A 112279-nucleotide genomic window follows, 5' to 3' on the forward strand; every position below is an offset into this window, starting at 1 on the left:
AGTCGAGCGCATCATCACGCTGCGCCAGGGCGAGTTGCGCATCAAGGCCCTGCTCTGGTCGCCGCTGACGACGCCCCTCAAGCGCCAGCTCGAGTATGACCTCAGCGCGCGCCTGCCAGCCACACGCGCCAGGCTGAATGGCCTGGCCAAGGACAAGCTGCTGGACGATTGCCTTCCCGATGCCCTGATCTACCAGGGCGTAGCGCGCGACACCATCCAGCAGCGCATGGCGCAAGCGATCCTGCGTGCGACCGGGGACGGGCCGCCCGAGACGCCCCTGCTGGTGCTGTCGTCCAGCCTTGGCAGCAAGATCCTGTTCGATACCCTGCTGCGCATGGACAGCGGCGCACAGCGCACCATCGACCGCATGGCTTACCTGGTGATGGCTGCCAACCAGATTCCCCTGCTCGCGCTGGCCGACCAGCAGGTAGCGGGCGCCAATCCGGGTACAGCGGGTGCAGCGGCAACGGCCATCCGCCCGCCCGACAGCCTGCAGCAGCTCTTGCTCAAGCGCCGCGCAGGCGCACTTCCGCGCAACCGAAGTGCCGGCAAATTAAGCCTGGTCGCATTCAGCGACCCGAACGACCTGCTGACCTATACACTGGAACGCGAGCGCTATGCCGGCTTGGGAGTGGACGTGGTGAATGTGCTGGTGTCAAATGCGCCCACCTGGCTCGGCCTGCTGGAGCGCCCCGACCACGCGCACACCAACTACCTGCTCAACCCAGGCGTTGCCCGAATGGTCGCGTGTGGTGAGCCGCGGAGTGCGCGCTGCGAATGACTTCGTAGACCTTGCGCGCGTCGGCGATGGTGTCGAAGCGCGGCAGTTCCTCAACGCCCGGCCAGGAAGCCAGCCCGCTGAACATATTTCCCGCCGGCGAAATTCCGAAGGCAATCGTGCCCTCGCCCTTGCCGTTTTCGGTCAGCGAGAACTCTCCCATCGCACGCAAGTTCAGGCTTTTCATCCTGCGCTTGAAAATGCCGGAGCGGATGATGATGCGTTCATCGGTCACCGCATAGTCGGTATAAGCGCGCTGCCAGGCTTCGACCAGGAAACGGCCGGCAACCATGTACAGCCCGACCAGCACAAAGGGAATGCCCCACAGGCGGAATACCAGCGGCGCGCCCGAACTGAGGACCGAGTATTCCCAGAACAGGGCGAAACCGCCCCATAGCAGGCTGAATGGAATCATCAGCAAGTCGGAAGCGCGCAGCATCAGGCCCTGTCGCGGGGCGCCGCTCCATAAGACGCGTTCATTGATTGACAAATTATCCATGCCGCCATCTTACCCGGCGGGAGTGCCTTTAAATCTGGCAGATTGTCACTTCCAGAAGAACAGTAAGCGTTTCCACCAACTCCGGCCGGCTGGCGGCGCGTCGTGCAGGTTGGGGACCACAGCAAAGTCGCTGACCAGGCTGACCACGCGGCCATCGGCGCTATAGCCGAAGTAAGAGGCGTAGGGCCCGCCCCCGCTGGCGGCGAAAACGATGGCGCTTTCCAGCCCGGCTTGCGGATCCATGAAACAGGCGCTACCCGATTCCACGCTGTAGCCGAAGATCTCTCCGTGCTTGAGCGTGCTGGCGTCTTGCGTGGCAAGCAGCGCCGGATACCAGTTGGCGACCGCCGCGTCGCCGAGCTGGGCCCGCGCATAGGCAATGCGCTCGTCACCGTTTTCGAAACGGGCAATGGCCAGCGTGACGGGATATTCACCATTCGGCACGCATTGCGTGAACGGCTGCGGCGCAGGTTCGGCCTGCGGGTCACCGGCGGCGATCTTGCCGGAGCTGACGCCCAGCCGCCCGGCTTGGGCCAGCGAGAATTGAATGGTGGTCTCTTCAAACGTAAAGCGCTCCGCGGCAAAGGCGGAGCGCAGTCCTTCGGGATTGGGCGCATAGCTCATGCGCCCATCATATTACTTTTGAAGGCGTGCCAGCAATTCCTTGCCCACCAGGGGAGCCGAAGCAGGATTCTGGCCGGTGATCAGTTCGCGGTCGGTCACCATATTGCCCTGCCAGTTGGCGGCCTTGGAGAACTGCAAGCCGGCCTGTTGCAGCGCGGTTTGCGGATAGAACTTCATTTCGCCGCCGCCCAGTTGGGCTTTCGACGCTTCTTCTTCATCATTGGTGAAGACGGTGACCTTGTAGCCGGAGTAGATCCACTTGGGCCGGGTTGGCGTCGCACCTTGCGCCAGCTTCATGGTGAAGCCTTTGGCATCGGGCATCGCCGACAGCAGCGCAATCGGGCCGTGGCACACCAGGGCGGTCGGCTTGCCGTCCTGGTGGAAGGCGGCCAGCACCTTGCCCAGTGCGGGGCTGGTCAGCAAGTCCTGCATTGGCGCGTGGCCGCCCGGCACGTAGACCGCGTCATATTTGCCGTAGCCCTGCTGCGCCACCCGCGCCAGGCTGATGACCGGAGAATTGGCGCTATCGGTCAGGCGCAGTTGCTCCAGCAGCTTTTGGTGCGCATCGAGCGCGGCCTGGTCGCCGCCGAAGAACATGGCGTTGACCGAGCCTTTATCCAGCGTCGGCGCCTTGCCGTTCGGGGTGGCGAAGGTGACGGTGTGGCCAGCGTCCAGCAGCATCTTCACCGGCTGCATCAGCTCATTCAGGTAGAAGCCGGTCTGGAAGGTCTTGCCGGCTTTCAGGTCCAGCGTGGCTTCGTCGGACAGGACGACCAGTACGTTGCCGGCGTTGGCGGAGGAGGCGGCGAAGGCGGCGGCAGCCAGGGCGATTGCGGTGAGTTTCTTGATCATGGTTTGCTCCAAAGAGAAAAGTTGATGGCGCTACTTTATTCAATCCTCCGGCGGCGATAAACTACCTCCATAGCAAACCATTTTTCCCTTAAAGGCAACAATGAGCCGAAAATACGACCACCTTGGCGATGTCGAAACCTTTGTCACCGTGGTCGATCGCGGCTCGCTGACGGCGGCCGCCGTGGTGCTCTCCACCACGCCATCGGTGATCAGTCGCGCGCTGGCCCGCCTGGAAGCACGGCTGGGCACCCAACTGCTGCGCCGGACCACGCGCAGCCTGGCCCTGACCGACGCCGGCCGTCTTTACCTGGAACAGACGCGTACTGCGCTTTGCCTGATCGACGACGCCGAGCGCGCGGTGCAAGCCGAAGGCGGCGAAGTGACTGGCCGCATCCGCATCAGCGCGCCTACCACCTTCGGCCATTACCGGCTGCCAGCCATGCTGCACGAGTTTTCCCAGCGCTACCCGGCGGTGAAGGTCGACCTGAACATCAGCAACCGTAACGTGGACCTGGTGGCGGACGATTTCGACTTCGCCATCCGCCAGGGCGCGCTGAAGGACAGCAGCCTGATCGCGCGCAAGCTGGAAGACGCCCAGCTGGTGCTGGTCGCCTCACCGGCCTACCTGCTGCGGCGCGGGCTGCCGCGCGACATGGAAGCGCTGGCGCAGCACGCTTGCCTGGTGTTCCAGCTGCCGCGCACCGGGCGCAGCTTCCCCTGGCAATTCATGCGTGATGGCGAAGAGGTGGACTGGACGCCGACACCGGCGATGGAAGTGACGGAAGACGCTTTGGGAACGGTATCCCTGGCGGAAGCTGGCCTGGGCATCTGCCAAACCTTCCGCTTCATCGCGCAGGAGCGCCTGCAGCGCGGCGTGCTGGTGGAAGTGCTGCCCGGATTGCAGGGCCGCAGCCGGCCCTTCTCGCTGATCTACACGCCGCAGCGCCGGATGACGGCTGCGGCGCGTGCCTTCACTACTTGCCTGCTCGGCCAGCCTTAAGCTCGCCCCGGAGCATACAATATGGCCATGTCATCCAAGCGCCCAACTTTTCCCGGCCCCCGCACTGCGCGCGGCGCCGTACTCGCAGTACTGCTTTCCAACGCCGACCAGACTGGATGCGAACCGCTGCGAGGACGGGTAACCCTTGCCGCAATCGTAAAGTCTCTCAAACGCAAATATCACTGGCCGATAGAAACGACCAGCTTCCCATCCAACGCCGCCGACGGCCGCGCGACATGGGCCACGGTTTATAGTCTGCCGAAGGAAGTCATCGCAGCAGCCCTGGACGCAAGAGGTCGCGACTGGCTGAGGAGCGCCGGTTACGGGCCGAACGAATCTTCAATCGGTAAATAGGAAACACGGGCTCGCACTGAGGTCGCAGAGCGATGGGCCAATCCGGCCACGCGCCTACTGCACGCCGCAGTGCCAGCTGACAGCTGCGGCGTGAGTGTTGATTACTTGCCTCCCCGGCCGGCCTTGATCAGGAAGTTCTGCATGGTGGATTCGGCCACCGATGCCCACTGGTTCTGGTCGTTGCGGAAGCGCTTCCACGGCTCATAGATCTTGGCGAACTTGGCGTTCTTCGACGCTTCCTCCGCCATCAGCTCAGTGGAAGCCTTGTAGGCCGCTTCCATGATGTCGTTGGAGTAGTTGCGCAGCTTGACGCCGCTCTTCATCAGGCGGCCCAGCGCGGTCGGGTTCTTGAAGTCGTATTCGGCCTGCATTACCACGTGCGCCTCGTAGGCAGCGGCTTCGATGGCGCCCTGGTATTCCTTCGGCAGCTTTTCCCACTCCTTGATGTTCACGTACAGCGAGAACGAAGCGCCCGGCTCCCACCAGCCCGGATAGTAGTAATACGGCGCGACTTTGTGGAAGCCCAGCTTCTCGTCGTCGTATGGGCCGACCCATTCCGCCGCATCGATGGTGCCTTTTTCCAGCGCAGGGTAGATGTCGCCGCCAGCCAGCTGCTGCGGCACTGCGCCGAGGCGCTCCATCACCTTGCCTGCCAGGCCGGCGATACGCATCTTGGTGCCCTTCAGGTCGGCGACGGATTTGACTTCCTTGCGGAACCAGCCGCCCATCTGGGTGCCCGAGTTACCTGCGATGAAGTTGATGATGCCGTAGTCCTTGAAGAAGCCGCGCAGCAGCTCCTTGCCGCCGCCCTGGTCGTACCAGGCTGTCTGCTGGCGCGAGGTCAGGCCGAATGGCACCGCGCAGTCGAAGGAAAACGTCGCGTCCTTGCCGTAGTAGTAGTACGAGGCGCTATGGCCGCATTCCACCGTACCGGCCTGCACCGCATCCAGCACCTGCAGGCCAGGCACCACTTCGCCTGCCGCAAACACGCGGATATTGAATTTGCCACCGGTCAGTTGCGACACACGCTTGGTGAACGTGTCGGCAGCGCCGTAGATGGTGTCGAGGGATTTGGGGAAGCTGGATGCCAGGCGCCAGGTGATGGCAGGCAGTTCGGCGGCGATAGCCGGTGCGGCGATAACTCCTGCGCCGGCACCTGCTGCGGCCTTCTTGATAAAGGAACGACGTTCCATACGTACTGTCTCCTTATGAGGGTTTTATCTCGGGACAGTGTATGGAAATATTTAGTTTCCGGCAACCACCATCTTCTCGATCAGGATGGAGCCTGTTTGCTTGGTGCCACGCACCAAAGTATCGGTGCCGATGCCGATGATGTCCTTGAACATGTCCTTCATATTGCCGGCAATGGTGATCTCTTCCACCGGATACTGGATCACGCCATTCTCCACCCAGTAACCGGAAGCGCCGCGGCTGTAATCGCCGGTGACATAGTTGGTGCCCTGGCCCATCAATTCGGTGACCAGCAGGCCGGTGCCCATCTTGCGCAGCATGCCCGCGAAGTCGTCGTCCTTTTTGGTCTGCGAAGACGTGATGGTCAGGTTGTGCGAACCGCCGGCATTGCCGGTGGTTTTCATGCCCAGCTTGCGCGCCGAATAGGTCGACAGGAAGTAGCCCTGCAGCACGCCGTTCCTGACCACGTCGCGCTTGTGGGTGCGCACGCCTTCTTCATCGAACGGGGCGGAACCGATGGCGCCCACCACGTGCGGGTCTTCCTTGATTTGGATGTGCGATGGGAAGATGTCCTTGCCCAGCGAGTCGACCAGGAAAGACGACTTGCGGTACAGCGCGCCGCCCGACGTGGCCTGGACGAAGGCGCCCAGCAGGCCGGCAGCCAGTGGCGCCTCGAACAGCACCGGGCAGGTGCGGGTCGCCAGCTTGCGCGCATTCAGGCGCGCCAGAGAACGTTCCGCGGCATAGCGGCCGACAGCTTCGGCGCTGGCCATTTTCTTTGGATCGCGCACCGAGGTGTACCAGTCGTCGCGCTGCATCCTGGCGCCCTTGCCGGCGATCGGGGTCACCGACAGCGTATGGCGCGAATATGGGTAGCCGCCGATGAAGCCGCGCGAATTGGCCGACACGAAGTGCGACTGCTGCACGTGCACGCCGGCGCCTTCGCTATTGGTCACGCGCGGGTCAACCGCAAAGGCCGCCCCTTCGGCGCGCTGCGCCAGGGCCACCGCCTCTTCCGTGGAAATCGCCCATGGATAGAACAGTTTCAGGTCTTGCGGGTTCTTTTCCAGCAGCTCTTCTTCCGCCAGGCCCGCGCAATCGTCTTCCGCCGTGAAGCGGGCGATGTTGTAGGCCGCTTCCACGGTCGCCTTCAGGGAAGCTTGCGAGAAATCGGAAGTGCTGGCATTGCCGCGTTTCTGGCCGATGAAGACCGTGACGCCGATGCCCTTGTCGCGGTTTTGCTCGATGGTTTCGATCTTGCTCTTGCGGACCGAGACCGAAAGACCGCTGCCTTCGCTGATTTCGACGGCAGCATCGCTACCGCCCTGCTCGCGCGCGTACTTCAAAACGTCGCGTGCCAGCTGTTTCAACTGGTCCTGGGAATAGGAGAAGGCGGATTCGCTCATGGGGTCTTTTTGGGGGGCTGGGCGTTAAAACAGTTATCATAGCAGCCGTTTACCGTTTTTACAGGTAGGGTGTGTAAGCCCCTGCCCCTCTATCATGCCTAATCCAAACCGTGGCTCCTGTGGCTTTCAGTCCAGCGAGTTCGAACAAGAATACGAACGCCCATCCAAAACCGAGATGAAACGCCAGTCCGACGCCCTGCAGGCACTGGGCAAGGAACTGGTGGAAGCACCGCGCGACCGCGTCAAGCGGGTGCCGATGCCGGAAGACGTGCGCGATGTCATTCTGGAATGCCAGAATATCAACAATCACGAAGGCCGCCGCCGCCAGATGCAATTCATCGGCAAGAAGATGCGCACCCTGTCGGAAGAGGAAGTGGCGGTCATCAAGCGCACCATCGAGGGCTGGAAAGGCGCCTCCAAGGCCGATACCGCCGCCCTGCACGCGCTGGAGCGCCGCCGCGACAAGCTGCTGGCCGACGACAAGGCCCTGACCGTACTGCTGGAAGAAGCGCCGCACCTGGACGTGCAGCACCTGCGCACCCTGATCCGCAACGCGCGCAAGGAGCAGGCCGAGAACAAGCCGCCGAAAGCCTACCGCGAAATCTTCCAGATCCTGAAGGACCTGGAAAAGTCGGCTGCTGCCGCTCCGTCGCCAGGCGAGGAGGTTGACGTCGACGCCCCCGAAGGCGAAGAAGATGAGTGACGAGACGCTCGTCGTCGGCCTGGTATCGATCTCCGACCGCGCCAGCGGCGGCGTGTACCAGGACCAGGGCATTCCGGCGCTGGAAGAGTGGCTGCGTAGTGCGCTGACCACCCCGCTGCGCTTCGAAACGCGCCTGATTCCCGATGAACGTGCACAGATCGAGTCCACCCTGGTGGAGCTGGTCGACAACGCGCGCTGCCACCTGGTGCTGACCACTGGCGGTACCGGCCCGGCGCGCCGCGACGTGACGCCGGAAGCTACTTTATCCATCGCCACCAAGGAAATGCCGGGCTTCGGCGAACAGATGCGCCAGGTCAGCCTGGCCTTCGTGCCGACCGCCATCCTGTCGCGCCAGGTCGCCGTGATCCGCGAAACCGCCGACCACGCTGCCTTGGTGATCAACCTGCCGGGACAGCCGAAAGCCATCAAGGAAACCCTGGAAGGCTTGAAGGACGCCGACGGCAAGCAGTTGGTCGGCGGCGTGTTCGCAGCCGTCCCCTACTGCATCGACCTGATCGGCGGCCCTTACGCCGAAACCAACGACGCCGTATGCAAGGCATTCCGCCCCAAATCCGCCATTCGCAAGAAGGACAACGCATGACCCACCTGCTCGAATCCATCGTCCGCGACACCGCCCCCAACCCGGAATATTCCGTGATCTGGATGCACGGCCTGGGCGACAGCGGCGCCGGCTGGGCTGGTGCCGTTCATGAGCTGGACTTGCGCGGCCTGCCGGGCATCCGCTTCATCTTCCCGCATGCCAACCACATGCCGGTGACGCTCAATGGCGGCTACGTCATGCGTTCCTGGTACGACATCATCAGCATCGAGCCTGGCGAGCGCCGCGAAGACGAAAAGGGCCTGCGCGAATCGCAGATCCTGGTCGACGCCCTGATCGAGCACGAAATCGCGCGCGGCGTGCCTGCCAGCCGCATCGTGCTGGGCGGCTTCTCTCAAGGCTGCGCCATGACGCTGCAGGCGGGCTTACGCTTTCCGCAAAAGCTGGCGGGCCTGATGTGCCTTTCAGGCTACCTGCCGTTGGCCGACAAGGTCGCTGCAGAGCGCCATGCCGCCAACCAGGACGCCCCGCTCTTGATGGTGCACGGCACGATGGACCCGGTCATCCCGATCGGCCGCGCCATCGCGTCGCGCGACCTGCTCAAGCAACTGGGCTACCAGGTCGAATGGCATGACTACCCGATGCCGCACGCGTCCTGCGCTGAAGAATTCGATCACATCTCGGCATGGCTGAAGAAAGTGCTCGCATAAAACGGTGCCCTGCGCGCGACCGCCGGCCTTTCTGCTCCGGGCTGGCGGTGTGCCTTGTCGCCACCGCCGCCGGCGCGACCGACGCCCCCTGGTGCGACCGCCTCGCCACACGCTTGCCGACCGTGTCGGCAGCGAGCTGCCGGCAAAGTGCCGTCCTGCCAAGCGGCGCCCGATCCACCAATGGCTTCCCCATCCTTGAGCGCGACATCGCGGCCAGCGTCGCCGGCGCGGCTGGAGCCAATCCGCCGCGCGTGCTGCTCCTGGGCGGCATCCACGGCGACGAACCCAGCGCTTCCGCCCTGGTCTTCCGCTGGCTGCAAACCATGGACACCCCGACCGCCCAGCGCCTGCACTGGAAAGTCGCGCCGCTGCTGAACCCTGATGGTCTGCTGGCCGCCAGACCGCAACGCGTGAACGCCCGCGGCGTAGACCTGAACCGCAATTTTCCCACGCCAGGCTGGCAGCGCGAGGCCCCGCGCTACTGGGCCAAAGTCACCCGCAGCGACCCACGCCGCTTCCCCGGCAAGAACCCGCTGTCGGAACCGGAGAGCCGCTGGGTGCACGACACCATCGAGCGCTTCCGCCCCGACCTGATCGTATCCGTGCACGCGCCGTTCGGCGTGCTGGATTTCGACGGCGAAACGGAGCCGCCGCGCAAATTCGGCCGTTTGAATTATCGGAAAGTGGGTGTGTATCCGGGCTCGCTGGGCAATTACAGCGGCCAGCACAAGCAAGTGCCGGTGATCACCATCGAACTGCCACACGCCCAGGCCATGCCGCCGGACGCCGAAGTGCAGCGCATCTGGCTCGACATGCTGGAGTGGATCAAGGTCAACGTCGGGCGCTGACCACGCGCAGCCAGGGCCAGCGTGCGCAATACGATGCTGCCTTTTGCTCGAACAGGTCGAGATACGGCGTCAACGGGTTGAAAGCCAGTACGCCTTCATACAGTATTTCGAGGCCGTTTGGCGCGTAGACCCCATCCGGGGAAATGCCGACGCATGTCGCCGGCATCAGGAAGCGGTCAATCCCGTCGCTTGCGCTGTGCAGCGCGGGATATGGATGTCCAAAGAACGATTCGTACCAGGTGTGGACGCGGGCCTGGTTTGCTACTTCAATCGGAACACCCAGGTCAGCGAACAATGCATCGACACGTGCCTGCACATCCTGCTCGCCTTTTTCGCTAAGGTCGGCATGATCGAAATAGAACAAGTCGTAGTCCTTGATATCCGCCTCGGGAGCGCGCCCGGCCTGAAGATTCCAGACCGTCTGGAACAGGCAGCCCGCCACCAGCCAGCTATCTGGAAGGTCAAGCGCAGCCCAGCGTTCGAGAATGGCGCGATTGTTACTGTTGGCCAGTACGTCGGCGCGAAAACGGTCGTGCACTCAGTCGCCTTCCCTGGCGCCGAGATTGCGGCTTAATTTATCGAGTCCTGCCGCCAGCCGCTCCACGTCGCCCGCGGTGATGGCACAAGCTTGCGCAATCTGCTCGCTCACTTTCAAGCCGTCGGCTCGCAGCTTGCGGCCTTTCTCGGTCAGCGTCAGCACGCGGTTGCGCTCATCGTTCGGATCGCGGTCGCGCACCAGGTAGCCTTCCGCCTCCAGCCGCTTGACCAGCGGCGTGATCGAACCGGGGTCCTGCTGCAAACGCTCGGCCAGCCCCTTGATGCCCAAGCCCTCCTCCTCCCACAACACCACCATCACCAGATACTGGGGATAGGTCAGGTTGAGCGGAGCCAGAATGGGTTTGTAAAGCTGCGTCATCTTCAGCGAAGTCGAATACAGCTTGAAGCAAAGATGCTGGTCCAGCGTGGGGGGCGTGCGTTTTTCCATGGCGCGTACTGTAGCACAGCCCCCCATTGGGACTATCGCTTGACCGCAGCCAGGATCACCTTGGCCACCGCTTCCGGTTGCGACGCCATCGGCACGTGGCTGGTCGGCAGCGTGGTGGTGGTCGCGTTGATCTTGGCGGCAAAGGATTTCTGCAGGCCCGGGTCGATCATGCGGTCCTTGGAAGCGACGATGTAGTAGCTAGGCTTGACCTTCCATGCCGCCACGTCCACCTTGTCGCCAAAGGCGCTGGCCTTGATCGGGCCCTGGGTTGCAGTCATCAGGCGATGCTCGGCGGGGCTCAGGTCTTGCGCGAAGTTGACCGCCATCGATTCGGCCGACAGGTAGAAGAAGCCGTTGTTGTCGGGTTTGAGGGATGCGATGCCAGGTGGCAGCGGGAAGTCTTTGCCCAGCTCACCAACCACTTCGCCTTCCGACGGTGCGAAGGCGGCCACATAGACCAGCGATTTCACCTTGTCGCTGGCGCCAGCCTGGGTGATCACGGCGCCGCCCCAGGAGTGGCCAACCAACACCACTTTGCCGCTCTGCGCATCGATCACGCGCTGGGCAAAGGCCACGTCGTCCGCCAGGGAGGTCAGCGGGTTCTGTACCGAAACCACTTTCACGCCTTGCTTCTGCAGGATCGGGATCACCTTGTTCCAGGCCGAGCCGTCGGCGAAAGCGCCGTGCACCAGCACGACAGTGGTGTCTTCTGCAGCGTGGGCAGGAACCAGGGCGGCACCGGCAACCAGGGAAGCGGCGAACAGGGCGGATTTGATGGACGATTTCATGGCAAAACTCCTTATGTGTAGTGTGTTAATGATTAGCGCGCTCAGCGCATGGATAGAAATATAGCGCACAATTCTTTAGCGTGCAAATTATTTTTACGGCATGGTCGTTCGCAAATTGTGGCTATTCCATCACTGATTTCGGGGGCCTGGTCAGGAAACGTTGTAAAACCTTATTCCACGTGTGATGATCGCGCATTATCTTTTTCACCACACAAACTTCATTATGGCAACATCGATCAACGGCATTGGCACCACGTTTTACGGCCAGTCGGATTTCGAATCCGATGGCTCTTTCATCACGACCAAATGGGTCATATTTGCTTACCTGCCTATCGTCCCGACGGGCAGCCTGCGGGTACGCTATGCGGAAGACCAGGGCTTCTTTTCAACGGGCACCAGTTACGAGGTGCTGATGGAGCTGCCGATTGAAATCCCCCAGGTGCTGAGGATCTGGGGATATGTCCTCAGTTTCGGCTTGCTGCTTTCCCTGCTGTCCAAAGGGCCGGACGCCATATGGAAATTCGTCATCTTTGGCGGCATGGCAGCGCTGCCATACACCTTGCGCCGGTATGCCAAGCGCAGGGCGGAAGCCGGTACGGTGGATCTGCCGCCACAACGCAAGACCGGTACTGCACCGGCGGTCAAAACGCGGCTCGAAGACCTGCCACGTGTGTCGACGTGCCCGAAGTGCAGGTACACGCGAAAACCCGACGATTACGCACCCGCCTGGCAATGCCCAAGCTGCAAGGTCGCCTACAACAAAGTGTCAAATTAACTTATCCAGCGTGACCGGCAGGTCGCGCACCCGTTTGCCGGTGGCGTGATAAACGGCATTCGCCACTGCGGCAGCCACGCCAACAATGCCGATCTCGCCGATGCCACGCGCGCCCAGTTCGTTGAAATGGGTGTCGTTACCCGGCAGCGCCACCACGTCGATCTCGCCGATGTCGGCATTCACCGGCACATGGTAGTCGGCCAGGTTGGCGTTGGCAGCCCGGCCGTAGCGCCAATCCATCTCGGTCTTCTCCATCAGCGCCATGCCCAGGCCCCACACGATGCCGCCGATGAACTGGCTGCGCGCGGTCTTGGCGTTCAGCACCGTGCCCACGTCGTAGCAGGCCACGACGCGGGGCACGCGCACCGTGCCAAGGTCGGGGTCGACCTGCACTTCCACGAACACGGCGCCGAAGGAATGCATGGAATACTGCCTCTTCTCCTCACCCGGCTTGGCTTCCGCATCACCGCTGACGGCCTGTCCGCCATTGCGGGCGATGACCGCCGCCATCGGTTCGCCGCGTTCCGGTGTGGCGCGCAGCCGCAGCCAGCCACCTGCTGCTTCCACCTCGGCGGCATTGAAGCCATGCAGCGGCGAGGCTTTGTCGGCTACTGCCAGCGTTACCAGCTTGTCGCGCGCTGCGATGCAGGCGCGATGCACGGCCGGGCCAACGCTGGCTGCCGTCATCGAGCCGCCCGACACCGGCGCCTCCGGCATTTCGGTATCGCCCAGCTCAAAGCGCACTTTTTCCAGCGGCAGTCCAAGTGCATCCGCCGCCACCTGGGTCATGATGGTATAGGTGCCGGTGCCGATATCCTGCGAGCCGCAGCGCACCAATGCCGTACCGTCCGGCGCGATGCTGGCCCAGGCTTTGGCCGGCATGCGGTTGGCCGGATAGGTGGCGGTGGCCATGCCCCAGCCGAGCAGGGTGCGGCCGGCTTTCATCGAACGCGGCGCTGATGTGCGCTTGGCCCAGCCGAAGCGTTCCGCAGCAACCTTGTAGCATTCGCGCAGTTGCTTGGCCGAGAAGGGAATGTTCTTTTCCGGGTCCTGCTCGGCGTAATTCTGCAGACGCAGAGCAACCGGGTCCATGTTCAGCGCATACGCCATTTCGTCGATGGCGCATTCGAGGGCGAAACTGCCGGTTGCCTCTCCCGGTGCGCGCATATAAGTCGGCACGCCGACATTCAACGTGGCCAGTTGCTGCGTGGTTTGCAGGCTGTCGCTGGCGTACATGATGCGGGTCGGAGAGCTGCATGGCTCGGTGAAGTCGTCTTGCACGGAAGTGTGCGAAATCGTGTCGTGCACCACCGCCAGCAGGCGTCCTTCAGCGCTGGCGCCAACGCGGAAGCGCTGCTCCGTCATCGGCCGGGCGCCGACTGGCGCGAACATCTGCGGCCGTTCGAGCGCCAGCTTGACGGGACGCCCTACCATGCGTGCTGCCATGGCGGCCAGTACCACGTGCGACCACATATTGCCCTTGCAGCCAAACCCGCCGCCGACATAGGGCGATACCACCCTCACCTTTTCCGGCGGAATGCCGAGCGCGCGGGCACAGTTTTTCTTCACGCCGGACACGTATTGCGTGGCGTCGTACAGCGTCAGGCGGTCACCATCCCAGGCAGCGATGGTGGCATGCGGCTCCATCGGGTTATGGTTCTCGACCGGCGTGGTGTATAAAACATCGATGCGCTGGGCCGCCTGCGACAGGCCGGCCTGCACATTGCCGCGCTGTGTCTGCATGGGCCGGTCCGGCTGCTCCTTCGGCTTGCGCAGCTTGCGCTTGGCGGCCTGGAAGTCCAGCAGCGCCGGCGCCAGCACGTAACGCACCTTGATGGCGCGTGCCGCATCCTGCGCCTGTTCCAGCGTCTCCGCTACCACCACTGCAATTGGCTGGCCGTTGTATTTGATTTCGTCGTCCTGCAACAGGTTCAATTTTGGCGGCGGCGGCTTCTGCTCTTCTCCGCCGGGCTTCTCGCGCGGCAGGCGCGGAGCGTTCTTGTGCGTCATGATTGCCAGCACGCCGCGCATGCCGCTGGCGCGTGCCGTGTCGATCACGCTGATGCTGCCCTTGGCAATGGTGCTGAGCACCAGCACGGCATGCGCCACTCGCGGCAGCGCGTGTTCGGCGGCGAAAGTGGCTGCGCCGGTCACCTTCAGGCGGCCGTCAGTGCGGGGAACTGCCTGTCCAATCTGTTTCATGCGCCCTCCGCTGCTATACGTAGCGCACGCACGATGGCGCGCTGTGCCAGGTCGACCTTGAAGCGGTTGCCTGCCAGCGGTTGCGCGCCTTCCAGCAAGCGCTGCGCGGCGGCGCGGCATTGCGCATCGTCGAGAGGGCGGCCTTGCAGCATGGCTTCCGCTTCCGGGCGGCGCCAGGGCTTGTGCGCTACGCCGCCGAGGGCGATGCGCGCCTGGCGCACGCTGCCGCCTTCCATCTCCAGCGCTGCCGCCACCGACACCAGCGCAAAGGCATAGCTGGCGCGGTCGCGCAGCTTGAGGTAGTGGCTGTGGCGCGCCATGCGCGACGGCGGCAGGTCGATCGCCACGATCAGTTCACCGGGCTGCAACACGGTGTCCTGCTGCGGCGTGTCACCCGGCAGGCGATGAAAGTCGCCCAACGCAACCTCGCGATTGCCTTGCGGACCGCGCAGCAGCACCACGGCGTCGAGCGCCGCCAACGCAACGCTCATGTCGGATGGGTTGACTGCCACGCACGCCGGGCTGGCGCCGAGAATGGCGTGCATGCGCTGGTAACCTTCGCGGGCATCGCAGCCGGAGCCAGGCTGGCGCTTATTGCAATGGCTAAAGGCCGTATCGGTGAAGTACGGGCAGCGGGTGCGCTGCATCAGGTTGCCGCCCATGGTTGCCATATTGCGCAACTGCGCCGAGGCGCCGGACAGCATGGCCTGCGCCAGCAATGGATAGCGCTCGCGCACCACGGCATGGCGCGCTGCATCGGCATTACGCACGCCGGCGCCAATGCGCAAGCCGCCGCCGGGCAGTTCTTCGATGCGGTCCAGGCCTGCATGCGTAATGTCGACCAGCCGCAGCGGATGTTCGACATCGCCCTTCATCAGGTCCAGCAGGTTGGTGCCGCCGCCGATGAAGCGCGCGCCGTCCTGCTGCGCCAGGCGCAAGGCGTCCACCGCATCACGGGCACGTTCGTAGTAAATGGATTGCATGGCGCGCTCGCTTAGCTGCGCCGCAGCGCCACTTCGCGGATGGCGGCGACAATATTGGGATAGGCGCCGCAGCGGCAGATATTGCCGCTCATGCGCTCGCGGATTTCGTCGTCGGTAAAGCCGGCGCCGTCGGCGCGCACTTCCTCCAGCAACCCCGTCGCCGAGCAAATCTGTCCCGGCGTGCAATAGCCGCACTGGAAGGCGTCGTGCTCCAGGAAGGCTTGCTGCAACGGTGACAGCCTGTCGCCCTGCGCCAGGCCTTCGATGGTAGTGATGCGCTGCCCCTCATGCATTACGGCCAGCGTCAGGCAGGCGTTGATGCGGCGGCCGTCCACCAGCACGGTGCAGGCGCCGCATTGCCCGCGGTCGCAGCCCTTCTTGGTGCCGGCCAGGCCAATATGCTCGCGCAGGGCATCGAGCAGGGTCACGCGCGGCTCCAGCGACAGGCTGTAGTCACGGCCGTTGATGTTCAGGTGGAGCGGCTGGGGTGGCGCGGCTGGAGTGGCCGGTACTGCGGGCGTCGGCGCGCTCGTGGCGGCTGGTACTTGCGTGGCGCCGACAACGGCCAGCGCGGATTGCAGGAAACTTCGGCGGTCGGGCATCGTTCGCTCCCCGGAAAAAGCAGCGCTATCGATGGTGCCGCGTCGTGCGCCGGGCTTCCGTTAGCCCGCGCACACAAACGCTAATCGGCGAGCGGAGTTGCAGTCGAGGGTGGCGCGGCCGAGCGCGCGCCATTCATCACCATGGCCAGCAGAGTGTAATAGCCGTTAATGCCCATCAGGTCCGTCACGCCTTTTTCGCCGAACTGCAGCATGGCCGCCGCCCAGGTGGCATCGCTGACTTGCCTGGTGGTGTGCAGTTCCTGGCAGAAATCGTAGACAGCCTGCTCATCCGGCTGCAGGCCCTGCGGCGCCTGGCGCGCCGCAATGGCGTCGATAACCGGCTGCGGAATCCCCGCTTGCGCCGCGATGGGCGCGTGGATCGCCCACTCCACCTGCTGGTCCCACTGCCGCGAAGTAATCAGGATGGCCAGTTCGGTCAGCCGCGTGCCGATGGCGCTGCGGTAGCGCAGGTACTCGCCCAGCCGCTGGGTGCAGGCCATCAGTTCAGGGCTGTGCAGCAACGGCACAAAAGGGCCGTACAGCGCACCGCGTGGGCCATCGATGACCGCCTGCGCTGCAGCGCGCTGCTCGGCTGTCATATCGGAAGGGGGAATAGGTCCTAGTCGTTCACTCATAGCCACAAATGGTCGCACAGGACAGGAGAAAAATCAAAACGGGCCCAAGGCACGCGCGCTAATGTCGTTGGACCACCAATCCTGCGAGGAGCTGCCATGACCCACCTGATCCACCGTGACCTGCGCCGCACGCCGCCCGTTGCAGTCTGCGCTTTCGGCATGCAAGTGCGTGACAGCGAAGGCAAGACCTATCTCGATGCCAGTGGCGGCGCCGCAGTCTCTTCGCTGGGGCATGGCCATCCCGACGTGCTGGCGGCAATGCAATCGCAGCTCAAGGTGGCGGCTTATGCGCATACCTCCTTCTTTACCACCGAAGTGGCGGAGGAATTGGGCGAGCGGCTGGCACAGGATGCGCCGGGCGACTTGAATCACGCTTATCTGGTATCGGGCGGTTCGGAAGCCATCGAGGCGGCGTTGAAGCTGGCACGCCAGTATTTCGTCGAGCACGGCGACACCGAGCGCCGCGTTTTCATCGCGCGGCGCCAGAGCTATCACGGCAACACGCTTGGCGCCCTGGCCCTGGGCGGCAATGAATATCGCCGGCGCCATTTCGAGCCATTGTTGATGGACGTGGCGCGCGTATCGCCCTGCTTTGAATACCGCGAGCGCCGCGCGGGCCAGGATGTGCACGAATACACGGCCAACCTGCTGCAGGAGCTGGAGGCCAAGATCCTGGACCTGGGTCCGCAGCATGTGATCGGCTTTTGCGCCGAGACGGTGGTTGGCGCCACCAGCGGCGCCGTGCCGCCGACGCCGGGCTACTTCAAGGGCGTGCGGGCGCTGTGCGACAAGTATGGCATCCTGATGATCGCCGACGAGGTGATGTGCGGCATGGGGCGCACCGGCACGCTGTATGCGATCGAGCAGGAAGGCGTGGTGCCTGATATCGTTGCGCTGGGCAAGGGGCTGGGTGCCGGCTACCAGCCAATCGGCGCGGTGGTTGCACGCGACCATATCGTGCAGCGGCTTCGCTCAGGCAGCGGAGTGTTCCAGCATGGGCATACCTATGTCGGGCATCCGGTGGCGGCTGCGGCGGCGCTGGCGGTGCAGAAGGTGATCCGGCGCGATTCGCTGCTGGGAGCCGTCACAGTGCGCGGGGCTTCGTTCAAGCGCATGCTGCGCGAGGCGTTTGCGATGCATCCGCATGTGGGTGATATCCGCGGGCGCGGGATGCTGCTGGCGTTGGAGCTGGTGCAGGATCGGGAAGGGAAGCGGCCGTTCGATCCGGATTTACGGTTACATGCGGCTGTGAAGGACGCCTGCATGGAGTGCGGCTTGATGGTGTATCCGATGGGCGGGACCATCGATGGACGGCGGGGCGATCATGTGCTGCTGGCGCCGCCGTTTATTGCGACTGAGGCGGATTTGCAGCAGATTATGGGGCGCTTGAGTGATGGGTTGGAGAAGGCTTTGCTGCGGGTGCGGCCAGCTTAGAACCGGTAACCCGGTGTCTGACCCGCAGGGTCAGACACCGATATGCGGCGGCTGCGGGCCGGGTTCAGAACTCCTGGTAGCCGATCACGTCTTGCTGCTGTTCGCCCAGGCCGGCAATCCCCAGGCGCACGAAATCGCCCTTCTTCAGGAAGCGCTTGCGCGCCAGGCCAACACCGGGCGGCGTGCCGGTTGCAATGATATCGCCCGGCTCCAGCGTCATGAAGCGCGAAATGTAAGCCACCAGCTGCGGTACCTTGAAAATCATGGTTTCGGTGCAGCCGGTCTGCATGCGCTTGTCGTTCACTTCGAGATAGAGATCCAGCTTGTCCAGGTCCCACACCTCGTCGCGCGTCACCAGCCACGGGCCGACGGGACCAAAGGTATCGCAGCCCTTGCCCTTGTCCCAGGTACCGCCGCTCTCCAACTGGAATTCGCGTTCCGACACGTCGTTTACCACGCAATAGCCGGCGATATGCTTCTCGGCGTCTTCCTCGCTGACATTGCGCGCACGGGTGCCGATCACTACCCCCAGCTCCACTTCCCAGTCGGTCTTCTTCGAACCTTTCGGCAGCATGATCGGATCGTCCGCGCCGGACAGGCAAGTGATCGCCTTCATGAAAATAATCGGTTCACTCGGAATCGGCAGGCCGGCTTCCTTCGCGTGGTCGGCGTAGTTCAGGCCCACACCGATAAATTTTCCCACCTTGGCAACCGGTACGCCGAAGCGCGGATTGCCGCGCACTACCGGCAGCGTTTCGGGATCGATCTTGGCCAGCTTGCGCAGCACCTTGTCGGACAGGTTGGCGCCAGCGAAGTCGCTGATTTCGCCGGACAAGTCGCGCAGTTTGCCGAATTCATCGATCAGGCCAGGTTTTTCTTTGCCTATACGGCCGTAACGAACCAGTTTCATACTATCTTCCTTCTTGTTGAAGGCGACATTTTACCGGAAGCGTCGGAGCAGGTAGCGGCACAGGCCCGGCAACTGGATCAGCACCAGCAAAGCGAAGGCGCATTGATAGGCGACGACCGGGTAATGCCCGAGTGGCGATGGCTGCCATAAGCCGATTACCTGGCCAAAGCCGGCCTGCACGACAAAGGCGCCGATGAAGATCAGCAGGTTGAGGCAAGTCGAAGCACGTCCCGTCAATGCTGGCGGCATGGCTTGCGCCACGATGGAGTATTCCATGCCGGTGACGCAGCCTACCAGCATGAACAGCACTGGCAGCACCTGCTGCGCCGGGCGCCAGCCGGATGCGAAGATACATTGCAGCAGTACGAAAATTATGATGCCGGCGGCCGCCACGTCCAGCGTGCGCCAGCCGCGCTTGGCCGCCCATTCGGTCAACTGCCCCACCGCGATGGAACCGAAGATCACGGCCGCCATGCCGAGGTAGAGCAGCCAGGCGATGGCTTGTTCGCCGTAACGCGGCACGTCCGCCAGCCAGCGCGCGATCCACAGCCCTTGCACGCCAAAGAAAACGGTGTGCGGCAGCAAAACCAGCATTGCGGTCTCGCGGAATACCGGGTGGCTGAACGTCTCCAGCAGCGCGCTGCGGGTGAAAGGGCGCGGCGGGACGGCCGGCGGCGTGGGAGCGAGCAGGAGGATCAAAAGCGCGACAACAATGCAGGCGCCGGCCAGGCCGATCATCAGCCATTGCCAGCTCATATGGTGCAAGGCCAGGCGCACTGGCAAGGTGGCGGTTGCGGCACCCAGCCCCCCTGCTGCGATCAGGTAGCCTTGCACCGAAGGCAGCTTGTGCGCGGGCAGCCAGGTATTCAGTGCCTTGATGGCGGACATGAAGCAGGCGGCAAGCCCAAACCCCATCAGCGCGCGGGCAATGGCAAAGCCGGAGAAGTCCCTGCCGCCCGCAAAAGCCAGCGTGCCGACTGCGGCAATCAGCAGCAGCACGAACTGCACGCGGCGCGGGCCGTAGCGGTCCAGCGCAAAGCCGATCGGGAGCTGGGCAAATGCAAAGGCGAGGAAGTAAGTACTGGTCAACATGCCCAGTTGCGAAGGGGTCAGGTTCGCCTGCGCCACGAGCTGCGGCGCCAGCATGGCATTCACACTGCGCAGCAGCCATGAGACGTAGTGTCCCAGCGCGAAGGGAATGAACACCAGGAACAGTGTGGCGGGCCCGGACAGGGTGCCCGGCACCCGCTCCTGCCCGCGCCACCAGCGCGCCGGCGCCGCCGACCACCGCCTGCGCCAATCGCCGGGAAGCGGGGCTGCGGGCGCGCGCATCGCATGCCCCTATGCCACCAATGGAATTACGCGGCGCGGCAGGACCGGCACTGTCGCGACGCCCGGCACATGCCCTTCCCCCTGCTCGCCCTCCTCGAAGAAGAACTTATCGCGCCCGAACGCGGGACGAAGCTGGTCGAACCAGGTCGCGGTCGGATCGTATTTGGCGTAGAACGGCTTGCGCACCCAGTCGGCATTGCGCGCTTGCAGAAACTGCAGCGCGAACACCTTTTCGCCGCCGATCTGCGCCACACCGTCGATCACCACCTTGCCGGGAAAGGCGCTCATGGACGGGCCGCGCACCGTGCGCGCCAGCCCGGACACCATCTGGTAAGCCTGCTGGAATACCTCATGCGCACGCGCCAGCGGCAACTGGAAATACTCGCGCGGTCCGGTGTCGCGCTCCACGAACATGTAATACGGAATCGCCCCCAGCCTCACCCCGGTGCGCCACAACTCCGCCCAACTGGCCGGGTCTTCGTTGATATGCCTGATCAAAGGCCCCTGCATGCGCAAGGTCGCACCGGTGCCGACAATCCGCTTGACCGCCTGCTGCGCCACCTCCTGCCTCAATTCCACCGCATGGTTGTAATGGCCCATGATCGCCATGTTCTTGCCCGACGCGACCACGCGTTCGAACAGGCGCAGCAAATCGTCGGCGTCGCGGTCGCTCACATAGCGCTGCGGCCAGTACGACACCGACTTGGTGCCGACGCGGATGTTCTGGATATGCTCCAGGCCAGGTCCCAGCAGCGGCGTAATGATCTCCTCCATCGAGCGCGTATTCATGATCATGGGATCGCCGCCGGTGATCAGCACGTCCGTCACGTCCTTGTGCGTCTTCAGGTACTCCACCAGCTCCGTGGTTTCGCGCGCATCGAACTTCATGTCGTCCATGCCGACGAACTGCGGCCAGCGGAAACAGAAGGTACAGTAAGCGTGGCAGGTCTGGCCCGCGCTGGGGAAGAACAGCACGGTCTCCTTGTATTTGTGCTGTAAGCCGCGCAAGGGCGCATCGTTCACGCGCGGCACGTTGTGCGTCATCTGCCCCGCCGGATGGGGATTCATGCGCAGGCGGATCTGCCGCACCAGTTGTTGCGCGGCCGCGTCATCCTGCTTCACCAGCACCAGGTCGCGCAGTTGCCAGTACTCGTGCGCGGGCAGCATGTCGCGGTGCGGGAACACCAGGCGGTAGATCGGATCGTCCGGGATATTGTCCCAGTCGATCAACTGGTCCAGCACATACTGGTTGGTGCGAAACGGCAGCACATGCGAGATGACCTGCACCGCCTCCTGCTGCTCGGGCGTCAGCAGTTCCCACTGCGGCGCCTGGCGGATGGATTGGCGGGTGTATGGCTTGAACTTCGGCAGGGCATCGGCGGTCATGACGTACTCCTGGGTGGGTGGGCTAGGACTTCATGATGGTCCGATTAAGAAACGGCCTATTGCCGTAGCTCAATAGCTAGCCGGAAAAATCCTACGGGCTTGCGTTTGCGCAATTCCTGACCAGGTGCGCAGACGTACAGTTGGGCTTCCATCCCAGCCAAGGAGACCGGCATGAAACGCATCCTGCTCGCACCATTGATGTTCATCACCATGGCGGCAGCCCACGCCAACGAGCCGACCGAGAAGGACGCCATCGCCATGGTGGAAAAAGGCGCGGCCTTCATCAAGCAGCACGGCAAGGACAAATTCATCGAAAAGATCTCCGCCAAGGATCCGGAGTTCATCCAGGGCGCGCTGTACGTCGATATCCGCGACCTGCAAAGCGGCATTGTGCTGGCGCATCCGGTCAATCCCACCATCGTCGGCAAGGACCTGACCGATGTGCCGGACGCCAGCGGCAAGAAGTACCGGCGCGAGATCATCGAACTGGCCGCCCGGAAGGGCAAGGGCTGGGTCGACTACATGTATAAAAACCCCACCACCGGCAAGATCGAACCGAAGACCACCTATATCCAGCGCGTCGGCGACGCGGTGCTGGAAGCGGGCATCTATAAAAAATAGGAGGCGGCGATGCTGAACCGACTGCGGATTGGACCCAAGCTGTTATTGGCGCCGGGCGTGGTACTGGCGCTGCTGCTGGCGACAGCGGCATGCGCCTGGTTCGGCATGGTGCGGCAAAACGCATCGATGGAAAACCTGGTGCAGTTGCGGGCGGCGCGGCTGCAGGCGGTCGCCGATGTGGCGGGCGAAACCCGCATGGCACATGCCAATATCTACCAGCTCCTGGCCTGGATCAACGGCAGTTTTGCGCAGGCGCGGCTGGATGCGCTGACGGCGCAGATCCGTAACCGGCATGGCGCGATCGGCGACCGCTTGCTGCAGCTTGGCCGCGATGCGGCGGCCGACGAGCGGGGATTGCTGGCGGGGTCGCAGGAGGCGCTGGCGAGTTACCGCAAGGCGGTGCAAGAGACCATCGAGCTGGCGCAAGTGGACCAGTCGATTGCCACCAACGCCATGGCAAAGGCCGAGCGCCAGTTTGCGGCGCTGGATCAGCAGTTGTCGCAATTCGCCGCGCTGGAGAAGGCGTTGAGCGAAGCGGCTTATGCGAATGCGCGGCAGGAGTTCCGCTTGCTGGGCATGACCATGGCGGGCTTGCTGGTGTTGTCGGTAGCCTTGTCGCTGGCGGTGTCGATGCTGGTGCGGCGCGCGTTGCTGCGAGACATTCAGTCCATCGGCGATGGGGTGCGCAGCCTGGCGTCGGGCCACTTGGCGCCACAGCCGCCAGCACGCGGGCGCGATGAGATCGCCGACACGGCGCGGGCGCTGGATGGCAGCGTGGCGCAGTTGAACGGCACCATCCGCGCGATTCGCGGCGCGGTGCAGCAGATCGACCTGGCCGCGCGCGAGATCGCGACAGGAAATATGGACCTGTCGGCACGTACCGAGCTGCAGGCCAGCTCGCTGGAGGAAACCGCCAGTGCGGTCGACAGCCTGGCGGCAGCGGTGCGCAGCAATGCCGAACATGCGCGCGAGGCGTGCCAGGTGGCGGCCAACGCCAACGAACTGGCCGCCCGTGGCGGTGCGGCGGTGTCGGATGCGGTGCAGACCATGGAGGCGATCCGCTCCTCATCGCGCAAGATCGTCGAGATCATCGGGGTGATCGACGGGATCGCGTTCCAGACCAATATCCTGGCCCTGAATGCGGCGGTGGAAGCGGCGCGCGCGGGCGAGCAGGGGCGCGGCTTTGCCGTCGTCGCAGCGGAGGTGAGGACGCTGGCGCAGCGCAGCGGGACAGCGGCGCATGAGATCAAGGCGCTGATCAATGCTTCGGTGGCGACCATCGACCGCGGCGCGGAGTCGGTCGGGGTGGCCGGCGGCAGCATGGGGGACATCGTGGCGTCGGTGCGGCAAGTCGGCAGCATCATCCAACGCATCAGCGATGCCAGCGCGGAGCAGGCGCGCGGCATTACGGAAGTCAACCAGGCAGTCGGGCAGATCGATGACGTCACCCAGCAGAATGCTGCTTTGGTCGAGCAGGCCGCGGCAGCGGCGGCCAGTTTGCAGGAGCAGGCCGCCGGGTTGGCGCAGGCCGTGGCCGTGTTTGAACTGGGCGATGAAGTGGCGCCTGAAGGCGACGCGGGCCTGGCCGCCGGTCGGGGTGTCGACGGCGGGTACGACGCTGGCGCAAGCGCCCTGGACGACTGGTGCGACGTGACGGGTGATGGCGAGCGGCGCGCGGTCGACAGCCCGATGCGTGGGCGGCAGGGCTTAGCGGAATGGGCGGCTGACAAACGGCGATCCCGCCAGGCCGAAGCGCCACGGCACGTCCACCGCCTTTGAAATGCCGATGCGCGGTCCCACCACGACCTGCGCCCGCCCCTTGCGCGGCAGCAGTTCGAACGGCGCCGCGCCCAGCGACATGGCATTCAACTCGCGCGTCACGCCCATCGCCTGCGCCAGCCGGCCGGGCCCGGAGCACAGCAGGCGCACATCCTCCATGCCGCGCCGCGCCTGCATCTGCTCGATCCCAAGCAGCGGCTCGACGGCCCGGATCAGCACCCCGGCCCCATGCCCCTCCTCCCGGCACACAAAATTCATGCACCAGTGGATGCCATGCGACAGGTAGACATAGGCATGGGCCGGCGGGCCGAACATGGCGAAATTGCGCGCCGTCTTGCCGACAAAGGCGTGCGAAGCCGGATCTTCCCGGTCATAGGCCTCCACCTCGACAATACGGCCGCCCACGCCATTGACGAGCACCGTCACGCCAATCAGTCGGCGCGCCACTTGCTGTGCAGGTGCACTGAAATCGATTCCGGCCAAAATGTGAGAAGACATGCTATCGATTGTAGCAATCCTGCCATTTAGGCATGAAAAAAAACCCATTCGTGCCCCGGGTTGCAGGCAAAAAACAGGCGATAATGGCGGTGCCCGCCCAGCAGCACAACCCTCGAAGCAAAATGACAACAGCAGCAACCCGGCTCCCGGCCCAAAATACGACCGCAGAAGACGCGCTGTTGCGCTCCATCCGCATCCCGCCGCGTCCCAGCCTGCTGGTCGACCTGCAGCGCGAACTGGCGCAAGCCGATCCGTCGCCGCGCGCCATCGCGCGCATCATCGGCAACGACGTGGGCATGTCGGGCGCCTTGCTGAAACTGGCCAACTCGCCTTTCTACGGCGCGGCACGCAAGGCCAAATCGGTCGAGCAAGCCATCAACTTCCTCGGCATTAACCAATGCGCCGCCATGTTGACCGGCATCCTGGCGCGCGAAGCGGTGGGCGCCAACAACCCGACCCTGAACCAGTTCTGGGAAGTGTCGTCCTGCCGCGCCCAGGCCCTGGTGTTCATTTCGCGCAAGCTGCGCCTGGCGCCGCCCGATATCGCCCACACCTTCGGCCTGTTCTGCGACATCGGCATCCCGATCCTGATGGCGCGCTTCGACGACTACGGCCAGACGCTGGACATCTGCAACAGCGCCGCCGCCCGCAAGTTCACCGGCATCGAAGACGCGCGCCACACCACCAACCACGCCGCCATCGGCTGCCTGCTGGCGCGCAACTGGGGCCTGTCGCCCGACGTGTCCTGGGCCATCCTGCACCATCACGATTACGAAGTGCTGTGCGACGACGCCACCGACGACGCGATCCGCTCGCTGGTGGCCGGCGCGGTACTGGCTGAACGCGCCATCCAGCGCTACCACGGCAACAGCGCGTCGCTGGAATGGGAGAAAGGCGGCGAAGCCGCCTGCCGCCACCTAGGCATGAACGAGGACGAAACCGCCGACCTGCTGGACGAACTGCACGAAACCTTCCACATAGAACACTGAGCCGCATGCAAAAGACGAAGAACAAGCGCCCAGCACCACGCAAGCCGAATACCCCTCCCGCCGACAAAGACGACATCCTGAGCCAGGAACTGTGCAGCCTCGCGCTGGCACAGGAAGACGACCTGCGCCATGCCGTGCGGCGCTACCTGCGCCAGGGCAAGGACGCCGTCCTGTATGGGGCCATTGAACTGGCGCGCGGCGAAGACGCCGACGCCTACCGCACCCTGAAGGAAGCCGTCGAAGAAGACGCCGGCACCGTCCTGCTGTGCAAGGGCGATGGCCCGGAGATGGAAATCAACGCCTTCGCCATCCCGCTGTTCGTGCACAGCCTGGGCGGCCTGCGCGAAGCGGAAGGCTTCCAGGACGAAGCGGCGTATGCTGCCTTGCTGGACAGCTTTACCAGCGCCGGCCTGGAAGGCCCGAAGGCCAGGGTGGTGCTGGTGCAGCACGCCTACGACCTGGCCGAAATGGAGCGCATCAGTGCCAGCCAGTTGAACGCCATGGTGCACGAAGCGGCAGCCGCGATGATGGACAAGAAAGTAGCCGAAGCCCCTGCCCTGCTGCGCAGCATCGCCGGCTGGCAACCATCCGCCTTCGGCGCCGCCGATGAAGCGGTCGAACTGCGCTTCCTGCTGGGTTTTGCACTGAAGCGCGCCGACGACCCGTTCTACGCCATGCCGGCCGCCGGCAAGAAGCAGGATGCCTGGTTCGAAGCGCGCATGCAGCGCTACCAGGACTGGACCGTTTCCGCCGCGCCGCTGGTGCAGCGCTGCCTGGCCGGCGCCGACCGTGCCGGGGCCTTGCGCCTGAATTTCCTGTACCAGGACCTGTTCCATGGCGCCCTGCAGCAGGGCAAGTCCGAGCACTGGATGCTGGCCATGATGGCCGAATTCGGCGCTGCACTGGACAGCCAGGGCCCGGCCCGCGCCGTCATCACGCTGGTGGAAACCGATGAAGACGCCGCCCTCGGCGTGCAACTGATCGGCGCGGCCGGCGAGCTGGCGCATGCCGACCGCCGCCTGGACGTGGGCGACGACGTGGAAGCGGAACTCGACGACCTGCGCGACGCTCTGGCAACCCTGGGCATTGACGACGTTACCGTCGAATTGACAGCCCCTTGAGACGCGCACATACTAGTTTCATAGAGGTGAGGAGACGCCGTCATGAAACTACTGTCAATATTGATTTTCGCTGCAATGCTGGCCGGCTGCGCAAGCGGTCCGCCGGCAGTCACCACGCCACAACGCGAGCTTTTCACCGATACAGCCTTCCGCAAACCGGCCGACATGTTCACGCCGGAGCAAGTCTTCGCGCTGTCGCCGGAAATGAAAGCCTATGCGAACAAGATTCGCACCACGCTGGGCAGCAAGGCGCAGCACCAGGCGCTGTACGAAGCGCTGTACCAGCGCGACCAGCTTCGCCTGGAATACGACTCCGAAATGACCCGCACCGCCGCCCAGGCTTTCCAGGCCCGCGCCGGCAACTGCATGTCGCTGGTGATCATGACCGCCGCCTTCGCGCGGGAACTGGGGCTGGATGTGCAATTCCAGCGCATTACCAGTGAAGATACCTGGAGCCGTTCCGGTTCGCTGTATTTCAGCAGCGGCCACGTCAACCTGATACTAAGCAAATCCAAATTCGAAGCGACGCGCAGCTACGACACCGCGCCGTCGGTGACCATCGACTTCCTGCCGCCGCCGGACGCCGAGTTGATGCCAACCGAAGTCATTTCGGAAAGCACCGTGGTAGCCATGTACATGAACAACCGCGCGGCAGAAACGCTGGTGCAGGGCAAGCTGGACGAGGCTTACTGGTGGGCGCGTTCAGCCATCGAATACGAGCCCAATTTCCTGATGGGCTATAACACCTTGTCCACCATCTACCAGCGCCACGGCGACATGAACATGGCCGAGCGCACGCTGCGCTTCGCCCACGAGCACGACCCGCTGAACGCGGTGATCCTGTTCAACCTGTCCGAAGTCACCAATACGCTGGGCAAGACCGAAGAATCGGCCAAATACAAGGCCGAGCTGGCGCGCCTGGAACCCTATCCGCCGTTCCACTTCTTCCACATCGGCCAGAAGGCGATGGCCGACGGCGACTACCAGAAGGCGCGCGCGATGTTCGTGCGTGAAGTGCAGCGGGCCCCGTATTACCACGAGTTCCACTTCTGGCTGGCCAAGGCCGATTTCGTGCTGGGCAACCTGCAGGAAGCCGACAAGCATATGACGCTGGCCCTGATGAACAGCACCACCCGCGGCGACAGCGCCATCTACGCCGGCAAACTGGCCGCCCTGCGCCTCTACGAATCGCGAGCCCGTCTTCGACCGGGAGAAATCTAAATAACTTCCGATGCCAGCTCCCGGCATCGCCATGTAAAAAGGACCCATGCTTTCCAAACTGAGCCCCCTCGCCCTCTCCCTTGCACTGGCCTTCGCAGGCGCCGCCCAGGCGGCGCCTGATGAAAAACCGGACCTGCGCTCCTCCTACACCAAGTACGAATTCCGCATCCCCATGCGCGACGGCGTGCACCTGTTCACGGCCGTCTACGTGCCGAAGGATGCCAGCAAGGCCTATCCCTTCCTGATCGAACGCACGCCTTACAGCGCAGGTGTGAATGTCGACGGCCAGTTGCAGTACGGGCCGGACTTCTTCCCGCGCCGCCTCGGCCCTTCAGCCGACTTCAGCGACGCCGGCTACATCTTCGTCAAGCAGGACGTGCGCGGCCGCTATATGTCCGAGGGCAAATGGCAGGAAATGACGCCGCATGCCAAATCCACGCTGGAAGCAGGCGAAGGCAACGAAAGCCGCGACATGCACGACACGGTCGACTGGCTGCTCAAGCATGTGGCCAACAACAACGGCAAGGTCGGCATCTACGGCATCAGCTATCCCGGCTTCTACACCGCAGCCAGCATCATCGACTCGCACCCGGCGATCAAGGCTGCTTCGCCGCAGGCGCCTGTGACCGACCTGTTCATGGGCGACGATTCCTATCATGGCGGCGCGTTCATGCTGGCGGCTAACTTCGATTTCTACGCCGCTTTCACCGAAGAGAAAAATCCCTCTCCGCTGCCCAAAAGCTGGAGCGAGTTCGATTACGGCACCACCAGCGGCTATGATTACTTCCTGCAGCGCCTGACGATGTCGAACATCCTTGCCGGCATGCAGCCCAAGCAGCTCGCCTACCTGAAGCCGACCATCGACCACGACACCTACGACGAATTCTGGAAGACGCGCAACCTGGCTCCGCACATGAAGAACGTGAAAGCGGCTGTGATGACCGTCGGTGGCTGGTTCGATGCTGAAGATCCCGCCGGCCCGTTTTCCATTTACCGCGCGGTGGGCAAGAACAATCCCGGCACCTTCAACGGCCTGGTGATCGGCCCCTGGTCGCACGGCGGTTGGGCCGGCGGCGAAGGCAAACGCCTGGGCCATGTGAAATTCGACAGCAAGACCAGCGAGCATTTCAACAAGAAGCTGCTGTTCCCCTTCTTCGAGGAGCAGTTGAAAGGCGCCAAACCGGCGCAGCCGATTGCCGCGGTCAATACCTTCGAGACCGGCACCAATGTGTGGCGCCAGTACACCGCCTGGCCGCCAGTGCAGGCCAAGGCCAGGATGCTGTACCTGGGGCCGAATGGCACCCTGGGCTGGACCCAGCCCGCCGCCAGCGGCGGTTTCGATGAATATGTCAGCGACCCGCGCAAGCCGGTGCCTTACATCGGTTATCCAGCAACCGGCGTGCCGCGCGAATACATGGTGTCGGACCAGCGTTTCGCCTCCACCCGCCCGGACGTGCTGGTATACCAGAGCGACGTGCTGGAAGAAGACGTGACCATTGCCGGCCCGGTGACACCCAAGCTGTTCGTCTCCACCACCGGCACCGACAGCGACTTCGTGGTCAAGCTGATCGACGTCTACCCCAACGACTACCCGCAGGACAAGGAAGAGGAGAAGCACAAGGACGTAGCACCGCCATCAATCAAGATGGGCGGCTACCAGCAACTGGTGCGTGGCAATCCGCTGCGCGGCAAGTTCCGCAACAGCTTCGAAAAGCCCGAGCCTTTCGTGCCGGGCAAGGTGGAGCCGCTCAGCTACAACCTGGGCGACGTGCAGCACACCTTCCGTCGCGGCCACCGCATCATGGTGCATGTGCAGAGCAGCTGGTTCCCGCTGGTCGACCTGAACCCGCAAACCTTCACCAGCATCCCCAACGCGAAACCGGAAGACTTCGTGAAGGCCACCCAGCGCGTCTACCACGCACCGGGCACGGCGTCCGGCCTGCAACTGATGGTGATGCCTTAAGCGGCGGCTAGCAGTTCTCGTACTTCCAGTTGCGCTTCTTGCCCTCGGCAATCCATTCGACCGCCTGGGCCATGCGCTTGTCGCGCGTGGCCTCGGTCTTGGCTTCGGTCAGCCACTCGCAGTATTCGCGCTTGGCGCTGGCCGAGAAATTGTTGAACACTTCATATGCGGCCGGCTCGGCCTCCAGCGCCGCGATGAAGTAATCCAGCACCACCAGCTCGCGCGGCGCCGCCTTTGGCCGTGCCACCTTGGTGCCCTGTTCATTGAGCTGCATGGCCTTCTTGATGTAGGCCGTCAAGTCTTTCTTTGGCGGCAAGTCCTTGACCGAGGTGATGCGGCCGAACTGTCCCATCGCCTCCTTGCCCTTGTCGTCTTCCGCCGCGATCAGCAACTCGCCTTTCCAGAAATTCAGGGCGCAATGCTGCTTGAAGGCGGCGAAGCTGCAAATGATGCCGTGGTAGTCGAAATTCGGCATGCTCCACTTGATGGTCTCCTTCACCTCCGGGCAAGCGGCATGGATCACCTGGCGCAGATGGGTCAGGATAGGCTGGGCGAATTCGGCCGACTTGGCGATGTATTCGTCGACGCGCGGATCAGTGGTGGGCATGATCATCCTTGTAAGTGTGTTGCCGCAATCTGACATTGGTGCGTTGCTTAACGCAGTTTGCTCAGCATTAGGAGCATACTAAGCTACATGAACAATTCACGTAAAGTGGCCGCCGCCGCTGGCGCCGTGGGATTCGTATGGGCCGGATTGACCGCCCTCCTCATGGCCGGCCAGCGCAAGCTGCTGTTCAATCCCACCGTCAAGCGCGAGGTGCAAAGCCCGCGCAGCAGCGGCCACCGCACACGTGCAATTGTGCTGCGCGGAGGTGACGGAACGCGATTGGCCGGCTGGCTGATGACGCCACGCGAACCTGGCGTGCGCCCTGCGGTAGTGTATTTCGGAGGACGCTCGGAGGAAGTATCCTGGCTGGTACGCGACGCCGGCAACCTGTTCCCCGGCATGACGGTATTGACCCTGAATTATCGCGGCTACGGCGACTCGCACGGCGAACCGGGCGAAGAAATGCTGGTGGCCGACGCCTGTATGCAACTGGACTGGTTGTGCAAGCATCACAAAGTGGACCCGACCCGCATTGCCGTAGTGGGGCGCAGCCTGGGTTCCGGCGTGGCCGTGCAGGCGGCGTTGCAGCGCAGGGTTCAGGCCACGGTGCTGATCACACCTTACGATTCGATCCTGGCGCTGGCGCAGCGCAAATTCCCTGCCCTGCCGGTGTCGATGCTGCTGCAGCACCGCTTCGAATCAGTCAAGCATGCAACGCAACTGGCGGCGCCGACCTACGTGCTGCGTGCAGCCAGCGACGATATCGTGCCGCATTCGCACACCAATGAACTGGTCAGCAAGCTGACCTGCCTGCATCACGACGAAATCATTCCCGATTCAGACCACCTGAATATTCCCTACCTGCCGGCCACGCAGCAGAAGATCGCCAGCTTCCTTCAGGCGCAGTTCAAGCCGGCGGCTTGAATACCGAGCGGAAGGCGCGCATTGCGGCCGGGTGGCCAATCGTCATATGGGTTTCTTCCAGCATCGGAGTCAATTGCCAGCGCAGGCCCTCGACCTGCACGCTGGCCAGCGCACTCTCCAACTGCTGCGCCAGCTCCGGCTGGCCTTTCTCGCCGCTGGTGGCGATGAACAGGGTCTTGTCCAGGCGTTTGCGGCGGCGCAGCGTGTCGCCGGCAGTCTTCAGCATTTGTCGGCTGTTCCACCATAGCGTCGGATCGATGGCGATAAAGGTATCGAACATCTCCGGCGCCTGCAGGAAGGTCTCCAGCACAAACATGCCAGCCAGCGATTCGCCGATCAGTGCGGTTTCGCCGGTGGTGTTGTAGCGGGCTTTCACCTGCGGCATCAGCTCCTCGCGGATGAAATGGCGGAAGACGGCCGAGCCTCCGACCACGGGAGCGATCTTCCGGTCTTCAGGGTTGTCGGTGGGTGCGGTCATATCGCGGCGGCGCTGCGTATTCTCGATCCCTACCAGCATGAAGGAGCGCATCACCAGGCTGGCCACCGAGATTTGCAGCAAGCCTGCCGTGTGGACGAAATCTTCCGCCACGCCGCCATCAAGCATGAACAGCACCGGCAGCGGCGCATCCGGTTTCACGTTCCAGGCGCGCGCCGAGTAGACGTTGATGCGGCGCGTTTCCCCGAGAATTTTCGACTCCATGGTGAAGGCCTCGCCGATCGCCAGCGGTGCAGAGGGCGTAGCTCCCATCGCTACCGGTTCGCCCGCCCGCGCCACAGCGGCCGCCAACGCGCCCGCCGCCATGCCCAACACTTGTCGCCTGTTTGCCATGCTTTCTCCTCTCAGAACGCCAGACAGCCACGGTACGCACGCGGCGCCACCACGGACAAATACCCATGCACCGCCTGCCGTACCAGCGCCCGCAGCGCTGGCGCGTCGGGCCGCTCACTGCGCGCCATCAAGGTTTGCGCGACCAGGCTGTACGCGATGGCATGCGCCGCAAATGCCGCATCGGCCAACACTGCCTCGGCCGGCCAGTCGGCGCCCGCTCCCAGGCCGCGCTCCCATAGCGCCACGAATTCGCCGTACAGCTCGCGGAAAGCCTGCGGCTTCGACACTTGCCGCTCCAGGTGGAACAGGGCAGCCCACTGTTCGGGTTCTGCCAGCGGGGCCTGGAGTTGAGCTTCCAGCAGCGCATCGACCCGTTCTGGCAGCGGCAAGCCGGCCGCCGACTGCACCGATTTCTCCAACGCTGCCGCAATGGCCCGCACGCGCTGGCGGATGCTTACTGCGGCCAGCGCATCCTTGCTGGCGAAATATTCATAGAAGCTGCCGGCGCCTACGCCGGCCAGCGCCAGCACCTGGCGAATGCTTACCTGGGCATAGCCTTTCTCGACGAGCAATTGCACGAAAGCCTGCTCGATGGCCTGCGCCGTGGCACGGGCCCGCGACTGTGTCGGTTTTCGCCGCTTCGGCGCGACGGTAAGTGGTGCATGCATGGTCGGAATCCGAACACCCGGGAAAGCGCCGAGCATTACACTTTCTTGCACATTAATCAAGGAGCTGTGCCGCAATGGACAACCTGACCCACGAATTGAAAGGCTATAACCTGTACACCAGCGATCTGGCGCTGCAGGAAGGCATCTGCCGCGCCGGCGCCGGTGCCCACGAAGCCGAACTGGAAGCCTACGGTGCCTTGCTGGGCAGCGAGGCCACCATCCGCATGGCGGAAGACGCCAACCATTTCAAGCCCGAACTGCATACCTTCGACCGCCAGGGCCGCCGCATCGACCGCGTCGAATTCCACCCGGCCTGGCACGGCATGATGCGCATGGCGCGCGAGCAGGGCATGATTACACAGCCCTTCTCCGACTCGCGGCCGGGCGCCTGGGCGGCATACGCTGCCGCCTTCTCGATGCACCACCAGATCGAATCCGGCAGCCAATGCCCGCATTCGATGACGCTGGCTTGCGTGCCCGTGTTGCGGCAAGAGCCGGAGCTGTTCGAAGCGCTGGTTCCAAAGCTGTTCTCGCGCACATACGATCCGCGCGATATCCCGCTGGAACAAAAAGATTCGATCCTGGTCGGCATGGGCATGACGGAAAAACAGGGCGGCTCCGACCTGCGCACCAACACCACGCATGCCGAAGCGGTGGCAGGCGGCTACCAGCTGACCGGCCACAAATGGTTCTTCTCCGCGCCGATGTGCGATGCCCACCTGGTGCTGGCGCGCACCGGCGGCGGCCTGTCCTGCTTCTTCGTGCCGCGCTACCGGCCGGACGGCAGCAAGAATGCTGTGCAGGTGCAGCGCCTGAAGGAAAAGATCGGCAACCGCTCCAACGCCAGCAGCGAAGTCGAATTCCATGGTGCCTGGGGGCGCATGGTGGGCAAGGAGGGACGCGGCATCCCGACCATCATCGAAATGGCCAATATCACGCGGTTGAACTGCGTGATGGGTGCGGCGAGCCTGATGCGCCAATGCGTGGTGCAAGCAATCCACCACTCGCGCCAGCGGCACGCTTTCGGCAAGCGCCTGGCCGACCAGTCATTAATGCAGAATGTACTGGCCGACATGGCACTGGAAAGCGAGGCCGCCACGCAGTTGATGATGCGCATGGCCGAAGCCTTCGACCGCGACGACTCGCCGCTGGAACGCGCCTACCAGCGCATCGTCACTCCGGCCGGGAAGCTGTGGACTACCAAGCGCTCCATCGAACTGTCGGCGGAGGCAATGGAAGTCTTCGGCGGCAACGGCTATATGGACGAAGGCCCGATGGGGCGCCTGTACCGGGAAACGCCGGTGCTGTCGATCTGGGAAGGCTCCGGCAACGTGATGGCGCTCGACCTGCTGCGCGCCATTGCCCGCGAGCCGGAAGCGATGGCCGCCCTGCTGTGCGACCTGCAGGACGGCTGCCACGCCGATGCCGCGCTGCGTCCCCACCTCCTGGCGCTTGGCAGCCTGCTCGACGGCTCCACCCCGCAGGAAGCGCTGGCGCGCCGCAACGCGCAATCGCTGGTCCTGCTGATCCAGGCCCGCCTGCTGCGCGAGCGCGCCCCAACCGCAATCGCCGACGCCTTCATCGCCAGCCGCTTCGACACCGCGCATGGCCGCATCTACGGCACCCTGTCCGACACCGCCGTCCACCCCGCTATCATCGACCGCGCGTGGCCAATGTAAAGGTGTTACCATGGTGTTACCGAGTATCGAGGAAATCCCGTGTCGACAACATCGCTGAAATTGCCCGAGGATTTGAAACAACGCGCGGCTTCGGCCGCCCAAGACCTCGGCTTGAGCACCCATGCCTTCATGGTCGAAGCGATCAGGCAAGCAACTGAACAAACCGAAATTCGCGCTCAGTTTGTGGAAGAGGCGCTTGCCGCCCGATCAGAAATGCTGGAATCCGGTGCAGGTTACGAAGCCAACGAAGTTCGTGCATACCTGCGGCAGCGCTTGCGGGATAAGGATACCCCCCGGCCGCCTGCCAAGCCATGGCGCAAGTAACATACTCGGAAACTGCGCTTTCCAATCTGGAGCGCATTGTTGAATTCATGGTCACCGAATCGGAAGAGGCGGCGGCAACGGCACTGGACTTGATCGTCGATGCAATCGGTATGCTTGCCCGCCACCCGCTGGTTGGGCGCCCGGCAGAAATGCACTTGCGTGAACTGGTTATCTCACAAGGACGCACCGGATTCGTTGCACTTTATTCGTATGAACCAATGCAGGATGTGGTGCTAGTGCTGGCTGTCCGGCATCAACGTGAGGCTGGCTTCCGGTATAATCCTGGCCCATGAACGATACTACCCGCCCAGAACTCCCGGACCACCTGTCGATCGACCCGCGCAGCCCGCACCACGTGGCTGCCGTGTTCGAGCACGACATTGGCATCAAATTCAACGACAAAGAGCGCTTTGACGTTGAGGAATACTGCATCAGCGAAGGCTGGATCAAAGTCCAGCACGCAACGGCCAAAGACCGCCGCGGCCAGCCAATGCTGGTCAAGCTGAAAGGCAAGGTAGACGCTTTCTACCGCTGATATTCCCCGAGGCCAGCATTCGCTGGCCTTTTTTCTTGCCTCAAACCGCAGGCACCTGATCCAGGTCGTGATACACCAGCAGGCCGCGCTTGCGTGCCGCCGCCACCATGGCGTCGGTCCCGGCCGAGGCGCCACCAATCCTCAACACCGCGTCGCAGTGCGCTAGTAAGCGCTCACAGTGCGGATGAAAAATCTCCTCGTAGACAGCATCCCCCACGCCTTGCGAGCCGGCGGCGTGCAGCACGGGCAGCGCCAGCCACTCACCCAGCACCGGCGTATGGCCCTTGCGGTAGAGCGGCAAGACGAAGGATTCCATGGCGGCCACATTGGCGGCGATGCGCGCCGGGTCGTCGCCTGTACCGGAACGATAAGGCCCGGCGACCAGGATCATCATGCTGCGCGGCGGCAGCAAATGCAGGTGCAAATACTGCAGCAGCATGATGGTCTTGGCGTCCATGATTTCGCCGCTGGCGGTCATGGCCAGCGCCTTGTCGGCATCCATCTCGATGACTTCGATATCCTCGCCTTCCTGTTCCAGCCCGCCGCCGCTGCCAATCTTCGATCCGGCGTGATACTCGCCCACGAAGAAATGCAGCCGCTCGGTAACCGATCCAGGGCTCATGAAGACGTCGAATACCGGCCGCAGCTGCTCCACCTTGTAGCCGGTTTCTTCCTCCAGCTCGGCGTGCATGCGCTGTTCAGGATGCGCCTCGTCCAGCAGGCCGGCCGGGGCTTCGATCAGGTAGCCATCGTGCTGGTTGACGTAAGCGGGGAAGCGGAACTGGCGCGTCAGCAGCACCGTGCGGCGCGTGCTGTTATACAGCAGGGCGACGGCGCCGTTGCCGCGGTCATAGGTCTCCCGGCTCATGGTTTGCCAACGGCCATCGCGCCGCTTCAAATCGAAAGTGGTCGTCTTGAGGACGTACCAATTGTCTGACAGTAGTTTGACCGACTTGATACGGACATTTTCTTCCATGGGTTTTCCCTTAAAAAGTATCGCCTTGTGATACCTGAACAGCGCAAGCGATGATAACTTGGAAATAAAACTTCTGCTTCCCTGACCTTTTGTCCAAACTCCGCGCAAGGTACAACTTTCATCACTTTCGCTAAAGGAGACATCATGTGGGGGACAAACTATGTACGGCGAGGCTGCCGTGCTATCGCAATCCTGGCAATCGGATTGCTTACGCTGCGCTCGACAGCCGCATCGGAACTGCCGACGACTTCAAACCCTGCGTTGGCCCAGCAATTACAGGTTGGCGACCTGCTCTTTATCCGCGTATCAGCCCTGCCGTTTCGAAAAGTCGCTGAGACCACGAATAGCTGGACCAACCATGTCGGCATCGTCATCGCGACCGATGGCACGGAGCCGGTCATCGCAGAAAGCACCTTCCCGGTATCTAAACAGGGAAGCCTTGCGCGCTTTCTCGCGCGTTCGGAAGGCGGCCGCGTCGGAGTGAGCCGCCTCAACACGCCGCTAACGGCCAAGCAGCAGCGCGCCCTGGTTCAGGCAGCGCAGGCCCGCATGGGCATCTTCTACGACACCGGCTTCAACCTGCACTCGCCGCGCCAATTCTGTTCGCGCTTTGTGCACGAAGTACTGCGTGAGGCAAGCGGCATCCAGGTTGGCGAAACCGAAACCTTCGCCACCCTGCTGGCGCGCAATCCGGATGCCGACCAGGCGTTCTGGAAATACTGGTATTTCGGGCAGATTCCATGGGAGCGAGAGACCGTAACGCCGGCTAGCGTCATGAACAGCTCGCAAGTGCATGCCGTCTTCGATGGTTTTGTCGCCAACAACTCCTCAGTGCGCAATCCTTGACCAGGACTAACCCAGATCCAAGGATCCACATTCCAGCGGCGAACTGCCCTGATCGCTGGAGCTTGACATTATCGATTACAGATGTAATCATAATCCAGCGATTACACATGTAAATGATCGCCTGCGTCCCCGCCGGGACGCAGTCCTGCCATTGAATGCGATGATGCCCAGCTTGGGCAGGCTTTTCGTCAATGTCAGCAAATCAACCGCAGATACAAAAAGGCCTTATGTCTCACATGCTCGTTACACTCGCGCTTGCCGCTGCTGCGCAGGCATCCGCACAAGTCCCGCCTGCAACCGGGGCGCTGGATGGCGCAACCCGCCATGCCGTCGTCAAGCGATTGGCACAAACCGTCGAGGACAATTACGTGTTTCCGGATGTAGCAAAGAAAGTGGCTGCGCACCTGCGCGACAGGGATGCGAAAAATGCCTATGCCAGCGCCGGCACGGCCGCTTCCCTGGCGGAGATGCTGACCGCGGATATGAGAACTACCGGAAAGGATATGCACTTTGGCGTGCGTTTCGACCCAGAATTCAAGGCCGCGCCGGACGAAAGTGCCCCGAGCGCCGAGGCGCTTGCCCAGCAGCGCCAAGAGTCGGAACGCCTCGCAGGTGGCGTCTTCCGCGTCGAGCGCCTGCCGGGCAATGTGGGCTATCTGGACATTCGCGGTTTTGAACCAGCGTCGTTTTCGGCCCCCTCCATCGAGGCGGCGATGACGCTGTTGAAACATACCGAGGCGATCATCCTGGACTTGCGCAAGAATGGGGGCGGCGATGGTGAAACTGTTGCCTACCTGATGAGTCACTTTTTCGCCGAGGGCGACCGGCGGCATTTGAATGACATGGTCTTCCGTAAGAATCAGCAAAGCAAACAGTACTGGACCAGTACGGCAACTGCTGTGCATTACACCCGCCCGGTGTATGTGTTGACTTCCAAGCGGACTTTCTCAGCGGCGGAAGAGTGCGCCTATGATTTTCAGACGCAAAAACGGGCGACCCTCGTCGGGGAAACAACTGGCGGCGCCGCGAATCCGGGCGCCCCCATTGCGGTAGATGGCGGCTTGGTCGCCTTCATTTCGACCGGACAAGCCATCAACCCGATCACGCACGGGAATTGGGAAGGTGTCGGCGTCAAGCCGGATGTGGCGACACCGGCGGATCGCGCACTCGACGTCGCCAACGCCAGAATCCTGCGCGAGATTATCATGCCGAAAATCGGCGACGACCGAGCCCGCGCGCAATTGACTGCGGAGGCGGAGCGCATGGAGAAGGGTGAAGTTAAGTAAGCGAGATCGATGATCTCATCGCGTCCGAGCCTCGGGACGCGAATCGAACGGGCCGCTTTGGCCCAAGCCCTCACGCAACATTTTCCAGGCGGTCGAATTACGAAAGCCTGCTATCTAATTTTCTCAAAGGTGGAGGTAACATCCATCGCAGTGGGACGTGTTCCATTTGTTCGCTTGGCAAACGCCTCCATCCCCTTCTCATCATATGTCGTTATCAGCTGCAAATGTTCTTCATCAACACTGACCTTTTTCACCGAGGTCCAGCCAACTTGGCTGGAGACGTCAGACTTCAATATTGTCGTCTCCAAGGAGTCTTCGCCAACCAGGCGATATGAACCAGAGCTGGCATTGGTAGAGCTGCTGAGGCTCCATGTTCCATCTCTTCGGAAATCCATAGTGGACGCTCCATGGGACTCTTGAATTCGAACTACCTTCCCATCTGCGGTCTGTACCATCTTTATATGACGCCATTTGCCAACGATGGCGTCAACTTCAATAGGCAATGCAAAGCTGCTCGTGGCACCTGTCATCAAAATCATTGCCCCAACAAGGGATTGTATTTGCTTCATTTTGTAGGTTTGGATCTTGGTTTTTTTTCGGGTGGCCGCTCTTTGGCCAGTAGCGAACACGCCTCTAAAATTCGGCGCCACTCTTTGGTTGAGGACGCGTGCCTTCAATCACCTGCATTACCAGGGCCCTCACAGCGCGAGAAACTTTATCTGACGGGTCCATAGTGATGGCACGGTCAACCGAGTCCAACGCTTGCTTGTTGCGATTCGCTACCAAATAGGCGAGCGCCAAATTGGCGTGCAATTCCGGTACTGAAGGAGCAAGCTTGATCGCTCTTTGTAGCGCGGCGACGCCATCCGTTCCTTGCCCAACATCGATGCAGGAAAGTCCATACTCACTGGCGACATCCGGATTATTTTGCTCGATTGAATAAGCGGTCTTGAACGCGCCATATGCATCTGAGCGATTCCCCAGTGCCTGGTGCGCTTTTCCGATGAACCAGCTGGCCTGCCAATGCTGCCTGTCGGCACGAACAACAGCCTCAAGCCTGGCAATCCCTTCCTCCAAGGCGCGGCGCCTGACCGCGTCCAAAGCTGGTTCCCGCTCCGACATCTTCATGTGCTGCGATATGAGCCCCGCCCCTGCTTTGAAGTCGGCGGCAACATCGGTAGTACTTGCCAGGTGTGGTTGCGCCGCGAGCGAGAGCGACTCAACCAGAAGGCAGGATGAGAAGATAAGACAAATCAGCAATTGGCGCATGGTTTGGTAGACGAAGTGAGTCCGGAGATAGCTACAAATGGCCGATTGTACTCGGTCATCTCACGACGACTTCTACCCCGGCAAATTCCCTGTCTCAAATCGCCACTACGCGATGTGATGGCAAACAACGGCAGACGTCTCAGGCCGGGACCTGTTGTTCTGACGTATGGTCCAGTGCGCCATTGATTGTATGTATTCGATATATTCAATTTAACATCCCATCCAGCGACCGCCGGAGGAATGCTCAATTGGTGGCGAAGGACATGAAGAAATCGAGAAACGGTTTCGAGCCGCGCCAGCGCGCCTGCGCGGCGCTGTTGGCGCTGGCCACCGGCGCCGGCAATGCCGCGTCCGCCGACGATCCGCTGCAGGACATCGTGCGGGACGATGCGCCGGCACGGCCGCTGGATGATCGTCTGTATAAAAGTTATGGTGCGGCGGCACTGGAGATCCTGGGATTCCAGCTTGCGCTGAACCGGGTTGACCATGCGTTCGTCCGGCCGGACGACTATGACGTGAGCGTCGGATCGATCCGACGCAACCTGCACAGCAGCTGGGTCGTTGACCGGGACCCGTTCAAGATCAACCAGCTCGGCCATCCTTACCAGGGCTCCGTCTACTTCGGACTCGCGCGCAGCAACGGGCTGACGTTCTGGGAATCGATGGGCTATGCCTTTGCCGGCAGCGCCGTCTGGGAAATCGCCGGGGAGACGACGACGCCGTCACGCAACGACCAGATCACGACCAGCTTCGGTGGCAGCTTCCTGGGCGAAGCCTTGTACCGGATGGCGAACCTGGTGCTGGACGAGGGGTATGGACTCTCGCCGCAATGGCGCGAAGTTGCGGCCGCCGCAGTATCGCCGCCGCTCGGATTCAATCGCCATGTCGCCGGGGGCCGCCGCGCCGCGCCGTGGGTGAGCAACAGCCCGGCCATCTGGGGCCGCTTGCAGCTGGGCGCTGGAGGAATCACGAGCAGCAACGTCGGCCCCTCGCTGGCGCCTCGGCGCAACGAGGTCGCGGCCGACTTTGCGCTCGACTACGGCTTGCCGGGCCAACCCGGCTATACTTGGCGACGGCCTTACGATTACTTCCTGTTCCGCGTCAGGATGTCGAACGTGCAGGGTGTCGAAAGCCTTGCATCGCGGGGCATGCTATTCGGCGCGCCCTACGGGTTCGGCAGGAGCCTGAACGGCATCGCGGGGCTATACGGCAGCTACGATTATCTGGCGCCGCAGTTGTTCCGGGTGGCGAGCACAGGACTGTCGCTGGGCAGCAATGCGCAGTTGTGGCTGAGTGACCACTACGCGCTGCAAGGCCATGCATCGGCCGGCATCGGATATACGTCCACCGGCACCAATCGCGCCAGCACGAGCGGGCAATACCATTACGGTTTCGCACCGCAAGCGATGCTGATGCTGCGCCTGATCGGCGTCGATAGGTTCGCCTTCGAACTCTCGGCGCTTGAATTCTTCGACGGCAAGCTGACCAGTCCTGGATCGGACGGGGCGGACCGCGTGTTCCGCGGCGACGCGTCACTGACCTGGAGGGTCACTGGCCACCATGCCGTCACGCTCAAATACCTGACGTCACGCCGGACATTCGCGTTCGAGAGCGTCCCGGAACGGCAGCAGCGCCGCGATACGGTCGGCCTCTACTACACCTACCAGTTCGCGCGGGCCTTCGGTGCCGTAAACTGGTGACCGCCGGCACAGGAAACGCGGGATTCCAGTTGAACCACTCCAGGTGCTTCCAAACCCAATGTCGCCTGTCGGCCTTGCGGAATCTCGGTTTGGCTCCGCAGTCGACAGACTGGAAGAAGCGGGCAATGCCGCCGCTTGCTATGTCGCCAGTAAAATAGCGCGCAAAGCCTGCCACCGAGCTGCCTTTTCAACGTAGCCCAATGTATATGCTGGGCTACTCGAAGGCAGCTCCTCGATTTGGTAGTTTGCGGCGTGCGAACCGAGCACTTTCCTTCCTAACTTCGCAGCTGTTCCGCCATTAAAGGCGATCGCCTTGATGTTTGGATGGCGCGCAAGCAAAGTGCACAAGTCATTGTCGTTGCGCGCCCTGATCCTGCTGTCCAGACTTCCTGGACGATGGGCTTCAGCCACCACATCCCATAGTCCCACTCCGTGCGCCAGCAGCGCTTTCAGCCTGGATGAATAGTCGAGGGGAACGAGGTCCAGGGCGATCACTTGCGACATCAACATCCAGAATTTGTTCTGGCGGTTACCGTAGTACTCCTGCACGGCCAGCGATTTGTCGCCCGGCAGGCTGCCCAGCACCAGCAGGCGGGTGCGTTCGTCGACGACGGGATCAAAGCAACGTTTCAGTTCCATTCGTGCATTTTAGCGGGAGTTCGGGTGTAGAATCGAACGGTAGTGCTAAACAGATAATCACACCGGAGACCGCAACCATGTCTGAGCAGCGTGCCATCGTTACCCTGCTGTTGAAATACAGCGAAAGTCACCTGAATCCCACCAATGAGGCGATCCACTGCGTTTGCGTACCGCTCATTGTGTTCAGCCTGCTGGGATTGATCTGGGCCATCCACCCGCTGCTGGCGGTGGCACTGGCTGCGGCTTCGATGGTCTATTACTTCAAGCTGTCGCGTAATTTCGCGCTGGGGATGCTGGTGATGGCCGGCTTCATGCTGGCGGTGTTGAGTGCGCTGCCGCCGGCTTCGGTACTGCCACTGAGTATTGTGATCTTCGTGCTGGCCTGGATCGGCCAGTTCATCGGGCACAAGATCGAGGGCAAGAAGCCTTCGTTCTTCGATGACCTGCGCTTCCTGCTGATCGGGCCCCTGTTTGTGCTGGGCGTGCTGTACCGCCGCCTGAATGTCGCCTACTAGAACAACGCGACGTTGAGCTGGTCGGGGGACATCGCTTCCCCGGCCACCAGAATGATCACCGCTGCAGCGACATAGCCGAGCACTGAGGCGACCCAGATGCGCGTTTCCATGTTCATGCCTGCCTCCAGTCTTTAAGTACTTGAATAATACCGATTTTTTAGCGTCGAATAATCACTGATTGTCGCACTGCGCGGTATTAAAGAAACACTTATACTGGCGGGATGCCTTCTCCAATACTCTTCATTCTTGCCTGTCTTATCTGGGGTTCCACCTTCTTCGCGATCACCCTGCAACTGGGCGACATCGCTCCCGCCGTTTCAATTGTCTACCGTTTTGCCCTCGCTTCGAGCGTGCTGTTCGCATGGTGCCTGCTGCGCGGCGACAAGCTGAAGCTGTCGTGGAAGGCGCAGCGCTGGACCATCCTGCAAGGGTGCTGCAGCTTTGGCCTGAGCTATATCGGCACCTATAACGCGGAACAGTACGTTGTATCGGCCCTGGTGGCGGTGCTGTTTGCGCTGATGGTGTTCTGGAATCCGATCCTGAACCGCTTTGCCTTCGGCACCCCACTGACCTGGCGCACCTGGGCCGCCGGCAGTGCGGCAGTGGGCGGCGTGGTGCTGCTGTTTTATCACTCGATTACTGAGTCGCTGCGCGACGTGATGGCCGGCGGCCAGGGGCATTTCATCCTCGGCCTGGCACTGGCGCTGGGTGCGACCATTGCCAGCTCGGTCGGCAACACGCTGGTAGTCAAGGTGCGCCAGCATGAATCGAATGTGCTGCTGACCATGGCCTGGGGCATGTTGTGGGGCACCTTGCTGGTCGCGCTGTGGGCTCTGGCGCGCGGCGATGCTTTTGTCATGCCGCGCACTGCGTCGTACTGGGGCGGCCTGCTTTACCTGTCGCTGCTGGGCTCCGTGATTGCGTTCGCCTGCTACTTCACGCTGATCGACCGCATCGGCACGCAAAAGGCGGTGTACATCGGCGTGGTGACGCCGGTGATTTCCGTGCTGCTGAGCATTCGCCTCGAGAATTACCGGCCGGGATGGATGGAAATCCTGGGCATGGTGGTGTGCATCGCCAGCGTGGCCTGGGCGCTCAAGGCGCCATCGATGCCGGCCAGCCGTACTCCTGTTGACCTTAAACCTTTGAAGAAAGCTTCATGAGCAATTTGACTATCCGCCCTGCCCGTCCGGAAGACGTGGCGTCCATTATGGCCATGATTCGTGAGCTGGCTGTTTTCGAGAAACTGGAACACCTGGTGGTGGCTGATGAAGCCATGCTGCATGAAGAGCTGTTCGGCGCCAAGCCGGGTGTGGAAGGCATCGTGGGCGAGGAGGCGGGCGAAGTGGTGACCTATGCACTGTTCTTCCACAATTTCTCGACCTTCCTGTGCAAGAAGGGGCTGTACCTGGAAGACCTTTACGTAAAGCAGAACCGCCGCGGTGCGGGCTACGGCAAGCAGATGCTGGCCGCGCTGGCCAAGATTGCTGTCGAACGCCAATGCGGGCGCTTCGAGTGGTCGGTGCTGGACTGGAACATGAACGCGATCAAGTTCTATGAGCAGATGGGCGCGGATGTGCTGCCAGATTGGCGCGTTTGCCGCGTGACTGGCCCGGCCTTGCACTCCCTGGCTGAAGCATGAGAATGAAACTTCTGCGATCGGGATTCCTGCTCTTTGCGGCGCTTCTTTGCGGTATTGCGAAAGCTTCGCCCGAGTCTGACTTCTGGACTTGGTTCCAGAAAAGTGACAACATGCTTTTTGATTTTGAGACGGATCAGGAAGCGGTTTTCGATCAGCTTGCGGCCAAAATGCATCAGGTTGATGCCAGGCTTACCTTTGAATTCGGGCCAAAAAAACAGGGGCGACGGGAATTTGTCATTAGCGCTGATGGCAATCGAGATGCATTTCCAATGGTCGAGAAGCTCTATGCGGCGGCGCCACATTTGGCGCGCTGGAATGTCATCAAGTTCAGACCACGCCGCGAACCCTTTGACATTAGTTATGGCGGTGTCACGGTCAAAGCCCAGACCGTTTCTGCCTTTGTCAGGAGGGACGGGGGCAAAGCGGCAATCGCCGTATTAATTCCTGGCTATACCAAAGCAAGACATAATGAGTACGCGATGATTGCCTTCCTGCTGCTCGATCAAGCACTCGGCGAATACGATGTCGAGACAAGGATCGGTGGCGTGGACGTCACCGCACCCTCAGCACGCTACCCAAAGACGACGCCATTGAAGGACCTGCCGAAGTCGGTTGATGCTGTGTTAGCCCATTGATCATCGCATACATAGCGGGCGAACCGCGATGGCAACCAGGCCGACCAAGGTCGCGGCCTGCAATCTTGAAAAAAAAGTCTACGCGCGCCTCAAAACCTTGCGCAGATATGGGAGTTCCCGAGTGGGCAAAAAAATCCCTCGCGGCTCGTGTGTGGTCGGGCGAGGGATACTAAACCCAGGTGTCAGTTGGGAGGGGAGATGAATCGACGGTTTCAATATAGTCGCCCTGACCCGGCCTTGCCTTGTCACTTACAAATTCTTACCTGGATTACATTTGATCTAGCTCAATACATTCTCTGGAGAAACTCGCAGAATGGATAGTCCCGCCCTCGGTGGAGACCGAAGATGTTCAAAGCTTTGTATCGGGTTTACCTGCGTTTTTTGCTGAACCGTTATATGCGTGAATTGCAGGTATTGGCGGCACAGCGGGCCAATGATGCGTTGGCTGAGCAGGTACTTACGCGCGAAGCCGAGCAGGTGCGCGCGCGGCTGCTGATGCTTTGAATCCCCTTTCCATCCATTCAAACAGCCCTTGCGTGAGCAGGGCCAGGACGGCTGCCGGCAGCGCGCCGGCCAGCATCAGGGTGTTGTCGTTCAGGGCCAGGCCGGTGGTGATGCGTTCGCCGTAGCCCCCGGCGCCGATGAAGGCGGCAATGGTGGCGGTGCCGACGCTCATCACGGCGGCTGTCTTGACGCCGGCCAGTATCACCGGTGCCGCCAGCGGCAGTTCGATCTCTTTCAAGCGCTGCATGGTGCGCAGGCCAAGCGCTTCGGCTGCCTGCTTCAGGCCTTGCGGCACGCCACTGATGCCGGTGCAGGTGTTGCGGATGATCGGCAGCAGCGCGTAGACGAACAATGCGCACAGCGCGGGCACGGTGCCGATCGTGCCCAGCAGCGGGATCAAGATGGCCAGCAGGGCCAGCGAAGGGATAGTTTGCAGGATGCCTGCAGCGGCCATGACCGGTTCGCGCAGCTTTGGGCGATAGGCGGCAAGGATGCCGAGCGGGATGCCGATGGCGCTTGCCATCGCGACGGACAAGGCGACCAGCAGGATGTGCTGGCGGGTTAGCGGCCAGAAGTCGTCCGCAAAAAGGCGTTGCCATAACGTGGGAGCCCGGGATGAGGCTGGGGCCTCGCGCGAAGCGGCGGATCGGCTGGCGGCCGGCGTGGCTGAAGCTTCTTGGTGCGCGAGCCAGTCGCGGGCGATGCCGGCGAAAGGCTGGCCGCGCAATTCCGCGGCGGCATTCATCGCGATCATGTCGGCGACGCTGATGCGGCCTTCCAGCGCGCGCAATGCCTGCCAGGCGGCCGGAAAGCGTTGGGCGGCGTCGAGGCGGTATAGCAGGACGGCGTCGTAGCGCGGGAAATAGGCGCGGTCGTCGTCCAGCACGCGCAGGCCGTACTGGCTGATCTTGGCATCGGTGGAGTAAATGTCGATGACGTCGACCTGCTTCTGCGCCAGGGCCTCGTAGGCGATTCCGTGGTCGAGGCCGCGCGGCGTGGCGCTGATGCCGTATCGCTTTGCGAGGCCTGGCCAGCCATCGGCGCGGCCAATGAATTCATGCGACAGGCCGTAGTGCAGTTCGCGCCGGGCAGCCAGTTCGCTCAGTTTGCGCGGGCCGCCAGCGTCGCCGCGTACAGCCAGTGCGTAAGTATTGTTGAAGCCAAGCGGGACGGCTGCGCCCAGGCCTTGCGCAGCCAGTTCACGCTGCATTTCTTCCAGCGTGGCGGGCTGCGTGCGCTTGAGGATTTCCTGGCTGATGGTGCCGGCGTATTCGGGGTAGACGTCGATGCTGCCGGACTTCAGCGCGGCCAGCACGATGGCGGTATTGCCCAGGCCCTGCTTGTGCTCGACCTTTGCGTGCGGCGCGGCAGTTTGCGCCAGCAGTTCGCCCAGGATGTAGGATTCGGTAAATCGCTTGGAGCCGATACGCAGCGTGTTGTCGGCGTTTGCGGTTGAAACTGCGGCGGCCGCCAGGGCCAGCAGGACGGTGGCGGCGCGGCGCAGCAAGTCAGGCGCCTGGAGCCGGGACTACCACGGGAATGCCGACCACGGGATCGCGCCAGACGCCACGGTTGACCACGGCGACGCAAGGGTTGAAGCCAAAGGCATACGACAGGTCCGCAGGGCGTGCGATCTGCCACAGCGCGAAGTCGGCGCGCTTGCCCACTTCCAGCGTGCCAACCTCGCCATCGAGCCCGAGCGCACGGGCGGCATTGATGGTGCAACCGGCCAGTGCTTCGAGCGGCGTCAGGCGCCACAGCGTGCACACCATATTCATCGCCAGCAGCAGGGATGTCATCGGCGCAGTGCCGGGATTGTTGTCGGTGGCGACTGCCATCGGCACGCCGGCGGCGCGCAAGGCGGCGACCGGAGGCGGCGTGGTGTCGCGCAGGAAGTAGTAGGCCCCGGGCAGCAGCACGGCCACCGTGCCGGCGGCATCCATGGCGGCGATGCCTTCGGCGCTCAGGTGCTCCAGGTGGTCGGCAGACAGGCCGCCGAAACGGGCCACCAGCGCCGCGCCGCCCTGGTCGGACAACTGCTCTGCATGCAGCTTGACCGGCAAGCCCTGCTCGCGGGCAGCGGCGAAAATACGCTCCGTTTGCGCAGCGGTGAAGCCGATGCGCTCGCAGAAGGCATCCACCGCGTCGGCCAGGCCGCCGGCGGCCAGCTTGGGGATCATGCCGATCACTTCGTCGACGTAATCGTCGGCGCGATCCTTGAATTCAGGCGGCAGCGCGTGCGCTCCCAGGAAGGTGGTGCGCACCGATACCGGCATCACCTGCTCGACGCGGCGCGCCACGCGCAGCATCTTCGATTCCGACTCGAGGTCAAGGCCATAACCCGACTTGATTTCCAGCGTGGTCACGCCTTCGGCCAGCAAGGCGGCGATACGCGGCAGCGATTGGCGCAGCAATTCGTCGTCGGAAGCAGCACGGGTGGCGCGCACGGTGGACATGATGCCGCCGCCGGCGCGGGCGATATCTTCATAGGTGGCGCCGTTCAGGCGCGCCTCGAATTCGTCGCTGCGGTTGCCGGCGTGGACGATATGGGTGTGGCAGTCGATCAAGCCCGGCGTCAGCCAGCAGCCGCCGGCATCGTGCTCCAGTGCCGCACAACCCGCGGCGGCGGCGTCCTCGCGGAGGCCGATCCAGGCGATGCGGCCGTTATCGACCGCAATGGCGGCATCGCGGATTTCGCCATAGCCCTCGCCCACCATGGTGGCAAGGTGCACGTTGGTGATCAACAGGTCCCACTCAACTGCCATGTGTTTTACTCTTCGTTCGGGAAAATATCGACAATGAACACGGTGGCGTGGCCCGCCTCCAGCGTCCACACATCATCCTTGTCCAGCACCACCGCATCATAGCGCACCAGCGAGATGCGTTCACTGGCGCTGGCCAGGTTGAGGCTTTCCCCTTCGGCCAGGAATACCACGGTGGTCGGGCTGCGCCGCTCCAGTGTGGAGAAATCGCGGATGGTGCGCCGCTCAAGCTGGTGGTTGCAGATGGAGCGCCGCGTCATGACGTTGAAATCCGTGGTCGGCGCGCCTTCCACCGTGGCAGTGACGGCGTTCTCGCCCGGGAAGGCGATCACCGGCTCGCGCTCGGACAGCGCCACGCGCCGCTCATTGCCGACATCCAGCACCACGCCGCCGCCCTCGACCAGGGTCAGCGTGCGGTCGATGCCGGGAAACACGGAGAACGGCCCGCTCTGCGCAATGGTGGCCAGTGACAGGCGCCACTCGAACTCGTCGAAGCCGGCGCCCGGCGGCATCACGCACAATTCCGTGGTGCTGCCGCCGCCGTTCTTCCATGGCGTGGCGTGCAGGCTTGCATACTGGATGATTTGAGTCATGCTCGTAGCTCGCGCAGTTCGGCCAGTGTCTTTTTGAAGCGCGTGGTGATGGCCGGTTGCGCCACGTGCTTCTGGCCGCGCACCACCCAGTGGCCGCCGACCATCACATCCCTCACTAGATTATCATTTCCGCTGAAAACGAAGCATCCCAAAACATCGGCAGCCTCGATTCCGTCAAGATTCGGGTGGTCGTCGTCCAACACTATCAGGTCGGCACGCTTGCCGACCGCCAGCGCTCCCACCGGGCGCCCCGCCGCCTGCGCGCCGCCCTGCAAGGCAGCTTGCCACAGGAAGTCACCGACACGGCGCTCGCTTACGGATGTCGCGATATTGCGGCGCTGCTGCAACAGGCGCTGGCCGTATTCAAGCCAGCGCAATTCTTCCACCGCGCTTTGCGAGACATGGCTGTCGCTGCCGACGCCGAAGCGGCCGCCCTGCTCCAGGAAGCTTTCAAGCGGGAACAGGCCGTCGCCCAGGTTGGCTTCCGTGGTCGGGCACAGGCCAGCCACTGCGCCGCTTTGCGCGATGGCCATGACTTCTTCCGGCGTCAGGTGGGTGGCATGCACCAGGCACCAGCGCGCATCGACCGGCAGGTTTTCAAGCAGGTATTGCACCGGGCGCTTGCCGGAGAAATCCAGCGACTGCTGCACCTCGCCCTGCTGCTCGGCGATGTGGATGTGTACCGGGCGCGCTTTGGGCAGGTGGTCCAGCACTTCGCGGATCTGCGCCACCGAAGCAGCGCGCAGCGAATGAGGCGCGACGCCGACCTCCACCTGGGCGTCGCGCTGCGGTTCCAGCTCGCCGATGATCTTCAGCACGTCGCGCGCGTCGGTGCGGAAACGCGCCTGCTCCGGCTTCAAAGGCTGCTCGCCGAAGCCGGCATAGGAATACAGCACCGGCAACATGGTGATGCCGATGCCGGTCTGGCGCGCGGCGGCAATCACGCGCTGCGCCGTTTCGGACGCCTGCGGGTACATGCTGCCGTCGGGCGCGCGCTGCACGTAGTGGAACTCGCACATCGAGGTGTAGCCGTGGCGCAGGCACTCGGCGTATAACTGGGCCGCAATGGCTTCCATCTGCTCCGGCGTGATGTTGCGCGCGAAACGGTACATCAGGTCGCGCCAGGTCCAGAAACTGTCCTTCGAGTCGCCCGCCACTTCGGTCAGGCCGCCCAGCGCGCGCTGGAATGCGTGCGAATGCAGGTTGACCATGCCCGGCATGACCAGGCGCGCGCCCGGGATGCCCGGCGCCGCCACGGCATCGGCCTGCACGGCGGTGAAGTTGCCGCGATCGTCCCATTGCAGCAGGACGTTCTTGCGCCAGCCGTCGGCCAGCAGCGCGTTGTGCGCAAACAGGGCTTTCATTTGCGCACCCATTCTGCGGCGGTTTGCACCAACTGGCGCAGCAGCGGCTGGATTTCAGAAGCGCGGTCGACGCGATAGCCGAACGGCGCCACTTCGTCCATATAGGTGGACTGGCACATCTCGAGCTGGATCGCATGCACGCCCTGCTCCGGCTTGCCGTAGAAGCGCGTGATATGGCCGCCCTTGAAGCGGCCGTTGACGGCCACGGTGAAGCGCTCGTCGCGGCGCGCTGCCCCGGCGATGGCGTCGGTCATGGCCTGGTCGCAGCTGGCGCCGTCGGCGGTGCCGAAATTCAGGTCGGGCAGCTTGCCTTCAAAGAAGCGCGGCACCACGGACGCGATGGAGTGGGCGTCCCACAGCACCACCTTGCCGTGGATGGACAACAGGCGGTCCAGTTCCGCGCGCAACTGGGTGTGGTAAGGCTGCCAGTATGCGGCCAGGCGGCGCTGCACTTGCGCTTCGTCAGGCTGGCGGCCTTCCAGGTACAGCGGCTCGCGGTGGAAAGTGTCGACAGGACACAGGCCGGTGGTGTCCTGGCCGGGGTACAGGTTGGTGTTCTCCGGCGGGCGATTCAGGTCGATCACATAGCGCGACCAGCGCGCCGACAGGGTGGACGCGCCAAGCGCGCCCAGGAAGTCGTACAGCTGCACCAGGTGCCAGTCGGTATCGGCCTTTTCGGTCGCCGCCGGCGTCATCGCCGCGGCGACATCGTCAGGGATGTCGGTGCCCACGTGGGGCATCGACACCAGCAAGGGAATACTGCCTGCTTGGAAGCGGTAATCCATGAAACCTCCTTACGGATGCAGGGCGCTGAACAGGCTCTTGCAGGTTGCGCTCAGGTCGCCGTTCACCACCATCTGCTTGGCTGCCTCGATGTCCGGCGCGAAGAAGCGGTCGGCGTCGAAGAATGGTACCTTGGAACGGAGCTGGGCGTGCACATGTTCCAGTTGCGCCGAGGTTTTCAGCGGGCGGTGGAAGTCGATGCCCTGCGCCGCGGCCAGCAGCTCGATGCCGAGGATGGTCGCGGTATTGTGCGCCATATCGTGCAGCCGGCGCGCGCCGTAGGTGGCCATCGACACATGGTCTTCCTGGTTGGCGGAAGTCGGGATGGTGTCCACGGAAGCCGGATGCGCGATCGACTTGTTTTCCGACGCCAGGGCGGCGGCGGTGACGTGGGCGATCATGAAGCCCGAGTTCACGCCCGGGTCGCGCACCAGGAATGGCGGCAGGCCGGACAGGGTGGCGTCGATCAGCAGCGAGACGCGGCGCTCGGAGATAGAGCCGATTTCGGCGATGGCCAGCGCCAGCGTATCGGCGGCAAAGGCCACCGGCTCGGCGTGGAAGTTGCCGCCCGAGACCACCACCGGGCCGTCGTCGTTCTGGAAGATCAGCGGGTTGTCGGTCACGGCATTGGCTTCGATCAGCAGGGTGCGGCCGGCATTGGCGATCAGGTCCCAGCAGGCGCCCATCACTTGCGGCTGGCAGCGCAGGCAGTACGGGTCCTGCACGCGCTCGTCGCCCACCAGGTGCGAGGCGCGGATTGCGCTGCCGGTCACCAGTTCGCGGTAGATGCCGGCGGCAGCGATCTGGCCCGGCTGGCCGCGCACTTCGTGGATGCGGGCGTCGAACGGGGAATCGGAGCCCTTGGCGGCATCCAGCGACATGGAGCCGGTCACCATGCCCGCCTCAAGCAGGCGTTCGGCCATGAACAGGCCGTGCAGCGCCAGCGCGGTGGAAGCCTGGGTGCCATTGATCAGGGCCAGGCCTTCCTTGGCGGCCAGCACTACCGGGGCGATGCCGGCGGCTTTCAGCGCGTCGGCCGCTGGTACCAGCTCGCCTTTCACGCGCACATCACCCACGCCCAGGATGGCCAGGGTCATGTGCGACAGCGGGGCCAGGTCGCCGGAGGCGCCGACCGAGCCTTTGGCCGGGATGGCAGGCATGATGCCCTTGTTGTAGAGGGCCACCAGGGTGTCGATCACGATCGGGCGGATGCCGGAGAAGCCGCGCGACAGGCTGCTGATCTTGGTCAGCATCAACAGACGCACCACTTCGTCGGACATCAGTTCGCCGGTGCCCACCGAGTGCGACAGGATCAGGTTGCGCTGCAGTTGTTCCAGCTTGTCGTCCGGGATGCGGGTCTTGGCCAGCAGGCCGAAACCGGTGTTGATGCCGTAGGCGGCGTCGCCCTTGGCGACGATGTCCTGCACGGCTTTGCAGGAGGCTTCGATGGCGCTGTAGGCTTCCTTGGCCAGGCCGATCGGGGTGTGGGCGCTCCACACGGTGCGCAGGTCGGTCAGGGTCAGTTTGCCGGGGGTCAGGGTCAGTTGGGTCATTGTTTGTGTCTCGTGTTCGTTTGCTTTTAAACCGGTAACCCAGTGTCTGACCCGCAGGGTCAGACACTGGTACGCGGCGGTCGCGGGCCAGGTGTCGGACCCTGCGGGTCAGACACCGGTTTACCGGTTTATTTGATCATCGGCAGGTTCAGTTTATTACGCTTGGCGCATTCGATGGCGGTCTGGTAGCCGGCGTCGGCGTGGCGCATCACGCCCGAACCGCAGTCGTTGACCAGCACGCGGCCCAGGCGCTTGGCGGCGGCATCGGTGCCGTCGGCCACGATCACCACGCCGGAATGCTGCGAATAGCCCATGCCCACGCCGCCGCCGTGGTGCAGCGAGACCCAGGTCGCGCCGCCGGCGGTGTTCAGCATGGCGTTCAGCAGCGGCCAGTCGGACACCGCATCGGTGCCGTCGCGCATGCCTTCGGTTTCGCGGTTGGGCGAAGCCACCGAGCCGGTATCCAGGTGGTCGCGGCCGATCACGATCGGCGCTTTCAGTTCGCCGTTCTTCACCATTTCATTGAAGGCCAGGCCGGCGATGTGGCGCTCGCCCAGGCCCAGCCAGCAGATACGCGCCGGCAGTCCCTGGAAGGCGATGCGCTCGCGCGCCATGTCCAGCCAGCGGTGCACGTTGGCGTGGTGCGGGAACAGTTCCTTGATCTTGGCGTCGGTCTTGTAGATGTCTTCCGGGTCGCCGGACAAGGCCACCCAGCGGAACGGGCCGCGGCCTTCGCAGAACTGCGGGCGGATGTAAGCCGGCACGAAGCCCGGGAAATCGAAGGCGTTCCTGACGCCCTTGTCCAGCGCCACCTGGCGGATGTTGTTGCCGTAGTCGACCACCTTGGCGCCCAGCGCCTGGAAGTCCAGCATGGCTTGCACGTGCACGGCGCAGGAAGCGGCGGCAGCGTCGACCAGTTTGGCGTGCTGCGAGGCGTCGGCCTGGGCCGCCTTCCACTGCTCCACGCTCCAGCCCTGCGGCAGGTAGCCGTTGACCAGGTCGTGGGCCGAGGTCTGGTCGGTCACCAGGTCCGGCACCAGGCCGCCGGCCTTGGCGCGGCGCACCAGTTCCGGCAGCACGTCGGCCGCATTGCCCAGCAGGCCGATGGAAATGGCGTCGCCATTGGCCTTGTGCTGCTTGATCATTTCCAGCGCTTCATCGATGCTGGCAGCCTGCTTGTCCAGGTAGCGGGTGCGCAGGCGGAAGTCGATCGAGGATTGCTGGCATTCGATGTTCAGCGAAACGGCGCCGGCAAAGGTGGCGGCCAGCGGCTGCGCGCCGCCCATGCCGCCCAGGCCCGCGGTCAGCACCCAGCGGCCTTTCAGGTCGCCGCCGAAATGCTGGCGGCCCGCTTCGGCGAAGGTTTCGTAGGTGCCCTGCACGATGCCCTGGGTGCCGATGTAGATCCAGGAACCGGCCGTCATCTGGCCGTACATGAACAGGCCCTGGCGGTCCAGTTCATTGAAGTGCTCCCAGTTGGCCCATTTCGGCACCAGGTTGGAGTTGGCCAGCAGCACGCGCGGCGCATCTTCGTGGGTCTGGAACACGCCGACCGGCTTGCCGGACTGGATCAGCAGGGTTTCATTGGCTTCCAGCTTTTTCAGCGACGCCAGGATCTGGTCGAAGCACTCCCAGTTGCGGGCCGCGCGGCCGATGCCGCCGTACACCACCAGGTGTTTCGGGTTCTCCGCCACTTCCTTGTCCAGGTTGTTCTGGATCATGCGGTAGGCCGCTTCGGCGCCCCAGGTCTTGCAGACCATTTCCGGGCCGCGCGGGGCGCGGATATCGCGGGTGGCATCGTAGCGGGGATCGTTGGCAAGGCTGGTAGACATGGCGGCTCCTTGGATGGTGAATGCTGCCACTCTAGGTTGTCTATACAAGTTAGTCAACTGATTTTTAGCGGCTTGCGGCGCTAATAGTTAGCAAGTACACTACTTTTCTTTCACGCTTACAATTCCAGTCCTGCGCATGCTTCTCGACCACCCCGACTTCCCTTTGATTGACCTGGCAGGGGAAGCGGCGGCCAAGGCCTACCAGCTCATCCTGCAGCACCAGCCGCTGCCCATCACGCTGTGGCGCCGCGCTGCCGGCGGCCAGGCTGGCAGCGCGGCGCCGCGCGGCACGCTGGCCGAGGTGCGCGCCCAACTGCATGCAGCCGCTACGCCCGGCCAGGCGGGCCAGGTGCTGCTGTTCGAGATGGCGGCCCGCTTCGAGGATTGCCCGGCCGAGCGCGCCCTGCTGGTCGAATTCGGCGCCGGCACGGGGCTGTTGCATGGCCTGCTGCTGGCCCTGCCCTACACCGTCAACCGCCAGCGCCAGGTGATTCCCGGCATGATCCAGTTGCGCCGCTGCCCGGAACGGCTGCGCCATTTGGCCGACGACCTGCTGCCGCGCTTTTCCCGTGCCATGCGCAGCAGCGAAGGCGGCTCGGCCTGGCTGCGGGCGCTCGAATACGACCGCCTGGCGCCGCCATCGCAGGACACTTTCGAAGCCACCCGGCGCGCGGTCGATGCAGTGTGCCCCGCGCTGCGGGCCGACAATCCGGACCAGGACTGCAATGTGCTGGCCAACCGCCACGTCGATGCGCTGGTCGAACGCTATCCTTTCGAACACGGCATCGCCTACCGCAAGGCGCTGTACCAGCTCGGGCTGGACCTGAGTGCGGCCAGCCTGCTGCGCATCGATTACCTGCTCGAGCAGCTCAAGCCCACGCTGGCCGTGCCGGAAGCCCAATTCATGGCGCGCCCGGCCAACCGCAATTTCCTGCACGTGCTGGCGTTCTATATCGGCACCGTGGTGGCGCAGGAATCGGGCGCGCGCATCGACTGGTTCACCGCGCGGCAATTGCAGCGGGCGCACGCGATCGCAGTCGACGCGGCGGCCCAGCCGCGCCTGGCGCTGGCCGGCATGTTCAACAAGAGCGATGTGTACTACCCGCTTGAACTGCTGCTGGAGCGCCTGTTCGGGTCTTGCAGCAGCGCCCAGTTCCGCGCCACGCTGAAAGAGCTGGGACGCATGGCGGCCGCCTCGCGCGCCTCGCGCCTGCAGGACGATATGGAGCACGTGCAGCGCCGCATCGACATGGCGCGCAGCGGCGATCCCGCCTACCTGGTGCCGCAGCGCCCGTCCTGGGCCGACGGCGACAGCATCGACCTGTGGTTCCAGAACGTCGGCGCGCTGTTCCTGGGCGGCCGCCTGGTGTGGGGCCGCATTACCCAGGCCAATCACCTGATGTGGAAAGAGGGCAGCGCCAACTGCCCGGGCGAAGTGCTGTACGACCTGCGCGGCATCCCGGGCGGCGACGCGCTGGGCCCGATTGCCGACACCATTTTCGACTACAAGTGCACGCGCCCGCTGGACCACCGGCTGGCCTTCCTGGCCGACCTGCTGACCGAGGAAAGGACGCGCAGCTACGGCCTGCCGCTGCCGCTGCGCCTGTCCAGCGCCGACCTGCGCCTGACCACCATCTTCTTCGACCGCAAGCACCTGCCTGGCGGTTACCTGCACAGCGCCCTGGTCCCCCTGCTGATCCATGACGACTACCCGGGCATCGTGACGGTGCTGCCGGAGCGCTTCTGGACGGTGGAAGTAACGGCCCACGCCCGCCGCAACGGCTGGCCGGTATGAAAGCAAGCATGAACATCTGGCACATCCTCGGCATCGACCCGACCCACGACACGCGCGCCATCAAGCTGGCCTACGCGGGCCGTCTCAAGCAAATCAACCAGGAGCAGTCGCCGTCCGCCTTCCAGGCCCTGCGCGAAGCTTACGAACAGGCGCTGGCCGCACCGCCGCAGCCGCCAGCGGCACGCCAGCCCGACGCCTTAGCCGGGCTGCCACCCTTGCCGCCACCGCAGCCGGGCCAGCGCCCGCTGCCGCCGGCGCGCACGCCGTTCTCGGTGCTGCCGCCGCTGCCCGAATTGCCGCTGGACGCGCCGCTGGCCAAACCCATCGCCCTCGAGCTGGCGCCGGAAAGCGAAGCAGCGCTGGCGCAGCAAGCCAGCCAGCGCTGGCTGCCCGGCCCGCGCCCGCAATCGTATGGCAGGGCCGGGCCGCAACTGCGGCCCGGCCCGCAGCCGCCGGCACCGGCCGAGGCGGCGGACATGATCTGCCAGGCGCTGGCGCGGCTGCCGGCCGAACAGCAGCGCGCCGAGATCGCGCGCTGGTACGCCCAGCCGGGCTGGGGCAACAGCGCATTCCGCAGCGCGCTGGAAACGGCCCTGGTCACTGCGCTGGAACAGCAATTCAGCCAGCGCTACCATATGGTGCCGGCTTTCCACCAGGCGCTGGGCTGGGAACAGTGGGCCGCCCACTCGCCCAACTGCGCTGCCATCGAACGCCTGGAGGGTCGCTGGCATGCGCGCATCTGGCTGCAAAAGTTCGATTCCTGGCCAGCCGAGCATCCGATGCAGCGCGCGCTGCAACTGCTGAGCAGCCCGGCCGATCCGCTACGCTGCGCCGCCTTCGCGCGCGATCCCGAGCAGCTCAGCGCCATGCTGGCACTGATAGAACACCTCGAAGACGAGGACGAGGCCGTGCGCCGGTACGCCATCGACTTCGGGGCATTCCAATGGTGGCAGCAATACGGCCGCACGCTGCTGCTGGCCTTGGTCCCCGATGAAGCGCCGCCACAGCGCGCCAGGCGCGGCCGGCTGGCACGGCTGGCCGCCATGTCGTTCAAGCGCAAGCTGGGGGCGATCCTGCTGGTGCTGTGGACCCTGCTGCGCCTGCTCTAAGCGCATCGTGACGGCGCCGCGTCATTGCGGCGCGACGGCCACCTTGCGGAACACCTGCTTGCCGCCGACCCAGGTTTCCAGCACGCCGATCTTGCCAATGTCTGCGGCCGGGACCTTGAACAGGTCGCGGTCGGTGACGATGAAGTCGGCCCACTTGCCCGGCTCCAGCGAACCGACCGACTGCTCCTGGTGTGCCGCCCAGGCGGCATCCAGCGTGAAGCAACGGAAGGCTTCGACCAGCGTCATGGCCTGCTCCTTGTGCCAGCCGCCGCGCGGCACGTCCTGCATATCCTGGCGCGTGACGGCAGCATGGATGCCCTGCAGCGGATTGGGCGACTCGATCGGGAAGTCGGAACCGCAGGCGATGCGGCTGCCCTGCTGCAGGAAGCTGCGCCAGGCGTAAGCGCCCTTGATGCGTTCAGGGCCGACACGCTGCTCCGCCATGTTCTGGTCGGAAGTGGCGTGGGTCGGCTGCATCGACGGCACGATGGCAAGCTGCTTGAAGCGCGGGATATCGCCTGGCTGCACCACCTGCGCGTGCTCGATGCGGTGCCGCCTGGCCGCCAGCGGGTACTGCTTGCCGAGCTGCTCGAAGCTGTCGAGGATCTGCCTGTTGCCCGCATCGCCAATCGCGTGCACATTGACCTGGTAGCCGGCCTTGATGGCCTTTTCCATCTTGGCGTGGATGGCGGCGTCGCTGTTGAACAGCAGGCCGCGCGTGTGCGGCGCGTCGCTGTAGGGATGGAGCAGGGCGGCGCCGCGGCTGCCCAGCGCGCCGTCCGAGTACAGCTTGACGGCGGCCAGCGCGTAATGCCCATCGGCGTAGGACGGCAGCGGGCCATTCTTCGCGAGCTGCTCGAAGTCGGCGCCGACGTCGCCGATCATGGCGTACACGCGGGTCGACAGCTTGCCGTGGTCGGCGTAGTCGCGGAACAGGCGGTCGGCGCCGACGTCGATGCCGGCATCGTGCACGCTGGTCAGGCCGACGCTGGACAGGATGCCCAGCGCGCCATCGAGCATGGCACGCGCTTCGGCTTCGGTCGGCTTCGGCAGCACCTGGTAGACAAATTCCATGGCCGTGTCGACCAGGATGCCGGTGGCATTGCCGTTGGCATCGCGTTCGATCTTGCCGCCCTCGGGATCCCTGCTGTCCCTGGTGATGCCGGCCGCCTCCAGCGCCTTGCTGTTGACCCACATGGCGTGGCCATCGATGCGCTCCATGGCGGCGGGACGGTCGCTGACCACCGCATCGAGTTCGGCCACATTGGGGAAGCGGCCCAGCTTCCAGATTTCCTGGTTCCAGCCTTTGCCGACCACCCATTTGCGCTGCGGGTTGGCTTGCGCGAACCTGGCGACCGAGGCTTGCGCGGCCTGCAGCGACGCGGGGCTGTACAAGTCGGCGCTGGTGGCCACTTCGCCCAGACCGAACACGTGGCCGTGGGCATCGATCAGGCCTGGCAGTACCGTCTTGCCCTGCACGTCGATGCGCCTGAAGCCCCTGGCCTTGGCCGCCACTTCCTTCGCACTGCCAACGGCCACCAGCCTGCCGCTGTCGTCGAAGGCCAGCGCCTTGAACTGCACCAGCTTGCCCCTGGCATTGAGGGTGTAGCCGTTGGCGTTGTCGATCATGGTGCCGGCATTGGCGGCGGTGGCGATCGCCAGGGCGGCGGCAGCCAGCAGGGTGCGGCGGAAGTGCATGGGCAAGTCCTTTCGAATTTGAAAGCAAGAATTTTTCACCTGGCAGAGTGTACCCGTTGACACATGCATTTACACGTGTAATCATTGACCGTTAATTACATACGTAATCAATCATGACGATACAGATCAGTGAAGCCGAGGCGCAGGTGATGCAAGTGCTGTGGGAGCGCCGCCCGCAAAGCGCGGAAGAAGTATGCGAAGCCCTGTCCGGCCAGGGCTGGCAGGACGCCACCATCAAGACCCTGCTGAACCGCCTGCTGAACAAGGGCGCCGTCAGCGCCCAGAAGGATGGCCGGCGCTACCTGTATGCGCCGGCGCTGGAACGCGAAGACTGGCTGGCCACCGAAAGCCAGGGCTTCCTCGACCGCATGTTCAACGGCCGCCTGGCGCCGCTGGTGGCGCACTTCAGCCAGCACAAGGCCTTGAGCAAGGCCGATATCGCGGCACTGAAAAAGCTGGTCAAGGAACTCGATGATGGCAAGTGAAGCGCTGCTGCGATTCCTGCTGGCCAGCGGCGCCGCGTGCACGCTGGTGCTGCTGCTGCGCCAGGCCATGCGCCGCCTGTGCGGCGCGGGCGCGGCCTACCTGCTGTGGGCGGCGGTACCGGCCAGCGCGCTGGCAGCGCTGGCACCGCACGGCAGCGGCACCCTGGCTGCCGTCCCGCTGCCGGCGCCGGTGGCGGCGGCAGCCACGCAAGTGACGCAGGCGGCGGCCAGCGCCGCGCGCGGCGGCTGGGACTCGGTGCTGTTCGCCGCCTGGCTGGCCGGGGCAGTTGCGCTGGCCGCTTCGATGACCTGGCGCCAATGGTCGTTCCAGCGCAGCTTGCGGGCCAGCGCATGGCAGGGCGGCCCGCTGCTGCTGGGCGCCTGGCGCGCGCGCCTGGTCCTGCCGCAGGGTTTCCGCCGCGATTACGACCCGGCCGAGCGGCGGCTGGTGCTGGCCCATGAACGGGTCCATGCCGAACGCGGCGACCTGCTGGCCAATGCCGCTTGCGCCTTGCTGCAATGCCTGGCCTGGTGCAATCCGCTGATCCATCTTGCTGCGGCACGCTTCCGGCTTGACCAGGAGCTGTCCTGCGACGAAACAGTCCTGCGCCGACATGGCCAGGCGGGCACCTACGCCAATGCCATGCTGAAGACCCAGCTCGCGGCGCAGGGCCTTCCCCTGGCTTGCCAATGGCAGGCCGTTCACCCACTGAAGGAGAGAATCATGCAATTGAAATCGTCCGTGTCCCCTGCCCGCCGCTTGGGCGGCAAGCTGCTGGCAGCCATGCTGGTGGCCGGCAGCGGCCTGGCTGCCATGGCGGTCCACGCTGACCCTGCGGCGTCCAGGCATTACAACGTCTACCTGGAAATGGGCGACAGCCGGCCGCACCTGCTGGTGAAGGAGGGCGAAAAGAGCGGGGTGGCCATCGGCGAAGGCGCAGACCAGTGGCGTGCAAACTTTGTGGTGGCGCCTGCGGGGAGCGCGATCCAGGTCAGGACCAACGTCAGCCACGGCGGCAAGGATCTCAGCAACTTCACGCTGGAAGTGGCGGACAACGGCACCGGCAGCTTCAAGGTGTCCGATGCGGGCAAGGATTTCGTGGTCAAGATGCGCGTGAACGAAGTGCATTAAAGAGCAAGATCCGGGGTGTGGCGGGAACCGGCTACTGGTCCAATGTGGCTTTCCCTGTTGGAGTTCCGCCATGCTGACGCTTTACGATTACCTGCCTTCGCAAAACGCTTACAAAGTCCGCCTGCTGCTATCGCATCTCGGCCTGCCTTACCGCAGCGAGATGGTCAGCATCTTCGAGGGGGCCGGGCAGGAGGCTTCCTACCTTGCGCTCAATCCGTCCGGCGCGGTGCCGGCTTTGCGCCTCGATGACGGGCGCGTGCTGGCGGAGTCGAATGCCATCCTCACTTTTCTCGCTTCGGGCACACGGTATTTGCCTGCCGATCCTTTTGCGGCCGCCAAGGTGCAGCAGTGGATGTCGTTTGAGCAGGACTATGTGCTGAATATCGCTTCGTTGCGGCATTGGACCATGACGGGCAAGCTGGCCCGCCGGCCGGCGGCGCTGGTCGACATGCGGCGCGCAGGCGGCTTGCGCGCGCTGCAGATCCTGGAACGCGAGCTGGCGGCGCGGCCTTACATCGCCGGCGATGCCTACACCATTGCGGATATTTCCCTGTTTTCCTACACCCACCGTGCAGACGAGGCTGGCCTGCCCTTGCGCGAATTCCCCCACGTTTGCGCCTGGATTGAACGCGTGCGGGCACAGCCGGGGTTCCTCGACGAGCATTACCCTTATGCCATCGATCCACATTCTTCCGGCGAACTGCCTTGAGCGCCACTCGGGATGGGGTTCCGATTTGGGGAGCTACACAAACCGTCTGAAAGTTGCTCTGAAATCCTCTGAAAAGCCCTGAAATGCTCTGAAATGCCTAATCGTCAGGGAGAACATCGGTGCGCCGTTCCATCTTGCCATGCCGGTGCGTCGATGCCTTCTCAATCAGGGCCAGTGCATTGCGCAGGCTTTGCGCCATGACTGCTGGCGATGCCGTCGAATCGTTGGCCCGGAACGTCGGCAATGGTGCTGGATACGGTCCACGTAGAGTTTCATTTCGAATGAACCTCGCGTTCTTCCAGTAACGCTGGCCTGGCAGGCGCAACGATAAAACTTCCCACGCATTGCGTGCCGTACCGGCAACTTCGGCCGCAAACTGGTTGGGGGTCGTTCGCTGCCCGCGGTAGACGACGGAGTCGCCAACAACTTTGGCGAACGCGTTACTGCCGCGATAGCTCATCTTAAGTTCGGTGCCCTCAGGCAGGAACAGGCGCTTCCACTGGTAACCTCGAACCTCGGCCGCCTGCGCCTCACCGCGCGCGACGCACAGCCATGAAGCGAGCGCGGCTTCGACGACCTCGGCCGGATCGCGCTCGTCCCCGAACTCCTGCAGGTAATTCGCCAGTTCAAGAAATAGCGCACTCGAAATCTGCACCGATACAAGTTTGCGGCTCATGATGACCTCCTTTTGTTCGCATGAAGCTTGGACAGGTCAGCGAACTTGAAGTTCAGAGGATTTCAGAGCGTTTCAGAGCGTTTCAGAGCAACTTTCAGAGGGTTTGTGTAAGCGCCCCGCAGCAAGCCCTATGCTCCCCGGGCCCTACTCGGCATCGTGGAAAATGATGCCAAGCGTATGGCGCTGGCCAGCGCGCAAGCGGCTGACGCCATGCCGCATGTTCACGCGGTAAGTGCCGCGCGTGCCCGCCGCCGGCCGGTGGAAAACCGGAAAGATCACGCAATCGCCCTGCTGCAAAGGCACGACTTCCACCCGCGACTGCATGCGCGGGCGCTGCTCGGTGAGCACGAATTCACCGCCCTCGAAATCGCGGCCAGGCTGGGCCAACAGGAACGCCGCCTGCAAGGGAAAAACATGTTCGCCGTATAAATCCTGGTGCAGGCAGTTATAGTCGCCCGCCCCATACTGCAGCAGCAGCGGCGTCGGCCGCAGCTGTCCAGCCGCGTGGCAGCGCGCGATAAACTCCGCATGCTGTTCCGGAAAGCGCGGCTCCAGCCCCATGGCCGCGTACCAGCGATTGGCAATCACCGCCAGCGGCGGATACATCGAGGCGCGCAAGTCTGCGACCAGGCCAGGCAAGGGATAGCGGAAATACTGGTATTCCCCCTTGCCGAAGCCATGGCGCTGCATGAGGACCCGGCTGCGAAAGAGCCCAGGCTGGCGATAGCCTGCCGCCAGCCCCGCGCACTCGGCCGGCGACAACACGCCGCGCACCAGCGCACAGCCCAGCTCATCCAGGTCAGCGCCAATGCGCGGCCAGTCGAACGCCGCGCGCGCGCCAGCCGCCGCCAGCGGCGGCGCGAACAGCTTGCCCATCATGCTGCCGCCTCGGTAGCCGCCTGCGCCTCGCGCTCCAGCAAGGCTGCCTTGCGTTCGACGCCCCAGCGGTAGCCCGAAATCGCGCCATCGTTGCGCACCACCCGGTGGCAGGGAATCGCCACCGCAATCGCATTGGCGGCGCAGGCGCCGGCCACTGCCCGCGCCCCGTTGGGCGCGCCGACCCGCTCTGCCAGTTCGGCGTAGCTGACCGTGGCGCCAGCCGGAATCTCGCGCAAGGCTTGCCACACGCGCTGCTGGAATGCCGTGCCGCGCACATCGAGCGGCAAATCGAGCCCGATGCGCGGCGCCTCGACGAAGGCAATCACGCGCGCCACCACCTGTTCATAATCGGTCTCGGCCCCGCGCAACTCGGCCTGCGGGAAGCGGTCCTGCAGGTCGTGCGCCAGCGCCTGCGGATCGTCGCCCAGCAGGATGCAGCAAATGCCGCGCGCGGTGCTGGCCACCAGGATCGCCCCCAGCGAACACTGGGCAATGGCGAAGCGGATCACCGCCCCGCGCCCGCCGGCGCGCCAGGCCGACGGCGTCATGCCCAGCGCGCCCGGGGTGGCGGCATAAAAGCGCCCGCTGGAATTGAAGCCGGCGGCATAAATGGCATCGGTCACGCTGGCCTCGCCGGCCAGGCCCTGCTGCATGCGCCGCGCGCGCGCCGCCGCCGCATAGGCCTTCGGCGTCAGCCCGGTCTGGGCCTTGAACACGCGGTGGAAATGGAAGCGGCTCATGCCGCCGGCTGCCGCCAGCGCATCGAGGTCGGGCGCCACCTCGGCGGCATCGATCAGGCGGCACACTTCGGCCACCATGGCCGCGTGGCGCGCGGCCAGCGGCGGCTGATCCGGCTTGCAGCGCTTGCAGGGGCGGAAGCCGGCCGCCTCGGCCGCTGCGATGGAAGCGTGGAAGGCCACGTTCTCGCGCAGGGCCGGCCGCGCGCCGCAGGAGGGGCGGCAGAACACGCCGGTGGTGCGCACGGAATAATAGAACTGGCCGTCGGCCGCGCTGTCGCGCGTCCGCACGGCGGCCCAGCGTTCGTTGTCGGTCAGGTAAGGCTTCATCGGGTTCATTGCAAGCTCCAGTCGCTAGTATGCCACCATGGTAGGCAGCCGGCCGCCGGCCGGCACTCCGCCGCTTGCTATTGAATTCCCGAATGCTACAATCGCCGCACTCATCCGGAGGACGGCTTGGAAGAACACCAACAAAACGACACCCCCATCTTTCAACGCATCAAGGACTTCCTGCTGGCGCAAATTGCCGCCGGCGCCTGGAAGGAAGGCGAAGTCATCCCTTCCGAGCAGGCCCTGGTCAAGCAATTCGGCGTCTCGCGCATGACGGTCAACCGCGCCGTGCGCGAGCTGACCGCGGAAGGGGTGCTGACCCGCCGCCAGGGCGCCGGCACCTATGTCGCCCCGCAAAAAGTCCAGGCCACCCTGCTGGAAATCAAGAGCATTGCCGATGAAGTGCGGGCCCGCGGCCACGCCCACCGCAGCACCCTGCAGCTGCTCGAGCGCGGCAAGGCCAGCGACTTGCTGGGCAAGGCGTTCGACTTGCCGCCGGGCCACGAGCTTTATCATTCAGTCATCGTCCACTTTGAAAACGGGGTGCCGATCCAGGTGGAAGACCGCTGGGTCAATCCGCTCTGCGCGCCGGACTACATGGCGCAGGACTTTACCCACAGCACGCCCAACGAGTACCTGATGCGGGCGGCGCCGCTGCAAGCGGCCACTTACAGCATCGAAGCCCTGGTGCCGCCGCGCGAGATCGCCGACATGCTGGCGATGGATGCACGCCAGCCCTGCCTGGTGCTCAGGCGCCAGACCCAGTCGGCCGGGCGCGTGGCCTCGCTGGCCACCATGTGGCATCCGGGCCATCGCTACCAATTTGGCGGCAGCGTGCCCGCCTGAGCAATGCTATAGTTGTCCGCACGCCAGCGCCCCGCGCTGGCCAGAAAGGGAAGCCTTGTCGCCACCGAGCCAGAAAGCCGCCCCTGCCCGCGCGCCTGCCGGCGCGCCGCCCCGCGTGCGCCGCCGCGCACGCCGCTGGCTTGCGCTCGTGCTGACCTTGGCCGCCCTGCCGCTGGCGCCCGCGGCCGGCGCCGCCGAAGGCGTTACCGTCCAGCTCAAATGGCGCCACCAGTTTGCCTTTGCCGGCTATTACGCGGCCCAGGCCAAGGGCTATTACCGCGACGCCGGGCTGGAGGTGACGCTGCGCGAAACCCAGCCGGGGCAGGAGGCGCTGCAGTTGGTGCTGGACGGCAGCGCCCAGTACGGGGTCGGCAATGCCGCCCTGCTGCTGCGCCGTGCCAGCGGCGCGCCGGTGGTGGTGCTGGCGTCGGTGTTCCAGCATTCGCCGCTGGTGCTGGCAGTGCGGCTGGACGAGCACGGCCGGCGCCGGCCCTGGCCCGGTGCGCGCGTGGCGCTCGGCCCCGACACCGAAGAATTGCGGGTCTACCTGCAGCATGAAAAGCTGCCGCTGGCGCAACTGAGCATCGTGTCCGGCAACGGCAGCCCGGACGACTTGCAGGCCGGCCGCATCGACGCCATGTCCGGCTACCTGAACTCGACGCCCTACGCGCTGGAGCGCAGCGGCATGCGCTACGAGCTCCTGCATCCGCGCAGCGCCGGCATCGATTTTTACGGCGACAACCTGTACACCACCGAGAGCGAACTGCGCGAGCATCCGGCCCGCGCCCGCGCCCTGCGCGACGCCACCCTGAAAGGCTGGCGCTACGCGCTCGAGCACCCCAAGGAAATCGTCGACCTGATCCGCGCCCGCTACCCCGAGCGCAAGCCGCGCGAAGAGCTGCTGTGGGAAGCGGCCCAGGTGGCGCCGCTGCTGGAGCAGCACCTGATCGAACTGGGCTACAGCAGCCCGCTGCGCTGGCAGGGCATCGCCGACAGCTATGCCGGCGCCGGCCTGCTGCCGGCCGGGTTCACGCTGGACGGCTTCCTGTACCACGACAGCCCGGCCACCCCGACCTGGCATTATGCGCTGGGCGTGGCGCTGGCCCTGCTGGCCGGGGCCGCCCTGTGGCGCCTGCTGCGCGTGTCGCGCGCCCTGCGCGGCGCCGAAGTGCGGGTCGGCGACGCCGAGCGCATTGCCAGCTTCGCGCTGGAAGGCGCCGGCGAGGGCTCGTGGGACTGGCAGCCGCAGCGCCCGGCGCTGCACCTGTCGCCGCGCTACTGCGAGATCCTGGGCTACGCGCCGGGCGAGCTGCGCCCGGCCAATGTCGAGCAATGGCTGCAGCTGGTGCACCCGGACGACCGCGCCCGCATTGCCGGCGACATCAGCGCGCTGGACCAGCCGGAGGTGGGGCGCACCCCGTTCACCATGGAATTCCGCATGGCCTGCAAGGACGGCAGCTGGACCTGGGTGCTGGGGCGCGGCATGGTGCTGGCGCGCGACGCGGACGGCCGGCCCTTGCGCATGTCCGGCACCCTGGGCGATATTTCCGACCGCAGCGCCGACGAGCTGGCGCGCATGGCCGCCATGCTGGACGCCCTGCCCGGCGCCTTGCTGGTGGCCGACCGCAGCGGGCGGGTGCGCCAGGCCAACGACGCCGCCGCCAGCGTGTTCGCCGCCGCGGCGGGCAGCCTGGCCGGCTCGTCGATGGAACTGCTGATTCCGGACGTGATGCGCGACGCGCCGGGCCGCCCGCGCGAGCTGTTTGCCCGCCCGCGCATGCCGGGCCGGGTGCTGACCGCGCGCCGCCTGGACGGCAGCCATTTCCCGGCCATGGTGCACCTGGCGCCGATCCAGCTGGCCGGCCAGGGCCTGGTGGTGGTGTCGCTGCGCGACATGACCCAGCGCCAGCGCGCCGAGGAAGCGCTGCAGGCGTCCTCCGAGCGCTACCGCCTGATCGTGCAGACCGCCGCCGAAGGGATCTGGATGTGCGACGCCGCCGACCACACCAGCTTCGTCAACCCCACCATGGCGCGCATGCTCGGCTACGAGGTCGAGCACATGCTGGGGCGCCCGATGGCCGACTTCATGGATCCCGACTGCCCCGCCCTGCAGGCGCAGCGCGCGCACCCAGGCGCGCCTGCCATGCCGCCCGAGCCAGCCGAAGGACGCTTCTACCGCCAGGACGGCTCCTCGCTGTGGGCCCTGCTGTCGACCACCCCCGTCAACGCCGACAACGGCAGCTATGCCGGCACCCTGACCATGGTCACCGACATCACCGACCGCCGGCTCGCTGAACTGGCGCTGCGCCACTCCAACCAGCGCCTGGCGTCGGTGTTCAACGCCGTCACCAACGGCCTGCTGGTGTTCGACACGGCCGGCAATATCGTCGAATGCAACGCCGCCGCCAGCCGCATGCTGGGGCGCGCCGCCGCGCGCGGCGCCGGGCAGTGGGACGGCGTGCACGAAGACGGGCGCCGCTTTTCCGCGCCGGAGCACCCGGTGGCCCAGGCCCTGAGCAGCGGCCAGGCGGTGCGCGACGTGGTGATGGGGGTGCCGGCTGCCGCCGGCGCCGGCGCCACGGCCGAGACCTGCTGGCTGTCGGTCAACGTCGAGCCGCTGCGCGACGAGCATGGCCCCGGCAGCATGCTGGTGGCCAGCCTGACCGACATCACTTACCGCAAGCGCAGCGAAGACGCGCTGCGCCAGGGCGAGCAGCGGCTGCAGGAAATCATCCAGATGATGCCGATCGGCCTGTTCATCAAGGACAAGGACAGCCGCATGCTGCTGATGAACCGCGCCTGCGAGCAGCAGTTCGGCTACACCTTCGACGAGTTGAACAACGGCGACTACAGCGTGTTCCACGCGCCGGAAGAAGCGGCCGCCTTCCGCGCGCGCGACCTGGAAGCGTTTGCCGGGCGCGCCCTGATCGACTTCGAGGAAAGCATCTGGAACCCGGCCCTGGGCCAGGCGCGCCAGCTGCGCACCTTCAAGAAGCCGGTGTACGACGCCCATGGCGCGCCGGCCTACCTGATCTGCATGGCGATCGACATCTCCGACAGCAAGGCCAATGAACGCGCCCTGCGCGAACTCAACGAGCACCTGGAAGAACGGGTGGCGCAGCGCACCGCGCAGCTGGAGGAAGCGCGCCAGCAGGCCGAGGAAGCGTCCGCCGCCAAGGGCCAGTTCCTGGCCAAGATGAGCCACGAAATCCGCACCCCGATGAATGGCGTGATCGGCATGGCCTACCTGGCGCTGAAGACCGAGCTGGCGCCGCGCCAGCGCGATTACCTGGAAAAGATCCGCTTCGCCGGCGAACACCTGCTGCGCATCATCGACGACATCCTCGACATCTCGAAGATCGAAGCGGGCAAGCTGGAAATCGAAGACGTCGACTTCTCGCTCGAGCACGTGATCCAGACCCTGACCACGGTGGTGGCGCCGAAAGCGGCCAGCCGCGGCCTGCGCCTGGCGTTCGACATCGACCCGGCGCTGCCGCCGGTGCTGCGCGGCGACCCGCTGCGCCTGGGCCAGGTGCTGATCAACTACGTCAACAACGCGATCAAGTTCTCCGAGCAGGGCAGCATCGAAGTCAGCGTCAGGCAGCTGCTGGCCGACGACATCGCCTGCCTGCTGCGCTTTGAGGTGCGCGACCACGGCATCGGCCTGTCGGACGCCGAGCAGGGCAAACTGTTCCAGGCCTTCCAGCAGGCCGACAGCGCCATCACGCGCGAATACGGCGGCACCGGCCTCGGCCTGGCGATCTGCAAGCAACTGGCGCAGCTGATGGGCGGCGAAGTGGGCGTGCACAGCGCGCCCGGCGCCGGCAGCACCTTCTGGTTCACGGCCCGCCTGGGCGTGTCGCCGCGCGGCCTGCCGGAGGTGATCAATGAAGTCAACGCCGCTGCCGCCGCCCTGCTCGACAGCGCACGCAGCACGGCCGCCATGCAGGCGCTGAAGGACGCGCGCATCTTATTAGTCGAGGACAACACCTTCAACCAGCAAATCGCGCTGGAAATGCTGGAAGAAGCCGGTTCCTCGGTGTGCCTGGCCAACAACGGCGCCGAAGCGCTCGACCTGCTGCACCAGGCCGCATTCGACTGCGTGCTGATGGACGTGCAAATGCCCCTGATGGACGGGCTGGAAGCGACGCGCCGCATCCGCGCCGACCCGGCCCTGGCCGCCACCCGCGTGCTGGCCATGACCGCCACCGCCACCAAAGACGACCGCGAGCGCTGCCTGCAGGCCGGCATGGACGACTTCATTGCCAAGCCGATCCAGCCGGCCCTGATGTACCAGAAGATCGCCAGCTGGCTGCCCGAACGCGAAGCGGGTGCCGCCACCAGCGAGGCCGCCTTGCCGCGCGGCGCCGGACGCGCCGCGTTCCGCCCCACGCTGGCTGGCGACCCGGCCATCATCGACCTGTCGGTGCTGGCCCAGCTGCTAGGCTACCAGCCGCAAAAGATCCGCAAATTCGCCTTCAAGTTCCTGCAAACCAGCGAAGCCGGCTTCACCGAAATGGAAACCGCGCTGGCCGCCGGCGAGCTGCAAAAAGTGCGCGAGCTGGGCCACCGCATCAAGAGCAGCGCGCGCGCCGTGGGCGCGCTTGGCATGGCCGAGCTGTGCCTGCAGCTGGAACAACTGGCGCCCGACGCCGATGGCGCCGCCGCGCGTGCCGTGCTGGACCGCCTGTGGCCGCTGTTGCACGCGGTGAGCGAGCACATCATGACCAATACTACTTTTGCCGACGATGACTGACACCCCCACCACCCCGCTGCGCATCCTGCTGGTCGACGACGACCCCTTCATGCTGAGCATGCTGGCCGACATGCTGGAAGACCTCGGCCAGCTCAATGTGCGCAGCGAAAGCGACGCCCGCCAGGCGCTGCTGGTGCTGCCGCAATACCGCCCCGACCTGCTGGTGTGCGACCTGTCGATGCCCGAAATGGACGGCATCGAATTCCTGCGCAAGGCCGCCGACAGCCATTTTGGCGGCACGGTGGCGCTGTTGTCCGGCATGGACGCCGGCATCCGCCAGGCCGCCGAAACGCTGGCCCGCGCCCACGGCCTGACGCTGCTTGGCACCATCGCCAAGCCCGCCACGCCCGCCGCGCTGGCCGAGCTGCTGACCCAGGCCGCCGCCCGCCGTGCAGGATAAAAGTCGGGGTCAGCTCCGGCAATCGGACATTTCGCGCCTGCGCGAAGCGCCAAACTCCTCGAGAAGCCGGAGCTGACCCCGACTTTCGCCTTTCAAGCAGCGTACACGGGCTGGAAAAATCGGTTATTATTTGGGCCATTCCCGCCCTGATTCCCGCTTGACTTCCCAGTATTGAATTAGCGCAGTTCGTCGCCAGATGGGCGATAACAGCAAGGGATATTCCCGGGCGAACACTCAACTAAGGAAAAACATGAGCGACCTGATCAAACACATTACCGATGCATCTTTCGAAAGCGACGTGCTGAAGGCCGACCGCCCTGTACTGGTGGACTTCTGGGCCGAGTGGTGCGGCCCTTGCAAGAGCATCGCCCCGATCCTGGAAGAAGTGGCCAAGGAATACGACGGCAAGCTGACCATCGCCAAGCTGGACGTGGACAGCAACCAGGCCGTGCCGGGCAAGTTCGGCATCCGCGGCATCCCGACCCTGATCCTGTTCAAAAACGGCGTGCCAGCTGCACAAAAAGTCGGCGCCATGGCAAAAGGTCAACTGACCTCTTTCATCGACAGCAATATTTGATGTAATATAGGCGGTGCTGCGCCCGCAGCCCGCCTGATTGGCAGGGAAAGCGCCCAAAAACCTTTCCCTTAATACTTTAGACCACGTAGTTCCCTCCCCTACCCTTACTTTCCCGTCACGGGACACTCAAACAGCTATGCACCTTTCTGAACTTAAGGCTATGCACGTTTCAGCTTTGCTGGAAATGGCAATCAGCCTCGATATCGATAATGCGGCCCGCCTGCGCAAGCAGGAACTGATGTTCGCGATCCTGAAAAAACGCGCCAAGGCCGGCGAACAGATTTTCGGCGACGGCGCCCTGGAAGTCCTGCCTGACGGCTTTGGCTTCCTGCGCTCGCCAGACGCCTCCTACATGGCGTCGACCGACGATATTTATATCAGTCCGTCGCAGATCCGCCGCTTCAACCTGCACACCGGCGATTCGATCGAGGGCGAAGTGCGTACCCCGAAGGATGGCGAGCGTTACTTCGCCCTGGTGAAGGTGGACAAGGTCAACGGCGAATCGCCGGAGGCATCCAAGCACCGCATCCTGTTTGAGAACCTGACGCCGCTGCACCCGACCGTGCCGCTGCGCCTGGAGCGCGACATGGCCGGCACCGAGAACATCACCGGCCGTATCATCGACCTGGTGGCGCCGATCGGCAAAGGCCAGCGCGGCCTGCTGGTGGCGTCGCCGAAGTCCGGCAAGTCCGTGATGCTGCAGCATATCGCGCACGCCATCACCACCAACCACCCGGACGTGACCCTGATCGTGCTGCTGATCGACGAGCGTCCTGAAGAAGTGACCGAGATGCAGCGCTCGGTGCGCGGCGAAGTGGTCGCTTCGACCTTCGACGAACCAGCGACCCGCCACGTGCAGGTTGCCGAGATGGTGCTGGAAAAAGCCAAGCGCCTGGTTGAAATGAAGAAGGACGTGGTGATCCTGCTGGACTCGATCACCCGTCTGGCGCGCGCCTACAACACCGTGATCCCGGCTTCGGGCAAGGTGCTGACCGGTGGTGTGGATGCCAACGCGCTGCAGCGTCCGAAGCGTTTCTTCGGTGCGGCACGTAACGTGGAAGAAGGCGGCTCGCTGACCATCGTTGCCACCGCGCTGATCGAAACCGGTTCGCGCATGGATGATGTGATTTACGAAGAATTCAAGGGCACCGGCAATATGGAGGTGCACCTGGAGCGCCGCCTGGCCGAAAAGCGTGTCTACCCTTCGATCAACCTGAATAAATCCGGCACCCGCCGCGAGGAACTGCTGATCAAGGCCGACCAGCTGCAGAAGATCTGGATCCTGCGCAAGCTGCTGTACTCGATGGACGAGATCGAGGCGATGGAGTTCATCCTCGACAAGATGCGCGCCACCAAGAACAATGGTGAGTTCTTTGAGATGATGCGCCGCGGCGGGTAATTCCGCCGCCAAACCCGGTAAACCGGGGTCTGACCCGCAGGGTCAGACCCCATACGGTCTTACGGCCGGGGGGAGGGTGGTGCGACTTTGATCTTTTGAGAAGGTCAACAGCGCCCCCCTCCCCCCGGCCGTTGTTTCATTGGGGGTCAGACCCAGGTTTACCGGTTTTATGATGTATAATCGCGAGTTCATTTAAACCCTGGCAAGTGATCGGCAATCGGGTCGAGAGGCAGTAAGGACCGACGAAGTGCTGTTTGGCTACCAACATTGAGAGAAAAGCATGAAAGCTGATATCCATCCAGATTACCGCGAAGTCCTGTTCCACGACCTGTCCTGCGACTTCAAGTTCATCACCCGCTCGACCATCCAGACCCGCGACACCGCGACCCACGAAGGTAAAGAGTACCCACTGGTGAAGATCGAGGTTTCCTCCGAATCGCACCCATTCTTCACCGGCCAGCACAAGATCGTCGACACCGCCGGTCGCGTGGAAAAATTCCGCCAGAAGTTCGGCAAAGTCGGTTCCAAGACCGCAGTTGCAAACGGCTAATCCCGTCGCAGCGAAAAAAAGGCAGCCGCGGCTGCCTTTTTTCTTTTTACCCGTCATACTCCAGCTTTCCAAAGAATAACCCTGACCGATGAAGCCAGTCCGTCTGCCTGCCGCTGCCACCCGCACCCTGCCCCGCTGGGCGTTTTTCGCCCTGGGCCTGCTGTATATCCTGCCGGGACTGATCGGGCGCGAGCCGTGGAAGAACGACGATGCAGCCAGCTTCGGCGTGATGTGGACCATGGCGCACGGCAGCTGGCAAGACTGGCTGTGGCCGAATATTGCCGGCCTGTCGGTGACCGATGAAGGCCCGCTGGCGTTCTGGCTGGGCGCCCTGGGCATCAAGCTGTTCGGCTGGGCCATGGGCGACGTGCTGGGCGCGCGCGTAGCCACCCTCGGCGTCTTCCTGCTGGGCGTGATGTCGGTCTGGTATGCCACGTTCAACCTGGGCCGCCGCCCGGAAGCCCAGCCGCTGCGCCTGGCCTTCGGCGGCCAGCCGGAGCCGAACGATTTCGGCCGCACCCTGGCCGATGCCGCCGTACTGATCTACCTCGGCTGCCTGGGCTTGCTGGTCCACAGCCATGAAACCACGGCCGAGCCGCTACAGGTGTCGCTGCTGGCGCTCACGCTGTATCGCAGCGTGCGCTATATGGAACTGGCCTCGCTGCGCAATGCCGCCCTGGCCGGGCTCGGGCTCGGCCTGCTGACGTTGACGCGCGGCTGGGTGGTACCCGCGGCCCTGGTCGTGGCCCTGTTTGCCTGCACCCGCTTCCTGTCCATGCCGGCCGGCCGCTCGCTGCGCGACCTGGCTTTTGCCGTGGCGGTGGCCGCCGGAGTGACCGCGCTGTGGGCGCTGCCCGCCCTGCTGGCCCGTCCTTATGGCCAGGCGCCGCTGACGGCCTGGATGGCATGGAATGAAGCCCAGCTCACCGTCGGCGGCTTCGAAGGCGTGCGCACCTTCTTCCGCGTCGGGGTCTGGTTCTTCTGGCCGGCCTGGCCGTTTGCCGCCTGGGCGGTGTGGGCCTGGCGCCGCCAGAGCAACCTGCTGCACATCGTGGTGCCGACCACCTTTGTCACCGTGGCCACCCTCCTGGTGCTGATCAATCCGGCGCCCGAACAGGGCCACCTGCTGATGCTGTTGCCGCCGCTGGCCATCATGGCCGCCTTCGGCTTGCTGACCATGAAGCGCGGCGCCATCAACGCCATCGACTGGTTCAGCGTGATGGTGCTGACGCTGTGCGCCGCCGTGCTGTGGATTTTCTATTACGCCCAACTGACCGGCTGGCCGGCCAAACCGGCGCATAACGTGCTCAAGCTGCTGCCCGGCTTCGCGCCCGAAGTGAGCTGGCTGTCGCTGCTGGTCGGCCTGTGCGCCACCGCCGGCTGGTTCGTGCTGGTGCACTGGCGCCTGTCGCGCCGCCCGGCCGTGCTATGGCGCGCCGTGGTGCTCTCGTCCGGCGGCCTGATCCTGATCTGGATCCTGCTGATGACCCTGTTCCTGCCGCATGTGAACTACAGCAAGAGCTACGCCTCCGTGGCGCGCGAGGCGGCCGCGGCCCTGCCGCCGGGCACCGATTGCGTGCAGAGCAATGCCACGGCCGCCCAGCGCGCGTCCTTCGCCTTCTTCGGCAAGATGCCGTTCAATGGCGTGGAACAGGGCCGCTGCCAAGTCATGTTGTTGCAAGATAGCATCAAATCTCGTGCCTACCAGCAACAGCCTGGTGCCGAGTGGGAACCGCTATGGGAAGGGCGCCGTGCCTCTGACCGCAGCGAGCGTTTCCGCCTGTTCAAGCGCCGCACGGTTCACGCCAACTGATTGTCCGCCGGCCGGCCTCCCTGCTATCCTGTACCGGACGATAGCAAAGAGGTAGGCATGGTATCAGGGTTAGCGTATCTGGCAATGTTGCTCGCTTCCAGCGCCGTGGCGCTGGCAGCCCCGCCCCTCGTCATCACCGCCGAACATTCGCCGCCGGCCAGCATGCGCGTGGGCGACCAGGTAGTGGGCCGCGAAAGCGAGAAGATCCGCGAAATGCTGGCCCGCACCGGCTTCGCCTACAGCATCGACGTGCTGCCCTGGAAGCGCGCCTTCACCATGGCGCAGCGCGATCCTTACACCTGCGTGTATTCCACCTCGCGCACCCCGGAACGCGAAAAGCAGTTCAAATGGGTCGGCCCCACCGATGAAGCGCAATGGGTGCTGATGGGCCGCGCCGGCCGCAAATACGATGTGCACAGCCTGGACGATGCGCGCAAGCTGCGCATCGGCACCTACAACGGCGATGCGCGCGACGAATTCCTGCGCGCCCGCGGCTTTGACGTGGACGGTGCGCCCGACAATGCGTCCAACCCGAAAAAGCTGCTGCTCGACCGCATCGACCTGTGGGCGGTCGGCGTGCGCAACAATGACCTCAGCGCGCTGGCCCTGTATGCCGCTCCCGAGCAGATCGTGCCGGTGCTGACCTTCCACCACGTGAAAGTCTACCTGGCCTGCAATCCTTCGGTGCCGGACGCCATGGTCGCACGCATGAATGCCGCCCTCGACGCCATGCGCAAGGACGGTACGTTTACCAGGTTGGAAAAAAAATACGAACAGTGGCAAGCCAACAAATAGATGCTTTTTATTCCTGTTGCGCAACTAAAGTTTTTTTGGCCTGCACCGAACGCGCGCTTGGTTTACGCGTTATAGTCACCATATGCGGAATGTTGCCGTACAGCATTTCCGACAACACTGGGGCCAGCCGAGGCGTATGCCGCCGGCCATAGGCCCACTAGAAACCCTTGCGATTTCCAGGCCTATGTTCAATATCTACAAGCTCCAACTCGCCCTCAAGAACCCTTTGGTACGCATTACCCTGGTGCTGCTGGCTACCGCCGCCCTGGCGTTCGCGCTGCTGCGCGGCGACGTGGCGCAGGATGCCGCGCCGGTGCTGCGTTCGCAGAATATCGGCGAAATCACGGCCCTGGTGGCCCAGCGCGACAAGCTGGACTTCCTGCTGATCGCGCGCCCGCTGGCCGATTCGCCGCGCTACGTCTACAAGTTCAAGGACGACGCCACGCTGCACGTGGTGGTGGTGCCGAGCACCTCGCACCAGAGCCTGGAACGCGAAGTCCTGCTGCGCAATAACATCCCCTACGCCATCGCCAAGGAAGACTTCCTGGCTGCCCACAAGGGCGTGCTGCTGGACGACGGCGGCCAGTGGGCCAGCGTGCAAGCTTTCCTGAAACGCCATGCCTTCGACATCTTCGTGGTGGGCCTGGTGCTGTTCGTGCTGAAGTGGGGCGTGCCGGGCATGGGCATGAACGCTGCCGTGATCACGCCGGACCAGCTCAAGGGTTCGATGGATGACCTGATCGGGATGGAAGACATCAAGCAGGAAGTGCTGCACCTGGAAGACATGATCCGCAACCGCGAAGTCTACAAGCAGCACAATATCGACAAGCCGTTCAACGTGATGCTGACCGGCCCGGCCGGTACCGGCAAGACCAAGCTAGCCGGCTACCTGGCCAAGCGCCTGGGCTACCCGCTGATCCAGGCGTCCGGCTCGGCACTGGAATCGGGCTACGTGGGCGGCGGCTCCAAGGCCCTGAACGCCTTGTACAAGAAAGCCTGCGCACGCGGCAACTGCATCATCTTCCTGGACGAGGCGCAAGCCCTGTTCATGCCGCGCGGCCGCGGCGAGAAAAAGTGGGAAGACGATACCGCGAATACCCTGCTCGGCTTGCTGGACGGCGTGAAGAGCGAACAAGGCCAGGGCGTGATCTGGATCGTCGCCTCCAACTTCGACGATGCCTCGACTGCCATGGACGAGGCAATGCTGCGCCGCTTCAGCGTGAAGATCAACTTCCGCCTGCCGAACAAGGGCGAACGCCGCGCGCTGCTCGATTCCTTCCTGAAGCGCAAGCAGGAGGGCCTGGTGGACTGGAACGCGATGGACCTGGACCAGGTGGCGGACATCACGGCCAACCTCAGCCCGGCCCTGCTGGAAACCGTAGTCGACCGCGCCTCGATGATCTCGATCCAGGAAAAGTGCGTGATCAATACCGACCTGATGTTCCGTGCCTTCGAGCGCGCCACCATCGGCCTGACCGACCGTGCCACCACGGCCGAGAAAACCCGCCAGCGCGAACGCATCGCCTTGCACGAGCTGGGCCACTTTTTCATGCAGATCGACCCTTACCTGCGCGCCGGCATGCCGTTGGCCGAGGTGAAGGAAAAGTCGCACCTGCTGAAAATTTCGACCGAAGCGGTGTCGAAGATGAATGCGCTGGGCTATGTGCTGTCGGCCGGCGACGACATGTCGCTGCGCACGCTGGAAGAGATGGAACGCGACGTCATGCAGCTGTACGGCGGGGTGGCGGCGGAAGAATTGTTCTATGGCGCGCGCGGCATTTCGGTGGGCAGCCAGAACGATATCGAGAAGGCCACCAAGATGCTGAACATGATGGTCAACCGCCTGTCGATGTACTCACGCTCCAAGCTCGATTACAGCCAGTTGCGCGGCGAGACCGGCGACGAGCATACCCTGGTGCAGGTGGAAGCCAAGGCGGACGAGTTGTACAGCACCACGCTGGCCGCGATGCGCGACTATCGGACCGTGATGGAGTCCATCAAGGAAGAGCTGATGGAGCGCTATGTGCTGTCGAAGGATGCCATCTTTGCCCTGCTGGAGGAGCGCCTCGATGCGGCGCCCCTGAAGCAGGCGGCTTGAGCCCCGCTAGCGCGCGGCAATCACCGTGATATTGCTGCCGCCGGGCGCAGCAGCGGCAGACAGCTTCTCGAAGTGGCGGATGGTGACTTCCGAGCCGTCGTTATTGAATTCAACGCGCGTGCCGGCAGTGGTCACCAGCGCCCCCGGCGCGACCGCAAACAACTCGGTGCGCGCCTCATCTCCCAGCTCGGCAAAGAAATGCCTGCGGAACTGGCTGAAGCGGACGGTCTGGCCGTTGCCCAGGTCATAGGTGTAAGCGTAGTCGCGGAACTCACTGCGCTGCATGGTATAGCTGCCGGGCGCAGGAACGCGCACCGTCAGTTCGTCTCCCGCCAGGGCGGAAGCGCTCCACAACAAGGCAAGTGCGGCAGCACTCGCTGCCAGGGTTTTCATGGCGTCGCTCCTTCAAATAAAGCGTCGTGGCGCACCGCTTTGATGCGCCACGGCCGCTGCATTGTCTGGCTTAGCGCGAAGCTACAACGCGCACATTGGTTTCCTTCATCGCGACCGACATCGGCAAGCGCTCGAAGTTCTCGATCACCACTTCTTCGCCGCGATCGCGGAATTCGATGCGGGTGCCGGCCGCCGTCACGAAGGTATTGACAGAAACGGGGAACAACTCGACCCGGTCTTCCAGTTTCAGGCGTGCCCAGTAGTGGCCGCCCGACTGCGTGAACTTGATGGTCTGGTCATTGCTCAGGGCATAGCGGTTCGCGTAGTTGTCGAAAGTGCCCTTGTACAGCTTGAAACTCCCTTGCGGGGCCTGGATCTTTACGGTTGCATCGTCAACACCGGCAGCGTAGGAGCTGCCACCCAACATCAGTGCTGCCACGGCACTTAGCATCATCAGCTTTTTCATCATCTTCTCCGATTGGTTCGCCTGGTTCGCCCCGTCGTCAGTAAAAGGTGCGGGGTCAATTCAAAATTAGCAAAGGGCGTTCGGATGTGCAGATTCGGGCGACGAACAGCGCGTTCCGTGGAATAGAACGCATGATCTGCGGACGAACTGCAAATCGGCCTGGAGGACTTGCCGTCAGTGCGGCATTGCTGTCCGGGGAGCGCCCTGAGCCGTATCTGGAAGGGTGCCCGGGGCCGGGGCGGGTGGGGTGCACCTGCGCCGGCTGTCCAAACCTGGTGCCCTGCGCCGCTGCCGGTAGGCCGGGCGCGATGGGAGCAAACTTTCGCTTGCGGCGGCCCTGTGGTGGCCGCTGTGTCTCTTCGACTTCGTCCATCCTACGCCCGGCTGTTCTGCTTGGAAAGCTGGCCGGGCGCTCATTTTTTTCAATTTGCGCACCCCACCCAATAGCTTAAATATTTGCTGCAGGGTTGCCGCGCGGTGGCAAATCGGTAATAATGCACGTCGCGTTAAGTGGCCCGAGTGGTGAAATTGGTAGACGCAGCGGACTCAAAATCCGCCGCCGCAAGGCGTGCCGGTTCGATTCCGGCCTCGGGCACCACCTCTTCCTCCCCCAACGCTTGCCTTCAATATACGCTTCGGCGCGCGCCGTGGCATCCGTAAGGCTACCCAGATTCCCGCTGTTCCCCACCTATTTTTTGCTGCAGCCGGCTCATAAGCTCGGAGCGGTTGTGCGCACCCAGTTTGTCCAGCAGGGCCGAGACATGGTGTTCCACCGTGCGCGGCGAGCGCACCAGGCGGCGTGCGATGTCGGCATTGCTTTGGCCGGCCAGCAGCAGGTCGAGGATTTGCGCTTCGCGCCGCGTCAGGCCGTCGGGATGGCTGCGCGCGGCCTGGTAGGGCCCGCGCCGCAGCTTGGGCAAGTCGCTGCCGTTGCCAAGCTGGCTGGCCAGGCTGCGTGCGCGCGCGGCAGCCGGCCGGGCGCCCAGTTCCTCAAACATGGCCAGTGCGCGCAAGGCCGCAGGGGCGGCGCCCTCGCCCGCCACGGCCAGCAGCGCCAGCCCGGCTTCAAACGGCAGGCCCAGCGTGCGCCACTGGGCGCTGGCGGCAGCGCCGTCGCCGGCCAGTTCGGCGGCGATAGGAGGCGGCAGCGCAGCCGCATCCAGGTCCGGCTGCGCCAGGCCGGCGCGGTGCTGCCACAACGCGAGCTCGCCGCGGTCCCACAGGTTGACACCGGAGATGTCGTATTGCACCAGCGCGGCCAGGCTGGCGCGGCAGTCATCCAGGTCGCCCGCGATCCATGCGGTTTCAATCCGGCCCAGCGCCGCTTCCACCATGCGCTGCGGCTCGCCGGTGGCCAGGGCGCCCTGCCAGGCCTGCTCCAGGTGGCGCTGGCCCTCGGGCTTGCCGAGCCGGGCGCAGGTGCGCCCCAGCACAGTCAGCGCCGGCAGGCGCATGATCAGGGTCAGCTGCGGCAGTTGCAGCACGCCGCGGGCGATCGCTTCCGCCTTCGGCAGCCGGCCCTGGGCCATGCGCAATTGCGCCTGCCAGCCCACCAGGTAGTGGGTCCAGGCGTCCAGGTCATGCTCGGTGTCGAATGCAATGCCGTCGCTGACCACCCGTTCGGCCAGGGCAAAGCGCTTGGCGGTCACCGCGCATTCCGTGAGGTTGGTGAAGCAGCGGGCCGCATGCTCGTGGTAGCCATGCTTGAGCGCCAGCGCCAGGCTTTCTTCCAGCATGGCCTGGCCGGCCGGGTCGCCGCCGAACAGGCGCACGGTGCCGACATTGTTCAGTGCATGGATGCGGGTTTCGACGTCGCCCAGTTCGGCCGCCAGCGCCAGCGCACGCTGGCCCCACTCGATGGCGCCCTGCGGCCGGTCCTGCAGCATTTCGTGCTGCGAGCGCAGGCTGTAGGCCATGGCCAGTTCGCTGCTGTGCGGCAGTTGCTCCAGCGTGGCGATGGCTTCCATGCCGTAGCGCCCCGCCAGTTCGGCTTCGCCGCGGTACCAGTGCAGGCGCGACAGCCAGCGCAGGTTGAAGCCGACCTTGTCGCTGCGGCCCAGGCTGCCCCACAACTCAATTGCCTTGTGGCGCGCCCCGATCACGTCTTCATCGATGCGCACCAGGCCTGCTTCATATGACCATTCCTCATACAGCTGCGCCGCTTCCGGCGCCGGCGTGGCGGCGGAAACGAAGCGCAGCGCCGTCGCCAGGTGCGCGGCGGCCTGGCGGTGGGCGCCCAGCCGCGCCGCTTCGCGCGCGGCGCGCGGCGCCAGGCGCAGCACGCGGGTCGGGTCATGCGCGGCAGCGGCGTGGTGCACCAGGCGCGCCAGTTCGACCGGTCGCTGTGGCGGCGCATGGGCGATCAGCGCTTCGCAGACGCGGTCATGCAGTTCGCGCAGCCGGGCCGGCGCGATCTGGCTGGCCACCGCCAAGCGGGCCAGTTCGTGACGGAACATCAAATGGCCGGCGGCAGTCGTCACCAGCAAGCCGCGCGCCGCACAGCGGTCGCAAGTTTCCGCCACGTCTACACCGAGCACGCCGGCCAGCAGCCAGTCCTCGCATGGCACCGGGCTCACGCTCAGCACTTCCAGCAAGCCGCGCTCCGCACTATCCAGGCGCGCGACCCGGGTCCAGACCGCGTCGCGCACCGACAAGGGCAAGGTGCCGCTGGCATCGGCCGCGGCCAGCAATTCGGTGACAAAGAAAGGATTGCCGGAAGTGATGCGATACAGTTCATCTGCATCGCGTCCAGCGGCTGCAGCGAGTCGTGCCACCGCCTGCGGCGACAGCGCCGGCAGCGCGATACGCTGGGTGCTCGACGGCGGCAGGTCGCCAACCCAGCGCCAGAATGGATGGCCAGCCATCAGTTCGTCGCTGCGCACGCTGGCCAGCAGCAGCACGCGCATGGCAGCGACGCGCCTTGCCAGGTATTTGAGAAGGTCGAGCGTGGCCTGGTCGGCCCAGTGCACGTCTTCCACCACCAGCACCATGGTCATGGGGGCACCGGCCAGCCAGGCCAGCAGCCTGGGGAACAAGCGGTCGCTGCCGATCTCGCCGTCAAGCAAGCCGGCCAGGCCATCGCCCAGCAGCGGCGCCATATCGCGCAAGGGGCCCAGGGCGCGCGGTGTGAACAGGTCTTCACAGCCGCCTTGCAGGACCTGGTAGCCGGCGCCAAGGCCGGCCACGAACGCCTTGAGCAGGGTCGATTTGCCGATCCCCGCTTCGCCTATCACCAGCGCAGTGCCGCCCTGGCCCGCCGCAGCCTGCCTGGCCATTTCCCGCAAACCTTGCAACGGGACTTCACGCTCAATCAACATGGTCGACTTTCGGTCACACCTAAACATTTAAGCAAAGGCAGGCGTGATTGCAAGGCCGATATATCAGGCGCGCAGGCTTGAAGGCGGTGCCCGGCCAGCGCGCAAAGTATTTGGTAAAAATAGCAATGCAATCCTGATGATTATCGTAATTGCAATAATCTTGCCGGAACCGGATCATGGTGATGGAAATTGCTTGCCGCAGCGGCGGGCTGATAATCCAGTCGCGCCGCCCGGAATTTGGCGACTTCTGCCTGGCAGTATTTCACGAATCTTATCCAATCCATGTTACGCTCATTGCGTTCAAGCTGACCTTTCCCACGCCAACGCTGAAACACCAGGATATCCCGGGTGCAAAGGGCGTGCCGCCGCAAGGTGTGGATACCTGCACCATGACGCCAGCCGGCCAGTCTTTGCCATCGCTCACCATTACAGCTGTGAAGCTGCCAGCTGGTGCAACGATCGACAGGCCTCTCTGCAATGCACAGACTGCCAATGCCATGGAGATCGCCACCTGTACCGCGACGATCCGCGACACGTTCGTATCGCTGACCATGTTGGCGAAAAGTTCGCCGACTTCCACCATGAGGACCACGCTCGCCACCCAGGTTGAACGGCTCGCCAGCCAACAGGCCGTCCCTGGCCCGGCACGCGCTCCACGCTGATCATCGCGCTTGCATGCCAGCCCCTCAATTCAAGGAAGTGCCGCTGTGCTGGGTGCCTAGCGCCTACTTCACAATGGCGCTCACGTCCGTAACGCTTACCAGCTCGACGGCCATCATGTTCAAGAACCTTGGCCTCTAAAATGCCCAGGCGGCCGAATATGCCAGTCTATTGCTACTGATCTATACGATCAAACCGCTGTTCGCGCCGGTCGTTGAAATCTACCGCACCAAGAAGTTTTTTGTGCTGTGCACTCAGCTTGCCGTCGGCCTCGGTTTTATGGGCGCCGCGCTGCTCATGGCAGTGCCCGGTTTCATGGCTTCGCTGATGGTGCTGTTGCTGCTGGTTTCGTTCTTTGGCGCGACCCAGGATATCGCGTCGGATGGCGTGTATGTCACCGCCCTGGGCGCCCAAACCCAGGCGCTGTATTGTGGCGTTCAAAGCCTGAGCTGGAGCATCGGCCCGATCGTCGCCTCGGGCGGCCTGGTTTTCCTGAGCGGCTGGCTACATACGAACTACTTTCACCATGACCCTGCGGTGCCGGGGGTGGCGTGGGCCGAATCCTGGCGCATTATCTTCTTCATCGTCGGCGCCATTGCGCTGACAATGGCTGCCTGGCATTCGGTGGCGATGCCGGATGGCGCGCGTTCCGGAAATACCCGCATGTCGGTGCATGGGGCCCGGCACGCCCTGAGGGATTCGCTGGCAACGTTCTTTCGCAAGCGCGGCATCTGGGCCATGATTGCGTTCGCGCTCTTCTTCCGCTCCAGTATCGGGCTGCTTGAAATGATTGGCCCGCTGTTCATGGTTGATCCGGTGGCGCAAGGCGGCCTGGGACTGTCCAATGAATTATTGGGGATCATTTACGGGACTTACGGGCTGGGCGCATTCCTGCTGGGCTCCTTGTTGGGCGGCGCCCTGGTCACGCGGCGCGGCTTGCAGCCGTCCCTGCTTTTAATGCTTGCCGCCGCAGTCAATATTCCCGGCGTGACCTTCCTCCTGATGAGCATTTACCAGCCCGGAAGTTTGCTGGTCATCAGCGCCGGTGTCGTCACCGAGAAGTTCTTTTTTGGTTTCGGTTCGGTTGGCTACATGATCTACCTGATGCAGCAACTGGCACCGGGGGCATACCCGACCAGCCACTACGCCTTCGGTACGGCGCTGCTGGCCTTATGCATGATGTTGACCGGAATCGTGAGCGGTCATCTGCAGCAGATGATGGGCTACGTGAGCTACTTTGCCGTTGCCATGGCAGCCACGATTCCCTCGTTCCTGGTCACCTGGCGCGCTCCTTTTCACCACAACGGTACGGCCTCTCAGGAATAGCCATAGCCGCGCGCCATGGCAGCGGCGGCGATCGGCAACAGGGCGAAGATGTGAATCTCGGTCATCAGCGTCTTGCGGATGGCGCGGATTTCCACTTCTTCCGGCGCGAAGCCGGCATCGGCCGACTGCGCCTTGCGCCAGCGCAGGAAGGCGCGGGTCGGCTTGATCGACAGCAGGCCAACGATGGCAAACAGCACCACCTTGGTCCAGAACACGTGGTTATGGATGTAGAAGTCCGCGCCCTTGGCGCCGAAGAACACGCGTGAAAACCCGATCGCCACCAGCGCCAGAGACATGACGCCGAGCGCGATGTCGTATTTGGCCGCGAGCTGCACGGCCGGCGGCTGCATGCCCGGCCGCACCAGCACCAGCTGGGCCGTGATGGCCGCGGCGATGCCGAAGGCCAGCAGGTGATGCACGATCGCCAGCAGCAGGTCGGCCATCACCGCTCTCCTTAAGCGCGTTCCGACACCGCATCGACCACGCACAGCGCCGTCATGTTGACGATGCGGCGCACGGTGGCGGACGGGGTCAGGATGTGCACCGGCGCTGCGCAGCCCAGCAGGATCGGGCCGATCGCGATGCCATTGCCGGCGGTCTTGACCAGGTTGTAGGCGATGTTGGCAGCGTCGATGTTCGGCATCACCAGCAGGTTGGCGTCCTGCTTCAGGGTGGTGCTCGGCAGCAGCTTGTGGCGCAGCTTGGAATCGAGCGCGGTATCGCCGTGCATTTCGCCGTCGACCTCCAGGTCCGGCGCGCGCTGGCGCACCAGGTCCAGCGTGGCGCGCATCTTCTGCGCCGATTCGCTGTTGGAAGAGCCGAAGTTCGAATGCGACAGCAGGGCCGCGCGCGGCACCAGGCCGAAGCGCTTCATCTCTTCCGAGGCCATGATGGTGATGGCGGCCAGCTCGTTGGCGTTCGGATTTTCATTGACGTGGGTGTCCACCAGCGCCAGCTGGCGGTCCTGCAGCACCAGGATGTTCATCGCCGCGTAGACGCAGGCGCCCGGACGGCGGCCCAGCACCTGGTCGATGTATTGCAGGTGCAGCTGGGTGGTGCCGAAGGTGCCGCAGATCATGCCGTCGGCATCGCCCTTCTTGATCATCATGGCACCGATCAGGGAATGGCGGCGGCGCATTTCCAGCTTGGCGTATTCCTGCGTCACGCCCTTGCGCGCGGTCAGTTCATAGTAGGCCTGCCAGTATTCGCGGTAACGCTCGTCGAAGTCCGGGTTGATCACGTCGTAGTCGACGCCCTGCTTCAGGCGCAGGCCGAATTTCTGCACGCGCGCATCCAGCACGGCCGGACGGCCGACCAGGATTGGGCGCGCCAGTTTTTCGTCGACCACCACCTGCACTGCGCGCAGGATCCGTTCTTCCTCGCCTTCAGCGTAGACGATGCGCTTCATGTCCGCCGGCGTCTGCTTGGCCACCGCGAACACCGGCTTCATGAAGGTGCCGGAACGGTAGACGAATTGCTGCAGGCTGTCGGCGTAGGCTTCCAGGTCCTTGATGGGGCGGGTGGCCACACCGGAATCTTCGGCGGCTTTCGCCACGGCCGGTGCGATCTTGGTCAGCAGGCGCGGGTCGAACGGCATCGGGATCAGGTATTCCGGTCCGAAGGCCAGGTTGGCGATGCCATAGGTGGTGGCAACGATGTCCGACTGCTCGGCGTGGGCCAGGTCGGCAATCGCGTGCACCACGGCGATTTCCATTTCACGCGTGATGGTGCTGGCGCCGCTGTCGAGCGCGCCGCGGAAGATGTACGGGAAGCACAGCACGTTGTTGACCTGGTTCGGGTAGTCCGAACGGCCGGTGCAGATGATGGCGTCGCCGCGCACCGCTTTCACGTCTTCCGGCAGGATTTCCGGGTTCGGGTTGGCCAGGGCCAGGATCAGCGGGTTAGGCGCCATCTGCTTGACCATGTCCTGTTTCAGCACGCCGCCGGCGGACAGGCCGAGGAAGATGTCGGCGCCTTCAATGCAGTCGGCCAGGGTGCGGTGCGGGGTCTCGCGCGCGAAGCGTTCCTTGTCCGGGTCCATCAGTTCGGCGCGGCCCTTGTAGACCACGCCGGCCAGGTCGGTGACCAGGATGTTTTCAATCGGGAAGCCAAGGTCGACGATCAGGTCCAGGCAGGCCAGGGCTGCCGCGCCAGCGCCGGAAACCACCAGCTTGACGTTCTTGATGTCCTTGCCGATGTATTTCAGGCCGTTCAGGATGGCGGCGCCAACGATGATGGCGGTGCCGTGCTGGTCGTCGTGGAAGACCGGGATCTTCATCTTCTCGCGCAGCTTGCGCTCGATGTAGAAGCACTCGGGGGCCTTGATGTCTTCCAGGTTGATGCCGCCGAAGGTCGGCTCCAGCGAAGCGATGATGTCGACCAGCTTGTCCGGGTCTTGCTCGTTGATCTCGATGTCGAACACGTCGATGCCGGCGAACTTCTTGAACAGCACGCCCTTGCCTTCCATCACCGGCTTGGACGCCAGCGGGCCGATATTGCCCAGGCCCAGTACGGCGGTGCCGTTGGAGATCACGGCCACCAGATTGCCGCGCGCAGTGTACTTGTAGGAGTTGGCCGGGTCGATGACGATTTCTTCGCATGGCGCCGCCACGCCAGGGGAATAGGCCAGCGCCAGGTCGCGCTGGTTGGTCAGTTGCTTGGTGGGGGAAACGCTGATTTTGCCTGGCTTGGGGCACTCATGGTACTCAAGCGCTGCGGCGCGCAGTTGTTGACGAAGTTCTTCTTTCTTGTCAGATCCCGAATCCATGCTGTACTGCCCCTTCTGTCCTGTGTCCGAAAGCCTCCGATTCTAGCAGATAGAGTGGTTGCTCTAACGTAGGTATTTTTACCAATGCCGAATTTTCATCGGTTTCCATTGCCTTTCAATCAAGAATCATGCTCGGCGACGGGATTTTTCCGCCGAACAAGTTAATAAACTGTCGCCCAGGCGACAATGCTGACTTGCGGCACGAAACCATAAAATCTTGTTGCGCTAAATCGGATTTGCTTGGAATTTTCAGCGAAAGCAACTTTACATATAGCATTTTCCTGCATAGACTGGGTTTACTGGCACTTTACGGAAGGTAACTACCATGCGAAATGCAATCTGGCATTCCTGGTCCCGACTGTCCGGCGTCCTGTTCCCTGCGACTGCTGTCGCCCTTTTCTTCACCCCGCAAGATTCCGGTTATGTTGCTTTGCTTGCAATGGCGGCGCTCGCTTCGGGCGGCACCTGGGTTTACTTGCGCGATAAGCCAAATAAGGACGAAGCTGGGGTGCCCCGCTAAAATGGCGGGATGCTTTCCGAATTCGACCTGATCAAACAATACTTCGTGCGCCCCTTGCCGGGGCGCGCAGCCCTTGGCATCGGCGACGATTGCGCCCTGCTGGTCCCGTCGCCGGGGATGCAGACTGCCATTTCGTCCGACATGCTGGTCGAGGGCCGGCATTTCTTTGCCGGCGAAGATCCGCAGCGCCTTGGCCACAAGAGCCTGGCCGTCAACCTGTCCGACCTCGCCGCCATGGGTGCCCGCCCGGTGGCCTTCACCCTGGCCCTGGCTCTGCCGGCCGCCGAACGCGCCTGGCTGGAAGGGTTCTCGCGCGGCCTGTTCGCGCTGGCCGATGCGCATGGCTGTGAGCTGATCGGCGGCGACACCACCAAGGGTCCGCTGAATATCTGCATCACCGTGTTTGGCGAAGTAGCGCCCGGGCGTGCCCTGCGCCGCAGCGCCGCCCGCCCCGGCGACGATGTCTGGGTATCCGGCACCTTGGGCGACGCGCGCCTGGCCCTGGCCGGCCACCTCGGCGAATTGGCCTTGCCGGCCGAAGCGCTGGCAGCCGCCGGCACGCGCATGCATACCCCGACGCCGCGCGTGCCGCTGGGCGTGATGCTGGCCGAGCGCAGCCTGGCCCATGCTGCCATCGATATTTCGGACGGCCTGGTGGGCGACCTTGGCCACATCCTCGAGAAATCCCGCGTTGGCGCCACCTTGAATGCGGACGCGCTGCCGGCCGGCCCGGTACTGGCAACCCAGCCCCAGGCGCTGCGCCGCGCCTTCACTGCGGCCGGCGGCGACGATTACGAAATCTGCTTCACCGCGCCCGCCTCAAGGCGCGAAGCGATCCTCGCCACGGGCGCCGAATGCGGTACCCCGGTCACCCGCATCGGCCGCATCGACGACGCGGCAGGCTTGCGCTGGACCGATGCCGCCGGCGCGCCACTGGCAGTGGAACTGTCCAGCTTCGACCATTTTTCCGGGTAAGCGATGAGCTTTCGCGAACAATTCGAACGCCTCGACACCGAGGAACTACTGGGCTACTTGCGCCTCGACCTGGCGGAAGAGGCCAAGCGCCCTCTTTTGCAAATCCTGTCAGCGCGCGGCGTTTCGTCCGCCACCATTGAGGGAATATTGGCGAGCGAATTCGAACGCCTGCAAGAGCACCATGCGCTGCAGGAACGCCGCCTGGCCAGCGTGGGTGCCCGGCTGGCGGCATTCGCCATCGACCTTGGCGCGGCTGCGCTGGCGTCAGGCATTCTGGAGGCGCATCTTGAATCGCGCTTCGAGGGCGAACAGTTGCCTTACGCTGGGGTCTTGTTTTGCGGGTACATGTTGCTCAGGGACGCCATTCCCGGCCAGGGGCTGGGCAAACGCCTACTGGGCCTTCGTGCGGTGCGCATGCCGGGTGAGCGCCGCATGACGCTGCCAAGCTCCTTCATCCGCAACGTGACCTTGCTGCTGTTCCTTCCTGACGCGCTGAGCATCGCAGGCGAAAGCCGCAGGCGCCTCGGCGACAGGCTAGCAAGAACTATTGTGTTGCGGGCGGCAGCAATTGACGCAGGTACTCGCCCGGCGGCTTCCCCACCAGCGCAGTAAATTCCTTGATGAAATGAGCCTGGTCGTAGTAGCCCAGGCTTAGTGCGAGCTGCGCCAAGTCCGGCGCGGCCCCGGCCTGAAGTTGGGCCACGGCTCCGTGCATGCGATAGCGCTTGATCACCCATTTCGGCCCGACACCGACGTATTGCTGGAACAGGCGCTGCAAAGTGCGTTTGTTGATACCTGCCTGTTCCGCCAAGGCGTCCACCGTGAGCATGGCTGGATCGCCGGCAATGGCCGCTACCAGCGCCACTGCGCGGCCGGCGTCGGCATCGGCATGCGGCTGCCGGGCCAGCAGGAACCCTTCTGCGGCGGCGGCCATCGCGACCGGCGCAGTGGCGCCATGGCAGGCGCGCACCTGCCGCGCCAACTCATCACCATCCGCGCCGAACGCCTGCGCCAATGCGACGCGTTGGTCGGCAATTTCGGCCACCGCGCGGCCGAGGAAAGGCCGGAAGCCACCCGGCTTGAATTTGATCCCGAAGGCGAAACCCTGCCCAGCCAGCAGCTTGGTGTAGCGCGCGGTGTGGACGCCATACACGCCGTCGCTATCGTGCTCGATCACCAGGTGCACATTGGGATGCGGCAGCGTTTCCTGCTGCTGCGGCGGATGGTCCTGCATGTCCCAGCCGACGAACCAGTAATGTTCGACCAGCCCGGCCAATTGCGCGCACGGCGCCAGCCGTTCGTGGCGAAATGTACCCGTCTCAAAACGCGGCACGAGAATGCCGCGCGGCTCGCTATCGATTTGTCGCGTTTTTCCAATCATCAGGCGGAGCAGACTAACATAATGGCCGGCATGAAAACACTGATCCCATTACTATTCGCATTCGCCGCTGCGGCGGCCAACGCAGGAGACAAACCCATGCAAATCGAAGGCAGCTTCGACGTCAAACTCACCCCCCAGGCGCCGGCCGAAGGCCAGACCTGGGGCAGGCAATCCATCACCAAGACCTTCCACGGCGCGCTCGATGGCAGCAGCCGTGGCGAAATGCTGGCCGCCGGCACCGCCGTCAAGGGCTCCGCCGGCTACGTTGCACTGGAACAGGTCACGGCCACGCTGGAAGGGCGCAAAGGCAGCTTCTTCCTGCAACACTTTGGCCTGATGGACAAAGGTACGCCAACGCTGAACGTCAGCGTGATTCCCGACTCCGCGACCGGCGAGCTCACCGGCCTGCAAGGCACGATGACCATCGATATTACTGGCGGCCAGCACCGTTACACCTTCACCTACAGCCTCCCGCCGCGCTGAGCTGACTCAATAGGCGAGGTGATGTCATGAAGTGGTCATAACAGGTGGCTATTCTCCTGCCTGTCTCCACATTCATACCTTCTCTCCCGTGAATGTTTTCAGCCGCCCCCAAGGGCGGCATTTTTTTGGGTAAGTGCATGAAAGTCGGGGTCAGCTCCGGCAATCGGACATTTTTAATCAAATTTCAAGCTCGACAGTATTTGCTTCCGCAACCAGGACCCGCGTCTCCTCTGACGCATCGAAACGAGCCTACGTTCGCAGCCTGTTTGTCGGCAGCAGCACTTACCCTGAAAAAACAGGGGCCAATCCCGCCAAATGTCCGATTGCCGGAGCTGACCCCGACTTTCAATCCTCTAGCCGGTGAGTGCGGTGTGGTCTTCGCCGGGTTCGCCGGCGCGACGGCCGCTGCCGTGCATCAGCCAGTAGTGGTGGAAGGCCAGGCGGATGTTGTCGCGCAGCTGGGTGTCGTCCCACGGCTTGGTGTAGAAGCGGTAAATCGCGCCGCGGTTGATGGAATCGAGCACCGCTTCCAAGCCGGTGTAGCCGGACAGGATGATGCGGATGGTGTCCGGGTACATTTCCTTGACCTTGGCCAGGAATTCAGTTCCGCTCAGGATCGGCATGCGCTGGTCGCACACGATCACCTGCACCGGATACAGCGCCAGCAGGTCGAAGGCTTCGGCCGGCGAGACAGCGGTCAGGATGCGGTAGCCATCGCGGCGGAATAGCCGGTGCAGCGAGGACAGCACGTTGACGTCGTCATCCACCAGCAGCAGGGTTTGCGGCGGTTCGGCGGCGACATTGGGGTCGGGCGGCAGGCTCTTGCCCGATTCGGCCAGCGCGCCCATTTCAGGGGCTGCCAGGGGACGGCTGAAGAAGTAGCCCTGGATTTCGTCGCAGCGGTTGCGGCGCAGGTATTCGAGTTGCGGCCGCGTCTCCACGCCTTCCGCAATCACGCGCAGCTTGAGGCTGTGCGCCATGCTGATGATGGCCAGCGCGATCGCCGCGTCGTTGGGGTTGGTGGTGATGTCGCGCACGAAGGCGATATCGATCTTCAGCTTGTCGATCGGGAAGCGCTGCAAATAAGCCAGCGAGGAATAGCCGGTGCCGAAATCGTCGATCGCCACCTTGATGCCCAGTTCCTTGAGCGCCGTCAGCACCTGGATGGTGCGCTCGGCGTTCGACATCAGGGCCGTTTCCGTCAATTCCAGTTCCAGCAGCTCGGGCGGCACCTTGTGCCGTTCCAGCGCCTGCCGGACGTCGTTCTCCAGGTCGCCCTCGACGAACTGGCGGCTGGCCACGTTGACCGCAACATGCACGCCGCCTACCGGCGTGCGCAGCCAGGTGGCGATCTGGCGGCAGGCAGCGTCGATGATCCAGCTGCCTACCCGCACGATCAGGCCGGTGTCTTCCAGCACGCTGACGAATTCCGCCGGATAGACCAGGCCATAACCCGGCCGGTTCCAGCGCAGCAGCGCTTCGGCACCGCTGATGCGGCCCGTGGTCAGGTTGACCTTGGGCTGGTAATGCAATTCCAGCTCGTTGTTGTCCAGCGCGCGGCGCAGCGCCATTTCCAGGTCGAGGCGCGCCAGCACTTGCACGTTCATGCCGGCAGTGAAGAAGCGGTAGCCGTCGCCGCCGGCATCCTTGGCGCGCTCCATCGCGGTATTGGCGTACTTGACCAGCGTTTCCGGATCGTTGGCGTCGTCCGGGTACATGGCGATGCCGATGGACGCGGTCAGCGTGGCCTGGTGGTCGTCCAGCTCGAACGGTGAGCGCAGCGCTTCGCGCACTTCGTTCGCCACCAGCACGGCGTCCTGCTGGTCGCGGGTCATGGTCAGGATCAGCGCGAACTCGTCGCCGCCCAGGCGGCCTACGGTATCGCGCAGGCGCACGCATTGCACCAGGCGGTTGCTGAATTCGTGCAGCAGCTGGTCGCCCATGGCGGCGCCCATCGAGTCGTTGACCTTGCGGAAGCGGTCCAGGCCGATGAACAGCACCACGATGCGCCATTCCTTGTCCTGCGCCAGCTCGATCGATTCGCCCAGGGTCTGGAAGAACAGGGTGCGGTTCGGCAGGCCGGTCAGGCGGTCGTAGTGCGCCATATGGCGCAGGCGTTCTTCGGCCAGGCGGCGTTCGGTGATGTCGCGCGCCACGCAGATCAGGGTGCGGTGGGCCGACTCGCCTTCGCTTTGCAGCAGCCAGTAGACTTCAACCGGCACGGCGGCACCGTCGCTGCGCAGCAGCTCGATCTCGGTCAGCTCCGGCGCGCGGTGCGGGGCCGTCAGCGCCTGGCCGGCCCGCTCGGCCTGCGCCGACAGGGTTTCGTGGCTGCCCAAGCCAAGCCGGGCCGGTTCCAGCGACAGCAGTTGCGCGCGCGGGTGGCCCAGCATGCGGCATGCGCCTTCGTTGACGTCCACCAGGGCCAGCGTATTGGTGTCGATCAGGAAGATGGCGTCGGCAGTGGCGTCCATCGCGCTGCGAAAGCGCTGCAGGTCGGCGGTGCGGGCACGCACCGTCTGCTCCAGCACCTCGTTGTAGTCGCGCGCCTGCTGGTGCAGCAGCCGCACTTCCAGCATATTGGTGATGCGCGTGAGGACCTCGACCGGGTCGAAGGGCTTGCTGATGAAATCGCGCGCGCCGGCATCCAGGGCCGGCAGCTTCTGGTCCGGCTGCGCCGTCACCACCAGCACCGGCAGGTATTCCGGTTCCAGCGGTTTCAGCGCCTCCATCACGTCGAAACCGCTCATGCCTGGCATGTGCAGGTCGAGGATGATCAGGTCATAGCGGTGCTCTTCGTGCCAGGGCGCCACCACGCGCGGGTCGGTGGTGGAGCTGACGTTCACGTAGCCGCTGGTCTGCAGCAAGTATTCCAGCAGCTGCACGTTGACCGGCTGGTCGTCCACTATCAGGACTTTGGCGTTCAGGATATCGTCGCGGCTGATCACTTGGACGTACTCCCTTCTTCCTCCCTGCGAACCAGGAAGGCCATGGTGCTGTTGATCGCTTCCGTGAACTCGTCGATGTTGATCGGCTTGATCAGGTAGCGGAAGAAACCGGCCGCCAGGCCTTTTTCAACGTCGCGCGGCATGGCATTGGCGGTCAGGGCGATGACGGGGATATGCGCGGTGCGGGGATCGGTGGACAGCAGCTTGACCGCATCGATGCCATTCAGGCCCGGCAGGTTGATGTCCATCAGGATGATGTCCGGCTGGTGGGCGCGGGCCAACTCGATGCCAAGGTGGCCGTCCGGCGCGGAAATCAGTTTCAGGTCGGGGCGGAAGCTGATGATTTCTTCCACCAGCTTGAGGTTGGCCGGATTGTCTTCCACGTACAGGATGGTGGCCGGCTCGCCCTGCGCATGGCGGTGCGGCTGTGCCGGACGTTCGGCATTCTGGTCGATGCGCGACGGCGTCGGCTCGGTCGATTCCAGCTCGATCCAGAACATGCTGCCCACGCCCTGGCTGCTGGTAACGCCGATGGTACCGCCCATCAGCTCCACCAGGCGCTTGGTGACCACCAGGCCGATGCCGGTGCCCTCCTCGGCCCCGCTCTCCTGGCCCAGGCGGTTGAAGGGCTGGAATAGCTGCTTGACCTGCTCTGGCCGCAGGCCCATGCCGGTATCCTGCACCGAGACCCGCACCAGCTTAGGCCCGCTCGGGCTGCAATCGACCACCACGGCGCCGCCGTCTCGGTTGTACTTGATGGCGTTGGACAGCAGGTTAAGCAGGATCTGCTTGAGGCGCGTGCGGTCGGCCGTCACATTGGCCACGCAGCCATCCGGGAACAGCAGGCGGATGCCGCGCGCACTGGCCAGCGGCGCCACCATGCCCTCGCATTCGTGCAGGATTTCGTTAAGCGCCACCGGCTCCAGCGACAGCGCCACCGCGCCCGACTCGATCTTGGCCAGGTCGAGGATTTCGTTGATCAGGGTGAGCAGGTGGCGGCCGGACTTCAGGATATGGTTGGCGAATTCGCGCTTTTGCACCAGTGTTGACGGCAGTTTTTCCGAGGTCAGGATTTGCGCGAAGCCGAGAATGGCGTTCAGCGGCGTGCGCAGCTCGTGGCTCATGGAGGAGAGGAAGGCCGACTTGGCCTGGTTGGCGCTCTTTGCCTCCTGCATGGCCATCGCCAGTTCGCTATTGGCCTGCTCGAGCTGCAGCGTGCGTTCGTGCACGCGCTGCTCCAGCTCTTCGTTCAGGCGCATGACTTCCTGCTGCGCCTTGCTGCGCTGTTCCGCCTCGCGCGCGATTTCGCTGCTGGAAGTTTCCAGCTCGCGCGTGCGGCTTTCGATCTCGCTCAGCATCTTGTTGAAGGAGTCGGCCAGTTCGGCCACCTCGTCGTTGCTGGTGCCCGGCGCGCGGCGCGAGTAGTCGCCGGTCGCCATCACTTCGCGCGCCACATCGGCAATCGCCAGCACCGGCTGCGTGACGACCTTGTTCAGGGGCCGCATCAACAGGTAGGCAATGCCCATCGCCAGGAAGGTGGCGATGATGGCGATCATCACGTAGTCGCCAAAACGGCCCATCAGTTCGTAGTCCGCCTGCAGGTAGACCGTGCCCAGCAGCTCGCCGTTATCGCGAATGCGCCGGAACAGCATCATCTTGCCATCTTCGAACGCCACGCCTTCAGCCTGCGGTGCAGCCGGCACGCTGATGTCGACGCCTGGCGCCACATAGGTGGCGAACAACTGCCCGCGTGCATTGTAGATGGCGCCTGCGTTGACTTTGGGCCGCAGCCGCAGCAAGGCCAGGTTTTCCTTGGCCAGGCGGGGGTCGTCGAACGTCAGTGCCGGCGCGCTCATATGACCAAGCAGTTCGGCCTGCGTGGTCATGTCGGAACTCAGGGATTGGTGGTAGGCGCGCAAGTCATACGCAATGATGGTGCCAAGCGACACCAGCAGGGCCACCAGCGTGACCAGCATGACCACGCCAAGCAGCTTTTGCGGCAGGGAGCGGCGGCGCGCCATCATCCCGCCACCTGCTGTACACGCAGGGCGGCCGACAGCATGCGCGCACTGATTTTCAGGCGCGCCACAGCCGCATGTTTCAGGGAGACTTCAAAGCGCAGCCTTTCGTCGGCGATGACGAAGTTGATCATGCCGCCCATGCCGAAAGTTTCATCGCCATCGGTGACCGTCAGCACGGGCTGGCCGCGGCTGGCCGCCAGCAGGTCCTGCGCCAGCCCCTTGTCCTGCGCGGGGATGAACAGGATGTGGATGCCGGCCAGGCTGTCGCCGCGCTTGACGCGCTTGACCTGCAGCGCGCGGCCATTGGCGGTGTGGCCGGCCACGGTTTGCTCCAGTTGCTCGGCCAGCGAATCGGCGCCGGCCACGCCGATCACGATTGGCGCGTCCGGGCGGGCGAAACTGCCCTCCGGCCATTCAACGAAACCGGCGAACTTGTACAGGTAGGCGGCCTTGACCTGGCGCTCCAGGCTGGAGCTCGATTGGGCATGGGCGAGCAGGGGCCACAGCGCAACCAACAGCAGCGCCACCCAGAATACGGGACGTCTTCCTTGGAGAGTCCTCACCACCGTGCCTCGCGAACAGAGGATTTGGGGCATTCTATCGCTGAGTACCCGGCAGCGGCGCAATTATTGGTTTATCGCACCACAAAAGCCTTCCCCGGCTTGCAAGTTAGTCGTGACGCCACATTATTGCGGTGCAGCGTGGTCAATCTGCACAGCAGCGCGCTAGAATGGGCTCAAATGCTTTTGTTTGCTAAAGGAGCCACAAGTGAGTACAGACATCAACGAACTGGCCGCCCAGGTGGGCAAGGCCCTGCAAGACAAAGGCTTGCTGTTGGCAACCGCGGAATCGTGCACCGGCGGTGGCATCTCGACGGCGATCACGGAAATTGCCGGCTCCACCGGCTGGTTCGATTGCGGCTTCGTTTGCTATTCGAACGCCTCCAAGACCGAGATGCTGGAAGTGCCAGCGGCCATGATGGCGCAATTCGGTTCTGTCAGTGAAGAAGTGGCGGCCGCCATGGCGCAGGGCGCGCTCGGCTCCAGCAACGCCCATGTGGCGGTATCGGTCACCGGTATCGCCGGTCCGACCGGCGCTGTGCCGGGCAAGCCGGTTGGCACCGTCTGTTTTGGCTGGGCCAACGCGGACACCGTGCATACCGAACGCCTGGTGTTCTCCGGCGACCGCCAGTCGGTGCGCGCGCAAACCATCGAGCATTCGCTGAAAGGCTTGCTGCGCTTTATTAATTGAGTTTGATTAGGCGAGCAGGCCGCTGCGGCGCTCCGCCGCAGCGGGTTCAAACAGGGTCAGGCCGCCGATGGCGCGGCTGATCGCTACGTACAGGTAGCGCCGTTCCTCGGCGTATTCATCCCCATTGCGGGTGGCGCGCGGGAACTGGCCCTCTTCCATATACGGCAGCAGCACCTGCTGCCATTCCCTTCCCTTTGCCGACTGCACGGTGGCCAGCGCCAGCGCTTTGCCGGCGCCGCCGCGTGCCGCCGGCTTGCCGCGCGTTGCCACCTGGCGGCGCCGCAGTTCTTCGAGGAAGGCCGGCGCCTTGGCATCGCCCTGGCGCCGGGCGAAATCCATGAAGGCGCGCAGGGTGCGCAGCACCGAGTCGGCGTGGGCGCGCTTGACGAAGGTGCGGCGGGTGGCGGCCGGCAGGTCCAGGCCGGTGCTGGCCAGTTCCAGCAATTGCGCGGCGCTGGCCGTTGCGGCCTGCGCCTTCATCTGCGCCAGCACGTCGGCCAGGCGCTGCTTCCAGCGCCGGGTGGCCCCGTTGTCGTAATGCTGCTCGGCGCACAGCAGGCCGCTGAACATGAATTCCAGGGTTTCCGGGTCGCGTACCACGGCGTCTTTCTGCTGTTGGTAGGCGTCTCCGGAACCGTACATGGCGTGGCTGGACTCGTAGTCGCGGCGGTCGCCCGATACGGAGAAATAGGTTTGCAGGCCGTCGACCATCAGTTCGCAGCTTTCCTTGTCCGCTTTCAACGTGCTGTAGTCGCCGCTGGCGACGTGCAGCAGGGCGCGCAAGGCCATGATTTCCGGGCGCTTGAGGTAGGAGGCGAAACCGTCGCAGTTGTAGGGCAGTCCGGCGTCCAGCAACGCGTTTTCGATTTCCACGCTCTGGTCGACTTCGCGCAGGATGATGGCCAGGCCGGGACCGAGCGCCAGCTCCTTCGCCTTGGCGACAACGGCGCCGGCGCAGGCCTGCGGGTCGGCATGGTCGTATTCGACGTGGCGCACTTCGGAATAGGTATCCGGGTGCGATTCGAAACCGCATTTCGGCACCGCGCGTTCCAGCAGCTTTTTCAGCGACACGCCGCAGCGGCGCGACTGCGACAACGGCAGCCGCTCCGCATTGGGGAAGGCCAGCTCGAAACCGCCGCCCGAAAAGCGAGGGTCGGCGCCGCGTTCAGCATTGATCACCTGGTGCCGGTCGCCCACCACCACCAGCCGCGCGTTGCGGCGGAACAGTTGCAGCAATTCGAATTCGGCTGCGTTCACGTCGTGCCACTCGTCGACCAGCAGCAGGTTGGCCTGCGGCATGTCGTGCACCGCTTCCGGAAAACGGCGCAGGATGGAAACCAGGTCGGTGGCGTAATCGACCGGCGCCTGCCACAGGATATGGCCGGCCTGCGGCTGGCGGCGGCGCTCGAACTCATGGAAGATTTCCACGATCTCGCGGTCTTCCAACTGGAATTCATTGCACAATTCGTCGAAGGTGAAATCGTCGAAGACTTCATCCTCGAAGCGCAGCGTGGCCAGGGTGGCCTTCATCTGCGCCAGCAACTGCAGCATCATTTCCACGCGCTGGGTGCTGCGTTCGAAGTCGAAGTCGAATTCCGTGTAGCGGCCTTCGTGGCGCTGCCAGATCGTATTGGCGGCTGCCACCAGCATCGGGCGCATCTGCTCCAGGCTGGACCAGCGCTCCGGCAGGTCGAGCCAGTTGCCGTGTTCCGCGATACGGGTAAGCTGCGACCGCGCCAGCGCTTCCACCGTCAGCACCTGTACTTTGCGGTCAGGACATTCCTGCGCCAGCTTTTCGTAGAAGCGCTGGCGCGCCCCTTCCGAGAAGCACAGGCCCAGCACGACACCCGGTTCCTGTGCCGCCAGCATGGACAGCGTGGTAGTCTTGCCTGTCCCGGCGCGCGCCTCGATCATCAAGGTCTGGGCGCGGGACTTCAGGATCGCTTCCTGCTCGCTGGATGGTGAAACTCGCATGCCTGTTCAAATGGTGCCAATGAAAACACGCATTCTACCTTGGCTGGCCGCCGCAGCCGCCCTCGCCGCCCCGGCCGTGGGGCATGCGGCGCCACCGCTGACGGTGTACGCCGCCGGCGACATCGCCGATTGCCGCTACAATCGCGCCGCCGACTCCGGCGCCGCCGGAACCGCCGCCCTCATCGACAAAGGCGACCCGCAGGCCCTGATCCTCTCCCTGGGCGACCATACCTACCCAAGTGGCGCGGCCGCCGAATTCAAGGACTGTTACGCCCCCACCTGGGGCCAGTTCAAGGCGCGCACCCGCCCCACGCCCGGCAACCACGAATACACCAGCGGCAAGGCTACCGGCTATTTCGAGTACTTCGGCGAACTGGCCGGCCCGCCCGGCCGCGGTTATTACAGTTTCGACAAGGGCGGCTGGCATTTCATCTCCCTGAACAGCGACCTGAAAACCGCCGACCACCAGCGCCAGCTCCTGTGGCTCAAAGACGACCTGGCTGCCAGCAAGGCGCGCTGCACCTTGGCCTATTGGCACGCGCCCATGTATAGTTCTGGCGGGCACACCCCGACCAGCAAGATGCAGGACATCTGGCGCGCACTGCACGCAGCCGGCGTCGAGCTGGTCCTGTCCGGGCATGACCACGACTACGAGCGCCTGGCGCCGATGGATGCCGACGCGCAGCCCGATGCCGCGCGCGGCGTGCGCCAGTTCGTGGTCGGCACCGGCGGCGCCATGCTGACACCCTTCCTGTGGCTGAATGAGCAAAGCGAAGCGCGTTCCAACTGGCGTACCGGTGTGCTGAAACTGGTTTTGAAGGAAAACAGCTACGAATGGGAGTTCCTGCCGGTCCCACCGAAAACGGCGCCGGAGCCCCCGCAGCAGGAGGCCCGTGACAGCGGCACGGCCAACTGTCACTGATAACAGGAGCATCAATGCAAAACACGGTTCACTTCGTCCTGCAGGGCAAGGGCGGTATCGGCAAGACGTATGTATCGACCATCCTCGCGCAATGGCTGCAGGCCAAGAGCGAGACCCCGCTGCGCTGCTACGACACCGACCAGGAAAACACCACCTTCTCGCGCTACAAGGCGCTGGACGTGAAGCATGTGCCCGTGATGACCGAATCGCGCACCATCGATCCCAAGCGCTTCGACGCGCTGATGATCGACATCCTGGAAACGGACGGCAACTGCGTGATCGACAATGGCGCCAACACCTTCTCGCCGCTGATGGCCTACCTGATTGAGAACGACTGCTTCAACCTGCTGGAGGAATCGGGGCGCAAGGTGTACATCCACACCATCGTGGGCGGCGGCGACACGCTGCACGACACGGCGATGGGCTTCGTGACGACAGCCAAGTCGACCCAGGTGCCGCTGGTGCTGTGGGAGAACGAGCATTTCGGCCTGTTGCAATCGGCGTCCGGCAAGTCCTTCCTCGAATCGCAGACCTACGCCGACAACTCGCAGCGCGTGCGCGGCCGCATCGTGCTGAGCGCGCGCAACGCCGACACCTTCGGTGCCGACGTCAAGAAGATGAATACGGGCCGCCTGACGGTGGACGAAGTGAAGGCCAGCGACAAATTCAATGTGATGGAAAAGCAGCGCATCAAGGTCGTCTTCCGCGACCTGTTCGAACAACTCGACCTGGTGGACTGGTAATGGCCCTCGATCCGCAGAAACTGCGCCTGCATGTGTTTGAAAAGACCGGCATCAAGGTCGATGTCGACGACCCGATCTTCGCCCTGGTGGCCCTGAACGAAGCGGTGCTAGAAGAAGTGGTCGAACGCCACCTGGCGCGGCTCGATGGCGCCCACGCGCCGGCGACGGCCACGCCAGGTGCCGCCTACGTGCCCCCACCAGGCGCCCGCCCCATCCCCACCTCGCACGAACCGTTTTCGCGCCGCGAACTGCGCCTGCTGGCAGCCGCCGCCGGCGTAGCTGTCCTGACCGCCGCCCTGGTGCTGATCGGCCAAGCCCTCTTCAGCAAGCCCGCCGGCATCCCGCCCGCCAAGCTCGAGCGCGCCCTGCAGACCCTCGACGCCAAGACCCGCGCCGCCTTCGAAGCCGAACTCTCGAAATAAAAGTCGGGGTCAGCTCCGGCAATCGGACAAAAATTTCACATGTGAAATTTTTGTCCGATTGCCGGAGCTGACCCCGACTTTCATGCTAACATGTGAATACCTATTCATTTGTTTGCTATGGCTATCTATTCTGACAACGATGCTTCCGTCGCGGAGCTGGCGGATCTGTTCCATTTGCTGGGGGATTCAACCCGGCTGCGTATCGTGCTGGCTTGCCTGGAGCAGCCGATCGCGGTCAGCGATATCGCGGGCTCGCTGCAACTGAGCTCGTCGCTGGTCAGCCACCACTTGCGCCTGCTGCGCGCGGCCCGTATCGTCAAATCCGAGCGCCAGGGCAAGCAAGTCTTCTATTCCACCGCTGATGCGCATATCAGCGGCGTCCTGCGCGATATGCTGGAACACATCGCCGAACCATCCAACGGTAACGAACAATGAGCGCCCATCACCACGGACATGGCCACGACCACGGCCATCATCACCACCATCACGGCGAAGTAGGCCACGGCCGTGCCTTCGCCATCGCTATTGCGCTCAACGCGGCCTTTGTCGCCATTGAGTTCTTCTACGGCTTCCTGGCCAATTCCACCGCGCTGATGGCCGATGCCGGCCATAACCTGTCGGATGTACTGAGCCTGATCCTGGCCTGGGGTGCCGCCATCTTGGCCAAGCGCGAGCCGTCCGGCCGCTACACCTATGGCTTGCGCAGCAGCTCGATCCTGGCGGCGCTGTTCAATGGCATGCTGCTGATGGCGGCCACCGGGGCCATTGCCTGGGGCGCGTTCCAGCGTCTGATGGCGCCGACGCCTGTGGCGGGGCTGACCGTCTCCGTGGTTGCTGGCATCGGCATTGCCGTCAATGGCATTTCGGCCTGGCTGTTCATGAAGGGCAGCAAGGACGATCTGAATATCCGCGGCGCCTACCTGCACCTGGCAGCCGATGCGGCCATCTCGCTGGGCGTGCTGATCGCCGGCCTGGTGGTCATGTACACCGGCTGGGCGTGGATCGACCCGGCAGTATCGCTGGTGATCGTGGTGCTGATCATGAAGAGCACCTGGTCGCTGCTGCGCGAGGCGCTGGATATGACCCTGGGCGCAGTGCCGGGCAATGTCGATGCGGCTGAGGTGGAGAAATTCCTGCTGGCCAGCCCCGGCGTGACAGGCGTGCACGACCTGCATATCTGGTCGATGAGCACCACCGACGTGGCGCTGACCTGCCACCTGGTCATGCCGGGCGGTTATCCGGGCGATGCCGCCATCGACAACATCGCCAGCCAGTTGAAGGAGCAGTTCGGCATCCACCACACTACGCTGCAGACCGAGCAGGGTACCACCCAGCACGAGTGCTGCCTGCAAGGCCATGACCATGCGCTCGAAGAAAAGCACGACCATGATCACGATCATGACCACCACCATGGCCATGCCCATTAAGCCCCAGTACCGGCCCGGGCCAAAAACCCATACATAGCCCCGCCAGCCCGTCCAAGCTTTCGGACGAAAAAATTGCCTGCCCGCATCATTAATATGCCGGCAGGCTTATAAATCAATCACTTACCGGCCTCCGTCCCGCGCAATGACAGCGGGCACACGGCTTGCTGTTGAGCCAGGACCCCGCCAGAAACGCGGGGACCTACACAACGGAGACCGGAATGCAAAAGAAGCGCCCCCTCACCCTCTACATCCTGTTCGCGATGCTGCTTGGCATCGCCGTCGGCTACGCCTGTCACACGGTATTCCCTGACAAAAAACTCACCGCCGACATCTCGGCCCATATCTCGCTGGTGACCGACATCTTCCTGCGCCTGATCAAGATGATCATCGCGCTACTGGTGTTCTCCACCCTGACTGTCGGCATCGCCAACCTGAGCGACGGCAAGGCCGCCGGCCGCATTGGCGCCAAGGCCTTCGCCTGGTTCATCGTTGCCTCGCTGTTCTCGCTGGCCCTGGGCATGCTGCTGTCGAACCTGATGCAGCTCGGCACCAACCTTGGCCTGCCGCTGCCCGCCATCGACGCCAGCACTGGCTTGAAAACCTCGGCCTTCACGCTGAAGGACTTCGTCACCCACGTGGTGCCGAAGTCGCCGATCGAGGCCATGGCCAATAACGAGATTCTGCAAGTGCTGGTGTTCTCGATCTTCTTCGGTTCAGCGCTGGGTGCGCTGGGCGAATCCGGCAAGCGCTTGCTGGACGTGGTCGACGAACTGGCGCAGGTAATGTTGCGCATCACCGGCACCATCATGGGCATGGCCCCGCTGGCGGTGTTTGCCGCCATGGCTTCGGTGGTCACCACCAACGGCCTCGGCATCCTGGCCACTTTCGCCAAGTTCATGGGCGGCTTCTACCTTGGCCTGTTCTGCCTGTGGGTCCTGCTGATCGGCGCCGGCTTTGCCGTGCTGGGTCCGCGTGTACTGCGGCTGGTGGGCCTGATCCGCGAACCATTCCTGCTGGCCTTTTCCACCGCCAGCTCGGAAGCGGCCTATCCAAAACTGCTGGTCGCGCTGGACAAGTTCGGCGTGCAGCGCCGCATTTCCAGCTTCGTTCTGCCGATGGGCTATTCCTTCAACCTGGACGGCTCGATGATGTATTGCACCTTCGCCGTGCTGTTCATCGCCCAGGCTTACGGCATCGACCTGTCGCTCGGCACCCAGGTCACCATGCTGCTGCTGTTGATGCTGACCTCCAAAGGCATGGCCGGCGTGCCGCGCGCTTCACTGGTGGTGATCGCCGCCACGCTGACCCAATTCCACATCCCGGAAGCAGGCCTGCTGTTGCTGATGGGCGTGGACCAGTTCCTCGACATGGGCCGTTCGGCCACCAACGCTGTCGGCAACGCCATCGCTACCGCCGTCGTGGCGAAGTGGGAAGGCGCGCTCGGCGCAGAAGAACAAGCGGACGAGCATAGCTACATCCGCGCCGCCTAAGAACAACAACCTCAGGAGAACCCCAATGAAATACACTGCCACCACCCTGCTGGCCCTGGCCTGCTGCAGCGCGCACGCCCAATCTTCCGTCAAAATCTACGGCGTGGCCGATGCCGGCATCGTGCTCGAACGCGGCGGGGCCGCCGGCAATACCAGTAATGTAAGCAGCGGCGTCGCCTCCGGCTCGCGCATTGGCTTCAAGGGCATGGAAGACCTGGGCAATGGCCTGTCGGCCAGCTTCGTCGTCGAGAGCGGCTTTGCGATGGATACCGGCGCCTCCGGCCAGGGCGGCCTGACATTCGGCCGCCAGTCCTTCGTCTCGCTCGGCAGCCCGCTTGGCACCATCAGCGCCGGCCGCCAGTACTCGCCGTATTACAAGGCCCTGCGCGATATCGCCGATCCCTTCGCCGATGGCCTGGCAGGGCAGGCTACCAACCTGATGGTGCCTAACCGCCGCATGGACAATTCGCTGCTCTACGCCTCGCCCAAGCTGGCGGGCTTCTCGACCGAGCTGGCGTACAGCGCGGGCGAAGTGGCAGGCGACAGCACCCGTAAGCGCGCCCTGAGCGCTGCGCTGGATTACGACGCAGGTCCATTGGCGCTGTCGGTCTCGCACTTCCGCCGCGAAAGCACCAGCGCCGGCCTGCATGCCCACAACACCCTGCTGGCAGCGCGCTACAAGTTGGGCAACTACCAGCTGCACGCGGGTTATGCCTTCAACCGCGGCATGGGCACGGTAGGCGGCGGCGGCAGCAGCACGCTGTCGAACGGTGCAGCCGGCACGACCGGCACCATTACCAGCGCCACCAGCATCATCACCAGCGGCACCATCGGCGTTCCTGGCGCTTCCAGCCGCGACGTGGTGCTGGGCCTGTGCGCGACCTTCGGGCCGCACAGTTTTGCCGGCTCGGTGGTGCAGCATATGGACCGCAGCGCAGCCGACCAGGATGCGCGCCAATATGGCCTGGCTTATCTGTACTCGCTGTCCAAGCGCACCGACCTGTACGCTGCCTATGGCAGCATCAACGGACAGAATGGCGCGCCTTTCACAGTCGGCAATGCCACCGACGACGGCAAGGGCAGCCGCGCTTTTAACCTGGGGTTGCGCCATCAACTGTAAGCAAGGTTTGTTATAGTTGGCTTTTATGCCAATCCAGTCCGACATCACCACAAGCTCGCAGGCGCAGCCGCGCCAGGCCCAACACGTCCGTACTTTATGGGGCCTGGTGCTGCTGGCTGGCCTGGCCCTGCCCTACCTGGCGTACTGGTGGGCCGACAGCGCGACCACCGAGCGCCTGCGCGAAGCGGGAGCGCAACGGCTGGAGGTGTACGCCACCAGCCTGGAAAACCTGCTCGACAAGTACGACCTGGTGCCGCGCATGCTGGAGCTGGACAAGGATGTGGTGCGGCTGCTGGAAAATCCCGGCGACGAGGATGCGCGCAACAGCGTCAACGAATACCTGGAAGGCCTGAACAAGAAGGCCGAATCCAGCAATATCTACATCGTCAACCTGCAGGGCCGCACCCAGGCCGCCAGCAACTGGCGCCAGCGCGACAGCTTTATTGGCGACGACGTCAACTTCCGCCCGTATATCCGCAATGCGCTGCGCGGCCGCCCTGGCGGCTTTTACGGCGTGGGCACGACCAGCCTGGAGCCGGGCTACTTCTATGCGCACGGGATCTACAAGGATGGCCGCATGCTGGGCGTGGCGGCCATCAAGGTCAGCATCGAAAGCCAACAGCGGAGCTGGACGCAGGGCAGCGACAAGGTGGCGCTGGTGGACCCGAATGGCGTGATCTTTCTCAGCTCGGACCCGGCCTGGAAATTCAAGGCACTGAAACCCTTGTCGGCAGGCGTGCGCGCCGAGCTGGAACAAACCCGCCAATACTTCGCGCAGGCGCTGCCGCCGCTGACGCTGAAGCACGACGAGGCGCTGGCCAACGGCAACCGCCTGCTGGTGATCCGCGACAGCAATGCCCCAGCCGCGGCCACCACGCCGCTGATGCTGGCGCAAACCCGCTCGCTGTCGCCGCGCGACTGGACTTTCATCTACCTGTCCGACCTGAACGCAGCGCGCGGCAATGCCAGCGTGGCTTTCCTGTTTGCGCTGCTGGCGTATGGCTTCCTGGTGCTGCTGTTCCTGTACTGGCGCCAGCGCTTGCGGGCCAAGGAAGAACTGGAGCGCATGGTCGCCGAGCGTACCGCCAGCCTGGCGCGCATGACGCAGGACCTGAGCAAGGAAGTCGACGTGCGGCGCCAGGCCGAGCAACAATTGCAGATCACGCAGAACGAGCTGTTCCAGGCCGGCAAACTGGCGGTGCTGGGGCAGATGTCGGCCAGCATCACGCATGAACTGAACCAGCCGCTGACGGCGCTGCGCACCATGTCCGACAACGCCGTGCTGCTGTTCGAGCGCGGCCGCATGGACGACGTGCGCAGCAACCTGAAGACCATTTCGCAGGTGGTGGCGCGCATGGGCACCATCACCGGCAAGCTGAAGGGCTTTGCCCGCAAGTCGAATGCGGAACTGGGGCCGGTGTCGATCCACACCTCGATCTCGAATGCCCTGGTGTTGGTGGAGCGCCGCATCCAGCTCGACAAAGTCACCTTCCAGTTGCGCATCGACCAGGCCGATATCTATGCGCTGTGCGACAGCAACCGCCTGGAGCAAGTACTGCTCAACCTGATGACCAACGCGCTCGACTCGATGGCCGGCTGCGCGGTACGCGAGCTGGTGCTGGAAGTGAGCAGCAAGCCAGGCCGCGTGCAGATCCGCGTGGCCGACAGCGGCCCCGGCCTCAGCGACGAAGCGCGCGCGCGGCTGTTCGAACCCTTCTACACCTCCAAGCCGCAAGGCGAAGGCCTGGGGCTTGGCCTGGCCATTTCAGAACAAATCATCCGCGATTTCGGCGGAAGCTTAAGAGCGGAACAGGCCAGTGCCGGCGCCTGCTTCGTGATCGAATTAAAAGCGGCGCAGGAGACATGATGGACAATATACAAGTGCTGCTGGTCGAAGACGACCCGACCGTGCGCGCCGGCAGCGCACAGGCGCTGGAGCTGGCAGATTTTACCGTGAGCAGCTTCGAAAGTGCCGAGCCGGTCGCCGAGCTGCTGCAGGCGAACAGCGCGGCCGTGCTGGTGAGCGACGTGCGCCTGCCCGGCATGAGCGGCCTGGAGCTGCTGGCAACGGCGCGTGCCATCGACCCGGAGCTGCCGGTGATCCTGGTCACCGGCCACGGCGACATTTCAATGGCGGTGCAGGCCATGCACGATGGCGCTTACGACTTCCTTGAGAAGCCCTATTCTTCGGAACAACTGGCCGAGGTGGTACGGCGCGCGACCGACAAACGCCGCCTGCAACTGGAAGTGCGCGCGCTGCGCCAGAAGCTCGAACACAGCGAGGGCATCGAAGCCTGCCTGCTGGGCAACACGCCCGCCATGCGCGCCCTGCGCCAGGTGATCCTCGACGTGGCCGGCCAGCCGGCCGATGTGCTGATTTACGGCGAAACCGGCACCGGCAAGGAACTGGTGGCGCGCTGCCTGCACCAGTTCAGCGAGCGCAGCAAGCACCACTATGTGCCGCTCAACTGCGGCGCCATTCCCGAGACCATTTTCGAGAGCGAGCTGTTCGGCCACGAGCAAGGCGCCTTCACCGGCGCCGCCAAGCGACAGGTCGGCAAAATCGAGCATGCCGACCGCGGCACGCTGTTCCTGGATGAAGTTGAAAGCCTGCCGCTGGCAATGCAGGTCAAGTTGCTGCGCGTGCTGCAGGAGCGCTCGATCCAGCGCCTGGGCTCAAACGCGCCGGTGCCGCTGGACATACGCGTGATTGCCGCCTCGAAGGAAGACTTGAAGGAATTTTCCGACCAGGGCAAGTTCCGCAGCGACCTGTATTACCGCCTGAACCTGATCGTGCTGCATATCCCGCCGCTGCGCGAGCGGCGCGAAGACATCCCGCTGCTGTTCGAGCACTTCATGATGGACGCGGCAGCGCGCTACAAGCGCCCCTGTCCCGTGGTGCCAGCCGCGCACATGCAGCAGTTGATGGCGCAGGACTGGCCCGGCAATGTGCGCGAGTTGCGCAATGCGGCGGACCGCTTCGTGCTGGGCCTGTCGGCTGCGGCCGAGAGCATGGCGCCTGCCACCCTGGCAGACCAGGTCGGCGCCTTCGAACGTATGCTGATAGAACAGGCGCTGCGCGCGGCCGACGGCAACGTCGCCGCCGCCTGTACCGCGCTGGGCCTGCCGAAGCAGACCATGTACCACAAGATGCAGAAATACGCCCTGGCGGCCGAAGACTACCGCTGAGTTATTTGACGTCCATCAGTTCAACGTCGAAGATCAGGGCCGAATTGGCAGGAATGTTCGGCATGGAGCGCGAGCCATAAGCCAGTTCCGACGGAATGATCAGGGTGCGCTTGCCACCTACTTTCATGCCGACGATGCCCTGGTCCCAGCCCTTGATCACTTTGCCGGTGCCCAGCTTGAAGTCCAGCGGTTCACCGCGTGGAATCGAGCTGTCGAACTGGCGGCCGCGCTGGTTCTTGGCCAGTGGGCGGTACAGCCAGCCGGTGTAGTGCATGAAGACAGTATTGCCGACGTTGGCTTCGGCGCCCTTGCCGATCTTGTGGTCGGTGATGATCAGTTGCTCGGCGGCTGGGCCGGGCTGGGCCGAACCCGGCACGATCGGGCCTTGCTGGGCCGACGCTGCGGCATCAGCTTGTTGCGCCACGGGAGCCGCTGGCTGCGCCTGGGCAGGTTCTTGGGTAGGCTGCTGTGCCTGCGCCAGGCCGGCGGCGCACAGGAATGCGAACAGGATCGAAGTGCGTTTCATGTATATTCGTTAAGTGGTTTTAAAGCGGCTGCCATGATAACAAAACAAGCTGTGCACAAACTGTTTTTTGCGCTCTGGCCGGACGCGGAAGTCCGCCAGGCCTTGCTGCGGCTGCAACAACCAGTACGCGGACGGCTGATTCCGCCGGAGAAACTGCACTTGACCATGGCGTTTCTCGGGCAGCAACCGGCCGAGGCCTTGCCTGTTTTGCTCGACATCCTGCATGCAACGCATGTACCGCCTTTGCAGTTGACGGTGGATTGTTATGGCTACTTCAAACGGCCGCGAATTGCGTGGACGGGGATGCGGGAGGTGCCGGCGGGCTTGCTGGCGGTGCAGGGGGAACTGATGGCGCGGCTGGAAGCGGCTGGTTTCAGCGCTGCGACACATGGGGAGTTCAAGCCGCACGTCACGCTGGCGCGCGAGGCGAAGGAAACGCCCGCCGAATTCAGCGGGAGGCCAGTGGTGTGGAATGTGGAAGGATTGGCGCTGGTTGAGTCGGTGGCCGATGGGCGTTATCTGCCGGTCGCTAAAACCGGTAAACCAGTGTCAGACACAAGTGTCTGACACTTGCCTGCGGCGGCCGCGTATCAGTTAACGATTTCCGCCTGCTCCGCCAGCTTGCGCAGCAAATGCCCCGCCGCCACCATGCCAAACGTCGCAGTCACCACCATCGCCGACCCAAACCCTGCGCAATTGATGCCCGTCAGCCCAGGCTTCGTCGCAGCCTTCTCATCGCCGTCAACGGTGCAAGCCTCGCCAGTCTCGGGAAACTTCAGCGGCTCCATCGAAAACACCGCATCGACCCCCAGCTTGTTCTTCGAATTCGGCGGATAGTTGTACTCGTTGCGCAAACGCCGCCGCACCTTCTTCAGCAGCGGCTCCTGCTCAGTCTTGGACAAATCACGCACCTCGATGCGCGTCGGATCAGTCTGCCCACCCGCACTGCCGATCACAATCAAAGGAATCTGCTTGCTGCGGCAATAGTGAATCAGGGCCGTCTTCGACTTGGCCGAATCGATCGCATCCACCACATAGTCGAAGCGATGCGCTCCCACCATCTCATCCAGGTTATCCGGCGTAACGAAATCCTCCACCTGCACTACTTCGCAGAATGGATTGATCTGGGCAATGCGCTCCGCCAGCGCGGAAATCTTGGCCATGCCAATGGTGCCGGACAGCGCCTGGATCTGGCGGTTGATATTCGACTCGGCCACATTGTCGAGGTCAATCAAGGTCAGCTTGCCGATCGCCGAGCGCGCCAGCGCCTCCACGATCCACGAGCCAACGCCGCCCACGCCAATCACGCAGACATGTGCCCCACGGAAACGCGCGAGGGCTTTTTCACCGTAAAGGCGGGCAATGCCGCCGAAACGGCGGTCAAAATCGATATCTTCCAGAACTGGATCAACTATTTGCGGGGAATTCATCCCGTTATTTTAGCTGACCCGGGCTACAATGTTTTCTCTTGCCAAGTACACTAGACCCGCGCTATGAGTAATTCCTTGATTGATACCGCCCCCGGCTACGACCAGCCGATCGCCGTCCTGAAGCACTGCCACGACAAGATCCGCAAGCAATTGCAAACCTTGCAGAACCTGCTGAGCCACCTGCCCCAGCACGGCGCCGATGCCGCTGCCCAGCAAGCCGCGCAGGCCGTGCAGAAATACTTCAACAAAGCCGCCCACCTGCATCATGCCGACGAGGAAAACGACCTGTTCCCGCTGCTGACTGCCGCCGCGCAAGGCGACGACGCGGCACTGCTGGCCAGGCTGGGTCCGCAAATCCTCGCGCAGCACAAGCAGATGGATCTCGACTGGGATATACTCGATTCGCAACTTGATAAGATTGCCAACGGTTCCAGCGCGGCATTGAATGTTGCCGATGTAGAGCGCTTCGTACAAGCGTACACCGCGCACATGGAAACCGAAGAGGCGCACGTCGCGCCCATGGCCAAACGGATACTCAGTCCCGCCCAGATGACCATCCTGGGCGAGGCCATGCAGCAGCGCCGCGGCATCCTGCCTGCGGCGATTGCCGGCGGAATCGCCCTGGCAGACCTGCGCATGGATTATGGCCGCGCCAGCCTGTCGGAAGCCGACACCCTGGCCGACCCGATTGCGCAGTTTGCCAAGTGGTTCAACGAAGCCATGAAGGCGCAGGTGAACGAGCCCAACGCGATGAGCGTGGCCACGGTCGGCAGCAACGGCCGCCCGAGTTCGCGCATCGTGCTGATCAAGCAGTACGACGAGCGCGGCTTCACCTGGTACACCAACTACCAGAGCCAGAAAGGCCAGCAGCTCGCGGAGAATCCGCACGCGGCAATCCTGTTCTTCTGGCCCGAACTCGAACGCCAGGTAAGGATCGAAGGCCGCGTCGAAAAAACCTCCGCCGAAGAGAGCGACAAGTATTTCTACAGCCGCCCGGTGAAAAGCCAACTGGGAGCGATTGCTTCGCAGCAGAGCCGGCCGATCGCCAGCCGCGCAGCAATGGAAGAGAGTTATGCCGCTGTCGAGGCAGCCAGCGGCGATCAGCCAAAACGGCCCGAGCACTGGGGCGGTTACCGCCTGGTGCCGGACCGCGTAGAGTTCTGGCAAGGGCGCGCCTCGCGTTTCCACGACAGGATAGTCTATAACTTGCAGGACGGTAGCTGGCAGAAGGAGCGCATCCAGCCCTGATCCGTCCTCTTATAGGGAAGGGGCAGGCGCATGTTTGTACAAAACCGCATCAATAGCTGGATCAGCAGCATTGCCCCGCAAGTCGCCCTGCCCCTGAGGATCGAGCTGTGGAATGGCCGCAGCTTCGACTTCTCGCAAGAAGCGCCGCGCGTGACGATCCGCGTTCCCAGTCCAGCCGCGGCGCGCTACCTGCTCAAGCCATCGCTGTCCAGCCTGGGCACTGCCTATGTCGAGGGCGCCATCGAAGTGACCGGGCGCGCGGTCGACATGATCAAGGTGGTCAATGCCCTCGCGCGCAGCTCATTGAAGGACACCAGCAGCCTGGACCGCATCGCGCGTACCTTCCACCACAACCGCAAGGGCGATGCGGAAGCGATCCGCTACCACTACGACGTATCCAACGAGTTCTACCAGCAGTTCCTCGACCCGAACATGGTGTATTCCTGCGCCTATTTCGAAAATGGCGACGAGGACCTGGCCACCGCGCAGCTCAAGAAGATCGACCATATCCTGGCCAAGATCCAGCTCCAGCCGGGACAGACTCTGCTCGACATCGGTTGCGGCTGGGGGGCGCTGGTGATTCGCGCGGCACAGAAATACGGTGCGCGCTGCGTCGGCGTCACGCTCAGTGAAAACCAGCATGCGCTGGCTGTGGAACGCGTGCAGGCCGCCGGGCTGTCGGACCTGGTCGAAATCCGCTTGCAGGATTACCGCGATGTTCGCGGCAGCTTCGACCGCATCACCAGCGTTGGCATGTTCGAGCACGTAGGCGTCAAACACCTTGTGGAGTACTTTGAAATTATCAACAAGCTGCTGGCCGACGATGGCTTGGCAATGAATCACGGAATCACCTCGACCGATCCGGATAACGGCGAAACGCCGTATGGCGGCGGCGAGTTCATTGAAAAGTACGTCTTCCCGCACGGCGAACTGGCTCACATCGGGCAAGTGCTGCGCGCAATGCAGGAGGGGCAGTTAGAAGCGTATGACGTTGAAAACCTGCGCCGACATTACGCCCGCACGTGCACCATCTGGACCGAGAATTTTGAGGACCACGAAGACAAGGTGCGCGAGCTGGCAGGTGACAAGCGCTTCCGCATCTGGCATGTTTACCTCGCCGGCTGCGCCTATGCCTTCGACCAGGACTGGATCAGCCTCTATCAAATCGTCTGCGGTAAGGCGGGGCGGCATCCTTCTACCCTGCCCTGGTCACGCAGCTACATGTACCAGAAAGGATAGCCGCAAAACTATGCTGCTTGCTGTCGATGTTCAGTATCGGGACGACTGCGGATTCGCTGCAGGCGTACTCTTCCAGGATTGGCTTTCTGAACGCCCTTTGCGCACTGTCTCCGCACGGGTCGACGGCATTGGCGAGTACGTGCCTGGAGAATTCTATAAGCGCGAACTCCCTTGCATCCTCAAGCTCCTGGAGGGTGTTGATGAGCAAATCGACTGCATCGTTATCGACGGCTTCGTCTTTCTTGATGACGAAGCCAGGCCTGGCTTGGGAAAACATTTGTTCGATGCCCTGGCGGGACGATATCCCATCGTCGGCGTGGCGAAGACTTCCTTTGCAGGCATCGGCAAACAGTACGAAGTCCTGCGCGGCGACAGCAAGCGCCCGCTTTACGTCACCACGGCAGGCTACGATCTCGTTGCCGCTAAGCGACATATCGCAGCCATGCACGGCGAACACCGCATGCCTACCGTCCTGAAATTGGTCGATCAATGCTGCCGCGGCGATGCCATGATGGCCAGCGAAGTTTCATAGAATCGAAACCTGACCATCAAGCGGCCGACTCTTAAGTTGGCAATCATTGATTCTGAGCAACGTGATAATATTTGCAAGAAGCGTCAATTGGACGTCCATTTCACGTTAGAAAGCTCATGGTCTACCTAGATTGCTCCGGAATTCGATTTGGGTCGCAGCTCGACGAAAAGCATCTGTTCGAGTGGGCGCGTGAAATTCCTTGTGTGGCGCATTGGGAACGGGACACACTGGTGGTGAAGTCGAAGCGGATCTCTGAGGCGTCGCTTCGCGACCTTCTGGCTTTGTTCTGGCGCTACGAAATTCCGATGGCTCAGCTTGCTCAATTCAAAAACACGAAAAATGAGTCTTGGTTCGCCGCTCCTATCATGTACTGGCATATGGCGGTATTCGGTTCTAACGAATAAGGTTAGATCGTGCGAAGCCACGATCTGAACCGTTTGTTGGACAAGCCCGGGCCTGCACCGCAGGCGCATAGAAAATATGTCTTGGGATGTTGTCCCGGAATAGGGACT

The 112279-nt window shown here is 63.7% G+C and carries 108 protein-coding genes and 1 tRNA gene (1 of these 109 only partly in view); 63 read left to right on the top strand and 46 right to left on the bottom strand.

Annotation, left to right across the window (positions count from 1 at the left end):
• A protein-coding gene (locus tag ASD58_RS09850) for a hypothetical protein (RefSeq protein WP_057260930.1) crosses the window boundary here: on the top strand, positions 1 to 781 show its 3' portion. 281 nt of this gene lie to the left of the window's left edge; the window shows 781 of its 1062 coding nt (coding positions 282-1062); its start codon lies off the left edge, out of view; it ends in the stop codon at positions 779 to 781.
• Here ASD58_RS09850 and ASD58_RS09855 read toward each other — a convergent pair.
• From ASD58_RS09855 to ASD58_RS09865, 3 genes are read right to left on the bottom strand one after another with little or no spacing between them, the layout of a single operon-like run.
• Complete coding sequence (locus ASD58_RS09855; RefSeq protein ID WP_057260931.1) at positions 720 to 1277, bottom strand: PH domain-containing protein; 558 nt, start codon at positions 1275 to 1277, stop codon at positions 720 to 722. The two genes, ASD58_RS09850 and ASD58_RS09855, sit on opposite strands and share 62 nt — an antisense overlap.
• A 45-nt stretch (positions 1278 to 1322) precedes the next feature.
• On the bottom strand, positions 1323 to 1901 hold the full coding sequence (locus ASD58_RS09860) for a DUF4241 domain-containing protein (RefSeq protein ID WP_057260932.1): 579 nt from the start codon (positions 1899 to 1901) through the stop codon (positions 1323 to 1325).
• Positions 1902 to 1913: 12 nt separating this feature from the next.
• Positions 1914 to 2753 (bottom strand): type 1 glutamine amidotransferase domain-containing protein, encoded by an 840-nt coding sequence (locus ASD58_RS09865; protein ID WP_057260933.1) that lies wholly within the window; start codon positions 2751 to 2753, stop codon positions 1914 to 1916.
• Between the two features lie 100 nt (positions 2754 to 2853).
• On the opposite strand from ASD58_RS09865, the gene ASD58_RS09870 reads away from it, so the two are divergent.
• Positions 2854 to 3753, top strand: coding sequence for a LysR family transcriptional regulator (locus tag ASD58_RS09870; protein WP_057260934.1), 900 nt, complete (start codon positions 2854 to 2856; stop codon positions 3751 to 3753).
• Positions 3754 to 4208: 455 nt separating this feature from the next.
• Here the strand turns inward: ASD58_RS09870 and ASD58_RS09875 are convergent, their stop codons facing one another.
• Both ASD58_RS09875 and pmbA read right to left on the bottom strand, forming a co-directional pair.
• Positions 4209 to 5300: a TRAP transporter substrate-binding protein gene (locus tag ASD58_RS09875; RefSeq protein WP_057260935.1), complete on the bottom strand. Its 1092-nt coding sequence runs from the start codon at positions 5298 to 5300 to the stop codon at positions 4209 to 4211.
• Between the two features lie 51 nt (positions 5301 to 5351).
• Positions 5352 to 6704 (bottom strand): metalloprotease PmbA, encoded by a 1353-nt coding sequence (gene pmbA / locus ASD58_RS09880; RefSeq protein WP_057260936.1) that lies wholly within the window; start codon positions 6702 to 6704, stop codon positions 5352 to 5354.
• A gap of 94 nt (positions 6705 to 6798) precedes the next feature.
• Between pmbA and yjgA the strand changes: the two genes are divergently transcribed.
• The 4 genes from yjgA to ASD58_RS09900 are packed head-to-tail and all read left to right on the top strand — an operon-like array spanning position 6799 to position 9524.
• Positions 6799 to 7407 carry a ribosome biogenesis factor YjgA gene (yjgA, locus tag ASD58_RS09885; protein WP_057260937.1) on the top strand — a complete coding sequence of 203 codons (609 nt, stop codon included), beginning with the start codon at positions 6799 to 6801 and terminating at the stop codon, positions 7405 to 7407.
• A complete protein-coding gene (mog, locus tag ASD58_RS09890; protein WP_057260938.1) occupies positions 7400 to 8008 on the top strand; it encodes a molybdopterin adenylyltransferase in 609 nt (202 codons plus the stop codon). Before yjgA ends, mog begins: the two co-directional genes overlap by 8 nt.
• Positions 8005 to 8676: an alpha/beta hydrolase gene (locus tag ASD58_RS09895; protein ID WP_057260939.1), complete on the top strand. Its 672-nt coding sequence runs from the start codon at positions 8005 to 8007 to the stop codon at positions 8674 to 8676. Before mog ends, ASD58_RS09895 begins: the two co-directional genes overlap by 4 nt.
• Positions 8652 to 9524, top strand: a complete 873-nt coding sequence (locus ASD58_RS09900) for a M14 family zinc carboxypeptidase (RefSeq protein ID WP_082565327.1) — start codon at positions 8652 to 8654, stop codon at positions 9522 to 9524. The genes ASD58_RS09895 and ASD58_RS09900 overlap by 25 nt, the downstream gene beginning before the upstream one ends.
• On the opposite strand, the gene ASD58_RS09905 is transcribed toward ASD58_RS09900, so the two are convergent.
• Genes ASD58_RS09905 through ASD58_RS09915 form a run of 3 tightly spaced genes read right to left on the bottom strand, consistent with a single transcriptional unit; the run spans position 9508 to position 11297 of the window.
• Positions 9508 to 10062 carry a nucleotidyltransferase family protein gene (locus ASD58_RS09905; RefSeq protein ID WP_057260940.1) on the bottom strand — a complete coding sequence of 185 codons (555 nt, stop codon included), beginning with the start codon at positions 10060 to 10062 and terminating at the stop codon, positions 9508 to 9510. The genes ASD58_RS09900 and ASD58_RS09905 overlap by 17 nt on opposite strands.
• Complete coding sequence (locus ASD58_RS09910; RefSeq protein ID WP_057260941.1) at positions 10063 to 10509, bottom strand: MarR family winged helix-turn-helix transcriptional regulator; 447 nt, start codon at positions 10507 to 10509, stop codon at positions 10063 to 10065.
• 32 nt (positions 10510 to 10541) lie between these two features.
• Complete coding sequence (locus ASD58_RS09915) at positions 10542 to 11297, bottom strand: alpha/beta fold hydrolase (protein ID WP_200951595.1); 756 nt, start codon at positions 11295 to 11297, stop codon at positions 10542 to 10544.
• Positions 11298 to 11481: 184 nt separating this feature from the next.
• Between ASD58_RS09915 and ASD58_RS31825 the strand changes: the two genes are divergently transcribed.
• A complete protein-coding gene (locus tag ASD58_RS31825; protein WP_057260942.1) occupies positions 11482 to 12072 on the top strand; it encodes a hypothetical protein in 591 nt (196 codons plus the stop codon).
• Here the strand turns inward: ASD58_RS31825 and ASD58_RS09925 are convergent.
• The 4 genes from ASD58_RS09925 to ASD58_RS09940 all read right to left on the bottom strand — a co-directional run bounded on the left by ASD58_RS09925 (position 12064) and on the right by ASD58_RS09940 (position 16494).
• Positions 12064 to 14274 carry a xanthine dehydrogenase family protein molybdopterin-binding subunit gene (locus ASD58_RS09925; protein ID WP_057260943.1) on the bottom strand — a complete coding sequence of 737 codons (2211 nt, stop codon included), beginning with the start codon at positions 14272 to 14274 and terminating at the stop codon, positions 12064 to 12066. The genes ASD58_RS31825 and ASD58_RS09925 overlap by 9 nt on opposite strands.
• Complete coding sequence (locus tag ASD58_RS09930; RefSeq protein WP_057260944.1) at positions 14271 to 15257, bottom strand: xanthine dehydrogenase family protein subunit M; 987 nt, start codon at positions 15255 to 15257, stop codon at positions 14271 to 14273. Before ASD58_RS09930 ends, ASD58_RS09925 begins: the two co-directional genes overlap by 4 nt.
• Before the next feature lie 11 nt (positions 15258 to 15268).
• Positions 15269 to 15859 carry a (2Fe-2S)-binding protein gene (locus ASD58_RS09935; protein ID WP_082565328.1) on the bottom strand — a complete coding sequence of 197 codons (591 nt, stop codon included), beginning with the start codon at positions 15857 to 15859 and terminating at the stop codon, positions 15269 to 15271.
• 80 nt (positions 15860 to 15939) lie between these two features.
• The gene (locus ASD58_RS09940) at positions 15940 to 16494 is read right to left on the bottom strand and encodes a carboxymuconolactone decarboxylase family protein (RefSeq protein WP_057260945.1); all 555 of its coding nucleotides are present in this window, start codon (positions 16492 to 16494) and stop codon (positions 15940 to 15942) included.
• A gap of 96 nt (positions 16495 to 16590) precedes the next feature.
• Here ASD58_RS09940 and ASD58_RS09945 point away from each other — a divergent pair, with 96 nt between their 5' ends.
• Entirely contained in the window at positions 16591 to 17928 is a 1338-nt protein-coding gene (locus ASD58_RS09945; RefSeq protein WP_057260946.1) for an aspartate aminotransferase family protein, read from the top strand.
• A gap of 64 nt (positions 17929 to 17992) precedes the next feature.
• Here ASD58_RS09945 and ASD58_RS09950 read toward each other — a convergent pair whose 3' ends face one another.
• From ASD58_RS09950 to ASD58_RS09960, 3 genes are read right to left on the bottom strand one after another with little or no spacing between them, the layout of a single operon-like run.
• Positions 17993 to 18838 carry a fumarylacetoacetate hydrolase family protein gene (locus ASD58_RS09950; protein WP_057260947.1) on the bottom strand — a complete coding sequence of 282 codons (846 nt, stop codon included), beginning with the start codon at positions 18836 to 18838 and terminating at the stop codon, positions 17993 to 17995.
• 30 nt (positions 18839 to 18868) lie between these two features.
• Entirely contained in the window at positions 18869 to 20170 is a 1302-nt protein-coding gene (locus ASD58_RS09955) for an MFS transporter (protein ID WP_082565329.1), read from the bottom strand.
• 9 nt (positions 20171 to 20179) lie between these two features.
• Complete coding sequence (locus ASD58_RS09960; RefSeq protein WP_229209946.1) at positions 20180 to 21556, bottom strand: KamA family radical SAM protein; 1377 nt, start codon at positions 21554 to 21556, stop codon at positions 20180 to 20182.
• Between the two features lie 171 nt (positions 21557 to 21727).
• Between ASD58_RS09960 and ASD58_RS09965 the strand changes: the two genes are divergently transcribed.
• Positions 21728 to 22177: a cache domain-containing protein gene (locus tag ASD58_RS09965; protein WP_057260948.1), complete on the top strand. Its 450-nt coding sequence runs from the start codon at positions 21728 to 21730 to the stop codon at positions 22175 to 22177.
• A 9-nt stretch (positions 22178 to 22186) separates the two neighbouring features.
• Positions 22187 to 23956, top strand: a complete 1770-nt coding sequence (locus ASD58_RS09970; protein ID WP_057260949.1) for a methyl-accepting chemotaxis protein — start codon at positions 22187 to 22189, stop codon at positions 23954 to 23956.
• On the opposite strand, the gene ASD58_RS09975 is transcribed toward ASD58_RS09970, so the two are convergent.
• Positions 23885 to 24454, bottom strand: coding sequence for a DNA-3-methyladenine glycosylase (locus ASD58_RS09975; protein ID WP_057260950.1), 570 nt, complete (start codon positions 24452 to 24454; stop codon positions 23885 to 23887). The two genes, ASD58_RS09970 and ASD58_RS09975, sit on opposite strands and share 72 nt — an antisense overlap.
• Positions 24455 to 24576: 122 nt before the next feature.
• Between ASD58_RS09975 and ASD58_RS09980 the strand changes: the two genes are divergently transcribed.
• From ASD58_RS09980 to ASD58_RS09995, 4 genes are read left to right on the top strand one after another with little or no spacing between them, the layout of a single operon-like run.
• Positions 24577 to 25443 carry an HDOD domain-containing protein gene (locus tag ASD58_RS09980; protein ID WP_057260951.1) on the top strand — a complete coding sequence of 289 codons (867 nt, stop codon included), beginning with the start codon at positions 24577 to 24579 and terminating at the stop codon, positions 25441 to 25443.
• A 5-nt stretch (positions 25444 to 25448) separates the two neighbouring features.
• Positions 25449 to 26564: a hypothetical protein gene (locus tag ASD58_RS09985; RefSeq protein WP_057260952.1), complete on the top strand. Its 1116-nt coding sequence runs from the start codon at positions 25449 to 25451 to the stop codon at positions 26562 to 26564.
• Between the two features lie 42 nt (positions 26565 to 26606).
• Positions 26607 to 27785 (top strand): hypothetical protein, encoded by a 1179-nt coding sequence (locus ASD58_RS09990; RefSeq protein ID WP_082565330.1) that lies wholly within the window; start codon positions 26607 to 26609, stop codon positions 27783 to 27785.
• A 46-nt stretch (positions 27786 to 27831) separates the two neighbouring features.
• Entirely contained in the window at positions 27832 to 29748 is a 1917-nt protein-coding gene (locus ASD58_RS09995; protein ID WP_057260954.1) for a CocE/NonD family hydrolase, read from the top strand.
• Between the two features lie 7 nt (positions 29749 to 29755).
• Here the strand turns inward: ASD58_RS09995 and ASD58_RS10000 are convergent, their stop codons facing one another.
• Positions 29756 to 30355, bottom strand: a complete 600-nt coding sequence (locus tag ASD58_RS10000) for a YdeI family protein (RefSeq protein WP_057261049.1) — start codon at positions 30353 to 30355, stop codon at positions 29756 to 29758.
• Between the two features lie 87 nt (positions 30356 to 30442).
• Between ASD58_RS10000 and ASD58_RS10005 the strand changes: the two genes are divergently transcribed.
• Complete coding sequence (locus ASD58_RS10005) at positions 30443 to 31279, top strand: alpha/beta hydrolase (RefSeq protein ID WP_057260955.1); 837 nt, start codon at positions 30443 to 30445, stop codon at positions 31277 to 31279.
• On the opposite strand, the gene ASD58_RS10010 is transcribed toward ASD58_RS10005, so the two are convergent.
• Both ASD58_RS10010 and ASD58_RS10015 read right to left on the bottom strand, forming a co-directional pair.
• Positions 31263 to 32108, bottom strand: a complete 846-nt coding sequence (locus ASD58_RS10010) for an alpha/beta hydrolase (RefSeq protein ID WP_057260956.1) — start codon at positions 32106 to 32108, stop codon at positions 31263 to 31265. The two genes, ASD58_RS10005 and ASD58_RS10010, sit on opposite strands and share 17 nt — an antisense overlap.
• 11 nt (positions 32109 to 32119) lie before the next feature.
• On the bottom strand, positions 32120 to 32776 hold the full coding sequence (locus ASD58_RS10015) for a TetR/AcrR family transcriptional regulator (protein WP_156401220.1): 657 nt from the start codon (positions 32774 to 32776) through the stop codon (positions 32120 to 32122).
• A gap of 74 nt (positions 32777 to 32850) precedes the next feature.
• On the opposite strand from ASD58_RS10015, the gene ASD58_RS10020 reads away from it, so the two are divergent.
• The 4 genes from ASD58_RS10020 to ASD58_RS10035 are packed head-to-tail and all read left to right on the top strand — an operon-like array spanning position 32851 to position 35314.
• Positions 32851 to 34455 (top strand): acyl-CoA dehydrogenase family protein, encoded by a 1605-nt coding sequence (locus ASD58_RS10020; protein ID WP_057260958.1) that lies wholly within the window; start codon positions 32851 to 32853, stop codon positions 34453 to 34455.
• Positions 34456 to 34494: 39 nt separating this feature from the next.
• Positions 34495 to 34779, top strand: a complete 285-nt coding sequence (locus ASD58_RS10025; RefSeq protein WP_057260959.1) for a CopG family ribbon-helix-helix protein — start codon at positions 34495 to 34497, stop codon at positions 34777 to 34779.
• Positions 34767 to 35072 carry a type II toxin-antitoxin system RelE/ParE family toxin gene (locus ASD58_RS10030; RefSeq protein ID WP_057260960.1) on the top strand — a complete coding sequence of 102 codons (306 nt, stop codon included), beginning with the start codon at positions 34767 to 34769 and terminating at the stop codon, positions 35070 to 35072. Before ASD58_RS10025 ends, ASD58_RS10030 begins: the two co-directional genes overlap by 13 nt.
• The gene (locus ASD58_RS10035) at positions 35069 to 35314 is read left to right on the top strand and encodes a DUF3297 family protein (protein ID WP_057260961.1); all 246 of its coding nucleotides are present in this window, start codon (positions 35069 to 35071) and stop codon (positions 35312 to 35314) included. The genes ASD58_RS10030 and ASD58_RS10035 overlap by 4 nt, the downstream gene beginning before the upstream one ends.
• 40 nt (positions 35315 to 35354) lie before the next feature.
• On the opposite strand, the gene ASD58_RS32700 is transcribed toward ASD58_RS10035, so the two are convergent.
• Complete coding sequence (locus tag ASD58_RS32700; protein WP_057260962.1) at positions 35355 to 36290, bottom strand: NUDIX domain-containing protein; 936 nt, start codon at positions 36288 to 36290, stop codon at positions 35355 to 35357.
• 144 nt (positions 36291 to 36434) lie between these two features.
• Between ASD58_RS32700 and ASD58_RS10045 the strand changes: the two genes are divergently transcribed.
• Both ASD58_RS10045 and ASD58_RS10050 read left to right on the top strand, forming a co-directional pair.
• Positions 36435 to 37136: a YebB family permuted papain-like enzyme gene (locus ASD58_RS10045; protein ID WP_082565331.1), complete on the top strand. Its 702-nt coding sequence runs from the start codon at positions 36435 to 36437 to the stop codon at positions 37134 to 37136.
• A 227-nt stretch (positions 37137 to 37363) separates the two neighbouring features.
• Entirely contained in the window at positions 37364 to 38422 is a 1059-nt protein-coding gene (locus ASD58_RS10050; protein ID WP_162253002.1) for a S41 family peptidase, read from the top strand.
• A 110-nt stretch (positions 38423 to 38532) separates the two neighbouring features.
• On the opposite strand, the gene ASD58_RS10055 is transcribed toward ASD58_RS10050, so the two are convergent.
• Entirely contained in the window at positions 38533 to 39099 is a 567-nt protein-coding gene (locus ASD58_RS10055; RefSeq protein ID WP_156401221.1) for a hypothetical protein, read from the bottom strand.
• Positions 39056 to 39691 carry a tetratricopeptide repeat protein gene (locus ASD58_RS10060; RefSeq protein WP_082565333.1) on the bottom strand — a complete coding sequence of 212 codons (636 nt, stop codon included), beginning with the start codon at positions 39689 to 39691 and terminating at the stop codon, positions 39056 to 39058. The genes ASD58_RS10055 and ASD58_RS10060 overlap by 44 nt, the downstream gene beginning before the upstream one ends.
• A gap of 263 nt (positions 39692 to 39954) precedes the next feature.
• Here ASD58_RS10060 and ASD58_RS10065 point away from each other — a divergent pair, with 263 nt between their 5' ends.
• Entirely contained in the window at positions 39955 to 41391 is a 1437-nt protein-coding gene (locus ASD58_RS10065; protein ID WP_057260966.1) for a DUF3943 domain-containing protein, read from the top strand.
• A gap of 138 nt (positions 41392 to 41529) precedes the next feature.
• Here ASD58_RS10065 and ASD58_RS10070 read toward each other — a convergent pair whose 3' ends face one another.
• Positions 41530 to 42030 (bottom strand): DNA-deoxyinosine glycosylase, encoded by a 501-nt coding sequence (locus ASD58_RS10070; protein WP_057260967.1) that lies wholly within the window; start codon positions 42028 to 42030, stop codon positions 41530 to 41532.
• A gap of 77 nt (positions 42031 to 42107) precedes the next feature.
• Between ASD58_RS10070 and ASD58_RS10075 the strand changes: the two genes are divergently transcribed.
• From ASD58_RS10075 to ASD58_RS31830, 5 genes are all read left to right on the top strand, one after another.
• Positions 42108 to 42545, top strand: a complete 438-nt coding sequence (locus ASD58_RS10075) for a DUF962 domain-containing protein (RefSeq protein WP_057260968.1) — start codon at positions 42108 to 42110, stop codon at positions 42543 to 42545.
• A gap of 221 nt (positions 42546 to 42766) precedes the next feature.
• Entirely contained in the window at positions 42767 to 43708 is a 942-nt protein-coding gene (locus tag ASD58_RS10080; RefSeq protein ID WP_057260969.1) for a DMT family transporter, read from the top strand.
• On the top strand, positions 43705 to 44187 hold the full coding sequence (locus ASD58_RS10085) for a GNAT family N-acetyltransferase (protein WP_057260970.1): 483 nt from the start codon (positions 43705 to 43707) through the stop codon (positions 44185 to 44187). Before ASD58_RS10080 ends, ASD58_RS10085 begins: the two co-directional genes overlap by 4 nt.
• 2 nt (positions 44188 to 44189) lie before the next feature.
• A complete protein-coding gene (locus ASD58_RS10090; protein ID WP_057260971.1) occupies positions 44190 to 44822 on the top strand; it encodes a hypothetical protein in 633 nt (210 codons plus the stop codon).
• A 345-nt stretch (positions 44823 to 45167) separates the two neighbouring features.
• Complete coding sequence (locus tag ASD58_RS31830; RefSeq protein WP_200951596.1) at positions 45168 to 45326, top strand: hypothetical protein; 159 nt, start codon at positions 45168 to 45170, stop codon at positions 45324 to 45326.
• On the opposite strand, the gene ASD58_RS10095 is transcribed toward ASD58_RS31830, so the two are convergent.
• The 7 genes from ASD58_RS10095 to hutU form a co-directional block, all read right to left on the bottom strand.
• On the bottom strand, positions 45280 to 46830 hold the full coding sequence (locus ASD58_RS10095; RefSeq protein WP_373994444.1) for a glycine betaine ABC transporter substrate-binding protein: 1551 nt from the start codon (positions 46828 to 46830) through the stop codon (positions 45280 to 45282). The genes ASD58_RS31830 and ASD58_RS10095 overlap by 47 nt on opposite strands.
• 4 nt (positions 46831 to 46834) lie before the next feature.
• The gene (gene hutI / locus ASD58_RS10100) at positions 46835 to 48091 is read right to left on the bottom strand and encodes an imidazolonepropionase (RefSeq protein WP_057260972.1); all 1257 of its coding nucleotides are present in this window, start codon (positions 48089 to 48091) and stop codon (positions 46835 to 46837) included.
• Between the two features lie 5 nt (positions 48092 to 48096).
• Complete coding sequence (locus ASD58_RS10105; RefSeq protein WP_057260973.1) at positions 48097 to 48681, bottom strand: HutD family protein; 585 nt, start codon at positions 48679 to 48681, stop codon at positions 48097 to 48099.
• Positions 48678 to 50045, bottom strand: coding sequence for a formimidoylglutamate deiminase (locus ASD58_RS10110; protein ID WP_057261052.1), 1368 nt, complete (start codon positions 50043 to 50045; stop codon positions 48678 to 48680). The genes ASD58_RS10105 and ASD58_RS10110 overlap by 4 nt, the downstream gene beginning before the upstream one ends.
• Positions 50042 to 50830 carry an N-formylglutamate deformylase gene (hutG, locus tag ASD58_RS10115; protein WP_057260974.1) on the bottom strand — a complete coding sequence of 263 codons (789 nt, stop codon included), beginning with the start codon at positions 50828 to 50830 and terminating at the stop codon, positions 50042 to 50044. The genes ASD58_RS10110 and hutG overlap by 4 nt, the downstream gene beginning before the upstream one ends.
• Positions 50831 to 50839: 9 nt before the next feature.
• The gene (hutH, locus tag ASD58_RS10120) at positions 50840 to 52381 is read right to left on the bottom strand and encodes a histidine ammonia-lyase (protein WP_057260975.1); all 1542 of its coding nucleotides are present in this window, start codon (positions 52379 to 52381) and stop codon (positions 50840 to 50842) included.
• A 128-nt stretch (positions 52382 to 52509) separates the two neighbouring features.
• On the bottom strand, positions 52510 to 54213 hold the full coding sequence (gene hutU / locus ASD58_RS10125; protein ID WP_057260976.1) for a urocanate hydratase: 1704 nt from the start codon (positions 54211 to 54213) through the stop codon (positions 52510 to 52512).
• A gap of 136 nt (positions 54214 to 54349) precedes the next feature.
• Here hutU and ASD58_RS10130 point away from each other — a divergent pair, with 136 nt between their 5' ends.
• Positions 54350 to 56008 carry a hypothetical protein gene (locus ASD58_RS10130; RefSeq protein ID WP_057260977.1) on the top strand — a complete coding sequence of 553 codons (1659 nt, stop codon included), beginning with the start codon at positions 54350 to 54352 and terminating at the stop codon, positions 56006 to 56008.
• A gap of 8 nt (positions 56009 to 56016) precedes the next feature.
• Positions 56017 to 57117, top strand: a complete 1101-nt coding sequence (locus ASD58_RS10135; RefSeq protein WP_156401222.1) for a hypothetical protein — start codon at positions 56017 to 56019, stop codon at positions 57115 to 57117.
• 21 nt (positions 57118 to 57138) lie between these two features.
• On the opposite strand, the gene ASD58_RS10140 is transcribed toward ASD58_RS10135, so the two are convergent.
• On the bottom strand, positions 57139 to 58815 hold the full coding sequence (locus tag ASD58_RS10140) for an amidohydrolase (protein WP_057260979.1): 1677 nt from the start codon (positions 58813 to 58815) through the stop codon (positions 57139 to 57141).
• 113 nt (positions 58816 to 58928) lie between these two features.
• Between ASD58_RS10140 and ASD58_RS10145 the strand changes: the two genes are divergently transcribed.
• From ASD58_RS10145 to ASD58_RS10155, 3 genes are all read left to right on the top strand, one after another.
• A complete protein-coding gene (locus ASD58_RS10145; protein WP_156401223.1) occupies positions 58929 to 59300 on the top strand; it encodes a BlaI/MecI/CopY family transcriptional regulator in 372 nt (123 codons plus the stop codon).
• Positions 59287 to 60432, top strand: coding sequence for a M56 family metallopeptidase (locus ASD58_RS10150; RefSeq protein WP_082565334.1), 1146 nt, complete (start codon positions 59287 to 59289; stop codon positions 60430 to 60432). The genes ASD58_RS10145 and ASD58_RS10150 overlap by 14 nt, the downstream gene beginning before the upstream one ends.
• Before the next feature lie 70 nt (positions 60433 to 60502).
• A complete protein-coding gene (locus tag ASD58_RS10155; protein WP_057260981.1) occupies positions 60503 to 61141 on the top strand; it encodes a glutathione S-transferase family protein in 639 nt (212 codons plus the stop codon).
• Positions 61142 to 61238: 97 nt separating this feature from the next.
• Here ASD58_RS10155 and ASD58_RS10160 read toward each other — a convergent pair whose 3' ends face one another.
• From ASD58_RS10160 to ada, 3 genes are all read right to left on the bottom strand, one after another.
• Entirely contained in the window at positions 61239 to 61817 is a 579-nt protein-coding gene (locus tag ASD58_RS10160) for a hypothetical protein (protein WP_057260982.1), read from the bottom strand.
• A gap of 144 nt (positions 61818 to 61961) precedes the next feature.
• Positions 61962 to 62696, bottom strand: coding sequence for a 2OG-Fe(II) oxygenase (locus ASD58_RS10165; protein ID WP_057260983.1), 735 nt, complete (start codon positions 62694 to 62696; stop codon positions 61962 to 61964).
• Positions 62693 to 63772, bottom strand: a complete 1080-nt coding sequence (gene ada / locus ASD58_RS10170; RefSeq protein ID WP_057260984.1) for a bifunctional DNA-binding transcriptional regulator/O6-methylguanine-DNA methyltransferase Ada — start codon at positions 63770 to 63772, stop codon at positions 62693 to 62695. Before ada ends, ASD58_RS10165 begins: the two co-directional genes overlap by 4 nt.
• A 117-nt stretch (positions 63773 to 63889) precedes the next feature.
• On the opposite strand from ada, the gene hutC reads away from it, so the two are divergent.
• From hutC to ASD58_RS10215, 9 genes are all read left to right on the top strand, one after another.
• On the top strand, positions 63890 to 64609 hold the full coding sequence (hutC, locus tag ASD58_RS10175; RefSeq protein ID WP_057260985.1) for a histidine utilization repressor: 720 nt from the start codon (positions 63890 to 63892) through the stop codon (positions 64607 to 64609).
• A gap of 55 nt (positions 64610 to 64664) precedes the next feature.
• On the top strand, positions 64665 to 69365 hold the full coding sequence (locus ASD58_RS10180) for a PAS domain S-box protein (protein ID WP_057260986.1): 4701 nt from the start codon (positions 64665 to 64667) through the stop codon (positions 69363 to 69365).
• Positions 69358 to 69765, top strand: coding sequence for a response regulator (locus ASD58_RS10185; protein ID WP_229209947.1), 408 nt, complete (start codon positions 69358 to 69360; stop codon positions 69763 to 69765). The genes ASD58_RS10180 and ASD58_RS10185 overlap by 8 nt, the downstream gene beginning before the upstream one ends.
• Positions 69766 to 70015: 250 nt before the next feature.
• Positions 70016 to 70342: a thioredoxin TrxA gene (gene trxA, locus ASD58_RS10190; RefSeq protein ID WP_057260987.1), complete on the top strand. Its 327-nt coding sequence runs from the start codon at positions 70016 to 70018 to the stop codon at positions 70340 to 70342.
• Positions 70343 to 70478: 136 nt separating this feature from the next.
• The gene (rho, locus tag ASD58_RS10195; protein ID WP_028101995.1) at positions 70479 to 71741 is read left to right on the top strand and encodes a transcription termination factor Rho; all 1263 of its coding nucleotides are present in this window, start codon (positions 70479 to 70481) and stop codon (positions 71739 to 71741) included.
• A gap of 280 nt (positions 71742 to 72021) precedes the next feature.
• A complete protein-coding gene (locus ASD58_RS10200) occupies positions 72022 to 72291 on the top strand; it encodes a type B 50S ribosomal protein L31 (protein ID WP_055933749.1) in 270 nt (89 codons plus the stop codon).
• 88 nt (positions 72292 to 72379) lie between these two features.
• Positions 72380 to 74104 carry a glycosyltransferase family 39 protein gene (locus tag ASD58_RS10205; RefSeq protein ID WP_057260988.1) on the top strand — a complete coding sequence of 575 codons (1725 nt, stop codon included), beginning with the start codon at positions 72380 to 72382 and terminating at the stop codon, positions 74102 to 74104.
• 84 nt (positions 74105 to 74188) lie between these two features.
• Positions 74189 to 74899 (top strand): ABC transporter substrate-binding protein, encoded by a 711-nt coding sequence (locus ASD58_RS10210; RefSeq protein ID WP_057260989.1) that lies wholly within the window; start codon positions 74189 to 74191, stop codon positions 74897 to 74899.
• 184 nt (positions 74900 to 75083) lie between these two features.
• On the top strand, positions 75084 to 76997 hold the full coding sequence (locus ASD58_RS10215) for an AAA family ATPase (RefSeq protein ID WP_057260990.1): 1914 nt from the start codon (positions 75084 to 75086) through the stop codon (positions 76995 to 76997).
• 6 nt (positions 76998 to 77003) lie between these two features.
• Here the strand turns inward: ASD58_RS10215 and ASD58_RS10220 are convergent, their stop codons facing one another.
• Both ASD58_RS10220 and ASD58_RS10225 read right to left on the bottom strand, forming a co-directional pair.
• On the bottom strand, positions 77004 to 77390 hold the full coding sequence (locus tag ASD58_RS10220; RefSeq protein WP_057260991.1) for a hypothetical protein: 387 nt from the start codon (positions 77388 to 77390) through the stop codon (positions 77004 to 77006).
• Between the two features lie 70 nt (positions 77391 to 77460).
• Entirely contained in the window at positions 77461 to 77859 is a 399-nt protein-coding gene (locus tag ASD58_RS10225; protein WP_156401224.1) for a hypothetical protein, read from the bottom strand.
• Positions 77860 to 78369: 510 nt separating this feature from the next.
• Here ASD58_RS10225 and ASD58_RS10230 point away from each other — a divergent pair.
• Positions 78370 to 78454, top strand: a tRNA-Leu gene (locus tag ASD58_RS10230).
• 64 nt (positions 78455 to 78518) lie between these two features.
• Here the strand turns inward: ASD58_RS10230 and ASD58_RS10235 are convergent.
• Positions 78519 to 81173: an AAA family ATPase gene (locus ASD58_RS10235; RefSeq protein ID WP_057260993.1), complete on the bottom strand. Its 2655-nt coding sequence runs from the start codon at positions 81171 to 81173 to the stop codon at positions 78519 to 78521.
• A 176-nt stretch (positions 81174 to 81349) separates the two neighbouring features.
• Here ASD58_RS10235 and ASD58_RS10240 point away from each other — a divergent pair, with 176 nt between their 5' ends.
• From ASD58_RS10240 to ASD58_RS10245, 3 genes are read left to right on the top strand one after another with little or no spacing between them, the layout of a single operon-like run.
• A complete protein-coding gene (locus tag ASD58_RS10240; protein WP_057260994.1) occupies positions 81350 to 81835 on the top strand; it encodes a hypothetical protein in 486 nt (161 codons plus the stop codon).
• A gap of 13 nt (positions 81836 to 81848) precedes the next feature.
• A complete protein-coding gene (locus ASD58_RS32535) occupies positions 81849 to 81974 on the top strand; it encodes a hypothetical protein (RefSeq protein ID WP_255357325.1) in 126 nt (41 codons plus the stop codon).
• Positions 81975 to 82004: 30 nt separating this feature from the next.
• Positions 82005 to 83159 (top strand): MFS transporter, encoded by a 1155-nt coding sequence (locus ASD58_RS10245; RefSeq protein ID WP_229209948.1) that lies wholly within the window; start codon positions 82005 to 82007, stop codon positions 83157 to 83159.
• Here ASD58_RS10245 and ASD58_RS10250 read toward each other — a convergent pair.
• Positions 83150 to 83602, bottom strand: coding sequence for a DUF2214 family protein (locus ASD58_RS10250; protein WP_057260995.1), 453 nt, complete (start codon positions 83600 to 83602; stop codon positions 83150 to 83152). The genes ASD58_RS10245 and ASD58_RS10250 overlap by 10 nt on opposite strands.
• Positions 83603 to 83613: 11 nt before the next feature.
• Positions 83614 to 85926: an NADP-dependent malic enzyme gene (locus ASD58_RS10255; protein ID WP_057260996.1), complete on the bottom strand. Its 2313-nt coding sequence runs from the start codon at positions 85924 to 85926 to the stop codon at positions 83614 to 83616.
• Between the two features lie 529 nt (positions 85927 to 86455).
• On the opposite strand from ASD58_RS10255, the gene thiL reads away from it, so the two are divergent.
• Entirely contained in the window at positions 86456 to 87421 is a 966-nt protein-coding gene (thiL, locus tag ASD58_RS10265) for a thiamine-phosphate kinase (protein WP_057260998.1), read from the top strand.
• A gap of 3 nt (positions 87422 to 87424) precedes the next feature.
• The gene (locus ASD58_RS10270) at positions 87425 to 88033 is read left to right on the top strand and encodes an RDD family protein (protein ID WP_057260999.1); all 609 of its coding nucleotides are present in this window, start codon (positions 87425 to 87427) and stop codon (positions 88031 to 88033) included.
• On the opposite strand, the gene ASD58_RS10275 is transcribed toward ASD58_RS10270, so the two are convergent.
• Positions 87966 to 88802 carry an AraC family transcriptional regulator gene (locus ASD58_RS10275; protein ID WP_082565336.1) on the bottom strand — a complete coding sequence of 279 codons (837 nt, stop codon included), beginning with the start codon at positions 88800 to 88802 and terminating at the stop codon, positions 87966 to 87968. The two genes, ASD58_RS10270 and ASD58_RS10275, sit on opposite strands and share 68 nt — an antisense overlap.
• Before the next feature lie 96 nt (positions 88803 to 88898).
• On the opposite strand from ASD58_RS10275, the gene ASD58_RS10280 reads away from it, so the two are divergent.
• Positions 88899 to 89285: a DUF3224 domain-containing protein gene (locus ASD58_RS10280; protein ID WP_057261055.1), complete on the top strand. Its 387-nt coding sequence runs from the start codon at positions 88899 to 88901 to the stop codon at positions 89283 to 89285.
• A gap of 353 nt (positions 89286 to 89638) precedes the next feature.
• Here the strand turns inward: ASD58_RS10280 and ASD58_RS10285 are convergent, their stop codons facing one another.
• From ASD58_RS10285 to ASD58_RS10295, 3 genes are read right to left on the bottom strand one after another with little or no spacing between them, the layout of a single operon-like run.
• The gene (locus tag ASD58_RS10285) at positions 89639 to 92233 is read right to left on the bottom strand and encodes an EAL domain-containing protein (RefSeq protein WP_057261001.1); all 2595 of its coding nucleotides are present in this window, start codon (positions 92231 to 92233) and stop codon (positions 89639 to 89641) included.
• Positions 92230 to 94257: an ATP-binding protein gene (locus ASD58_RS10290; protein WP_307177289.1), complete on the bottom strand. Its 2028-nt coding sequence runs from the start codon at positions 94255 to 94257 to the stop codon at positions 92230 to 92232. The genes ASD58_RS10285 and ASD58_RS10290 overlap by 4 nt, the downstream gene beginning before the upstream one ends.
• A complete protein-coding gene (locus ASD58_RS10295; RefSeq protein WP_162253003.1) occupies positions 94254 to 94817 on the bottom strand; it encodes a YfiR family protein in 564 nt (187 codons plus the stop codon). The genes ASD58_RS10290 and ASD58_RS10295 overlap by 4 nt, the downstream gene beginning before the upstream one ends.
• Before the next feature lie 205 nt (positions 94818 to 95022).
• On the opposite strand from ASD58_RS10295, the gene ASD58_RS10300 reads away from it, so the two are divergent.
• Positions 95023 to 95505, top strand: coding sequence for a CinA family protein (locus ASD58_RS10300; RefSeq protein ID WP_057261004.1), 483 nt, complete (start codon positions 95023 to 95025; stop codon positions 95503 to 95505).
• A 6-nt stretch (positions 95506 to 95511) separates the two neighbouring features.
• Here the strand turns inward: ASD58_RS10300 and ASD58_RS10305 are convergent, their stop codons facing one another.
• On the bottom strand, positions 95512 to 97479 hold the full coding sequence (locus tag ASD58_RS10305; RefSeq protein ID WP_057261005.1) for a UvrD-helicase domain-containing protein: 1968 nt from the start codon (positions 97477 to 97479) through the stop codon (positions 95512 to 95514).
• Between the two features lie 19 nt (positions 97480 to 97498).
• Here ASD58_RS10305 and ASD58_RS10310 point away from each other — a divergent pair, with 19 nt between their 5' ends.
• The 9 genes from ASD58_RS10310 to ASD58_RS10350 all read left to right on the top strand — a co-directional run bounded on the left by ASD58_RS10310 (position 97499) and on the right by ASD58_RS10350 (position 106792).
• Positions 97499 to 98401 carry a metallophosphoesterase gene (locus ASD58_RS10310; RefSeq protein ID WP_229209949.1) on the top strand — a complete coding sequence of 301 codons (903 nt, stop codon included), beginning with the start codon at positions 97499 to 97501 and terminating at the stop codon, positions 98399 to 98401.
• Between the two features lie 14 nt (positions 98402 to 98415).
• A complete protein-coding gene (locus tag ASD58_RS10315) occupies positions 98416 to 99144 on the top strand; it encodes a hypothetical protein (RefSeq protein WP_057261007.1) in 729 nt (242 codons plus the stop codon).
• A complete protein-coding gene (locus ASD58_RS10320; protein WP_057261008.1) occupies positions 99144 to 99566 on the top strand; it encodes a hypothetical protein in 423 nt (140 codons plus the stop codon). The genes ASD58_RS10315 and ASD58_RS10320 overlap by 1 nt, the downstream gene beginning before the upstream one ends.
• Before the next feature lie 117 nt (positions 99567 to 99683).
• Positions 99684 to 100001, top strand: a complete 318-nt coding sequence (locus ASD58_RS10325; protein WP_057261009.1) for a helix-turn-helix transcriptional regulator — start codon at positions 99684 to 99686, stop codon at positions 99999 to 100001.
• Complete coding sequence (locus tag ASD58_RS10330; protein ID WP_057261010.1) at positions 99998 to 100993, top strand: cation diffusion facilitator family transporter; 996 nt, start codon at positions 99998 to 100000, stop codon at positions 100991 to 100993. Before ASD58_RS10325 ends, ASD58_RS10330 begins: the two co-directional genes overlap by 4 nt.
• 218 nt (positions 100994 to 101211) lie before the next feature.
• On the top strand, positions 101212 to 102483 hold the full coding sequence (locus tag ASD58_RS10335; protein WP_057261011.1) for a dicarboxylate/amino acid:cation symporter: 1272 nt from the start codon (positions 101212 to 101214) through the stop codon (positions 102481 to 102483).
• A 25-nt stretch (positions 102484 to 102508) separates the two neighbouring features.
• Positions 102509 to 103603, top strand: a complete 1095-nt coding sequence (locus tag ASD58_RS10340; RefSeq protein ID WP_057261012.1) for a porin — start codon at positions 102509 to 102511, stop codon at positions 103601 to 103603.
• A 25-nt stretch (positions 103604 to 103628) separates the two neighbouring features.
• Complete coding sequence (locus tag ASD58_RS10345; protein ID WP_057261013.1) at positions 103629 to 105470, top strand: ATP-binding protein; 1842 nt, start codon at positions 103629 to 103631, stop codon at positions 105468 to 105470.
• Entirely contained in the window at positions 105470 to 106792 is a 1323-nt protein-coding gene (locus tag ASD58_RS10350; RefSeq protein WP_082565338.1) for a sigma-54 dependent transcriptional regulator, read from the top strand. Before ASD58_RS10345 ends, ASD58_RS10350 begins: the two co-directional genes overlap by 1 nt.
• A gap of 1 nt (position 106793) precedes the next feature.
• On the opposite strand, the gene ASD58_RS10355 is transcribed toward ASD58_RS10350, so the two are convergent.
• On the bottom strand, positions 106794 to 107318 hold the full coding sequence (locus ASD58_RS10355) for an FKBP-type peptidyl-prolyl cis-trans isomerase (RefSeq protein ID WP_057261015.1): 525 nt from the start codon (positions 107316 to 107318) through the stop codon (positions 106794 to 106796).
• A 33-nt stretch (positions 107319 to 107351) separates the two neighbouring features.
• Between ASD58_RS10355 and thpR the strand changes: the two genes are divergently transcribed.
• Complete coding sequence (thpR, locus tag ASD58_RS10360) at positions 107352 to 107885, top strand: RNA 2',3'-cyclic phosphodiesterase (protein ID WP_057261016.1); 534 nt, start codon at positions 107352 to 107354, stop codon at positions 107883 to 107885.
• 23 nt (positions 107886 to 107908) lie between these two features.
• On the opposite strand, the gene tcdA is transcribed toward thpR, so the two are convergent.
• Positions 107909 to 108748 (bottom strand): tRNA cyclic N6-threonylcarbamoyladenosine(37) synthase TcdA, encoded by an 840-nt coding sequence (gene tcdA / locus ASD58_RS10365; RefSeq protein WP_057261017.1) that lies wholly within the window; start codon positions 108746 to 108748, stop codon positions 107909 to 107911.
• Positions 108749 to 108823: 75 nt separating this feature from the next.
• Between tcdA and pdxH the strand changes: the two genes are divergently transcribed.
• The 4 genes from pdxH (at position 108824) to ASD58_RS10385 (ending at position 112171) form a co-directional block, all read left to right on the top strand.
• The gene (gene pdxH / locus ASD58_RS10370) at positions 108824 to 109996 is read left to right on the top strand and encodes a pyridoxamine 5'-phosphate oxidase (protein ID WP_307177294.1); all 1173 of its coding nucleotides are present in this window, start codon (positions 108824 to 108826) and stop codon (positions 109994 to 109996) included.
• Between the two features lie 30 nt (positions 109997 to 110026).
• Positions 110027 to 111235, top strand: coding sequence for a cyclopropane-fatty-acyl-phospholipid synthase family protein (locus tag ASD58_RS10375; protein WP_057261019.1), 1209 nt, complete (start codon positions 110027 to 110029; stop codon positions 111233 to 111235).
• A 10-nt stretch (positions 111236 to 111245) separates the two neighbouring features.
• Complete coding sequence (locus tag ASD58_RS10380) at positions 111246 to 111767, top strand: endonuclease V (RefSeq protein ID WP_057261020.1); 522 nt, start codon at positions 111246 to 111248, stop codon at positions 111765 to 111767.
• A gap of 116 nt (positions 111768 to 111883) precedes the next feature.
• Positions 111884 to 112171 (top strand): hypothetical protein, encoded by a 288-nt coding sequence (locus tag ASD58_RS10385; RefSeq protein WP_057261021.1) that lies wholly within the window; start codon positions 111884 to 111886, stop codon positions 112169 to 112171.
• The last annotated feature ends 108 nt before the right edge of the window (positions 112172 to 112279 follow it).

The organism is Duganella sp. Root1480D1, assembly GCF_001427305.1.
GTDB lineage: Bacteria > Pseudomonadota > Gammaproteobacteria > Burkholderiales > Burkholderiaceae_D > Rugamonas.

Coding starts and splice junctions, on each gene's coding strand:
- ASD58_RS10315 (WP_057261007.1), top strand. CDS start 98,416: ATGCAAAACACGGTTCACTTCGTCCTGCAGGGCAAGGGCGGTATCGGC.
- ASD58_RS10060 (WP_082565333.1), bottom strand. CDS start 39,691: ATGCGCCAATTGCTGATTTGTCTTATCTTCTCATCCTGCCTTCTGGTT.
- thiL (WP_057260998.1), top strand. CDS start 86,456: ATGCTTTCCGAATTCGACCTGATCAAACAATACTTCGTGCGCCCCTTG.
- ASD58_RS10185 (WP_229209947.1), top strand. CDS start 69,358: ATGACTGACACCCCCACCACCCCGCTGCGCATCCTGCTGGTCGACGAC.
- ASD58_RS09950 (WP_057260947.1), bottom strand. CDS start 18,838: ATGAAACTGGTTCGTTACGGCCGTATAGGCAAAGAAAAACCTGGCCTG.
- ASD58_RS10290 (WP_307177289.1), bottom strand. CDS start 94,257: ATGATGGCGCGCCGCCGCTCCCTGCCGCAAAAGCTGCTTGGCGTGGTC.
- ASD58_RS10310 (WP_229209949.1), top strand. CDS start 97,499: ATGAAAACACGCATTCTACCTTGGCTGGCCGCCGCAGCCGCCCTCGCC.
- ASD58_RS10320 (WP_057261008.1), top strand. CDS start 99,144: ATGGCCCTCGATCCGCAGAAACTGCGCCTGCATGTGTTTGAAAAGACC.
- ASD58_RS09935 (WP_082565328.1), bottom strand. CDS start 15,859: ATGCCCGACCGCCGAAGTTTCCTGCAATCCGCGCTGGCCGTTGTCGGC.
- ASD58_RS31825 (WP_057260942.1), top strand. CDS start 11,482: ATGATCGCGCATTATCTTTTTCACCACACAAACTTCATTATGGCAACA.
- yjgA (WP_057260937.1), top strand. CDS start 6,799: ATGCCTAATCCAAACCGTGGCTCCTGTGGCTTTCAGTCCAGCGAGTTC.
- ASD58_RS09865 (WP_057260933.1), bottom strand. CDS start 2,753: ATGATCAAGAAACTCACCGCAATCGCCCTGGCTGCCGCCGCCTTCGCC.
- ASD58_RS10210 (WP_057260989.1), top strand. CDS start 74,189: ATGTTGCTCGCTTCCAGCGCCGTGGCGCTGGCAGCCCCGCCCCTCGTC.
- ASD58_RS10045 (WP_082565331.1), top strand. CDS start 36,435: ATGTGGGGGACAAACTATGTACGGCGAGGCTGCCGTGCTATCGCAATC.
- rho (WP_028101995.1), top strand. CDS start 70,479: ATGCACCTTTCTGAACTTAAGGCTATGCACGTTTCAGCTTTGCTGGAA.
- ASD58_RS10080 (WP_057260969.1), top strand. CDS start 42,767: ATGCCTTCTCCAATACTCTTCATTCTTGCCTGTCTTATCTGGGGTTCC.
- ASD58_RS10165 (WP_057260983.1), bottom strand. CDS start 62,696: ATGATGGGCAAGCTGTTCGCGCCGCCGCTGGCGGCGGCTGGCGCGCGC.
- ASD58_RS09895 (WP_057260939.1), top strand. CDS start 8,005: ATGACCCACCTGCTCGAATCCATCGTCCGCGACACCGCCCCCAACCCG.
- ASD58_RS09985 (WP_057260952.1), top strand. CDS start 25,449: ATGCAAAAGACGAAGAACAAGCGCCCAGCACCACGCAAGCCGAATACC.
- ASD58_RS10030 (WP_057260960.1), top strand. CDS start 34,767: ATGGCGCAAGTAACATACTCGGAAACTGCGCTTTCCAATCTGGAGCGC.
- ASD58_RS09930 (WP_057260944.1), bottom strand. CDS start 15,257: ATGCAATCCATTTACTACGAACGTGCCCGTGATGCGGTGGACGCCTTG.
- ada (WP_057260984.1), bottom strand. CDS start 63,772: ATGAACCCGATGAAGCCTTACCTGACCGACAACGAACGCTGGGCCGCC.
- hutG (WP_057260974.1), bottom strand. CDS start 50,830: ATGGATTACCGCTTCCAAGCAGGCAGTATTCCCTTGCTGGTGTCGATG.
- ASD58_RS10035 (WP_057260961.1), top strand. CDS start 35,069: ATGAACGATACTACCCGCCCAGAACTCCCGGACCACCTGTCGATCGAC.
- ASD58_RS10305 (WP_057261005.1), bottom strand. CDS start 97,479: ATGCGAGTTTCACCATCCAGCGAGCAGGAAGCGATCCTGAAGTCCCGC.
- ASD58_RS10110 (WP_057261052.1), bottom strand. CDS start 50,045: ATGAAAGCCCTGTTTGCGCACAACGCGCTGCTGGCCGACGGCTGGCGC.
- mog (WP_057260938.1), top strand. CDS start 7,400: ATGAGTGACGAGACGCTCGTCGTCGGCCTGGTATCGATCTCCGACCGC.
- ASD58_RS09945 (WP_057260946.1), top strand. CDS start 16,591: ATGACCCACCTGATCCACCGTGACCTGCGCCGCACGCCGCCCGTTGCA.
- ASD58_RS10355 (WP_057261015.1), bottom strand. CDS start 107,318: ATGAAACGCACTTCGATCCTGTTCGCATTCCTGTGCGCCGCCGGCCTG.
- ASD58_RS09875 (WP_057260935.1), bottom strand. CDS start 5,300: ATGGAACGTCGTTCCTTTATCAAGAAGGCCGCAGCAGGTGCCGGCGCA.
- ASD58_RS09870 (WP_057260934.1), top strand. CDS start 2,854: ATGAGCCGAAAATACGACCACCTTGGCGATGTCGAAACCTTTGTCACC.
- ASD58_RS10150 (WP_082565334.1), top strand. CDS start 59,287: ATGATGGCAAGTGAAGCGCTGCTGCGATTCCTGCTGGCCAGCGGCGCC.
- ASD58_RS10375 (WP_057261019.1), top strand. CDS start 110,027: ATGTTTGTACAAAACCGCATCAATAGCTGGATCAGCAGCATTGCCCCG.
- ASD58_RS10020 (WP_057260958.1), top strand. CDS start 32,851: ATGGACAACCTGACCCACGAATTGAAAGGCTATAACCTGTACACCAGC.
- ASD58_RS10270 (WP_057260999.1), top strand. CDS start 87,425: ATGAGCTTTCGCGAACAATTCGAACGCCTCGACACCGAGGAACTACTG.
- ASD58_RS09910 (WP_057260941.1), bottom strand. CDS start 10,509: ATGGAAAAACGCACGCCCCCCACGCTGGACCAGCATCTTTGCTTCAAG.
- ASD58_RS10235 (WP_057260993.1), bottom strand. CDS start 81,173: ATGTTGATTGAGCGTGAAGTCCCGTTGCAAGGTTTGCGGGAAATGGCC.
- ASD58_RS10255 (WP_057260996.1), bottom strand. CDS start 85,926: ATGGATTCGGGATCTGACAAGAAAGAAGAACTTCGTCAACAACTGCGC.
- ASD58_RS10050 (WP_162253002.1), top strand. CDS start 37,364: ATGTCTCACATGCTCGTTACACTCGCGCTTGCCGCTGCTGCGCAGGCA.
- ASD58_RS09925 (WP_057260943.1), bottom strand. CDS start 14,274: ATGAAACAGATTGGACAGGCAGTTCCCCGCACTGACGGCCGCCTGAAG.
- hutI (WP_057260972.1), bottom strand. CDS start 48,091: ATGGCAGTTGAGTGGGACCTGTTGATCACCAACGTGCACCTTGCCACC.
- ASD58_RS10205 (WP_057260988.1), top strand. CDS start 72,380: ATGAAGCCAGTCCGTCTGCCTGCCGCTGCCACCCGCACCCTGCCCCGC.
- ASD58_RS32535 (WP_255357325.1), top strand. CDS start 81,849: ATGCCAGCCCCTCAATTCAAGGAAGTGCCGCTGTGCTGGGTGCCTAGC.
- ASD58_RS10250 (WP_057260995.1), bottom strand. CDS start 83,602: ATGGCCGACCTGCTGCTGGCGATCGTGCATCACCTGCTGGCCTTCGGC.
- ASD58_RS10090 (WP_057260971.1), top strand. CDS start 44,190: ATGAAACTTCTGCGATCGGGATTCCTGCTCTTTGCGGCGCTTCTTTGC.
- ASD58_RS10065 (WP_057260966.1), top strand. CDS start 39,955: ATGAAGAAATCGAGAAACGGTTTCGAGCCGCGCCAGCGCGCCTGCGCG.
- ASD58_RS10135 (WP_156401222.1), top strand. CDS start 56,017: ATGAACATCTGGCACATCCTCGGCATCGACCCGACCCACGACACGCGC.
- ASD58_RS10015 (WP_156401220.1), bottom strand. CDS start 32,776: ATGCATGCACCACTTACCGTCGCGCCGAAGCGGCGAAAACCGACACAG.
- ASD58_RS10105 (WP_057260973.1), bottom strand. CDS start 48,681: ATGACTCAAATCATCCAGTATGCAAGCCTGCACGCCACGCCATGGAAG.
- ASD58_RS31830 (WP_200951596.1), top strand. CDS start 45,168: ATGTTCAAAGCTTTGTATCGGGTTTACCTGCGTTTTTTGCTGAACCGT.
- ASD58_RS10280 (WP_057261055.1), top strand. CDS start 88,899: ATGCAAATCGAAGGCAGCTTCGACGTCAAACTCACCCCCCAGGCGCCG.
- ASD58_RS10275 (WP_082565336.1), bottom strand. CDS start 88,802: ATGATTGGAAAAACGCGACAAATCGATAGCGAGCCGCGCGGCATTCTC.
- pmbA (WP_057260936.1), bottom strand. CDS start 6,704: ATGAGCGAATCCGCCTTCTCCTATTCCCAGGACCAGTTGAAACAGCTG.
- hutU (WP_057260976.1), bottom strand. CDS start 54,213: ATGTCTACCAGCCTTGCCAACGATCCCCGCTACGATGCCACCCGCGAT.
- ASD58_RS09855 (WP_057260931.1), bottom strand. CDS start 1,277: ATGGATAATTTGTCAATCAATGAACGCGTCTTATGGAGCGGCGCCCCG.
- ASD58_RS10325 (WP_057261009.1), top strand. CDS start 99,684: ATGGCTATCTATTCTGACAACGATGCTTCCGTCGCGGAGCTGGCGGAT.
- trxA (WP_057260987.1), top strand. CDS start 70,016: ATGAGCGACCTGATCAAACACATTACCGATGCATCTTTCGAAAGCGAC.
- ASD58_RS10130 (WP_057260977.1), top strand. CDS start 54,350: ATGCTTCTCGACCACCCCGACTTCCCTTTGATTGACCTGGCAGGGGAA.
- ASD58_RS10085 (WP_057260970.1), top strand. CDS start 43,705: ATGAGCAATTTGACTATCCGCCCTGCCCGTCCGGAAGACGTGGCGTCC.
- ASD58_RS10005 (WP_057260955.1), top strand. CDS start 30,443: ATGAACAATTCACGTAAAGTGGCCGCCGCCGCTGGCGCCGTGGGATTC.
- ASD58_RS09955 (WP_082565329.1), bottom strand. CDS start 20,170: ATGCGCGCGCCCGCAGCCCCGCTTCCCGGCGATTGGCGCAGGCGGTGG.
- ASD58_RS10155 (WP_057260981.1), top strand. CDS start 60,503: ATGCTGACGCTTTACGATTACCTGCCTTCGCAAAACGCTTACAAAGTC.
- ASD58_RS09860 (WP_057260932.1), bottom strand. CDS start 1,901: ATGAGCTATGCGCCCAATCCCGAAGGACTGCGCTCCGCCTTTGCCGCG.
- ASD58_RS09995 (WP_057260954.1), top strand. CDS start 27,832: ATGCTTTCCAAACTGAGCCCCCTCGCCCTCTCCCTTGCACTGGCCTTC.
- ASD58_RS32700 (WP_057260962.1), bottom strand. CDS start 36,290: ATGGAAGAAAATGTCCGTATCAAGTCGGTCAAACTACTGTCAGACAAT.
- ASD58_RS10330 (WP_057261010.1), top strand. CDS start 99,998: ATGAGCGCCCATCACCACGGACATGGCCACGACCACGGCCATCATCAC.
- ASD58_RS10240 (WP_057260994.1), top strand. CDS start 81,350: ATGGTGATGGAAATTGCTTGCCGCAGCGGCGGGCTGATAATCCAGTCG.
- ASD58_RS10380 (WP_057261020.1), top strand. CDS start 111,246: ATGCTGCTTGCTGTCGATGTTCAGTATCGGGACGACTGCGGATTCGCT.
- ASD58_RS10340 (WP_057261012.1), top strand. CDS start 102,509: ATGAAATACACTGCCACCACCCTGCTGGCCCTGGCCTGCTGCAGCGCG.
- ASD58_RS09975 (WP_057260950.1), bottom strand. CDS start 24,454: ATGTCTTCTCACATTTTGGCCGGAATCGATTTCAGTGCACCTGCACAG.
- ASD58_RS10160 (WP_057260982.1), bottom strand. CDS start 61,817: ATGAGCCGCAAACTTGTATCGGTGCAGATTTCGAGTGCGCTATTTCTT.
- ASD58_RS10350 (WP_082565338.1), top strand. CDS start 105,470: ATGGACAATATACAAGTGCTGCTGGTCGAAGACGACCCGACCGTGCGC.
- ASD58_RS10385 (WP_057261021.1), top strand. CDS start 111,884: ATGGTCTACCTAGATTGCTCCGGAATTCGATTTGGGTCGCAGCTCGAC.
- ASD58_RS09990 (WP_082565330.1), top strand. CDS start 26,607: ATGAAACTACTGTCAATATTGATTTTCGCTGCAATGCTGGCCGGCTGC.
- ASD58_RS10215 (WP_057260990.1), top strand. CDS start 75,084: ATGTTCAATATCTACAAGCTCCAACTCGCCCTCAAGAACCCTTTGGTA.
- ASD58_RS09980 (WP_057260951.1), top strand. CDS start 24,577: ATGACAACAGCAGCAACCCGGCTCCCGGCCCAAAATACGACCGCAGAA.
- ASD58_RS10225 (WP_156401224.1), bottom strand. CDS start 77,859: ATGATGAAAAAGCTGATGATGCTAAGTGCCGTGGCAGCACTGATGTTG.
- ASD58_RS09965 (WP_057260948.1), top strand. CDS start 21,728: ATGAAACGCATCCTGCTCGCACCATTGATGTTCATCACCATGGCGGCA.
- hutH (WP_057260975.1), bottom strand. CDS start 52,381: ATGACCCAACTGACCCTGACCCCCGGCAAACTGACCCTGACCGACCTG.
- ASD58_RS10075 (WP_057260968.1), top strand. CDS start 42,108: ATGTCTGAGCAGCGTGCCATCGTTACCCTGCTGTTGAAATACAGCGAA.
- thpR (WP_057261016.1), top strand. CDS start 107,352: ATGATAACAAAACAAGCTGTGCACAAACTGTTTTTTGCGCTCTGGCCG.
- ASD58_RS10335 (WP_057261011.1), top strand. CDS start 101,212: ATGCAAAAGAAGCGCCCCCTCACCCTCTACATCCTGTTCGCGATGCTG.
- ASD58_RS09970 (WP_057260949.1), top strand. CDS start 22,187: ATGCTGAACCGACTGCGGATTGGACCCAAGCTGTTATTGGCGCCGGGC.
- ASD58_RS10140 (WP_057260979.1), bottom strand. CDS start 58,815: ATGCACTTCCGCCGCACCCTGCTGGCTGCCGCCGCCCTGGCGATCGCC.
- ASD58_RS10220 (WP_057260991.1), bottom strand. CDS start 77,390: ATGAAAACCCTGGCAGCGAGTGCTGCCGCACTTGCCTTGTTGTGGAGC.
- ASD58_RS09915 (WP_200951595.1), bottom strand. CDS start 11,297: ATGAAATCGTCCATCAAATCCGCCCTGTTCGCCGCTTCCCTGGTTGCC.
- ASD58_RS10070 (WP_057260967.1), bottom strand. CDS start 42,030: ATGGAACTGAAACGTTGCTTTGATCCCGTCGTCGACGAACGCACCCGC.
- ASD58_RS09960 (WP_229209946.1), bottom strand. CDS start 21,556: ATGACCGCCGATGCCCTGCCGAAGTTCAAGCCATACACCCGCCAATCC.
- ASD58_RS10010 (WP_057260956.1), bottom strand. CDS start 32,108: ATGGCAAACAGGCGACAAGTGTTGGGCATGGCGGCGGGCGCGTTGGCG.
- ASD58_RS10145 (WP_156401223.1), top strand. CDS start 58,929: ATGACGATACAGATCAGTGAAGCCGAGGCGCAGGTGATGCAAGTGCTG.
- ASD58_RS10345 (WP_057261013.1), top strand. CDS start 103,629: ATGCCAATCCAGTCCGACATCACCACAAGCTCGCAGGCGCAGCCGCGC.
- ASD58_RS09940 (WP_057260945.1), bottom strand. CDS start 16,494: ATGAGTGAACGACTAGGACCTATTCCCCCTTCCGATATGACAGCCGAG.
- ASD58_RS10000 (WP_057261049.1), bottom strand. CDS start 30,355: ATGCCCACCACTGATCCGCGCGTCGACGAATACATCGCCAAGTCGGCC.
- tcdA (WP_057261017.1), bottom strand. CDS start 108,748: ATGAATTCCCCGCAAATAGTTGATCCAGTTCTGGAAGATATCGATTTT.
- ASD58_RS09900 (WP_082565327.1), top strand. CDS start 8,652: ATGGCTGAAGAAAGTGCTCGCATAAAACGGTGCCCTGCGCGCGACCGC.
- ASD58_RS10200 (WP_055933749.1), top strand. CDS start 72,022: ATGAAAGCTGATATCCATCCAGATTACCGCGAAGTCCTGTTCCACGAC.